The following is a 101,003-nucleotide window of genomic DNA, read 5'->3' as shown; positions in this document are numbered from 1 at the left end:
CCGTGTAAACCGTTCCTGATCCATCCGCATTTTCCGTCCAGTTTTCAAACACGAATCCGTACTTTGACATATTGGCTGTTCCGTTTGTGACAATTGTATGTTCATCTCCCGGAATGACGGACACCGTGTAATCGGTTCCCGTTCCGCCGTTTGCTTTGTATGTCACATTATAATACGTCGTCTCATCATGTTTCCACTTCGCGTACACCGTCATGTTATCTGTCGGCGTTACGTTTTCACCGGCTGTGTAAACCGTTCCTGATCCATCCGCATTTTCCGTCCAGTTTTCAAACACGAATCCGTACTTTGACATATTGGCTGTTCCGTTTGTGACAATTGTATGTTCATCTCCCGGAATGACGGACACCGTGTAATCGGTTCCCGTTCCGCCGTTTGCTTTGTATGTCACATTATAATACGTCGTCTCATCATGTTTCCACTTCGCGTACACCGTCATGTTATCTGTCGGCGTTACGTTTTCACCGGCTGTGTAAACCGTTCCTGATCCATCCGCATTTTCCGTCCAGTTTTCAAACACGAATCCGTACTTTGACATATTGGCCGTTCCGTTCGTAACGATTGTGTGTTCATCTCCCGGAATGACAGACACCGTGTAATCGGCTCCCGTTCCGCCGTTTGCTTTGTATGTTATGTTATAATACGTCGTATCATCATGTTTCCATTTCGCGTACACCGTCATGTTATCTGTCGGCATTACGGTTTCGCCGGCTGTGTAAACCGTTCCTGATCCGTCCGCATTTTCCGTCCAGTTTTCAAACACGAATCCGTACTTTGACATATTGGCCGTTCCGTTCGTGACGATTGTGTGTTCATCTCCCGGAATGACAGACACCGTGTAATCGGTTCCCGTACCGCCGTTTGCTTTGTACGTCACGTTATAATACGTCGTCTCGTCATGTTTCCACTTCGCGTACACCGTCATGTTATCTGTCGGCGTTACGGTTTCACCGACCGTGTAAACCGTTCCTGATCCGTCCGCATTTTCCGTCCAGTTTTCAAACACGAATCCGTACTTTGACATATTGGCCGTTCCGTTCGTGACAATTGTATGTTCATCTCCCGGAATGACAGACACTGTGTAATCGGTTCCCGTTCCGCCGTTTGTTTTGTACGTCACGTTATAATACGTCGTATCATCATGTTTCCACACCGCATAAAGCGTCAAATTATCTGCGGGCCAGATTGTTTTTCCGGGGTCGTATTTTGGATCGGGCGTTTCCGCCGTTGAATTTTCACTCCAACCGAGGAAATTGAATCCCGGTTTTTGAACATTTGCGCCGCTTTCCGAATCATCTAAAACAGTATACGGTTCATCAGGAAGGAGCCCTTGAATCGTCGTTCCGCCTGTTCCCGTGTTTGCGTCATATGTCACGTTATAAAATGTGTCACCGTCATGTTCCCAATGTGCATAGAGCGTCGCCCCACCGGGCGGAACAGTCATAGTCTGTCCCGGGATGTAAGACAAATCAAGATCATCAATCTGTTCATACCATCCTACCAAATAGTAACCTGGTCGAATGAATGTGTTTTCATCTTTTGTTTGATATATGTCGCCGACTGAAGCCTGGTCTGTTATAATTTCAGGTGTTTCCCCGAAATTCGAGTTGTAAATAATGTCCGTTAAAGGCCCGCTTCCTGTATAAACGGCTTCAAAATTAACGTTGCCGTACATTTCAATAAATGAACCCGGATAATAAATCGTTCCCGGTTTACCTTTTTCCTGCCATCCTGCCAACGATTTGTTATCCTTTGTCAGTTGAGCATCTTTTACTTCCGCCAAAACATTCAACTTATACACGCCATTATCAATCGGAGCGTCTCCTGTTCCGCCGTTTTTATCATAAATAATTTTATAGCCATCAACTTGATACATTCCGTACAAATCAATATTTTCATAAATGGCTTCGCTCGAAAAATCATATGGGACAACCAAGCCGTTTGGTTTTGTATGATACCAGCCTTTGAAAATTCCCAAATCTTCGTATGCGTCTCCGATTATTCTGTAGTGCGGATCGCTGTGTTCAGGGGTATGAACGGTATCGCCCGATGCAATATGCTGAGTGCCTAAGACAGTGCCGCCTTCCTTATCATAAAATGTTGCAGTCAAATCATCTGTTTCCCAACGCGCGTACAAAACGACATTATGACTCGGCATCGTTGAATTATTCAAATCAAAAGGTTTATTGAAACCGGCATCTTCATACCAGCCGACAAAATCATGCTCGGCCCATGTCGGAGCTTCGATTGCTAAAGTACTCAAAGGTTGCCCTGTCGGAATGCCGGTCATGTTTGCAGGCGCATCTCCGCCCATTGCATTAAATTCCAAATTGTAGCGCAGGCGGTCATAAAGCAAATATTGGTCGGGAGCTCCGATTGCATTTGTTTCCAATTGTTTTGTTACGGAATTTAATTTCATCGCGTTTTTTTGAACCGGTTCCATCCCATCAATTTTTTTTGCGAAAAAGGAGGTGTATTTTGTTATTGCAGTCGACTGATCATAGCGTGAGTCGCGGAAATAGATTTTATCATCATATATGACGAAATCCACTCCAAGTTCTCCGGTTGGCATTTCTCCTGGGAATGCTTCAAACATGTAATTTAAAGTGACATTTGTGCTGCTCGAGTTGCTTATCCAGTTTGCTTTTACCGTGAAATTATCATCTCGTAAACCGTTTCCAGGATTCGGAAGCATATCCGGTGTACAAATAACAGGGGTTGATGCCCAAATAACAGGACCTGTTTCATTATCGCTAATCATATCGGGGTTCAAATTTGAAGGCGGTTCCCATCCGTAAAAAACATAGTTGTTTTTATACATATAGAAATAATTTTTTTCGTTTACAGGCCATACTGTTTCCAAATTCATTCCGGATTTAATTTCGGCTGTATAATTGTTGTTTATTTGTCCCTTGACCAATATTCCGCCGTTTAAATCGAAAGAAACATTGTAAATCGTATTGGCATAATACACATCTATGGTTGTTCCGTTTTCTTTGATAACGGTGGGGTTAGATCCTTTATAATAACTGGCCGGCGGGATTTTATCTTCTGCCATTGTTTTGATATCATTCTCCGTTAATTCTACGACTGAACCGGCAAGTGCTTCCATATAATAGGAATCGTGGTAAACGTAATTGTTCGGATCCATTTCGAGAAATTCAAACGGCAATCCATCTTTTTCTTTCCAAATAACGACTTCAACTTCAGGCATATTTGAAGGGTCGGGTTTCCAAATCGCATACAGTATGATGGATTTGGTAATCGGCTGTGAAAAATCAAATAAATTCCATGTATCGCTCGGACCCGTATTCATGTCAATACTCCAACCGGAAAATGTATATCCTTCTCGAGTCGGATTCGCGGGTTTGGTTGCGGTTTTACCTTCTTCCACCGTTTGACTTGCAACAGGCGTTCCTCTTATGGACTCAAATGAAACCCAATACGCGCTGCCGTAATTTGGGGTCAGAACAATGTTACTGTTGACGGGATAATCAAAATAATAGATTTCATCGCTGTCTTCCACTGTCCAGTATAAAAACAAGCTTTCTTCTTTGACCGGCGGCGTTTCAGGCTGCTCGGCATATCCGTCGGCTTTTACGAGTTGTGTTTCGTAGATGTGGTCGCTCGCATCTTTAAAGGAGATTAAATATTCGTCGGAGAACTGAGCGTATAAACTCATGTCTCCTGTAACCGGTGTTGAAAAGTCGTATATATTCTCTAATCCGTTTTTATCTGCAGACCAGCCGACAAACGAAATCATTCCGGCGGGGAGAGGCGGTGCTGTCGGGACAGACACTGTTTCACTTACAGTCACCGTTTGGGTATTGTAAAGTTTGTCGTCAGAATAAAATTTGACGGTTGCTGTTGTTTCATCTCCCAATACAAGCGGGAATAACATCAGACAAAATACCAGCACAGCTGATATTGCAATGCAAATTATCGTTTTTAAAAATTTATTTAATGTTGCCATTGTTTTCGCTCCAATGGCCCGTTTTTAAACCGTTTTTATTTTTTTGAATATTATTTATTATTCTAAATTTTGTTTTTTAAAAGACTCTTAAACGCTCTAATTTTTAGTCCTTAATCAAAAGTATCTGCGAATAGGTATATATTCTTTTTCTTTTTTTATTCTATTCAAGTTAACAAATCGTTTTTTGAGATATTTTCTTCTCTTATTGTTTTCTTTTTATCTGTTTGCTCTGTTTTTGATTTTTTTTATTTCTCTCACTTTATTTTTTCATTTGCCGGATTGATATTTATGATATTTGCGCGCACTTTCGACAAAATCTTTTGCAAAATCCGTGTAAGACGAACCATGATAGTGAATGTATGTGCCGATTGTGTTTTTAACAATCATTCCGTCTTTTTTATCTTTAATGCCGATGCCGCGCGTCACGTCAATCGTATATTCAATGTCATCTGAAATGTTTTCTAAAATTGAGTGATGGAATTCATGGGCGATGAACTTGTTTCCCTTTTTTCCGATCGGCGTATCTTTCTCAAAAACACCGTTTGTATATGTTACAATGCGTTTGCCGCTCCCGTAAACGGTGTCACAGTCAAAAATGCCGACCATATCGAACGTGACATCCGGCGCATCGCGTGTTTTTATCGTCATGCTTTTGGTTAAATAATTCATGCCGGCCGATTCTGCAAAAATCGGCATGCCTTTTGCCGATGCTTCTTCAATCGCTTCTTTCATCGGAGTATTCAACGACAGCTCCAAAGCAAAAATTTCAGGCGTGCCGCCGCCGATGTAAAGCGCGTCAACATCCGGCAGTTTTGAATCGTGAAGCGGGCTGAAAAGCTCGATTTCCGCGCCTTCTGCCTGAAGTAAATCCATGTTGTCTGGATAATAAAAGTTAAAAGCTTCATCAAAAGCCACGCCGATTTTCGGCGGTATTTCTCCGGCAGCGGGTTGCCGTTCTTCAAAACGGCTTTTGGCAGGCGGCGTTATCGGTCCGGCCGTGTTTGCAATTTGAATCAGTTTCTCTAAATCAACGCTGTCACGAACAGTGTTTTCAATAATTCGAATTCTTTCGGCAAAACGGTCATAGGTTTTTCGCCCTTCAGGAATCGGAATTAAACCGAGTTCGCGCATCCATAAATCCAAATCGGGATTTCTGTAAACAACGCCGATGACCGGAATTCCAGTTGTGCTTTCAATTGCGGTTACCGCTTTATCGGCATGTCTTTGGCTGCCGACATTGTTCAAAATGACGCCGGCAATATTCACATCGGAATCAAATGACGCAAAACCTTTGATGAGCGCGGCACATGAACGGGTCATACTGCGGGCGTTTATCACCATAATGACGGGACATTTCAGCATTTTTGAAATCTGCGCCGTGCTGCCCATATCGGTGTCGGCGGTAAGACCCTCATAAAGGCCGCGAACGCCTTCAATCACGGCGATATCTGCGGGTTTGCCGTCGTTTTCTTCTGAATTGCAGGCGTGGGTAAAAACATCAATGACTCCCTCTTCTTCCATCAGGTAACCGTCTAAATTTCGGGAGCGGCGCCCGACAATTTCCGTGTGGTATTCCGGATCAATGTAATCGAGCGCGACCTTGAACGGTTGGACGACGTAGCCTTGCGCTTTCAATGCAGCCATAATACCCATTGAAATGGTCGTCTTTCCTGATGAGGAGCGGTCTGCCGATATCAAAATTCTCGGAATCTGACGGTTGTCGGATGTCATAATTTAATCTCCTGTTTTATAAAATAAAAAAATAAATATGAGTCACTGCATCTCTCAGTCGCTGCATCTCCCGATCACTGTGTCTCTCAGTCGCTGTATTTTTTTGACAGTTCTCTGAGTGCATCGTCGTCAAGCGGGGTTGCCTTCACGCGGTCGGTGTTGGCGAGCAAATCTTCTGCCAATTGTTTGTAAACGCCGGCAATTTCGGAATCCGGTGCTTTTTCAAGGACGGAAAAGCCGTCGCGTTCACAGCTTTGAACGAGCGGGTCTTTCGGGATGTAACCGATAAGTTTGCTTCCGATTCTGTCTGAAAATTCTTCTGCCAGCTCTTTTTCGCGGTCGGCGTTTCTTGAATTGCAAATGATGCCGCCGAGTTCCATGCCGATTTTGTTAAAACCGCGGCAAATATTATTGGCGGCATAAAGCGGCATGTATTCGCCCGATGTCAAAACATAAACTTCATTGACGAATCCTTTTTTAATCGGCGCAACAAAACCGCCGCAAACGACGTCTCCAGGGACATCGTAAATAATCAAATCATTGTCCAAATATTCGGGATAAATCTTTTTCAGCGTTTCAATCGCGACAATAATACCGCGGCCGGCACAGCCGACACCGGGCTCGGGACCGCCGACTTCCATACATTTGACGCCGCCGAATCCTTCAAAAATTACGTCTTCCTTTTCAACGTTTTTCTTTTCCCTCAAAACGTCTAAAACCGTCGGAATCCGCTTGCCGCCGAGCAGTGTGATAGAGGAGTCACTCTTCGGATCACAGCCGATAAGCATCACCTTTTTGCCGTTCATCGCGCAGGCCGCCGCGATGTTGGATGCCGTGCTGGATTTTCCGATGCCGCCTTTTCCGTAAATTGCAATAATCTTCTTCATTTTTTCTCTCCGATTTCCGCTGCCATAACATCGGTCGCCACCGCACGAAGCGTGTCGCCGAATTCTGACGGAACGATTTTTGTCACGCCGAGCGTCTGCGGATGCAGATCAATTTCCACCATCACATGCTGATGGCCCATGTCTTTAAGCGGCGCGACTTGTCTCGGGCCGTTTGTAATTGAAAAGAGTTCCATTCCGGCAAACGCTTCCATCGGCAACGCATGCGGAACACCGGCAATCACAGCTACGTCAAAGCCGCCGTATTTGTTTAAAATCAAATCTTTCACATTGCCGGCCGTGACGGCATATTCATCCAATCCGCCGATAATTTCGTGAACGGGAACGCTTTGCTCGTCAAACGCTTTCATCACGTTGACGGCGTGTTCTTTCACACGCGGTAAACCGAGGGTGATATCGGTGTTTGAAAAAATCGTGATGTTTTCTTCCATTCCGAAAAGCCTTGCCGTTTCGTAAAGCGCAATCAATTCATCTGCAAACATGTAAGCCGTTTCTTTTTTGGCGTTTAAGATGCCGACTATTTTTTTACCGCTTCGGATTAATTCAATCAACTTTTCGGCCGCTTTGTATTTGATGTCGCCGCGGGAGGGCGCCAAATATCCTTTGCTGGCGGCACCGTGCCGAATCTCAACATTCGTTGCTTCCGTGAGCAAACGGCGCTGACGCTCCAGTTCTTCCGCCGTTATCATGCCGCATTCCATGGCAGGCTCCAGAACGGAAATGACACCGTCGGTGTTGTTGGCGTAGCCTGCATGCGTTTCAACGCAGATGACATCCACGCCGTCAGGCGCGTACGCTGCCGAATCTGTCAGCTCTTCGCCGATAATCATGCTGGTACAGGTGCCGACCAAGGCGATTGTTTTCGGGCTGAACAGTTCGATGGCTTTGTCAATTGTCCGCTCCAATTTTTCCCGTCCGCCGAAGACGAAATCATTTTCATCCATTGCGCTTGTCAAAACGCGGAGACGGTCTTCTTCAAGCAATCGGGCGTGTTTAAAAGAGCAGCCGGGCGGGCCGTGCAAAATCGCGACATCCACATTCAAATCGCGAAGCGTGTAAAGCGAGGCCACAATTGAGCTCGGCCTCGGGTGAATAATTAATTTTTCTTTTTCCGTCATTTTTCAGCCTTTTATCGTTATCTGAAGCATTTGACTGCGGCAATGATGATGTCGCCTTCTTTTGAAATTTCAACGGCTTTTTGAAGTCCTTCTTTAAATGAGCCGGCACATATGGCTTTATTGAAAATTTCATCTTCCGTCTGTTCAAGTGCTTCTTCTTGATCGGCATTGTTTTTCTGCAACGGTTTCATCCGCTCGCCGACCAAAATTAAATTTTGAATTTCATCTTTATAATTTACAATTAATTCTTCAACATCGTGAGGTTCCAATCCTTCACAAACCGTTTTTTCTTCTTCGCCGATGATAAGAATTACGTCTCTTGAAAGGCTTGAATCATACTCCGGCGACTTTTTGTCCGTGTATTTTTCAAGCATATATTTAATCGCGGTTTCCGCGGTTTCAATCGTGAGCCCCGAGTTGGAATTATCCAGGATTTGGCGGCCGTTTTCTTCGTATTCGCGCATCCTGCCTTTAACGCCTTCAAAACCCGAAATCACTTCAATGATCTGCGATTCGGGAACGTCAAGTTCCAAAGCGGCGGCAACGGCTGCTGCCATGGCTGTTCTGTATGAATTAACGTCATATCCCGGACTCAGCGGCGCTCTGAAAAAAATACCGGTTCTTGAGGATTCAACGTCGGCGACCGGTTCTTCATCTGTTCCTGTGGTGATGTTGACATAAACGTCCGTCGGCGTTTTTTCTTCAACGGCGGTTCCGTAATCATCAAAAACGACCAAGTCCTGATCTTCACGGATATAATTTTCAATGGTTTCCAAATCATCATAGTTGATGACGAAAATGCTTCCTTCTTTGGAGCGGCTGATCATTTTGGTTTTGGCATCGGTTGATGTCAATGCGCCGCCCGCAATCATGTAATCCGGTTGCGCTTCTGTTAAAATGCCGATGTCCTGCGCGCCCGTAAATCCGAGGGAAACTTCAAAAATAAGTGTGTCAGGCGTGTATTTTCTTTCAAACGCGATGTCCGCCAAATCGGGGATGTATGCCGGTGTGATGCTGATTCCGGGCTCGATTCGCTCGAAGCTGCCGCTGTCCCAAAAGGTCATTCCTTCCGAGGTGTGCAACAGAACACGGTTTTTGTAGGAAAGCATTTGTGCAAGCAATACGGCGGTGCTTGTTTTGCCGCGAACGCCTGTGATTTCAACCAAATAACGGTCGGCGATTCTCGGGTCGCTTCGAAGAAGCCGGCCGGCGATTTCGTGGTGAGAAACGGTCGGCAATCCGAGTTCAATCGCTTTTTTGTAAAATTCATTGTCAGGATTTAAATGAACGGGAAGACAAACGATATCAAAATCTTCCGTTAAATCCGAAACATCTGCCGTCACCGAAATGTTTGATTCATCGGCGAATTCTTTCATTTTTTCGGGCGGCATTTTTTGGTAGACATCAAAAGCAGTCGCTGCAATGCCGTGTTTTGCCAGTTGCTTTGCAATCGACAGACCGCCGTGATTGACATCAAAAACAGCAATTTTTTCCCACGGGATTTCCGAATGAGGCATTTGTTATCTTCCTTTCCATTTTGATGATTCAAAATGTGATTTTTCGTTTAAAACAGTTTTGTAATACAAAAAGGTATCATATGTAATACTGACTATAATCGGAATCTGCTGACTCCTTTATTTGTCATGATTACATATGTTTCAAATATTTGTTGTAAATATTTGCTGCAAATATTTGTTGCAGCGGTTATTTGAAAACTTTTTCCATTCGAATAAGCGCTTCTTGGATGCGCTCAACGGAGGCCGCATAAGAAATACGAATATTATTTTTGCCGGATTCACCGAATGCAATTCCGGGAGACACGGCAACGTTTGCTTCTTCAAGCAATCTGTCTGTGATTTCTTCGCCGGTTCCGAATTCGCTGACATCGGGATAAGCGTAAAAAGCACCGTCAGGCATGGTACATTTCAAGCCGAGTTTTCGAAGACCTTCAACCAACACGCTTCTTCTTTCTTTAAATGCGGCCTGCATTTTATGAAGTTCATCTTGAGGACCGGTGAGTGCTTCAACGCCGCCGTACTGAAGGAATGTCGTGACGTTGCTGATGGTATGGCTTTGGATTTTTTCCAGATTCTTAAAAATATGCGGCGGCGCGTCCATGTAGCCGAGACGCCAGCCGGTCATCGCGTATGCTTTTGAAAATCCGTTAATTGTGATGGTGCGGTCATGCATATTGTCAAAAGAAGCGATGCTGTAATTCTTTTTATCGTAAATTATTTTTTCATACATCTCATCAGCCATCACCATAAAGTCGTGATCGATGGCTAAATCAGCGATTTCCTGAAGCTGATCTTTTTCATAAACGGTTCCTGTCGGATTGCAGGGCGTATTGATGACGATCATTTTGGTTTTGTCGGTGATGTATTCGGATAAATCCCGAGCAGACCGATAATTTCTGTCGGGATCGGTTTCCACCCAAACGGTTTTGCCGCCTGCCATTTTAACGCACGCGTCATATGAAACCCATGCCGGGTCAAATAAAAGGACTTCATCGCCGTCGTCAATCAATGTCATCATGGCTTCAAAAATGGCAAGCTTCGCGCCGGGCGTAACCATGACATTTTCGGCTGCTGTCGGTATGCCGTTTTCGCTTCTCAATTTGTCGGCGATTGCGGTTCGGAGTTCCGGAATTCCGGGTCCTGCAGAATAGTGTGTTTCACCGGCCAGCATGGCGCGGTGGGTTGCTTCAATAATATTTGCCGGCGTATCAAAATCTGGTTCGCCGAGTGTAAAATTTATGATGTCAACGCCTTGAGCGATTAAGTTTTTCGCTCTCTTGGAGGATTTGATCGTCGCCGATTCTTCAACACGTTCTATTCTGGATGAAATCATTTTCCGCACCTTAAAAAGTCAACAAAACCACTGATTGAATAATTGAATTGAATCTTGCTGACAGATATTACTCACTGTAATAATAATTATTGCACTGAATTCATGAAATTGAGAATTAATAAAATTGTTTCGGCTGAAAATCGGTTGGATGAAGTTTAATGATATAATTTCTGTAAAGACAGGAATCGTTTTTCTTGTTTTTTGTAATAGTCAAAGTCCGGTTTCGTATTTTTGTAAAAATCGGGGATGATTTTCTTGTTTTTGTAAATGCCTGGGGTGCTTTTTTTGGTTTTGTAAAAATTGTGCTGTTCGCGCGCAGCGGCAGGTGCCGGCAGGCAGCAGCAAAATGGAAACGGTAGGGTAACAGTAGCAAAACGGAAACGGTAAGGTAGCGGCAGTAAAACGGGAACGGTAAGGTAGCAGCAGCAAAACGGAAATGGTAAGGTAGCAGTGCCCACGTTCGCGAAGCGAACGGCTGCTATAAAAAAGCGCAGATGCACGCAGCAAAACAGATGCACGCAGCAAAACAGATGCACGCAGCAAAACAGATGCACGCAGCAAAACAGATGCACGCAGCAAAACAGATGCACGCAGCAAAGCAAATGCAACGCAGAAAATATTCATTGAAAATCTGTTTCTCATTTTTGCTGTATCGGCTGAGTACGAATCCGCAAATTTCCATTCCTCTCTTCGCTTTGCTCAGATCGGAATGAAAATTAGCGGGTGGTTGTTTCGGGTTTTATTAACTTGAAATAAAACAGTGTTCCTCTATTGAAAATTAATATTCAAAAAAAGCTTCTATTCTTTTGAATTTGAAAATGTCTTAAAAAATAAAAGTAAAAAAGAAAAAGAAAATGAAATCGTTTTTAAAATTAAATTCAGACGCGCTGAACCAACTTAACAGCCGCTTCGACAGCGCGTTTGGCGTAATCCATGCGTTCCATTGCCTGCATGCGTGTCATTCCCGGGCCGGAAATGCCGAGCGCGACAGGTTTTCCGTATTCGAGGGATAAGTCTGTCATCTTTCTTGTGACTTGAGCGACAACGACTTCATCGTGGCTTGTGTCGCCTTCAATGACACAGCCGACGGTAACGACGGCATCAATGTCTTTGTTTTCAAGCAATTTTTTGATTGCAAGAGGCATGTCATAAGCGCCGGGGACGTAAATTTTTTCGGTGACTTCGGCGCCGAGGAATTTGGCGTGTTCTTCGCCTAAGATTTCCATTTGGTACGTAATGTCTCTGTTGAATTCGGCAACGACGAATCCGATTTTAATTGTCATTTTTGTTTTCTCCTTTTATATTTGTATATTTGATTTGTAAATTGTAATCATGTAACAAGTAATTTGATAAATATTTAATTCAGAATTTTATTCAAAGTCTTCATCTTCATAAATCGAAAAAATAACGGCATAATTTTCTGTCGCTGCCGTCTTTTCATAAAATTTCTTCAAAGCGTCCAATTCATTCCAAAGCATTTCAAAAATATCGCCCGCATTTTCTTTGAGCGCCTTTTTCTTCCGATTCAAAAAGCTCCGTTTCGTCAGTTTTTTCATTTTGGCGTCAAACGCTTCCCGAAATGTCGCTTCATTCACTTCCGACAAAATTCCGGCGGCCTTTTTCACTTCATCATTTGTCATGTAAACGGCAGGATCACATACCTCAAAACCACCGCCGTCTTCTTCGTTTTCATATTCAAATGAAACGGGGTCAATAATCAGCGCGTTGCCGTCGCCGCCCGCGAGAATTTCACCGCTTCCCATGATTTCATAGTATTCGGAAAATTCGTCATCATTTGCCAAAATATTGGCGGCGCGATCGATTTGTGAAAGACCGATTCTATCAGATACGACGAGAATGTCGATGAAACGGTCTTTGGCAATACTGCCGTTTTCAAAATCCCTGATGTTTTGTTTGCTGACAGCGGCAAAAAAGATAATCATGAAATCACCGATTTAATGAGATTTTTATTTAATACCTGATTATTAACACTTTTAACACTTTTAACCTTGATTAACACCCGATTAACGCCCGACCGGTTTGGCGTCGGCGAATCCCTCACGCTGTCCCGTTCCGGCTTCTTTGACAAGCTGTTCCGGCGACTGAAGCATTTTCACAACATTGAGAGCGTGTTCGCGTGATCGGCTGTTCATTAAAAAAGCCAGTTCTTTGTCGTCGCGCCCTTCATCTTCGTGAACGAACACTTCAATGATGTGTTTATTCGTCATCAGCTGTGCCATAATAATTCCCTGCGACGCTTCGTGCGCGCATGTTTTGTCCTGCGCTTTTGCGCCCGGCATTCCGAGTGCCATCACGATGTCGCAATTCTGCTCTTCGATCAGTTTTTTGGCGGCGACGGGTAAATCTTTGATTCCCGGAACCGTGACGCGGATGATTTTTGCGGTTGTATGCTGCTTGAGCTCGTCAATCGCAGCGGCGCCCATATTGTAGCGGGCAAAAGTTGTGTCGGCAATTCCGATTGTAGGCATAAACGAAAAAATAGATAGATAAATAAATAAAGGTATTCATTTGACAAGAAAAACATTATAAATCAAGCATTATCACTCAGAAAACGATAAGGAACCAAGTATGAAAGCGATTATTTTAGACGGTTATGTGGATGAACCCGCCTGCTTCGGCGTTCCGCCTTATCTTTCTCCTTATCCGAGATACACCGCCGGCGCTTTAATCGATGCCGGTTTCAATGAAGATGACATTTCTTATTTTACAATCGATGCCGTTCGCGCTTCCGGCAAAACGTTGACCGAACAATTCAAAGCCGCCGACGTTTTCATCATTATTTCAGGCATGACCGTTCCCGGAAAATATCTGAGAGGAATGCCGATTACGGCCGAGGAAATCCGCGCGCTTTTCCGTCTCTCAGGCGGCATTAAAATTCTCGGCGGTCCGATCCGTCTCGGCTATTCCAGTGAAGGCGGCATTGCGGCAACAGGACTTTCATTTCTTCCGGACGGCGTCATGGTCGCTCAAAAAGACATCGAAAGTTTTGTTTACGATTATTTTTCAAATAATTCCGAAAACACAGCCTCTGCTCACCGTTACAGAACCGCGTCAGAAATCGCGGGCTGGTCTCAAAAAGGCGCTTTCATCGTCAAACAGCATCCCGATTTCCCGAATGTGATCTGCGAGCTTGAAACCTGCCGCGGCTGCGGCCGAAAAAAGCATTGCTCTTTCTGCACGGAAGCTTTTTACGGCAAACCCGATTTCCGTGATGAAGAAGACATCGTTGCCGAAACCGAATTGCTTTACAACAACGGTGTCCGCCATTTCAGAATCGGTCGCCAACCCGATTTATTCGCGTACAAAGGCATTGATGACGGCGGCGCAAATCTCAAACCGAATCCGAAAGCCATTGAAAAACTTTATTCCGGAATTCGCCGCGTTGCGCCCGATTTACAAACGCTTCACATGGATAACGGAAATCCGATAACGATTGCCGAATATCCGGACGAATCGCGTGAAATTCTCGAAACGATTGTCAAATATCATACGCCCGGCGATGTGATTGCGATGGGCATTGAAAGCGCCGATCCGGCCGTGATTGCCGCAAACGGGTTAAAAGCAACGCCGGACCAAGTATTGGCAGCCATCCGCCTTGTCAATGAAATCGGTTCGAAACGCGGCGCGAACGGAATGCCCAAAATTCTGCCCGGCATTAATTTTGTTTACGGGTTGCTTGGCGAAACCAAAAAAACATATCAGCTCAATTACGATTTTCTCAAACAGATTTATGATGAAGGACTGATGGTTCGAAGAATTAATCTCCGTCAAGTGATGGTTTTTCCGAAAACGCCGCTTTCCGATTCCAATGTTTCTGATTTCAAAAATGAAAAACTCTTCCGCGCGCACAAAGAGCAAATCCGAAAAACGATTGATTTGCCAATGCTGCAGCGCGTCGTTCCGGTCGGAACCGTTTTGAAAGACGTTTTCATGGAAGTCGCCGAAAACTCTGAAAATTCAAAACCCATGACATTCGGCCGGCAATTCGGAACATATCCGCTCTTGATTGCCGTTCCCGCTTCTTTGGAACTGAATCGTTTCTATGACATCCTCGTTACCAATCACGGTTTCCGCTCAATTACAGGCGTTCCGTTCCCGATCAATGCGAATACTGCGCCTTTAACAATTTTAAAAGAATTGCCCGGTTTGAATAAATCTATGGCGGAAGAATTGGTTTTGAAACGGCCTTACAAAAATGAAGAAGATCTGCTGAGCCGGTTTAAGCACGGGAAATTAATTTCAAAATTCGTTTGTTTTGAATGAAGTTTGTGGGTCAGTGTTGGTTTAATTATTAATCTCCGCAAAATTTGCGGTGAATATCTTACCTATTCTCCGCATAATGTGCGGCGAATATTTTCTCATCTTCTACAAAATCCATCGACCGACATCTAATTTACCGGTTTGAATATTCAATACAAAACTTACATTATTTTCAAAAACAATCCGGTATTTTCAAATTTTTTCAAAAAGAGTCCGGCTCGCGCGCGAACCGACTTTCCGTTTTTCAAAAAAAAGAAACCGGAAATAAATTCCGATTTAATTTCAGTTACAAAATCTTTTGTCCGGCTTCTTTTCCTGATTTGCAGTTGAAGATGTCCGTGATTTTAATTCTGATGATTTCTTTCATCGGGAGACCCGGTTTGGCAGCACCGACGCGGCCGGTCATGTCGTCATAAACATTTCCTTTGGCGGTGATTTCGGCTACTTCGCCTTTGATTTGAATGCAGCCTGAGGTTTCGGGACTCCAGATGTAAAGCGCAACTTTCGGGTTTTCCCTGATGTTGGCGATTGTTTTGAGGAAGAAGTTGTTCATAATGTGAATATAGTCATCTTTGTCATCACTGTCATCGATTTCAGCGATTCCAATCGGAATGACGTTGGGCGTTTTATCGTTGGAAGCGGTGGCAAGCGGCAAAACTTTGACTTTTTGAATGTCTTCTTTCATTTCAGGTGTTAATTTGACCATTCTTTCATCTCCTTAATTTTAAACAAAAAGAACAATAAAAATAGAATTGCCGTCTATTTAAAAATTCCTTGAACTATATTTTTCGAATTCTATTGTTTTCGAATTAAAATGAAATGGAATGAAAAATGAGAAAAAATCGAAAATAAAAAAAGAAATAGAAAAGTAATAAAAAAGAATCGAAAAAGAAATAAAAAGAAAAATGAAATCTTTTTACAGCTTCTTTTTGCCGGCTTCCTTGCCGAGCTGGCAGTCAAAGACTTCCGTGACTTTGACGCGGAGGACTTCTTTGAGCGGGAGGTCAGGCTTTTCAGGTCTGACGCGGGCGGCAAAGTCTTCGTAGACGCTGCCTTTTGCCGTGATTTCAACGACTTCGCCTTTGATCTGGTTGCAGCCGACTGTTTCAGGTGTCCAGAAATAAAGCGCGACAAGCGGATTTTCTTTGATGTTGTTCATTGTTTTGAGGAAGAAGTTGTTCATGATGTTAATGTAGTCATCTTTTTCATCGCTGTCATCAATTTCTAAAATGGCAATCGGGACGACATTCGGAACACCGGATTTTGTGGCTGTCGCAAGCGGCAAAACACCGACTTTTTTGATATCTTCTTTCATTTCAGCTGTTAATTTTACCATGGTAATTATCTCCACTCTTTAATTCCAAAAATCTCCACTCTTTTAATTTAGAGAGGCAGTCCTAATTATTTTATATATTTAATATATTTTTCTAAATCTCTTTGTCTGTCATGAATGAAATATTTATATCAAAGCAAAGTTGTTGGCGTGTTATGAGACTTGACAGTTATTTAGTAGACACCGGATTTTTTAAGTCCCGCGGGCGCTCCAAAAGGGCGATTGAAGAGGGTAAAGTTAAATTAAACGGTACAGTCTGCACGAAACCTTCCAAAAATATTACCGTTGACGACAAAATTGATGTCGAAGAAGGCATGGATATGCCGCGCGGTTATTTCAAAATAAAAGCGATTCATGAACGTCTTCCTCTTTTTAATGAAGGTGACTACGTTTTAGATTTAGGGTCCAGCGCCGGCGGTTTTTTGATGTTTGCCGGCGAGCACATCGGTGATTCCGGTCACGTTCACGGCATTGAATTTTCAAAAGATTTCCGAACCGAGCTCGGGAAACTGGCGTTTGAGAATGATAATATCAGTGTCATGTTTGCCGATGTTTTTACGGTTCCGTTTGAAACTGTGGCAACCGCAGAAACGTCTAAAAACGGATCTTTCGATGTTTTGCTCAATGATATGACGCTTGAGCCGACAGACTCGGTTTCTGCTTTGATTCGAATGTCTCCGCTTTTAAGAGAAGGCGGACTTCTCCTTCAAGTCATTAAAATTCCGAAAAACCGGTCCAAATCCGCTGTTCTTCGAAAAATTGAAGAAGCCGGCTACAACATCGAAGAAGTTATTGAGCCGGAAAGGCAGGAAACATACATCATCGCCCGTAAGAAATATGCCGATAATTCTCTCGAACCGGCTTATGTTGATGAAGACGGCGTCGAATATGATTTATCAGAAGAACTCGGCGGCGACGGCATCGATATCACAGATATGATTTTTGAAGGCGAAGAAGATTGATCGTGGAATCTGCTGAATTTAATTAAAAACAGCAGTAGACCACCAATAATAAACAAAATAAAAACAGACAAATAAAAACAGACAAAATAAAAACAAATAAAATAAAAACAAATAAAATAAAAACAAACAAAATAAAAACAAACAAAATAAAAACAAACAAAATAAAAACAAATTAAATTAAAAATGAGTTGTTTTAATTAAAAATGAGTTGTAAACAACCGATTAAGTTTTTTTCAATCCATTTTTATTTATTCATTCATTTTCATGTGTAATCTTTTTTCTGAATCAGGACTTTGAGCTGATTTATTTTTAAGACGGATTCCTCATAATCCTTGTGCGCTTTCAATTCATAGAACGCGTAGATTGTTTCCATCGGGACGCAAAATGAATAAACTCGCAGAGGACGTCCTTTCTTATTTACCCTGATCATCCTGCTGTCAATCCACTTATTGTCACTCATAAAGTTGATTGCAAGACTTATTTCAGGTTGCCGGAGTCCTGTTCCGATTTCTATTTCACGAGACGATGCTTCTTTTACATTTGACAGGTATACTAATGTCAACGCGACATTTCTTTGTATGCCCAGGTTCCTTAAGTCCGAAACGAAAACTAAGTCGTTCTCGTCAAGGATTTTGACTTCAAAATCGATCAAATAACCACCTAATTGCATCAGCTGAAAAATATGACACGAACTTTATCTTTCAGATGCACTATCCTTTTTTACGCCATTTTTGTTCACAATCTCAGGCCGTTTTTATACTATGCTATAGTAAGTTGAGTTCTGTGAACTTTGTGAATAAATTTTGTTCAATTATTTAAACGAATCGAAATATTTTTTGAAAAAATTTTATTTGTGTATATATTACTCTTCAAATAAATTAAAATTTATTGTCATTTTTTATTTATTTTTTCAGTTATTTTGAGATTTATTCTCTTTCTTTTCAGTTCAATCCCCGTTCCGTTTGTTCTCAATTTCCGTTTCCGTTTTTCTCAATTTCCACTTCCGTTTTTCTCAATTTTCGTTTCTGTTTTTCTCAATTTCCACTTCCGTTTTTTTTCAATTCTTAATTCCATCCTGTCCAATTCCGTTTAATTTTCAGTTCAACCACAGCACTTTTCGATTTCGCCGCGATAAATATAAAACATGAAACAGCTATGTTCTTTTCAAATCTTTTCAAATTCATCTGCGAGGATCAAAAACATGTTTACTGAAATTATCACAGCAGTCGTTGTCGGTTTATGGGTTATGCTGCCGGCATATCTGCCCAACTCCTTTGCTGCCGTTTTCGGCGGCGGAACACCGATTGACGGCGGTAAAACAATGAAAGACGGCCGGCGCATTTTAGGCGACGGCAAAACCTGGCGCGGTTTTTTCGCAGGCATCCTTCTCGGATTTTTAACCGGATGCGCCGAAATCTGGCTCGTCTCCCGCGGTTTCCATTTCTTCGGCATTCAACTTCCCGGATTCAGTTCATCCGGCGTTTCCGGCGCATTTGACTTATCCGCGGTTATTGCCATTCTTTCTCTGGCTGTCGGCGCTCTTTTGGGAGACATGATTTTCAGCTTCCTGAAACGCCGCCTCGGTCTCCAAAGAGGACAATCGCTGCCGCTCGTTGATCAATACGATTTCCTGGCCGGCGCTTTTCTCTTGACGGCACTCACCTCTTACGGGTGGCTTGTCGGAACACTGGACTGGCTGACTTTTATCATCATCATCATCATCACACCCATTCTTCATGTCGGGACAAACATCGTCGGATACTGGCTCGGAATCAAAAATGAACCGTGGTGAAAATTAAAAAATACTGATTATTATGGACAATTCTGAAATTATTCAAGCATTAAAAGACTGTGACGCGGTTCAATTCGGCGAGTTTACATTGGCGTCGGGGCAGAAAAGCAACTTTTACATTGACATCAAAAAAGCAAGCACCGACCCGAAAACATTGAAAATCATCGCTGATTACATCGCTCGTCTTCTGCCGTCCGTGACAGAAACGCCCACCGGCAAAATTATAATCGGCGGCGTCGAACTCGGCGGCGTTCCGATTGCAACAGCCGTATCCTTGTCGACACAATATCCGCTTTTAATCATTCGAAAAGCAACCAAAGAATACGGAACAAAAAGCCGCTACGTCGGCGAGTTGGACACAGCCAAAGAAATCATTTTAATGGAAGACGTCACCACCAGCGGCGGTTCCGTTAAAAAAGCGATTGCCGCTCTTCAAGAAGACGGTGCCGACATCCGCAAAGTCATCACAATCGTTGACCGCGAATCCGGGGCCGCAGACTCCTTAAAAGAACTCGGCGTTGAATTGATTCCGCTCGTTTCTTCAAGTGAACTGGTTGAATAATCATTCTTCCGGTTTATTTTTCAACGAAAATCCTTTTTCCTTTTTTTTTATTTATTATTTCTTTTGTTCATTCGTTTCTTTTTTTGTTCATTTTCTTCTTTTTTGTTCATTCGTTTCTTTTTTATTATTTTCTTCCTTTTTGCTTCTTCTCTTTCTTTCTGTTGCGGTTTTATAATTATCACTTATCGGGAATCTTTATTTAATACATCCCCTATTTTTCTATCGATATATCGTGATTTCCAAAAAAACACTCTTGAATCTTCTCAAATACTTCATTTTCATGGCTGTATGTATTGCCATCATCTCGGCAGGGCTATTTCATTATGTTCCGCCCGAAGATGTGAAAAAGACATTTATTTATGTTGCCAGAGATTTGACGACATCAGGAGATGACATTGTTTTTGTTTACCCGTCTCTTTCCACTTGGAACGGGCCGGAACGGTTTAATTTGTCCGCGGAAGACGAAACGTACAACATCACCTATACTTGGTCTCACGATAAACAAATTTATTCTCACCGCGCCGAGATTCCTCAAGAGCTTTTCGATTTCTATCAGAATAAATCTCATGACCGCCGCGATTATGCGCAATATGCCGTTTCCGAATACGATCGGGATGTTATCAGCAAATTGGCCGATTCTTTCAGCGCACACGGGCGACGAAATAAATATTCCGACGCCGAAATCGCGATGAATGTGATTTCTTTTGTTCATACCATTCCGTACACAAGCGATTTAGAAACAACGGGCTTTAATGAATATCCCCGTTATCCGATAGAAACGCTTGTTGAGGGCGGCGACTGCGAAGACCGCGCAATATTGGCGGCAGCTATTCTTTATGAGTTGGATATTGATTGCATTTTAATTCTGATGCAGGATCATATGGCACTCGGCCTGAAGGATGACGGTAATTTTTCAGGACAGTCTTATTTGCATAACGGGACAGTTTATTATTATGCAGGCGTGACAGACGGCGAAACCGTTATCGGTATAATTTCCAAAAATATTGACCCGACACTTCTTGCCCTTTTCCCTGTCGTTCAAAACCCTGTCTTTTCCGCTCATGTAAACCAATATATGATCGGATTCGACGACGTTTCTTACAAATATATCCTTCAAGGGACGGTTCAAAATGCCGGCACCGGCCACGGAGATGATGTTTATCTCCGCATTGTAACGAACGTCACAAACGCAGACCAAGATGTTCCCGATCAGCTGATCTCAATCGGCTCCGTTCCGGAAGACTATAGCGCCGACATAGAAGTTGCCGTTAAAGTGCCCCGCGCAAACGGAATCATAACAATTTACATCGAAGGCGATAATTTCGATTCGATTGAAATCGGCGGGTTCTATTTCAATCTCGGAAACCGCTAATCTTCTCTTCGATTTTATTTATCTTAACCCGATTTATTTCAATTCAATCTATTTTATTCGGTTTATTTTCTTCCCGGAATTTTATCTGTCTAAATATGTTTATCTCTACATTTTTGATGATTTTTATTAAAATTTATTTTTAGATAAGTTTATATCGCAATAATACAGTTTGATTTTTGAGGGTGATTTGTTGGTAAATCTCAAAAAAACGGTATTTTATGTTTTTTCAGCGGTGAGCATTCTTTTTATCTTTGCCGTCTTGATCTGTTTTTTATTCGGGACTTTTTCAATTCCGATTCAATATTCAGGCAATTATGCTCCGGCTTCTTATTCCGATGAGCTTCTTCTGCAGCCTGCATCATCTCTAAAACCGGCTGCCGGATTCACATTCAAACTGAATTCTTCCGAAATCAAGGATTTTTCATGGTATTACGGCGGCGACAATCATTCATTTACGTATTCCGGGTCGAGTGAGCTTTACAATTATTATCTGAACAAACCGCATGACCGGACAGATTACAATCAATATGCGCTTTCAGAATATGGTCGCCGGACAATACAGGAATTGGCGGATTATTTCAAAGAGTACGGGGAGCAAAAAGGTCATTCGGAAGAACAAATTACAGCAAACGTCATTTCTTTTGTTCAATCCATTCATTATACAAGTGATTATGACTCGACCGGTCGCGAAGAATATCCGCGTTATCCGGTTGAAACGCTGACGGATAAAACAGGGGATTGTGAAGACACTGTCATTTTGGCCGCCGCCATCCTGGATGAGCTCGGCTATGATCCGATTTTGGTCTTGGTGCCTCAACATATGGTTCTCGGCATCAGGGATACAGGTAATTACAGCGGCCAATTCTACGAATACAACGGCGAAAAATATTATTACGTCGAAACAACTTCACCCGGTCATCAGGTCGGTGCCGTTCCTGAATCTGTTGATCCGACACTTGTTGAAATTTATCCGATGGTCCAAATCCCGAAAATATCCGCAACCGTCTCTTCCGTTAAAGAAAATTCCGATGCCGATTTTTCTTATTATTCCGTGACCAGCCGGATTTTGAATGACGGTCCCGGCATCGGGAAAAATATCACAATGACGATTCACGGCGGCACTGTTGCTGAAAATAATTCCGGTTCGAATCAAACCGTTTACATCGGCAACATTTCAGAAGACGGAAAAAAGAGTGTTACTTTCACAATTCGTGTTCCAAACAATAGTGATCCCGTTTATTTTGTTGTCGCGGGCGAGAATTTTGAATCTTTCACGGTTTCCGATTTTTAATCAAAAAATGCTGTTCAATGATAATGTTTTAATCATTTCAGCAGCAGATCCAATCCCTTTTTCATGGCTGTTGGAATGCTTCCGCATTGCATTTCTTTCAGTTTGTCTGCCGGCAGAAGTTTGAATGCCGCATTCATTCTTTTGTCCGATACCATAAATTTATCCATTAGTTTTCGTGCCTGAACAGATGCCTCCAACGCTTCGCCGAATTCAGCGCGCCAACGCTGCTCATACGCGGCAGTTGTCAGCTCTTTGCCGCTTTTGCCTGCCGCGACCGCTTCAGCAGCAACGTCGCCTGCAATCTTGCCGGCCGCAATCGCAAACGGAATGCCGCCACCGTTTGTCGCCATCACATGTCCTGCCGCGTCGCCTGCCACCATCACGGAATCTGTTGCTGTTCTCGCGGGCGCGCCGTCGACCGGAATGACACCCGCCATCACGGATGTAATCTTTCCGCCTTTTAATTTTTCAGCGGCAATCGGATGTTCCTGAATGAAACGGTTTAAAAAGTCACGGGCGGATAATTTTTCTGTACATAGAGAATGTCTGAGGCCGATACCGACATTGGCTTTGCCTTCACCTTCCGGAAATATCCAAATATATCCGCCCGGGACGTATTTGTTTCCGAAAAACATTTCCAGCGTTTTTGAATCAATGTCGACGCCCGTCATTTTATATTCAAAACCGATGCCTCTTTCATATGACGCATTTGAAACGGCTTTTTCATTTGACGCGTTTTTTGCATTTCCGACGGCATCGATTTTTGTTTCCGCGCCGTGGCACAATCCGAATGTTTTCCCGATTACAGAATTCGGTCCGTCCGCGCCGATAATTATTTTTGCCGTAACATCCGTTTTCCCGAAAACACCGCTCAAACGAACAGTATGGTTGCCGGAGTCGGATTGGATGGATTTAACACTCGTTCCGCACAAAAGCTCGGCACCGCACAAAGCAGCCTGCTCCGCCAACGCAGAGTCAAAAAGGCGTCGGTCTAAAACATAACCGTCAACATCAAATTCTTTGATTTTCAAATCCGGACTGTAAAGTCTTTGCGCCTTCGTTTCTGCCAAAACGCAATTCATCGGGATGTTTTTCATCTCTTCGGGCAAAACCAATCCCGGAATCAGATTTTCAATTTCTTTGGCATTCGGCGTAAAACCGGCACATTGAACAGGCGATCCGATTTCGCGTTTCCTGTCCACAAACAATACGTCGGCACCGCCGAGCGCGGCATATTTTGCGGCGACCGAGCCGGCAGGACCCGCGCCGACAACGACAACATCATAGTTCTTTTTGGAAAGCGGAAACGACATTTTGAAATTCCTGTTTTGGTTTTGCTTCATCAAGCGAGAGAATCTTAATGAAAATCTGTAAAATGTAAAGTTGTATAAAATGAATGTTATCGAAATGAATCGAATGTATTGAATCGAATGTATTGAATCGAATGTATTGAATCGAATGTATTGAATCGAATGTATTGAATCGAATGTATTGAATCGAATGTATTGAAACGAATGTATTGAAACGAATGTATTGAAACGAATGTATTGAAACGAATGTATCGAAACGAATGTCTCAAACAAATAAATCATTTATCTTGATGCGAAATGCGTTTCATCACTTTTATCTTTTTCATTCGGTTTAGGCTTTGCACGGAAAGTGCCTAAAAATGACATACTTTCGGGACAAGCCATTGACTTTTCGGGCAAAGTTTTTCGAAAGTGTCGATTGTAGCTGTTTATCATGAATTTATTCAACTCGAAGAAGAGGTTTTTCGTGTCTCCCTTCTCTCAAAATCGGCTACAAATGGCACACCTAGTATTCCTGTGGAGTGTAAACGTTTTTATATTCTGTCTTTACTATATTTCTTTGGCATATTTCGTTAAGAGGTTAATATTATGGCATTTACAGCGCCCAATCCTAGGCGCATATATAAGAATAATTTGATAACAGATGTTGTTCTTCAGGTCCGTTTTCCTCCGATTCTGCGTATTGAATCAGATGTTCCATCCATTTAATGCTGCTGATATTTTTACTGTTGCTGAATTGTCTTCCGGCACATTTTCTATCATTACCGAATAGTCAAAAGTCGGATTTGTTCTTTCTGCAATCAAAAGCATTATTGCAATACTAACAACATCCGATATTGAAGTGAATTTTCCGGATTGAAGCATCGAATTCATTTGCTTCAATATTTTCTCACTTATTGTAAAATCATTTAAGCACGATTGTGCCGGATTTAAATTTTGGAGCTTGAAAATGGGTAAAGTTTTGAAAATCATTCTAATGGTTTTGGTTCTTCTTTTGATTCTTCTTATTACAGTATTTACAGGTAGACCGATTGTATTTTTATTAACTATTGTCTTTGCCGTGTACTTTTACAACAAAGAATCCAAAAAGGAAAAGAAAGAAGCTGCTCGAATCGAAGAAAGCATTTCTGAAAATGGAATCGTGAACCACCACGCAAAAGAAATTATACAAAATTACGGTCATGGTACCTTCGTGAACAAACAACCAAAAGAAATTGAAGTCACCGTCAATGAATATATTGATTTGTTCGGGATAGATACCACAGAATTTACAGTATTCGACATTGCAAACGAGATAAATAAAGAAGTGAATGAAAAAATAGAATAAAATCATTCACTTCTTTCTTTTTTTAAAAATTTACGCAACGAAGCGGATTTTTCGGGCAGATGACATACTTTCGGGACAAAGCCGACTTTACGTGCAAAGCCTTCGGTTTAGAAAGCTTCTTATAGCAGGATACTGTTTTAAGAAATCTTATCCGGTTAGATTCTCTCCGATGTGTTAAGGCACATCTAATTCATAATTAAGAGGATAATTCCGGAAATTTCGGCCGTATTTTCCGAAACAGTGAGAGAGAATCTGTATCGTTATTCGATTATGCTTTTATCTTTGTTTTATCAAACGGCCATTTCAGAAACAGCGTTTTACCCTGTTCTTCAATCGTGTTATTGATTTGCTGAACCGATTTATTTTTCAGCAGCAGTCGGCGCAATGATTTGTATTTTTTGTCATTGATGCCTTTTTCCGTTCGGAATGGCCGGACGAGTCGGTCTCTTTGAAGCTTTTAACAGGTTCTCATGACGTTGTTTTTGTTCACAAACAGGTGACTATTAATGACAACAACATTCCAAGACCTCGGTATATCAGACAGAATTATTCAAACACTTCTTTTAAAAGGATATGAATCCCCGACACCGATTCAAATTCAAACCATTCCGCTTTTCTTAAGCGGTGACTGCAACATCATCGGCCAGGCACAAACAGGCTCCGGCAAAACGGCTGCTTTCGGCATTCCGATTATTCAAAATATCACAGAAAAAACAGGCCGCGTTCAGGCAATTGTTTTAACCCCGACACGCGAACTCGCCATTCAAGTCTGCGATGAAATGTCCTCTTTTGGCGGCATCAAAGGCTTAAACATCGTCCCCGTTTTCGGCGGTCAGCCGATTCCGATCCAGCTTCGCGCACTCGCTGCAGGTGCTGACATCGTTGTCGGAACACCCGGCCGTGTCATCGATTTGATTCACAGAAAAAAACTCGACTTGTCTCATCTTTCTTATTTCGTTTTGGACGAAGCCGATGAAATGCTGAACATGGGATTCATTGACGATATCAAAGAAATCATTCAGCACACCGGCGATGACAAACGCATGCTCTGTTTCTCGGCAACAATGCCCAAGCCGGTTCTCGGAATCGCTAAAAAGTATATGGGTCAATACGAGATGGTTTCGGTTGAAAAAGTCAAAGAAGATGTCTTGATTGAACAGCTTTCCATTGACGTTCCGCCGGCATTGAAATTTGAAGCGCTCTGCCGTGTCATTGATTCCGATCCGGATTTCTATGGTTTGGTTTTCTGCGCCCGAAAAGACACGTCTGATGACGTTGTTCAGAGATTGGAAGAACGCGGCTACGATGCCGACGTTATCCACGGCGACATTTTACAGGAACAACGTATCCGTATCATGGACCGTTTCAGAAAACAAAAATTGAGAATTCTCGTCGCAACAGACGTTGCCGCTCGCGGTATTGATGTCAACGAATTAACGCACGTCGTCAACTATGACATCCCGCAAGACCCCGAATCTTACACACACAGAATCGGCAGAACCGGCCGCGCCGGCAAAAACGGCATCGCAATTACACTTTTAACACCGGCCGATTTCAGAAAATTCGCTTTCATTAAAAAGTTGGCAAATGCTGATGTTCGCCGCGTCGAGCTTCCGAACGCCGATCAGGTCGCTTCCATGAAGCGCGACAAATTGCTCCACGACTTGTCGTTGGCAATCGACTCCGATTTTGTTCACACCGAAGAAGCCGAACCGTTCAGAGAATTCGCCCAAGCATTGATTACGGAAGACAGAACCGCAGAAGACGTTGTCACCTGCCTTTTAAAAAGAGCGTATGAAAGCAGAATTCTCCCGCGCGCCGACGATAAAATCATTGACGAAATGTTTGCTCAGATTCCGAAACAGCGCTTTACAAGCGACAGCGGCAAAAAAGGCAGATACGGTGCCAAAAACAATGACGAAGGCGGACGCAGAGGCGACAGAAATGACCGCGGCAGCAGCGGCGGTTACAAAGGCAAAAGGGAAGGCGGCAGATCCGATCGCGATGACCGTAAAGGCGGCAGCGGCGGCAGCAAATACAAGAGCGGCTCCGGCAACAAAGGCGGCAGCGGTGGTAAAAAATACGGCGACAAAGGCTCTTCCAATAAAGATTACGCAATGAAAAGAATTGAGAATAAAAAGAGCAAGTATTGAGAAGCCGGTTTTCAGCTTTTCTTTATCTTCCTCTTTTTAATTTTTTTCCGAGAGTTAACTTTTTATTCTTTTTCCTTTTTTATTAATCAAACATGGTTCGAGATTCCCGCGGTATTATTCGATTTTTAAGTGTCTGTTTCATTACTTTTCTCATCCTCTTAGCCGCAACAATCGCTGTCGGGACAATCTATAACGTTTATTCTTTCACGTCTTCTTCCGGCAACTCAACAGTTCCGGTTGTTATTCCGACATCACCCGCGCCGGAATATGATGAAGCTGAAACGCCGTCTTCTTTGACATCTGTTGAAGAAACTGAACCGGTTTATTCTTCTGACACGTATGTGCGAACGTATTCATGGGTGTATTCAGGGTATTCTCAATCCATTACGGTGACGATTCCGGTTGAATATTATGATTATTATCGCAATAAATCTCATTCCGGCAAAGATTTTGACCATTATGCGCTGTCTGAAGATGACCGTGTTTTTTTGGGACAAATGATTGACACATTCAAAGAACAGGGTGATCGGTACAATTTCACGGACGATCAAAATGTTTTGAACATGATTGCTTTTGTTCAGGCGATGCCTTACACGTCTGACAGTGTGACGACCGGTTATGATGAGTACCCGCGCTATCCGATTGAAACGCTTGTTGACGGCGGCGGTGACTGTGAAGACAGTTCGATTTTGGCGGCGGCTCTTTTGCTTGAAATGGGTTATGGCGTTGTTTTAATCGAACTGCCCGGACACATGGCGCTCGGCGTAAAAGGCAGTGAAAATCTGGCCGGCACTTATTATGAGCTCAACGGCACTCGGTATTATTATGTTGAAACGACGGCATCAAACTTTAAAATCGGTGAACTTCCGCCCGAATTTATCGGATCCCGCGCGAAGTTATATTCGATGAATTCGATGCCGGCAATGAATGTTCAGATCCGGGCGGATTATGTTGACAGTGATTGGAATTATGTTTACTACAAAGTCCGCTGCAACGTGACAAACACAGGACCGACATCGGGTCAAAATGTGACCGTTCTCATTATGGCCGAATCAGATCCGTTTGACATGACACGTGTTTGGTCTCAAAGCGGTGAAATCCCTATCGGGACGCTTGCGGATGACGGTTCCGGATGGGCAGAATATACAGTTCAAATCCCGCGGCGGAATCAGACGCGTTTTACATGCGTTGTTTTCGGTGACAACTTCAACCCCGAATATGTTTCTACAAAAGTCGTTTATATGGACTGAGAGATTATTTTTATTCATCTGTCTCCATTTTTTTACACACTCGGCTGTCTGTGTCAGATAATTTATATACCACAAAAGATAAGAAAGCCGAATTCTATTAATGTTATTTTGTTTTGGAACAGCTCGGGGTATTTATGAACAAAACCGCAATGGTCACGGATGCCGATTCTGGCGCTCATCATATTCGCACGTGTAAATTATTTTATTTAGCGAAATATGCCGCAGGTATTTTGTTTATTTTATCAGCCGCGGTTCTGCCGCTTTGGGTTTTTTTTGCCGGCTGTTTTATTCTTTGCATTTTATCAATGACGCCGCTTCTTTCGAAAGTTGCCGCGCTTTTTCATTTAACGGATCAAAATAAACTGAAACAGCTTTCTTTTGATTTCAGGCTGCTGACAGGCATTTTAACAATCAGCTTTTTGGCGGCGGTCATTATCGGAAATTATGATATTGATTTCCCGAGCTTTTTGATATTCCAAGCGCTCGCCGTGACGATTTTCAGCACACGCTCGTGGTATTCATTGTTCAGCAAAGTAACACTTTATGAAAATGTCCGCGAATCTGAAAAGTTCAAAAACATTTCGCTGCTTTATGAATTCTTTTTGATTTTGCTTCGCGTTCTCGGCGCATTTTTGGCCGGCGTTTGGGTCGCTTACTTTACGGGATACGATTTAACGGTTGATTTTTTGAACCAGCTTTTCTTCATTTCAATCATCGGCGCGTTTATCGGCAGTTTATTTGAATCGATTCCGTCTAAAATCAATGCCAACGCTTCCATTTACATCGGCGCGCTGTTTTCCATGTGGGCACTTTTGCTGCTCAACTATCAGACGCCGTGGTCGGAAACCGCGCTTGCCGCGCTCTTTTCAGTCGTTTTGGCGTTTTTGGCTTACCGCTACAAAATCGCTGACGTATCAGCTCTTTTCTCGGCGGCCGTTCTCGGTATCGTCATTATTCTCTTTACAAATCTATGGTGGTTCGTTCTTCTCGTTGCGTTCTTTATTCTCGGCGGCGGATTTACCAAATACAAATTCAAACAAAAAAAGGCCGCCGGTCTTGCCGAATCCAAAACCGGAATCCGCAGTTATGAAAATGTCTTTTCAAACAGTATTTGGGCGCTCATCATCGCCGTTCTTTACGGCGTTCTTTCTTTGTATCCGGATTGGAGCTGGCTGTCCGTTCCGCTGATTTTTGCTTACGTCGGCACCATCGCATCGGCGACCGGTGACACGATGGCCAGTGAAATCGGCGTGACCGCCAAAGGCCCGACTTTCATGATTACGAATCTCAGAAAAGCAAAGCCCGGTGAAGACGGCGGTGTCAGCCTGCTCGGCGAAGTTGCCTGCCTGACCGGATCCGTCATTATCGGCTTGATGGCGTTCGCGTTCGGCATGATTGACACGCTTTGGCTTTCCCTCTTGGTCGCCGTTGTCGGCGGTTTTCTCGGGACTAACATCGACAGCGTTCTCGGCGCCGTTCTTCAAAAAAGAGGAATCTTATCCAACAGCGGCGTCAATGTCTTTTCAACACTTTCCGGCGCAATTATTTCGTTCGCGCTTTATTTCCTTTTGTTCTGAAGTATGAACAAAATCAAAAAAGACGGCTTCATCATAATCTATTTATATGAAAAATCGATTTTAGAGTTGTTTACTTTTCTAAAACATAACACCCTGCGGGGATAACCAAGTGGTCAACGGTGACAGACTCAAGATCTGTTCGCGTAGGCGTTCAGGGGTTCGACTCCCTTTCCCCGCACTCAATCAAATTATTCTAATCCTGCTTCTATTAATCGTTTCTTCATTTTTATTCTCCTTCATTTTATCAATTCCAAAAAACTAAAAAATTCTTTAAATACCTGAACTTCGTCCATTCAATAACAAAAAAATTGGTGAAAGAATGGTTTCAAGTTCAGCTAAAAACATATTTTTTGATATCTTATCATCAAACAAATTAGATTCATCATCTTTTGACCGAATCAAATTATCAAAATCAGGCGATAAAGCTTCTTTTGAATTGATTCATTTCACCAATCCGAATGTTCCGCTGAAATTGATTAAACCGCTTCATTTAGATGTCATTTATGAAGAAGGAACAAAACGCTATATTTTTGAAAACAAGCTTCTAAAAATCTTTTCATTCAATGAAGATTTCGGAAAAGCCGCCGCAGAATTTGAAATAAGTTTTTATTATCTCTGGGAAGAATATGTTTTGGAAGATGAGTCTGTTTTGACAGCAGGCGCCGTTCAATTAAAACATCTGCTTTTAGAATACGCGGAGGAAGTTTAATGACCTCTGTTTATAAAACAAAAGATATCGAATCAGCTCTTCTCAAAAAAGGTTTCCGCGAAACAAGAAAAGGTGCTCATAAACGATATACGTATCATTTCAAGGAAAACAAAACAGAATTTGTCACATATACAAGCCACGGCGTCACAGAATACAGCGGCAGCATTTTATCACTTATGAAAAATCAACTTTCATTAGACCGCAAACAATTTGACGACCTCGTTTCCTGTCCTTTGACAAAAGAAAAATTAGCGGAAGTTTATAAAGACAAAGGAATCATCCCGAATTTTTCAAAAAAAGAAGACACAGAGAAAATCTCTGCATCTAAATTATTCCGAAACAACTGAAAATCTCGTTTTCAAAAATTTCCTTTTGGGATTCTGATTCCCTGCTTCAGTTTTATTCATCATGGCAATTATTTTATCCGACCGGTTCCTCGCGTCACAGGAATCATCTTAACTCTTTTTACAATTTTCTCTTCATTATTTTCAATCACTTTCTCTTCATGCTCAACATATTCCATTTTAATCGTCAGCTCTATTTCAGGTATCGTATACCATATCGGTGTAACACCCTGCTCGGAAAGTTCCCGGCTTCTCAAAATCTCTTTTTGAGTTTCTTTCGAATACGCATTTAGATTATTTTGAACCTGATAGAGGTCATCTTTCAGTTCCGTCAGAATCTCCGCAACGCCTTCAATAAAGCTTCTCTGAATCGCACTTATGGATGCGTTTGATGCGTTTCTGTCTGATTCTTCCGTCATGCTGCTCTTGCCTGTCTTCTGAATGTGGCCAACACAAAAATCTCTTCTCCGATTCCCAAATATTCGCCGGATTTGACCGATTGATATGTTATTTCCGTTCTGTCATCTCCGAATGCATATTCGGGAGGCATATCTATGGCCGTGTAAAATATTGGCCGAATTCCTCTCTCAGAAAGAGCCGTTTTCGCTTCTTCTGCCGTCATTCCTGTCATATCAGGCACTTCGCGGCGGCGCACCAATACTTCAGATGGCGGAATCGGAACGAACTTAATCGTCAGAGAACTCTCTTCTTTTGCGGCAGACGTAAACAGACTGGTGTATTTGGCGTTTACCGGTATAATTTCAACGCGGCCGGGCGAAACGGTTCCGTCTTCCGATCTTTCACTTGCCACATTGTATTCCATTTTCAGCGTAAAATCAACTTCCGGCATTGAATACCATGTCGGCTGAAGACCGTATTCTGTCAGGTCGCGACTTTTCAGAATTTCCTTTTGCATTTTCAGAGCGTTTAAATCCAATTCACGCTGCGCCTGACCGATTCCTCTGCCGAGCTGAGTCAGCATTTCCGGCAAATCCATTTTACTGTCTGATTCTATTTCTTCGGCAGGTGTCGCCGGCATTTCGGGATCATCAGAAACTGCGAATGGTTCAAATCCGGTTTCATCAATTTCTCTTGCGGCAATAATATACGGAATGATGCGGGTATTCGGGATTCCAAAACTCACATTTTGAATCACGCCGTCACGCAAAAACTCAACATTTGCCAATTCCTTGGCGGAATTTATTCCGCGGCTTAGCAATTTAAAGGCATCCTCAGGTGTCATTCTCGGGACGCTCATCAGATCAGCCATTCTTGGAAGAATTCCAAAAGATTTGATTTTGGAGGCTTTTTGAATCTCTTCGATCTGTTTGACGGTTTTTGTTCTTTCTCGTAATGCTTCTAAAGTTCGGGGCCCGGTATATCCTTTCCAAATACCTTCAACCATCGTATCGCTAAATCCGGAAAGCTCATACATGATCGGAAGTACATCTATCGAAAAACGTTTTTTGATATCCTCTTCCGTTTCCGGCAAACGTTCGATCTCTTGCTCTTTTTTCAAAAGATCAAATAATGCCGTTTGACTCATTTTTGTTTTCTCGGCAAGCTCCGTTTTTTCCGATTCATGACTCATAATTTCTTCTAAATCACAAACAGTACCTGCAAAAGCACTTCGAAGAATCGAAATCATATTTATGTTAATTCCGGGAACAAGCACTAATTCCGTAAACAAATCTCTTGTAAAATCAACAAAAACTTTATCACGGTCTTCTTCAAACGTTTCCAAAAGGTTCACAAAAATCAAAAGCATGTTCGCTGTTTTTTCAGAAACCCCAACGAGTTCTGCAAATTCTATCCTGAATGCAGGAGTCACGGCGTGGTCATTCAGCGATTGAACTGTTGATATGCCTTGAGCATCCAGTTTCTTTTTGAGATATGTACTGATTGGCAAGTAATCTATTTTCAGTTCCGGTGTACAGACCGAATGCGTATCCGGATAAAATTGGTCGGGAATTATTTCAATCTGAGATGCAATTTCCTTCAGCCGAAGGATTTCTTCCCGAGTCAACTTTTCCGTTTGAATACGTATAATTCTGGATTCCGGCGTCGTCTGCTCCAAAAATTCCTCTATCGTGTAAATTGATTTTTCCAACAATATTTGAAGGACATCAGGGCTGACACCGGGCAATTTGGTAATTCTAATAAATGACTCCTCCTGTTCTCAAGTTGAATTTGCGCCAACGCCGGCACCAACTTTGGCCTTTAACATAATAATTTCTTTTTCAACGACATCCGCGCGTTTTTTGTTCAAATACGGCTGAATTTTTTCAAACAATCTCAGCGCGCCCGTTAAATTTCCCGCCGCTTCCATTTCCATGCCGGCTTTTAACAAAATCATGCCCGCTTCTTTGTAAAAAATCGCCAACTCTCTTTCGGCATTTTGAACCGAATCATATTCGGAAAGCCTATCCAAACAGTCTGCCGCCGCTTCAAAATTCTCTTCCATAATATGAATCTTCGCGATATACAATCGGTTCGTAAAAGCGCCGTCTGCATAGTAAAATTTAAGAGATGTCTGCTCTCCGAGCTCATACATTTTCACGGCTTCTTCTAACTTTCCGCTGCCTACCAGCTCGGCGGCGGAATTATTGATGCCTTTTAATAATTCGACAATGCCTTTAATGACATCTTCATCTTTCATTTCTCGCCCTCATCATATCCGTTTCCATGCCGCTTCCGGTCTTTTTCTTTCGTTCCGTCAGCATCATGCCCATATCTTTTTTGTCTGTCATCTTGTCTGAAAATATGTCGTCTTTCTGAGCCGGCTTTTTCGAATTTGACATCATCAACGTTTTTCTTTCCGCTCCTCTTTTTTGATTTTTCGTCAAATCCGGCTGAGGCGGCTTTGAGATTTCAAATCCGATTGCTGATGTCTTCTTTTTTTCCCGCGGCGGTTCTTTTCTGATTTGATTTATCCGATCCGACCTTCTTTTTTCCGCGGCAAACGGCTCAGATTTCTTTTTTTGTCGGCGTATCGGTTCGCTGAACAAAAATCTTTTTTGAATTTCAGACGGTTTTTTCTTTTTTCCCGCCTCTTTTCTGCTGTCTGCTGTTCCCGCTAAACCGTTTACTGTTCGCGAAGAGCTGTTTGTTGGTCTTGAAAATGTGTTTGTTGATCCTGAAAAGGTGTTTATTGGTCTTGATGAATTGTTTGTCGTTCTCAAATCACCGAACTTCGGCTTTTTTTTACTTTCCGAATGATTCGAAAAAGGCTGTCCGGATGAAAATGAAATTGTTTTATTCTTCTCAGTTTCAATCCGCTTTCCATTTCTTTTTCCTTGAATTGTTTTCTCAGGAGAAAGCGGGTCAGCTTTCTTGCCGCCGGTTCGGATGAAATCGGAAAATTCTTTTTTCTTTTTTTCCGTTTCGTATTTGGGACGTTCTTCTTCAATGGAAATAGAAATTGAAAGCGGGTCCGTTTGTTCTTTTACCGGCTCAGGCGTTGATTCCGAGCCGGCTTGTGCATTTTCTTCAATTTCTTCTTCATCGTCAAACTCTTCCGACAAAATGTCAGCGTTCAGGAGAATGGAATCCGCAAGTGCTTTTTCATCTCCTTTCGCGCTCATTTTAATTTCCTGTCAGACGCCGGGTTATTTCTTTGCTTCTTTTGCTTCCATGTCGGCAGCAGCCTGCGCAATTTCAGATTCAAGCTTCTTTGCTTCTAAGTCGAATTCCAGCTGCATTGCCTGAGCGCGCAAATCAATCTGACGCTGAACAATCGTATTTGGCGGAACCGGCACCAATCGAGTGCGTAAGAGGCTGGATCCTTCCTGATTAAAGTTGTATTTGCTGGTATAAGTCGCATCAATCGGCGTTGATGTCACAACACTTCTGTAAGAATAATTTCTTCCGCTCCTTACTGCAGATGTAGATGTTGATTTGACTTCGCCGCTTGTTTTTCTTTCATATTCGGATCCTTGGGCGACCGACATTGCCATTTTCACTTCAATGACTGTATCCGCAAATTGATAAAACGTTGGTTGGAAGCCGGCACCGATCATGGATGTTGTAATATCGACATCTTCGAATTTGCCGTCTTTGTATCGCATATGCGGCAGCGTTACGGGAGCATTCTCCTTATCTCCCATCATTTTCAAAATCTCAATGGATTCTCTGTCCAATTCCGCTTGAGATTGCGCAATTGAGCTCGCGATTTGAGTCACCATTTCTCCGAAAGGAACATTCAGCAGTTCGCGTCCGATATTTGTCATTTCATTTTCTCCTATTGATTTTATAAGTTTAATTAGTCCGTTGTCTTTTTGCCGCTGCCGCTTCCACTGCTGCTGTCGCTGCTTTCAGTTTTCGCTTCCTTCTCTTCTTCTTCAGCAAGCTTCTTGTCCAGCTCTTTTTGTTCTCTTTCAAGGGCTGCTTCCAGTTTTTTCATTTCCATCTGGAATTTCATCTGTTCTTTCTGCGCTTTCAAATCAAGCAGCTGCTGCATGAATGTGTTTGGCGGAAGCGGTGTAATTTTCGTTCGGAGAAGACTGGATCCTTCGACCGAATACGTGTATTTCGAAGAATAAGAGGCGTTAACGGACGCCGAGAAACAGCCGAAACCCACTTTTGCCGTAACGGATGCGGATTTCTCAGTGGTTTTTGTCATCGTAATAGCCATTTTCACTTCGATAATTGTGTCAGTGAATTGGTAAAACGTGGGCTGGAATCCCGCGCCGATCATAGATGTCTTGATCGGTTTGTTATCGTCCGCAAGGTCCGGCAATTCAATCGGATATTTTTGAGCGTCGCCCATCATCGCCGCAATTTTGCAGCTTGTCTGATCCAACTTAAATTGTCCTTCCGCAATTGCCGTTGCCAAATTCAAAACCATTTCAGGGAACGGTACATTCAATAATTCTTGTCCTACATCTGCCATGTTCTTTATCTCCTCTTTATTTCTTTTCTCATTTTATTCCAGTTTTCTCATTTATTCCATATTTCTGTTCATTCACGCGGTTTACCGGTTGCGCATTTTCTTTTTACTCTGTTTCATTTGTTTGCGATTTTGTTCTTGCTTTTCTCTTTTGTGTTCAATTCATTTTATATTCAATTCATTTTGTTCGACATTTTATGTTCGATTCATTTCGTTTGTTTCGGTACGGCCTTAATTGATATTTTTACGGAACTGATGCCGTCTCCGCCGGTCTTTGATATATCCGCTCCGGACATTCGGAGCTCCTTATCTTTATAAATTTGAGTTTTGAGATCGACTTCCATGTTGCTGATGATGTAATCCACGTCTTTGTCTTCAGTTTTCGTCTTCTCATTGAAATCGTTGATTACCGCGCCGAAATATTCCGTGACATCTTCTTTTGTGTATGAATTATCGGTTAATTTTTTAACGGAATCAAGTTCCGATTGCAGTTGCAGTTCGCGGCTTTTCAGCCGATTAATTTCTGTACTTTCGTCTGCTCCGCCACTCGCGGCGGAAGCGATTGGGGCGGAGATTGACTTCGCCGAAAGCGTCCTTAATCGTTCGTCAATCGCGTCCAGTCTGTTATTCATCTGCCGGATGAGCTCTTCCAATCTTTTAAAATCTGCATCAGTTACCATTTTCGTTCGCTCCCTTCTCTTTTCCTTTTGCGCTTCTTCTATAATCCGATTTCATTTTCAGTATCCGGTTTTTGCGTTTGATTTTCCAAGATACAATTTTCAATTTTTCAATATACAATCAATCATATCTGGGTTCAATATACACCGTCAATTTCTCATCATTCAACAGAAAATCGCCGGGGTTAACGGTTTGAAAAACCACGTTCGTCTCGGAATCTTTTGCGTCCGGCTCCGCGTCTGATATGAATTCCGCTTCAATCTCCGCTTCTTTCAGAACTGCTTCCGCTTCATTTTTCGTCATTCCGTAAAGATTCGGAACTTCCGTGCGGATTATTGTAAACTGAGGCGGCGGCATCGGCCTGAATTTTATAGAAAGTGTGCTTTCTTCCCGCCTTTCAGATTCAAACAATGTATTGTATTTCATATTGGAGGGAATGATCTCGATATTTCTCGCTGTTTTTTTGACCGGACTCGTAACTTCTCCTTCTTCCGTTCTTTTTTCAGTGACGGAATATTCCATTTTGAGATCGAATTGAATTTCAGGCATCACGTACCAGGTGGCGTTTATACCGTAATCAGCCAGCTCTTTATCTTTTAAGATGGAATTCTGGACTTCGATTGAATGCATGTCCAGTTCCCGTTGTGCTTTTCCGATTCCTTTTCCGAGTTCCGTCAGCACTTCGGGAAGTGTTAAATAAAAATCAGTGGTCGGATTTTCGACTGTTTCTTGAGGCGGTTTTTCGGGCGGCATTTTAGGCGGCTCTTCCAAATCCGGTTTAACGTCTTTAATAGGTTTAACGTCTTTAATAATCGGTTCTTTTAGAATCGGTGCTTTTTCTTCAGAAGCCGAGGGGGTTTTTTGTTTCCAATCTGCCGGAGGAAATCCGTATTCTGCAATTTCTTTTGAAGATAATAAATTGAGTCCTGTCATTTCTTTAATTAGTTTAACTGTTTCCAGTTTCGTTGCCGAAGGATTCGCTTTACCAACCGCCCTTATAAGCTCACCGACGGTGTAAATGGATTGTTTATATAATATTTTCAAAGTGTCTGCAGGAATCTCAAATTCTGCTAATTCTTTATCAAAATAAGCCGTTTCACTCGGTTCAATGTTGATTTCTTGTTTCCACTCTGCAGAAGGAAGACCGCAGTCCGCAATTTCTTTAGCTTCTTTTAAACTGAGTCCTGTCATTTCCCTGATTTTTTTGATAATTTCTATTTTGGTTGCTGACGGATTGATTTTATTGGCAGCTCTTAAGAGTTCGCCGACAGTGTAAATGGATTGGTTATTGAGTGTTTTCAGAGTATCTGCCTGAATTCCCAACTCTTTTAAATTTTTATCAAAATTGATTGCTGAACCAGTCACTGAATTCCTCACAGGTTTTATTCTTCTAGGATACTGTTAGATTATTCTTTGACTGTCATCTGTCATTATTATTATATAACATTAATCCTCAAAAAAACAATCACTGTCGAATTGTTTCTGTTTTAATATTGATTTCTATCATCTAAAAATAAGCCATTTTTATAATGTTTAATAATGATATATTTTCAATTTCATTTTTCAAAAAAGATGACACAGAGAAAATCTCTGTGTCTTAATTATTCCGAAACAACTGAAAATCTTTGTTTCAAAAATTTCCCGTTTTCAGCTTCATCAATCATGGCAATTGCATAATCAGCATAACTAATTTGACTGTTTCCGGCACTGTTGACAATGAATTCATCGCCGCCGAGTTTATATTTCCCTGTTCTTTCACCGTCGGCAGCGAAATCGGCGGCGGGGCTCAAATATGTCCAATTCACGCCTTCCGTTTTCTTCAAATCATCAAAAGCAATTCCCATAGCAGTTGCGAGCGGAACAAACGCGTCCGGAAATTCGGGCGTATCCATCAAACGGATTTTGTGGTCCGAATCGACATACAAACTGCCGGCGCCGCCGACAACGAGAAGACGGATTTCTTCATGATTTTTCAAAAGGCCGGCCAGGTGGTTTAATGATTTTTGATGAAGCGGAAGCGTCTCAGGTGTCCACGCGCCGAAAGCATCAATGACGACATTAAAGTTTTTCAAATCATTGTAAGTTAAGTCAAACAAATCTTTTTCCAAAATTTTGACATCGGACATCTTGACTTTTTGAGCGTCTCTGACAATAGCCGTCACGTCATGCCCTCTTAAAACAGTTTCTTCGGTCAAACATTTTCCTTCTTTTCCCGAAGCACCGATAATTGCGATTTTCATATTTTTCCTCTTGCGATTTATTTTGTTTATTTTTTTGATTTTATTTTTTATTCTATTTTTGAATTGTATTGCCGGCAAATGCAAAATCAAAAAAGACAGATTCTTATTTGTAGTAAGCAGAAATCAAAATGTAATATAAGCACCAAAAAGTAACTATTGTTTACATATATTGATTTGAATTAATTTGTCAATAAAACCAGAATGTGATTTAAATGAAAGAATTACCGCCCTGCCCGGTTGAAGTTACGCTTCAACTAATCGGCGACAAATGGAAAGTATTGATTTTAAGAGAACTTATGCCCGGGAAAAAACGTTTCGGCGAGCTTCAGAAATCAATCAGCAATGTCAGTCAGCGCATGCTGACGCAGCAATTAAAAGCAATGGAAAAAGACGGATTGGTCAACAGAGTCGCTTACGCCGAAATTCCGCCGCGCGTTGAATATTCATTAACGGAACTTGGACGAAGTTTAGAACCGATTTTAGATTCAATGAATACGTGGGGTGAATTTTACAAAAATGAAGTTAAAGAGGCAGTTTAATCTGTTTCTTATCAGAACTTTGGTTCGAATAAATCTACAGAAACAGTCAAAAATAAATTAAAATGACTTAATTAACTCTTTTTTTAAAAAGTATATATTTTTGAAACTTTCTATACTTTATAATCGTTAAATTTAAATAAAATCTTTGTAATCTATATTTTGTCAACATTTTCCGTTTATTTGAAATGTTGCTGTCGTTTGATTTTATTTTAGATCTTTTGGGGGACAGATTAATGAATATACTGAATACAGACATTTCTACTCTTATTGAATATCATAAAAAACATCTTGCTGTTGAGAATTTCAAATATTATCAGGAAGTATTGGAGTGTTATTACGTTCCCTCCAATAAATTATTGAAAAAAATCCGCAATGATTTTGCGGAATTCCGTAACGAATTGAGAAAAGATTACGAAGCCAATCCGCATTTCAAACATGTTCCCGTTTTGAAATATCATGACGGATTATCTGAAATCATTGACGAATTCATTCGTGTCGGGCAGAAATTAAACAACGATTATCCTTACGTCGGCAAAGAATTCAATAAAGATTCAATTGTCGTTGTCGTTTCTCTCGAATCTGTTAAAAATACGCTGACGGAACAAGCATTCATAACACATGTCGACAACGGTGAAGTTGTCAAAGAGTTTGAAAGAGCGGAAGAGGCGCTTGACCGCCTGATTAAGCTGTCTGAGGCGGCCATTACCAATATTGTTCGCTCTTTAATGACAATCAATTCCGAATTAAAACGCGACTTCTCGGAATATTGTCTTTAATTATCATAAATAAAATCATAAAAACAAAAAAGAAATAAAATGAAAAATTGCAAATGTTTTTCATTCAATTTCTTTAATTATTTTTGCAGGACAGCCGGCAACAATCACATTCGCCGGTACATCTTTGGTTACAACTGCGCCTGCAGATACGATTGAATTCTCTCCGATTGTAATCCCTGCAAGAACAGTGGCTGCCGCGCCAAGCCAAACATTTTTACATATTTTAATCGGTTTTGAAACGGTACATCTTCTGGTTGCCGGATCAATCGGATGATTAATTGTCAATAAATTTACTTTTGGGCCGATCAGCACATTATCTTCGATTGTAATGCCGCCTCTGTCCATAAACGTACAGGCGTGATTCACAAAAACATTTTTCCCGATTGAAATATTCTTTCCGAAATCCGTGTAAAACGGCATCAAAATCCCGAAAGAATCATCAACCTTTTTTCCGGTCAATTCCGAAAAAAGCACTCGAATTTCTTCGGGTTCATGATAGACGGTATTCATTTCAGCCGTTATTCGCTGCGCTTCTTCAATCAACACGCTGATTTTCGGATATTCCGGATCATTGATGGAAATTATCTCTCCGGTTCTGTCCCGTTCTAAAATATCTTTTGAACTCATTCGTCCACTCTCTATATTAAATCACGCCGATTTTCTTCAGCCATTTGGAAACATCCACTTTCGCTTTCTCAATGCCGTTTTGGGAAACGCAGAATCCCTCCAAAACCGTTGAATTCGGGCACTTCTTTGCAACATCTGCCGCAGTTCTCGCTTGACCGCCCCCGCCGTGTGTACAAAACGGAACAACCGTTTTGCCCGACAAATCATTATCCGCCAGGAACGTGTCAATCGGCGGCGCATTTGTGCTCCACCAATTCGGCGAGCCGATGAAAACAATATCGTATGAATCAACGTCGTCAATTTTTGTTTTCAGCGCCGGCTTAAATCCGTCAGCGATTTCTTTCTTCGCCTGCTGAACCGTCTCATTATAATCTTTCGGGTAAGCCGTTTCCGGAATTATCTCAAAAAGCGTTCCGTCTGTTTCACTTTGAATCTGTTCCGCGATCTTCTTCGTATTTCCGGCCCAGCTGTAATATGCGATTAATATTTTTGGATTCATTTTTTGACTCATTTTTTCACCTTTTTTTTGTTATTATCTGTTTTATTGGGAATCAAAAACCGCAGTGACTTTTTCCATCTCTTCTGCGATTCGAATATGCTGCGGGCAATGACTTTCACATTTTTTACAGCTGATGCAGTCCGATGCTTTTCCGTGGTCAGCAATCAAATTTGTATAATACGCAAAATGCGGCGGCAACAAACCGAATTGATCCTGATTGTTATAGAGCGAGAAATATTTCGGAATCGGGATGTTCTTCGGGCAATCGTCAATGCAATAATTGCAGGCTGTACACGGAATCGCAAAAGCTTCCTTTATCATTTCAGAGGCTTTGGCAATGATTTCCTGCTCTTCTGCGTTGAGGGGTTCAAAATTTTCCATATAGCGGATGTTGTCTTCCATTTGTTCCATATTGCTCATGCCGCTGAGAACACAGACGACATTTTCCAAAGATGCCGCAAAACGAATCGCCCAAGACGCGACACTCATTTCCGGACGAGCATCTTTAAAGAGCTTTTCAACTTCCGCCGGAACTGTCACCAGCGATCCGCCTTTTAACGGTTCCATGACGATGACGGAAACGCCGTGCTTTGTTGCCGCTTCATAGCATTTGCGTGACTCGATGGTTTCTGTCTCCCAGTCCGCGTAATTGATTTGAAGCAGTACATAATCCATATCCGGTTGTTCCGTTAAAATTTTGTCCAAAACATCGGCTTTGTCGTGATATGAAAAACCAATCGTTTTGGCTTTGCCTTCCGTTTTCATTTTTCGCATGAAGTCAAAGCCGCCGTATTTGAGTGAATCCTCGTAACTTTTTTCTCCCAAATTATGGAGGAAATATAAATCAAAATAATCAACGCCGCATCTCTCTAACTGTTCGTCAAAATATTTTTGGCAATCGTCATTGGAAGTAATCATCCATGTCGGCAATTTATCGGAAATTGTAAAAGCGCCTCTGGGATGCCTTTTAACAACCCCTTCTCTAAATGCCGTTTCGCTGTTGCCGTTGTGATAAGGATATCCTGTATCAAAATGAGTAAATCCTTTTTCCAAGAAGTAATCCGCCATTTTGATTGTTTGTTCCATATCAATGTTTGAATAATCATTTTCATCTTTTTGCGGCAAGCGCATCAAACCGAATCCGAGTCTCTTCATTTTAATCCTCCTGAGTTGTCAGTGTTTTGAGAAAGACAAGAGAATATTTAACGTGGGCACTTACGACAGGTAAAGTAAATGTCATCGGATAAAGCGGTTGGTTCCTAAATCAAAATGTTTCTTTGTTATTTTTGCAAGTATCTGTTTTGCTGCGTTCATCTCTGCTTTGCTACGTGTGTCTTTTTTCTGCCATCACTGACCGTTGCCGGCCGCCACCACTGCCGCCACTACTGCCGCCACTCGCCGTCGCGCGCGAACAGCATGGCTTTTTAAAAAATAAGAAAAAACGCGTTTTGTTTTCTCAAAAATATGAACTCTGAACCTGTGTAAAAAAATAAAATCCAAAAAACGTTGAAAAAAGAAAAATAATAAAAAAGAAAATAGGCGATTAATTGACTTGATCGCTGTAATATTTGGTTATGATTTGCTGCATATTCGGCATATCTACTTCGTTTTCACCCGGTTTGTTCATCTGTCCCCAAATGCACATGTAATCCAGAATCGGAATCAATGATTTGCCGCGCTCCGATAACGAATATTCAACTTTTGGCGGAACTTGCGGATATTCGTTTCGAATCACCAATCCGTCAGCTTCCATTTCCTTTAAAGTCCGGCTGAGTGTTCTGTCAGAAATCGTTTGAATGCAGCGTTTGAGTTGATTGTATCGGATTTCTTCATATTCCCACATCCAATACAAAATCAGCATTTTGTATTTGCCGCTGATTAATCCGAGTGTATAGCCAAAGGTCGTGTCTTCAATATGCGTTCCGGGAGGACTGCATTTGTACATTTCGTCAATGGTCTCTTTCATACTTTACTTTGAGCATGTATGCTATTTAAAGTTATTTAGTTTATAGGAATATCCTAAAAACAATTCGTTAAAGCAACCGAAATAATCGGCCACGATAACGTATTTGATAATATATCTTACAATTTTGTATAGCAAACAACATCGGGTTTGGGATATGAAATCTCCCCGTTTTGGTGCATTCTGTCTAAAACGGCATTGATTTCTTCTTTTTCAATTTTGAAGGATTTACCGAATGTGTACATTTCATTGACCGATATGCCTTTGACAATACCGCCGTCAAAAATAACTTCAAATTGTGTTCTGATGATAGTTTCCGGATCATTCGGCAAATCTCTTAAAATTTCCCGAATATGATTCCAATTCTCAAAGTTTTCTCTCAATTCGGCTTTTCTGACATTAACGTCTTTTACCAAATTTTGAATTTCCTTTTCCATTTCTACGATGTTTTTTTCAAGCGCTGAAATCTTATTCTGCAAATCCTTTTCCTGCGCCTTTAAAATCATAGCTTTATTTAATTCTATTTCAATTGCCATGATGTGCCCCATCCTTTTCGTTTTTCATAAATATTCACTCTATATCTGTCGTTTTTATTGTTTTTTTAGAGTGCAAATTAAAAAAATCTCTTCTATTTTAAATAATTATTCATTTAGAATCTCAACTGGTGATAATTCCTAAATATGTCTATTTGAGTCACCGAAGTGCGTTTTTAAGGATAATTGTAATTCTTCATAGAATTATCGTATTTTAAAATGAATTTATTCATCATCTGTTTTTAAAACAAAAATCATTTAAAAAGCGATTTTTAAAATAAAAGTCATTAAAATAGTCGTTTTTAAAATAAAATCTGTTTTTAAAATAGGAGCGGTTTCGAAAATATTCGAAACCGTAAAACGTTATTCATTAATGTTATCTGTTTCTGCCGTGATGCGCGCCATGTCTGTGATGACCGGCAGACGCTTGTTGGTTAATTTGTTGATTCGTTTGTTGGTTACGTTCTTCTCTTACATTATTCACGCAATTATTATTCACGCAATTTAAATGACAGACGTTTTGACAATCGCCGTCGTACGGGCAATTTTCGGCGTAAATGCAAGAGCCATTTTCAGAAACGTAACATTGATTATTCAAACAGGTATTGTTTTTGTACATATTGCTGCCGTGATAAGCCAAGGCAGGTACTGCCGCCGCTAATAAAATCAGAGCGGCTGCCATAATTATTAACGTTGCTTTTCTCATTTTTTTCCACCGTTGAATTAATAATCATACTATTCTTCCCCTCTTTATAAGGGTTACTAAGCCAAAAAAAAGCTTCAGGCGGATTCGCCCGAAGCTGAGTTCATCATTAAATTTATTGTTTAGTCATTGATGGTCAATTTACCGCTTTCAATGGTAAACAAGACGGTGTAGCCATTGACATTAACGGTGTATGTGCCGTCTTTCATGGTGTTCAACTGACCGATTGTGAATTTTTCCTCGCCCCATTTCATTTCCATGGTGGACGGACCGTCACGGATTTTCAACGGAATGTAGATGTCAAATTCGTTGTCGGTGTTGTAACCAGTTGCAGCTGTAATGTTTTCTTTGTCAACGCTGTTGGAGCCGCCGCCGATTGCAATCACTGCGGTTGCGGTGATGTTATTTCCGTCAGCAGCAACGGTCACGCTGTCAATGTTGGCCGCTCTGAAAGAATACAATGTACCGTCAACGATTTCAAAACCGTATTTGTTCATTGCGTCGGTCTTGCCGCCGACAGTCACGGTGTATGCCGTTCCTTCTTTGAAGTCTTTTGTCTTGCCGAGAATAACGGTCACATTTTCGTAGCCGATGTCTCTGGTGTTAACATCGCTTGTTGTCACGGCCGGAACGAAGACATCAACATTTGTTCCGTTGATATTAACTGTAACATTGTCTTTGTCGATGGACTGGCTGTGTGTTCCCATGATCATGACAGTCATTTGGGCAATCACATTATCGCCGTCAGTGTAAATAATGACGGATTGCGCAGGCGCAGCGGTTATATTCTTATCAGATTCTTTGTCGTCAGAGCCTAAGCAGCCGCTTGCAGCAACTGCCAAAAAGGCGACGGCGAGAACCGCGAAAATCATAAGTATTTTTTTCATTTATTTATCCCCTCTTGTTTTTGGATAATTTATTTTTGATTATTTATATTTCTTAATTGGTTCCGAAAAAAACTTGAACGTCAAGTTTCCCGATGACCCCAAAAGGAACTTTCTCTTTATAACCGTTCTCTAAATTGCGGTTTCATTTGCAGTTAATGAATCCCTAAAAACAGGAAGCCGTTGGCGAAATGAAATTTTTTGACATAAAAACGGATGTAAAAAAGAAAGGATCTCGAAAATAAAATCAAACAAAAACAAAGAACCGAACTTGAATGCAAATTGATGAAAATTGAATGAAATTGAGTAAAATTGAAAATTGAATGAAATTGAATCATTCAATTTCTTTCAATCAATTATTTAACCAGTGTTAAACCAGCGAGAAACCGCCGTCAACAAGAATGTATTGACCGGTGACGTAACTTGAAGCATCAGATGCCAAATACAAAAGTGTTCCGTTTAATTCTCCTTTTTTGGCCGGGCGGCTTGCGGGGGTTAATGAATTGTACATTTTCATGAATCCTTCGTGAGCAAATAACGTGTTTTCCGTCATTTCACTTTCAAAAAGACCGGGGCCGACACTGTTGACTGTAATGTTTTCTTCCATGTACGTTGCGGCCATACCGAGCGTTAATCCGCGAACGGCAGCTTTAGATGTGTTGTAAACATGGCGCGCCAAATCGTTTCCTTTATCGGCAACAAACGCGTTAATTGAGGAAATATTGATGACTTTTCCGTATTTCTGTTTTCTCATGAGGGGGATCACATATTTTGACATCAGGAAAATGCTGGTGACATTTGCGTCCATGCTGCGGTTCCATTCTGCCATTGTCAAAGTTTCAACGGTTCCGAGCTGAGCGACGCCGGCATTGTTCAACAAAATATGGACGGTTCCGAATTCTTTCACGACTTCGTCAACTGCTTTTTTCACGTTTTCTTCTTGGGTCACGTCACATTCAACAGCAATCGCTTTTCCGCCGGCGGCAATAATTTCCTGAACGCCTGCTTCCAGTTTTTCTTTACGGCGCGCGAGCAAAGCGACAGATGCGCCGTTTTCGGCGAAAGCTTTTGCAGCGGAGAATCCGAGACCACTGGACGCACCCGTGACGATTGCAACTTTTCCTTCCAGATTAAACAGAGCCATTTTATTTTCCTCTTGATTTTTTATTAATTATAAAAAGCATCAGAGATGCTTCAATAAATGACAAAAATTCAATCGCTTAAATAGTTCTCTGTTTTCTCTGATTTGACATGACAATAAATATTGAAATTGAATCTCAAGGTCAAATTTTGAGATAAATCTTGAAATCGAATCGAAATCGAATCTTGATTTTGAAAAGCATTAAATCACAAAAGGTTTTTTAGCATATACAATGCCGAAGATGAACGTCAAAGGGAAAAAAGTCTATGTCAAACCGCTTTATTGGGCGATTTTCTGGTCAACAAAAGTAATTATCGTTTTGCTGATGATTATTTTTATTCTCCATGAGTTTACCGACGTTTTAGACGGCATCTGGATTTTCTGAAAAATTGATTTTTTCAATTTTTTTTAAATTTGTTTTTCAAAAAATCTCCCAAGGCTTTTTCTCAATACGTTTTTCAAATTTGTTTCACAAACAATTTCTTAAATTTGTTTCACAGAATGTCTCTCTCGGATTCGTTTTTAACTATTCTCCTAACTCAATTTTCATTATTTCTAAGTTTTTCCAAAAGTTTTTCCATGTCAGCCGGAACCGGTGCTTCCAAATCCAACTGTTCGCCTGAAATCGGATGAGAAAATGTCAATTTGGTTGCATGAAGGGCTTGTCTTTCAATTAATCCGGGTCGTGCTCCGCCGTACAGTTGATCTCCTGCGACCGGATGCCCCTAATGAGACATATGAACTCTTATCTGGTGCGTTCTTCCGGTGATGAGATTCAGTTCTACATAAGAATATCCTTCTCCTTCTGCAAAACGTTCTAACACTTTATATTCGGTGACCGAAGGACTCCCGTCGTCTTTTACAACTCTTTTTATGTTGTCCTCCCCTTTCCCGATCGGCAAATCAATTACGCCTTCATCCTCCTCAATAATTCCGCAAACAATTGCTCGATATATCTTTTGGATGCCGCCTTGTTTTCCCTGGGTGATAAAATGATTCTGGACGTGGGGATTTTTTCCGACAAGAATCAAGCCGCTGGTGTTCATATCCAGCCTGTTGATGAATCTGATTTTATAGGCGTCGCCTCTGTCCAGCATATATTTCATGATGCCGTTTGCCAGTGTATGGTTCGGCTGTCCTTTTGTCGGATAAATGACCACTCCCGGCTGCTTGTTAATTGCTAAAAAAGAGTCATCTTCATAGACGGCATCAATGGGTATCGGTTCCGGGTCAAAATTGCTTTTTCCTTCCGGATATTTTACCTGAACCAAATCACCCGCATTTACCGCGTCTATGAGGATGGCAGGCTCTCCATTCTTGAAAACGCTGCCATCATTGTGACGTATTTTTTGAATAAGTTTAGCGGAAACGCCTTTCTCACGTTTTAAGAGCTCCTTTATGAGGAGCCCTTCGTCGTTTTTTTTCGCTTTGTATTCAAAATCAAATTTCATAGCCGTATTTACCTTAAAGCCGTTTGAATCGGTATCTGATTTGGTGTTTGAGTTTTTATCGTGCTTTCAAACATATTCCGATTATTCGGTTTGTTCCGGTTCCGTTTCATCTTCAAAGCGGGTCGGCTCATCCGAATCAACATCAAGAGTTCCTTGAACAAATCCCGAATCCTCAGCAATGGGATCTGTGGCGGTTTCGCCTGCGGGGTCGATACCGTCCTCTTCACCCTCAATCGGCTGCTTGACCGCCGCGACGCTGACAACTTTGTCGTTTTCAGCCAGCTTCATGATGCGAACGCCTTTTGTATTACGTCCCTGCTCGCGAAGTTCGCCGACACGGATCTTTATGATGATGCCTTCCGTGCTGGTAATGATGAGCTCGTCATCTCTGCCGACAGATTTCACTGCAACGACGCGACCGTTTCTGTCATCGGTGACGATGGACATAACACCCTGCGTTCCGCGGTGCTTTTTGATGTATTCGTCAAAAGCGGTTACCTTTCCGAAACCGTTTTCAGTGATAGTCAAAAGTGCTTCTTCCGGATTTACGATGTCCATGCTGACAACTGCGTCATCCTGCTTGACAAGGCGCATGCCGATCACACCGCGGGCGGATCTGCCCATCGGACGGACTTCCTTTTCATCAAAGCGAACCGCTTTGCCGCCTCTTGAAACCATCACAACCTCTTTGTTGTCATCAGTTTGAATCACGTTGACGAGTTCATCGTTGGGCATTAAGGTTGTCGCGATAATGCCTGCTTTTCTCGGGTTCTTAAAGTCGGTGAGCGGTGTTTTCTTGACCGTTCCCTGTTTTGTCACCATCATCAAATACTGACCTTCTTTGAATTCGGAAACCGGGATTGAGGCGGTCACATATTCATCTTCCTTCAAATCAAGGAAGTTGACGATGGATTTGCCTTTTGAAGTGCGGCTTCCTTCCGGAATTTCATAGCCTTTCTTCCAATAAACGCGTCCCTTGTTCGTGAAGAACAAAATGTAATTATGCGTTGAAGAAACAAACAAATTGACGACAACGTCTTCTTCTTTTGTTTCCATGCCGATGATTCCCTTACCGCCGCGGCGCTGGCGTGAATACGTGTTCGCAGACAGGCGTTTAATGTAGCCGCGGTTGGTCATTGTAATGATGACATCTTCTCTTTGAATCAAATCTTCATTGTCAATGTCAAAACCGCCATGTATAATCTTGGTTCTGCGGTCATCGCCGTATTTTTCTTTCATTTCCATGAGTTCATCGCGAATGATTCCGTATTTGATTTCATCGCTTCCGGCAATTGTCTCGAGTTCTTTGATTTTTGCCAAAACGTCTTCGAGTTCATCCAAAATCTTTTGAATTTCCATTCCGGTAAGTCTCTGGAGTCTCATTTCCAAAATCGCTTTTGACTGAATCTCATCCAATCCGAATTTTTCCATCAAACCTTCTTTTGCGGTTTGCGTGTCGGCAGACGCTTTGATTAATTCAATCACGGGGTCAATATTATCAAGCGCGATTTTCAAACCGTTTAAGATATGTTCGCGCTCGCGGGCGGATTTCAAATCAAAAAGCGTTTTTCTTTGAATGACTTCCATTCTGTGCTTCAAATAAATCTTCAAAAGCTGACGGATTCCCATCACGCGCGGCACACCGTCAACGATGGCCAAATTGATGATACCGAAGCTCGTCTGAAGTTGGGTGTGCTTGTAAAGCTGATTCATTAAAACATCGGCGTTTGTTCCGCCGGTGAGTTCCAGTACGAGGCGAATGCCTTCGCGGTTGGATTCGTCACGAAGATCGGAAATGCCTGTCACCTTTTTATCGCGGACAAGCTCGGCGATTGTTTCAACCAATCTCGCTTTGTTCACTTGATACGGCAATTCGGTGACGACAATTTTCTGGCGGTTGCCTCTCATTTCTTCAATATGGGAGACTGCTTGAATTCTGACGCTGCCGCGACCGGTTTTGTAAGCATTGATGATGCCTTCGTTTCCTAAGATGACAGCGCTTGTCGGGAAATCGGGCCCGTGAATGACTGTCATCAATTCAGGGACATCCGCTTCCGGATTGTCAATCATCATAACGGTTGCGTCAATCACTTCTGAAATGTTGTGCGGCGGCATGTTTGTTGCCATACCGACGGCAATGCCGGTGGAGCCGTTAATCAGTAAATTCGGCAATTTCGCGGGCAAAACGGCGGGTTCCTGAAGCGATTCGTCGTAGTTGGGGCGGAAGTCCACTGTGTCTTTGTCCAAATCTTCCAGCATTTCCGCGGAAATTTTTCCGAGACGAACTTCCGTATAACGCATGGCGGCTGCTTCATCACCGTCAATGGATCCGAAGTTACCCTGACCGTCAATGAGCGGATAACGTAAAGAGAAGTCCTGTTCCAAACGAACGAGCGCGTCATAAACGGATGAGTCGCCGTGCGGGTGGTATTTACCGAGAACGTCACCGACAACGTGCGCGGATTTTTTCATCGGTTTGTCAGACGTCACGCCGTTTTCTTTCATGGAATAAAGAATTCTGCGGTGAACCGGTTTTAAACCGTCACGGGCATCCGGAAGCGCGCGGCCGATGATAACGCTCATTGCGTACTGAATGTATGACGTTTTCATTTCATCATACAAGAAAACGGGTTTGACCGAGACGTGTTCTTCATCAATTACGGGGATGCCGTCTTCATCGTCACCGCCGTCTTCACCGTTTTCTACGGGGACGTTTTTCGTTTCTTCGTCAACATCGTCGGGGAGTTCCGAGCGGCGGATGTATTCATCTAAAACGTGTTGCTGTGCTTGCTGCTGGTTGTTTTGATTTTCGTCCATTTTCCTCACCTCAGATGTCCAAATTCACCACTTCTTTGGCATGTTCCTGGATGAATTCTTTTCTCGGAAGAACCTCGTCGCCCATCAAAATCGTGAAAATTTCATCAGCGGCAATCGCATCTTCAATCGTTACCTGGAGCAAAGTGCGGGTTTCGGGATTCATTGTCGTTGACCAAAGCTGCTCGGGATTCATTTCACCAAGACCTTTGTATCGTGAAACATTAACGCCCTTGTCTCCGATTTCTTCCAGTTTTGCTTTCAACTGTCTGTCATTGTAAGCGTAATATTCCGCTTTTCCTTTCTTGATTCTGTAAAGCGGCGGCTGAGCGATATAAACATAGCCGCTGTTGATTAAATCCGGCATGTAGCGGAAGAAGAATGTTAAAATGAGCGTTCTGATGTGCGCGCCGTCAACATCGGCATCGGTCATGATGACGACTTTGTGGTAACGCAGTTTGTCAAGCTCCATTTCGTCGCCCAATCCGGCACCGAGCGCGGTAATCAAAGATCCGATTTCCGCGTTTTTAAGCGCTTTGTCCATTCTGGTTTTTTCAACGTTGAGGATCTTTCCTCTAAAAGGCAGAATTGCCTGAATGGATCTGTCGCGTCCCTGCTTGGCGGAACCGCCGGCAGAGTTACCTTCGACAAGGTAGAGTTCGCACAAAGACGGGTCACGCTCGGAGCAATCGGCGAGTTTTCCGGGAAGCGTGCTGACTTCAAGCGCACTCTTTCTGCGGGTGAGCTCTCTTGCTTTCTTGGCGGCTTCTCTTGCTTTTCTGGCGAGAAGCGCTTTTTCAAGAATCGCGGTTGCCACTTTCGGATTTTCTTCGAAATATTCGGCAAGTCCTTCGGTCACGAGAGAATCTACGATTCCTTTGATTTCGCTGTTGCCGAGCTTCGTCTTTGTCTGACCTTCAAATTGCGGCTCTAAGAGCTTTACGCTGATGATGGCTGTCAGACCCTCGCGGATGTCTTCGCCGCTCAATGACGCGCCGTCTTTGTTGTCTTTATCGAGATTATTTTTCTTGATGTAATCATTGGCGACGCGAGTCAAAGCGGATTTGAAGCCGACCATGTGCGTGCCGCCTTCGGTCGTGTTGATATTGTTGGCAAAAGAGTGGACGTTGGAGTTGTAGCTTTGCGTGTACTGCATGGAAATTTCAACGTCGGTGCCGTCTCTTTGACGGTCAAAATAAATGGGATTGTCGTGAAGAATGCTTTTGCCGCCGTTTAAATATTTGACGAACTCGATGATACCGCCTTCATAATACAGGTCGTGGTATCTTTCTTTCACGGCTCCTGAGCGGCCGGATTTCTTTTTGCTGCCGCTGTTTCCTTCTTCGTCATCTTCATCGTCTGATTCAATATTTGCCGTCAAATCAGAATCATCTTCTGCGATGTCTCCGAACTCATCTTCCAAATCCGCTTCGGGAAGTCTGAGGTCTTCTGTAATAATTCGAATGCCTTTGTTCAGGAAAGCCAATTCTCTGAGACGGTTGAGCAGGATTTCGTATTTGAAGTCAACCGTTTCAAAAATCGTCTTGTCCGGCATGAACTGAATGGTTGTGCCGGTTTTGTCGCCTTCGTATTCGCCGACAACTTCGACGCCTGAGGTTGGAATGCCGTAAGCGAATGTTTGGCGGTAAACTTTTCCGTCTCGTCTAACTTCCGCAATCAGCCATTCGGAAAGCGCGTTGACGACGGAAACACCGACGCCGTGCAGGCCGCCGGAAACTTTGTATGTGTCTTTGTCAAACTTTCCGCCGGCGTGAAGAATTGTCAAAACAACTTCAAGCGCCGGTTTCTGGTATTTCGGCTGAATGTCGACGGGAATGCCTCGGCCGTCGTCAATAACGGTTACGCTGCCGTCTTCATTGATTGTCATACGGATATTTTTTGCATATCCGGCAAGTGCTTCGTCAATACTGTTGTCAACGACTTCGTAAACAAGATGGTGAAGGCCGCGTGAATCCGTGCTGCCGATGTACATACTCGGTCTTTTACGAACGGCTTCCAAGCCTTCTAAAACTTGAATATTGGAACCGTCATATTTTTTATGTTCGTCCATAAATCAATTCCTTCGTGTGTATTGTGTGTGTTTTATGAAAAATAAATGTGATTTCAGTTGCTTTCATGCAGTTGTTTTCATGTTAACTGAATTTCAGTTGTTTTGTGTTAACTGAATTTGTGTGTTTTCTGCATCTGATTCTTTCGATTGATACCGATTTCATTAAAAATTAATGGGGTCGGCTAACAGATTTAATCCTTTTTATTTTTTCCTTTTGCGGAATTCATGTCTTTAGTTTGTGTTTTTGTAAAGACTGTTTTATTCAAAAACAGAGAATTAATTTTATTTTAAAATTCATGGTTTTTAAGGAAACAACCAAAAAATAATCGTTTAATTATATTTTTTCAATGATTGTTTTAATTGTTGTTTTGAAATCTCTGATGAAATCTGATTTTCGTATTCTAAAAAACATCATCAGTTCCGACTGTTTTTAGATTTTAAATCTCTGTTCTGTTTTACCTTTTCGGATGACAAAAAAAGGGGTTTATGGTATATAAATATTCGGGTTTGATTCGTTTTTCGCATGTTGTTTTTCTAAGTCTGAATATTCATGATTTCTTTTTAAAATATATTCTTTTTAATTCGGCTCGATTTTCGGATGGCAACTTCTGCAAAATCCTGTCACTGTGGTGGATTTTTAAAAACGGACTTTTTATCACTTTCATCAAAAGACAGAAATAGAAAAACAAATTTTAAAAAATATAACTATTATTCGGGAGGAATAATATGAACAGGTTGGAAAATAAAGTCAGTATAATTGTTGGTGCCACAAGCGGCATCGGTAGAGAAATGGCGAAATTATTCGCTGAAGAAGGATCTAAGGTCGTTTTTACAGGCCGGAGAAAAGAACAGGGCGAACAGATTGAAGCTGAAATCAAAAATGCTGGGTATGAAGCCAGTTTCTTCCAAGCGGATTCAACAAATGAAGACGATTTGAAGAAATTAGTCGCTTTCACGCTTGATAAATACGGCTCAATTGACGTTTTGTGCAACAACGCCGGTATTTTGATGGCATCTGAGCTGACGGATATTGATCTGGTGAATGAATTTGACAAAATGATGGATGTCAATGTCAAAAGTTATATTCGCGCAATGCAGCTCATCATTCCGGTCATGCAAAAACAGGGTGGCGGCGCAATTGTGAATACCGCATCAATCGGCGCACTTCAAGCGCTTCCCGCAACAGTAACGTATTCGGTTACAAAAGCAGCCGTGAAACACATGACGGAATCCGCTGCCGCTCAATATATCAAAGACGGCATCCGCATCAACGCGATATTGCCCGGCTTAACTCTCTCAGATATGATTATCGAGGGCGAGGATTTTGAACAACATATGGCTCCGTTAATTCCCATCGGAAGAACCGCAAAGCCCAGAGAGATTGCACACGGCGCGCTTTACTTGGCAAGCGATGACGCTTCTTACTGTGTCGGCACCTCGTTGATTATGGATGGCGGCTTGCTGCTGGAATAATCGCACTGCAACTGTTTATAAAAAGACTCAAATGAAGACTGTTTGTGATTTTGAGTCTTTTTATCTTTCTATTTTTCTATTTCTCTATCTTTTTATTTCTCTATTTTTCTATCTTTTTCTATCTTTTTATTTCTTTTTTGTTTTGTAAAATGAAACATCGTTTTTCATTCATTTTCAAAAAATCGAATGCCGTTTTTCATCAAATTTCTTTAAATTTACGAAAAAGGGCGTTCAGATTTGACAATTTTCATTAAACCGATGTTTCGGTTCATTTACGAAAAAAAGTTCAGATACGACCGCAATTCAAGATTTTACGAGCGAAGCGAGTAAAATTGCAGAATTGCGGATTATTCCCCGCCGCTGCTAAAACAGATTTAACAGATTGATTTATCGGTTTGATCAAAACGGCTTGTGATTTTTATTGAATGAACGGGTACGAATCTCCGTTTCCTCTGTCACAAAATTCGTAAAACGGATTAATTTAACACACTTGGAAACTGTTTGCAATGTTCATTGAATGAACGGATACGAATCTCCGTTTCCTCTGTCACAAAATTCGTAAAACGGATTAATTTAACACACTTGGAAGCTGTTTGCAATGTTCATTGAACGAATAGGTACGAATCTCCAACTCCTTCTTCACTCACTTCGTTCGTGAAATGCGTCGTTGGAGGTGGTTGTTCTGCCTTTTCAAGCCGTTTTCAAAAGCGTTGCTTTGTTTTTAATTCGTTTATCAAAACTGATTTTTGTCTTTTAATTCGTTTTTAAAGGATTCCGATTTTGTTTTTATTTTTTAAACGTAATCGGCGCGTACCCTTCAATATCATCCCAAACGCGTTCCGCTTCAAAACCCGTCAATTCAAAGACGAATGCTTCAATCACCATGAAAACCTGATTATCTTTTCTCACACAGCCGATTCTTCCGTCCTCGGCGCGCCCGAGACCGGCATGAAGATGGACAATCGGCTCGCCTTTTTCTCTGAATAAATTGCCGACGCCGACGATTTCATGCGCTTCTTCAAAACTTGTCCACATTTTGTTCGGCGGCCGCTCATTCTTTTTCGGGCCGATTACCAAATTTCCGGATTCGATTGCGCCGAGCAAAACAAAAGTCGCGGCTTGAATATTTTCTTTGGCAGCAAGCGTTTTGAGTGATTCTAATAAATCTTCGCCGTGGTCCATTCTGACGGTAAAGACACGGCCGATTTGTCCGACTCTGTAATCCATAAAAGTTCATCCTACTTTGTTTAAAAATAAGTATGATTAACAATGACATTTAGAGCTTTATAATTCATCCATAAGCTCTTCAAAAGTCTTTGCATTTGATATTTCCTTATATATCCTGTTAAATTCTTTATTTGAGGGAATTTCCTCTTCTGATTTGAAGCCAAGAGATACATTGTATATTGGCTTCGTTTCAGTTCCTTTGCACTTTATTATACATTCTTGTTTTTCATCATTGATTTCAACTGAATTAATAATAGCATTAAAAATACAAACAATTTTATAAACCTTTATTTTCTCTTCGTAAACAACATATGTTTCTTCTTTAACTTGCGATGTTGCCAAATGTGAACCTGTCTTTACTTGCTCTTTTTTGAATTCATTATTATAAGTAGCAGTAATTGTAATTTCATTCTTAAGATTTGTTCGAATTGGAAAGTTTTTTACCAACAAAAAATAAACTTTTTCCGCATTTATTTGATCTTCTAATGAATCATTAATTTTAACAGGAGTAAAACTTTTATTTAATACTTTTTCAATTTGATTTACTCGACTCCAATATGCTTCCATTTCTTTTAATAAATCTAAAACTCTATTTCTTTCTTCGTTGTTATCTTTTAATAAACGCAATATTAAATATTGTACAGCATTACAAGATTTTACGATTTTTTCAACACTTTCAGCATTAGTTAGTTTAATATCGCATTTTAACTGAAATATTTCTTTACCTTCTTCTGCAGTAATCTTTATGTCGATAAAAGAATTTACGTTTGCATTGAGAACTATTCGATTTTTTGTAAAATATCGTTTAAAATTAAATGTATATTTTTCATAATCTGTTTCAATTTCAAATGATACTACATCATAAGGTAGACTAATTAATATTTTAGCCATATTTCCTGTTGTTATATCTAACAGATATTTACCAGATTTTGTTTCAATATATGTTTCTATGTTTTTTACACCTTTAATTTCAACTTCATCTTCGGTCAAATTCTTTAGAAGATTTTGAAATTCTTTAGAATTTTCAGTATCATTGAAACGAAGTGTTCCTTTATATGTTGGTTCTTCTTCGTTGAATATCTCTTGGAGTGGATTTTTCATAATAATTACCAATCCTTTTTTATCTCATTCAAATTTAATATTTTACTTATTAGCAAATTTTTTCCATGTTTTCCTGAAAAATAGATATCGGGAATTGATAGAATATGTTCAATAAGATTTAATCTAGCTTGGTCGTTAGGAACAATCAAATATCGTATGTCTGAATATTCGAATTTTAACCACAGTTCATCATTTTGTTTATCTTCAATATTTGCCGATTGTGAATCTAGGAAATAATTTACATTCTCTGATTTTAATAATTTCGGATTGGCAATAATTGATTCAACTTTATACTCTCTGGCTTTTTTCAATCGATCTATTTTAGCCTGATCTGGAATATACCGCCATTCCCTTTCATCATGAAAATTTTTCAAAACTGTGAGCTCAATATTGTTTCCATTTTGCTCATAAAGTCTTTTCATTTCGCCACGTAATGGTTTTGTTAACGCCAGCCTGTATAGTGTATCATGAGTAGTTCTTTTCGTAGCATTAGCACTACTCAAAATGCCACTGGTTACTTTTGAAAGATTTTTTGTGTAATTTGATTTTTCATTCAAATAATGTATTGGCTGTAAATTATGGTTTTCACACCATCCTTTAAAAAATCCAATTGCAAAATTTCCATAATAATCGGGATGAGAATTATTTTTAGAGAGACCCAAAATTTCTTTCTCATCGAGTTTTGATTCCGATTCTTTTGTAAGAATTAATTCAAAATTCGTTGAAAGTTTATGCAAGTGAATGTCACAAAAACATTTCTGTAATACAGCTATTTCATCAAAAATTACTTTGTTTTGCTGTATATTCAAATAAGTTATATTTTCCTTACAATATCGGGGAATTAATGCTTTATTAGATAAAGCATCTTTCAAATATTTCTCTTTCTTCATAAAGTGAAATAAAGAGTTAGCACTTTGGGTGTAATCTTCTGAAATGGATTTTGCAGGAAGAACATCTATTTCTATTTCTTCAAATTCGAGAATAGACTCTGGAGTATATTCATTTTCTTCAAATGATTCCACAATAAACCTCTAGTTTATTGATTAATAATAAAAAAGAAACCCGAAAATCGGGTTTAAATCAAGATCAAACAATGCTTGCCTTAACGATTTTAACTTCCTGAACCGGTTTGTCGCCGCGTGCGGTCTTGACAGCGCCGATTTTATCAACGACATCCATGCCTTCAACGACTTCGCCGAAAACGGGGTGCTTGGAAGATCCCGGGGGCTTGTCCCAGTCAAGGTAAGTGTTGTCAACGAGGTTGATGAAGAACTGGCTTCCGCCGGAGTTCGGACCTGCGTTGGCCATGGAAATGGTGCCGCGAACGTTGGAAGAGCCTGCGACGAATTCGTCGGGGATGGCGTATCCGGGGCCGCCCATTCCGTTGCCGTTCGGGCAGCCGCCTTGAATCATGAAGTTCGGAATCACGCGGTGGAAAATGATGCCGTTGTAGAATCCCTTCTCAACGAGCTGCTTGAAGTTGCCGGCGGTGACCGGCATGTTGTCGTACAATTTAATTTTAATGTTTCCCATTGTGGTTTCGAGTAAAACGTCTGTCATATTTTATTCTCCAAAATTGGTTTAATAAAAATAAAGATAAATTTTATGAAAATTTTAAAAATAAAAGCGCGGAGAGGGAGATTTGAACTCCCGAGGTGCGAGGCACCACCGGTTTTCAAGACCGGCGCCGTGGGCCGCTTGGCTATCTCCGCACGCGGATTAAATGCAACGCGAATTCACGCAAATTGCAACACATAAACACGATTCGGATATATAACGATTTTTCAAAAAAATGAAAAAACGAACAAAAAGAAATAGTGAAAAATAAATTAAAAGCAGAATTATTCTGCTTTCTCTTCCTTCTTCACGGATTCAATGAAACGGATTTCTTTGAGGTCTGTGTTTTCCAAAATTTCATTGGCCAATTTGCCTTTGGAGAAAAGCCATCTCTGATTGAATGTGATTCCTGTCGGAATTTCAATGTCGGCAACATCGCCGTTCACTTTAACGTCAGCATCCTGGACGCCTGTGTAAAGCGCGAAAAGACCGTTGATCTTTTCTTCAGCAGTTTCCAAAACAGCTTCAATCTTGTAGCTGTAGGTCACGGATTTTCCGGCAAGCGGACTGTTGAAGTCGATTGTTGCGCGGCGGCCGATGACTTTTGTCACAACGCCCTGGCGGCCTTCGGATTCAATGATCATGCCGATCTGGGCTCTGCCGTCTTTGAATTTTGAGGTGGAAACGGATTGAATCAATTCTTCTTTGGGCATGCCGAAAGCGTCTTCCGGGCCGATGGTCACTTCGCCTTCTGCGCCTGCTTCTTTGCCTTCCAATTCCTTGTCAAGACCGCCGATGGTGTGGCCGTAGCCGATAACAATAACGTCGCCGCCGTAAAGGCCTTGCGGCGTGTAAACGTTTTCTGCTTTCGCAACTTCTTCGTCGGTTGTGTCAAAGACTGTACCGTTTTCCATTCTTCCGGTGTAGTTTAACCGGATAAAATCTCCTTTCTTCAATGCCATATCAATCACTTATTTAGAGCGAATCCTCTGATTCATAACTTGATAAAAATAATGTTAATCGTTATGCGCAAGCGCCACGATAAAAATGCGTTATATACTTCGATAGAACGTTTGAATGAACCGTAAACATGATTATTCCTTTAATAACCTTTTCCTAAACAGTCAAAAAAGTTCATATTAGTTGAGAAACCAGTTCTTATTGAAGTTGCGGATTGTGGTAATTTGGAAATAACAGAAATAAATCTTTCAAAAAATATGAAAACGCTCAGAACGGTCGAAAATATATGCTCGGTCATTCTGGTAATCTCAATCGGATGCATGCTCCTCTTATTATTCTATTCGTGGCATGGCAGTAACGGATTAACTTCATTTCAGAATTCTTTCGTGTATATTCTAATTTGGGGATTGATTATTTCGTTTATTGTTTTGATTATTTCGGCTGTGGTTGAATTTCTCGTAGCCGTCAAAGAAAATCGATAACATCAAACTAAGTATCAATCTAAATAAAAAAAGAGCATGAAGCCGACTCGGCTTCACACTGTTTATTCTAATTATTTATTCTAATTTTATTATTTTTTAAGCTGCTTGTAAAGGCGTGCCTGGAAACCGTGATATTTGCAGTAGCCTTCGGCATCTTTTTGGTCGATGGTTTGGCTGTCAAAAGACACCAAATCTTCGGAGTAAAGCGCAAACGGTGAGTCACGGGCAACCACGATCAAACTGCCTTTGTAAAGCTTCATCTTAACGGTTCCGGTGACGCGCTCCTGTGTTTTGTCAACAAAAGCGTTCAAATCAGCGTAAAGCGGTTCATCGACGAGACCCTGATAAGCGAGCTCGGACCACTGAGCATCAACCGTTGCCTTGAATTTTAATTCCGCGCGTGTCAAAACGAGCTGTTCCAAATCTTTGTGGGCTTTGAGCAAAATCGTTGCAGCCGGATGTTCGTAATTTTCACGGGCTTTGAGGCCGAGAACACGGTCTTCCACCATATCGGAACGGCCGACACCGTTATCACCGCCGATCTGATTCAATTTCTTAATCAAATCGTAACCCTTCATTTTTTGCCCGTCAAGCGAAACCGGAACACCGTTTTCAAAACCGATGTCAACAAATATCGCTTTGTCGGGCGCTTTTTCCGGCGACGTTGTCCATTCATAAATCTCTTCGGGCGGGACAAAGTTCGGGTCTTCCAAGCGGCCGCCTTCAATACTACGGCTCCAGAGGTTTTCATCAACACTCCACGGCTTGTCCTTTGTTGCGGCAACCGGAATGTTGTGACACTTGGCGTATTCGATTTCCCATTCACGCGTCAAATTGCGTTCACGCATCGGCGCAATTACGTCTTTGCCCGTTGATCTGAAAATCGTTTCAAAACGGAGCTGGTCGTTGCCTTTTCCTGTACATCCGTGTGCGAATGCGGAAGCGCCTTCCTTTTCGGCGATTTCAACGACTTTTTTTGCAATCAGCGGTCTGGCAATGGATGTTCCCATCACATATCCTTCATAATCGCCGTTTGCTTTAATCAGCGGGAAAATGTAATCGGCAACAAACTCGTCTTTTGCGTCAATCGTATAATGTTTGTCGCTGATGAGTTTTGCTTTTTCTTCCGCGTTTTTCACTTCATGTTCCGGCTGGCCGACATCAACGGACACGGTGATGACTTCATCAAATCCGTAATCTTCCTTCAGCATCGGAATGCATACGGAAGTGTCAAGGCCGCCTGAGTAGGAAAGAATTGCTTTCTTAACCATTATTTTCACATCTGTAAGATTATTTTAATTGAAACTTTTAATGAGAAGTTTACTCGTAAAGTTTTGCCATTGTTTTGCCGGCGATATCCATAACGGCGCCGGTTTCTTCGGTGACGCCCATTTCATAGAGAACCTGTTCAAGTTCCGCCATCGTTGTCATGATATTTGTCGGCGTTGTTGCGCCCATGGAGCCGATTCTGAAAATCTTGCCTTTCAAATCATCCTGACCGCCTGTAATAATGACGCCTCTTTTGTTCAAAGCTTTTTTAATCGCTTCGCCGTCAACGCCTGCGGGTGCTTTCATGGCGGACACCGTATTGGAATATGCGCTGACATCATTGAGCTGCGGGAACATTTCAACACCGATTGCCGTCACGGAATCGCGAACAGCTTTGGTCATCAAATAGTGTCTTTCAATTCTGTTGGCAAGCCCCTCTTCTTCAATGATTTTCAAAGCTTCCTGAAGCGCGAAGAACAAAGAAACGGCCGGTGTATACGGTGTTTCTTTCAAATCTTTGGAAGCGCTTTTGTGATACGCGACCAAGTCCAAATAATACGGGCGAGTCTTGATATTTTCCATTTCGGCAAGCGCGCGCTCGTTTGCAGCGACAACGGAGATTCCCGGTGGAGCTGCAATACATTTTTGAGAACCGGTGACAGCAATGTCAACGTTCCAATCATCAATTCTGATATCGTCGCCGCCGAGGGATGACACAACATCCAAAATAAAGTATGCGCCGTACTTTTTAGCAAGCGCGCCGACTTCAGGCGCAGGGTTTCTGATGGCAGTGGATGATTCGTTGTGAATCATTGTAATTGTTTTAATGTCGCCTGCTGCCAACTTTTCTTCAACGGCCGCCAAATCGACGGATTTTCCCCATTCAAATTCGAGCGGAACGACGGTGCCGTATTTGCCGGCCAATTTCTTAAATCTCTGACCGAATTTACCGTTTTCAATCGCGAGGATTTTGTCGTCTTTGTTATTCAAGCAACCGACAGCCGCTTCCATTCCGGCCGTTCCGGATCCTGAAATGACGGAAACATTTTCCTGAGCGGTATTAAAAAGAGTTGCGGAAATTCTCTGACAATCGTCATAAACTGCAGAGAATTCTTTTCCGCGGTGGTTAATCATCGGTTTGGCCATTGCCATTAAAACGCGGTGCGGAACCTCAACCGGTCCGGGCATCATCATTAATTTATCTTCGGTTTTAATCATTTATTATACCTGCTTCATGTTTCATTAACCGTTTTTTTGACAGATAAAAGTCATTCAATTGAGTTGTATTAAATTACTGTGAATTCAGACGAATAAGTCAATTCAAATAATAAATTTATTCCTTCCTTTTTAATAGATTTATTTAATAGATTCCGTTTTTGAATTCTTCTTTTGTCAGCTTTTTGAAATATTTCTCTTTCAATTTCACTTCTTCCGGGTCTATTTTTCGGACAACGCGACAAGGGTTGCCGTAAGCAATTGAATTTGACGGGATATCTCTTGTCACGACGCTGCCGGTGCCGATGACCACGTTGTCGCCGATGGTGACGCCCGGCCGGACTGAGACGCTGCCGCCGATCCAAACGTTATTGCCGACTGTAATCGGATAAGAATATTCAATGAAACTGTTTCGAAGTTCAATGTCTAACGGGTGACCTGTTCCGTAAAATCCGACATTCGGTCCGATCAAGACATTGTTTCCGAATTTGATTTTTGCGCCGTCCAACATCACACAATTCATATTTGCGAAAAAGTTGTTGCCGATTTCAATGTTGTAACCGTAATCGCAATAAAAAGGCTGTTCAATTAAAAATTTCTTGCCGGTTTTGCCGAAAAGTTTTTTGATAATTTTATTTCTCTTTTTAAAATTCGTCGGCTTGCACGTGTTATATTTATGATACAGGTTTTTTGCACGGTGGCGTTCTTTTTCAAAAAACTTGAGCGCGGAGTCATAAAATAATCCTGCGGCCGCTTTTTCTTTTTCAGTCATCATGGGAATCACGTTTTGTATCCTGTTCGAAAATAACAAAATTAAAAATAAAAAATAAAGAGCAAAACTGTAAGTTTAAATTTACTTTAAATTTAAAAGTAAGTTTATTTAAATTTAGTTTATTTAAATTTAAAATTTAATTTAAAAATTTAAAGATGAAATTGTAAACGGTTAGCCGTTGACAATTTTCATGATATCGCTTTTTGTAATCACGCCGGTCACAGAACCCTTTTCCATCACCAAAACGGCCGGACTGCGTTCTAATATATGAGACACCGTTAAGACGGAAGCCGTTTGCGGAACGGTCGGGAAGGATTCCTCCATCAAATCCGAAACCGTAATTCCGGCCAATGATTTTTTGACTGCAATTGTTCTGACAACAACACCCTCAGACAAACTGCCGACAGGGACGCCATTTTCAATTACGGGCAATTGGGAAATGCCGTTTGAATTCATAATATGAATCGCTTCTTCAAGAGGCTGTTTCGGCTGAACATGAATGACGGGCGAGCTGATAATATCTTTTGCCACAATCTGCTGTTCTTTTTTCACTTCATCAAAAGCGGTCAAAATCTTTGCAACCGTTGAAAGGCGAGGATCAACGTCGCTCATTTCAATGCGCGCAATCAAAGGCTGACTGACGCCGGCGCGTTTTGCCAAATCGCTTTGAGTCAAGCCCAGCTCTATTCTTTTCTTTTTTAAATCCTCGGGGGTCGGTAATTGCATAAAAAATATTACTGGAAGTAATAGTATATAATTTTTCAGCCATAATATGCGCCATTTTTCCCGATCTTACAAGATTTCATCATTTCATAATAATTGTCATGACAAAATATTTTCAGGGTCATAAAAACAGAATGAGTCTTGATATTTAATTCATCATTCTATCTGTCATACTTATATATATTGAAGTTTTTATCTTTCATCATTGATAAAATTTCAAATCTAAACGGCTCCTAATGATGCTGTTTTTTTATAGGGTTGACAAAACTATGCCTGAGATTCATCTTTCCAAAGAGTCCGTTTCCGATTATTTCAAAAACATGTTTACTTTCGATCTCAGGGCAGGCTTTATTACCGCAATTGTCGCTTTGCCGCTTTCAATCGGTTTTGCCGTCGCATCAAACGTCGATCCGTCCATGGGCATTTACACGGCAATCGTTGCCGGTTTTTTAGCTTCACTCTTCGGCGGCTCCAAATTTTCAATTACCGGGCCGACCGGCAGTATGTCCGTCGTCGTTTTGGCCGCCATGTCACAATACGGGATGGAAGGCTTATTTTTGGCAACCGTTCTCGCAGGCTTGATTCAAATTTTATTAGGTCTCTTTAAAGTCGGGAAAATTATCAAATTCCTCCCGTTGCCGCTGATTTCGGGGTTCACTGCCGGTCTCGGATTAATGATTATTGTTTATCAAATCCCCAATGCGCTCGGCTTAGATCTTCCCGAATACGAATCTACGATTGAAATGCTGGGGCTGGTTTTAAGCGATCTCGGCAGCATTAATCCTGTCGTCGTTTTAATGACAATCGGCACCATTCTTTTAATTCGCCTGCTACCGCGCTTAACGAAAGGCAAAAAGTATTTTGCTTCCGTTCCGCCGACAATCGTTGCTTTGATTCTTTCTATCTTGATTTTTGTTTTCCTTCATCCCGATATCCCGACTGTCGGGCTCATCCCGGCAAAACTGCCGACATTTTCACTTTTCAAAATCAGTTTGAGTCTCGCTGTTGACGTTCTGCCGTTTGCGCTGATGCTGGTGCTTTTAGGAACGCTTGAATCACTTCTCTGTGCCGTTGTCTGTGACGGTATGACTGCAACAAAACACGACAGCGACCGCGAGCTGATCGGACAGGGAATCGCTAAAGTCGTCACGCCGTTCTTCGGCGGCTTGCCGTCAACCGCTGCGATTTCAAGAAGTACGATCAATATCCGCGAAGGAGCTAAAACAAGGGCCGGCGGTATGTTCCACTCTCTGTTCCTTTTAATCATTCTCCTGTTTTTGGGATGGCTCGGCGCGTATCTGCCGTATGCGTTTATTGCAGGCGTTTTGTTCTGCGTCGCGCTTCCGATGATTAATCTTCGCGAATTCAAATTGATGCTGAACTATGACCGCATTGACGCCGCTATTTTCGGCATTACTTTTTTCCTGACGGTCTTTGCGGATATGCTTCTGGCCTTTGAAGTCGGCATCTTGCTTACGATGATTAAATTCATGTACGATATGACGCAATCGGTTCAAATCAACACGATAGAAGATTACGATTCCACAGACAGTGCCGATCAAATTCGGGCGCTTCACGAAAGATTCGGCGACAAGTTGGCCATTTACACAATCAACGGTCCGTTTTTCTTCGGTGCCATGAACGTTTTCGATCAAAAAGTCAATGTCCACCTGCCGACAAAACGCCAAGTTATCGTCATACGTATGCGTTATGTTCCGTATGTTGACGCAACCGCCACGTCCCGCCTGAATGAATTTATCGCAAGCCGCAACCGCGAAAACAAATACGTTTTGATTACCGGCATCCGCCCTGTTGTTAAAAAACATTTGCTGAGGGACGAGATCTTTGACACGCATGTCAGAAACAAAGAAGTCTATCTTTTTGACAGCACCGAATTGGCCGTCAGGTATGCCGTTAATGAAATTTTCCCGAAATTTGAAAACAAGTAAGAAAACAAGTAAACTTCAAATGGTTCGACATCAACCGAATATTTATATTCTCTGACCGTATATCACAAAAAGTTTTCACATTTCCACGTTAAATTTTCACATTTAATTTCATTATTTCACATTATTTACATTAAGTTCACATATTTACATTAAATTTCACATTATTTACATTAAATTCACATTTAATCGGGTTGTTTCATTTCACAAATTCATGGTTTATAACTGACGGATGGTCTATCGGGTGGCAGGCGGTGCCTTTAATTCTTCTCATCTCGGAAAATCTTTTGAGGGTAGGATTTTCTCAATCAAACAACAGGCAAAGAAATTTTACACGCCGACGGTTAAGGTTTCTTTTATCGCAATCATCATCGGTATTCTGACCGGTGTTCTCATCGGCATTTACACTGTTTTAATGGACTCGCTCAGCAACACGTTTTACGGCGGCAATTCTGTTTTTGACTATTACGGCATTCCGAGTTGGACAATTATTCTTGTTCCGATGTTCGGCGGTTTAGCGGTCGGTCTGATTCGGAAATATTTTTTGAAAACACATTACGGTGTTGAAAGCGTTATTGAAGCATCCGCTCTTCACGGCGGCCGTCTGAAAGCGAAATATGCTCTCGGTGAAGCCTTTTTATCTGTGATTACAATCGGTACCGGCGGCTCAGCCGGTAAAGAAGCCCCCGGCGTTTTAATGGGTGCAGGCGCAGGTTCGCTGGCGGCAAAAGTGTTTAATCTGCGCGGCAAAAGTCTCAGAATTTATCTCGGCTGCGGTGCTGCTGCCGGAATTTCTGCCGCCTTTAACGCGCCGCTTGCCGGCATTGTTTTTGTCGTCGAAGTTATTTTCGGTGAACTCGAAGCCAAAACATTCATCCCGATCGTGCTTTCATCTATTTTCTCAACGTTTATTTTCCAGGCGTTTTTCGGATCAGACGCGCTCAGCTTTCCGCATTACAGCTTGGGACAACCGCTTTACGAATTCTGGCTTTTCCCTGTCCTCGGCATTTTGGCGGGAGTCGTTTCCGTTTTATTCATCAAGATTTTCTATTTCATTCGCGAATTCTTTAAACATTTGAAAATCAACAGCGTTTTTAAACCCGCAATCGGCGGAATTATTGTCGGTATCATGGGTTGGTATTTCCCTGAAATTCTCGGGCTCGGCTACGAAGTTATGCTGGATGCCGTCGCCAATCCGTTGCCGATTATGCTTCTTCTCGCATTCATTGTTTTAAAAACATTGGCGTTTTCATTCACAATCGGATCAGAAGGTGCCGGCGGTTCTATCGTTCCGTCCATGTTTGTCGGCGTTATGCTCGGCTCAGCGTTCGGTTTAATCTGTGACGCGCTCATTCCCGGATTGTCTGTCAGCCAGGGCGCATTTGCGATTGCCGGTATGGGCGCCGTTTTTGCCGGCACGTCCAACGCGACATTTACTTCCATCATTCTGCTCATGGAAATGACGCAGGATTACGGTTTGATTCTGCCGTTCATGGTGGCTTGCGTTCTCAGCAACGCCGTTGCCCGTAAAGCCAATCCGGAAACCATCTTTACGGAAATGCTGCGCCGGAAAGGGTATACGATCCGTCACGGCCGCGAAATCGATGTCATGGAATCTATTTTAGTAAAAGATTCGATGTATTCGCATCCGCAAACCGTTTTTGAAGACAATTCCATTGAATCTCTTAACGCGATTATGCAGAGCAGTAAGCATGCCGGTTTTCCCGTTCTTAACCGCGGCGGCGAGCTGATGGGATTGGTGACGATTAAAGATATGCGGGAAAAATTGGATCCGGAAGACGAAGAGCAAAAAATCAAAGATATTATGACGACCGATGTTGTTGTCGCCTATCCGTTTGAAACGCTTGATGTCGTTTTAGACCGTATGGTGAGTCACGATGTATCCCGTCTTCCCGTCGTGATGAAATCCAATCCGAAGAAAATGGTCGGAATCATTACGCAGAAGGACATTATGAATGCTTACAACAAGAGCGTTTTGACAAAAGTGCAGCAGGTCGGCGATGAGGGTGAGTATTCCGATGAATCCGAAGACGATCCCGAAAATATTTTTGAAGATGAAAAGATGGAATCTGACACCCATGCATCCGAAAAAAATGAATGAAAATGAATAATTTTTGTTCAAACGGGCGGCAGACACAACAATTTTAATACATTTCTCTCTTTTTCTATTCATTTATGTTCTATTCATTCATATTTTAATACATTCAGATTCATTAATCGATTAATAAATTTTAAATAATGATCAGGCGACAATTATGAGAAGTGATAATGCTAAAAAAGGATTGGAAAGAGCTGCCAACCGCTCTTTGCTCAAAGCGTTGGGGTTGACCGAATCCGAAATGGATAAACCGTTCATTGCGGTTGTTAATTCTAAAAATGAAATTGTTCCGGGACATATGCATTTGGATAAAATCGGCGAAGCGGTCAAAGCCGGAATTCGTAATGCCGGCGGCGTTCCGTTCGAGTTCCAAACAATCGGTGTTTGTGACGGCATTGCCATGGGACACGAAGGAATGAAATATTCACTCCCGAGCCGCGAGCTGATTCAGGATACGATTGAAGTGATGGTTCGAGCGCATCAGTTTGATGGTATGGTTTTGATTCCGTCCTGCGACAAAGTTGTTCCGGGCCATTTGATGGCGGCCGGTGAATTGGATATTCCGGCAATTGTTGTGACAGGCGGTCCGATGCAGCCGGGTTTTGCCGACGATACGGATCTTGATTTGATTTCCATGTTTGAATTTGTCGGAGCTGCTAAGAACGGCGAAATTTCAGAGGAAAAGTTGAAGATGATGGAAAATAATGCTTGTCCCGGATGCGGTTCTTGTTCGGGCATGTTTACGGCCAACACGATGGCGTGCATGACGGAAGCACTCGGTTTGTCTCTGCCCGGCTGCGCCACGTCGCCTGCGGTTGACGCGAGTAAAATCCGGGTGGCAAAAGCATCCGGCGAACGCATTGTTGAAATGGTCAAAGAAGGTCTGACGCCGCGCAAAATCGTGACGCAGAATTCGTTTGAAAATGCTGTGATGACGGACATGGCTATCGGCGGCAGCAGCAACACAGCGCTTCATTTGCCGGCGGTTGCAAATGCTTTTGGTATTTGTTTGACTTTGGATGATTTTGACAGACTCAGCAAAAACACGCCGCACATCGTTTCTTTGCGTCCGGCGGGTTCGTGGTTTATGACGGATTTTGACCGCGCGGGCGGCATTTATTCGATTCTTGAAAGACTCGGCGACCGCGTTTTAAAGAATGAAAAAACTGTCACCGGCAAAACTGTCGGTGAAAATCTGAAAAATCATGTTTTGGTGAACCCGAAATTCAATCAAAAGGTGATTCAAACCGTTGACAATCCGGTTCATAAAGAAGGCGGTATCGCCATCTTAAAAGGAAATCTCGCGCCCGACGGTTCTGTTGTTAAACAGGCTGCGGTCAGCGATAAAATGATGGTTCACACAGGACCCGCTCGCGTTTATGACAGCGAAGAAGACGCCATGTCGGCCATTATGGAAGGCATTGTCAAAGCCGGCGATGTTGTCGTGATTCGCTATGAAGGCCCGCGCGGCGGTCCCGGAATGCGTGAAATGTTGTCGCCGACTGCGGCGATTGCAGGCTTGGGTTTGATTGAATCTGTCGCGCTTGTCACGGACGGCAGATTTTCGGGCGGCACACGTGGTCCCTGCATCGGCCATGTTTCGCCGGAAGCATCCGAAGGCGGTCCGATCGGCTTGGTTGAAGACGGTGACATGATTGAAATCGACATTCCAAACCGCAAGCTCAACGTTTTGGTGGATGACAAAGTTCTGGAAGAACGCAAGAAGTCTTTCAAACCGGTTGAAAAACCCGTTGACGGTTACTTGAAAAAATACAGAAGAACGGTGAGGTCGGCCAATCACGGCGCGATTGTTGAATGATTGAAAACGGGATTTCCGTTTTCTTTTTTATTTCTTCTTTTTTTTCATTCCTTCCTTTTTTCATTCCTTCCTTTTTTCATTTATTTCGTTTATCTTTTTCATTTATTTTTATTTCATTTTTTTAAAATTTCGAATTCTTTTTCTTCTTATCTTATTTTTGAAAAATCAAACATCGTTTTTTAAATTTATTAAAAACCGAACGCCGTTTAAACTCTAAACAATAAGCGATTTTATTTGGGGTTTAACGGGCGTTCAGATTTCATAAAAACAATGAAAACGATGTTTGGGTTTGCTTGAATCGAAGAAAAGTTCACATACGACCGCAAGGCGAAATTTCATGAGCGGAGCGAATGAAATTGAGAATTGCGGATTATTCCCCACCGTCGATTAAACATTTTATCCGGTTGATTTAAATTTGTGCCCATAAGCCGGTTTATACTGTTTATTCAATGGATGGGAAGAATCTCCAACGCCTCCTTTCACTCACTTCGTTCGTGAAACTCGCGTTGGAGGGGGTTGCTACGTCTTTTCGATTATTTCAAAGAAACGAAACATCATTTTTCTCATTTTATGAAACATGAACGCCGATTAAACTCTGAAATTTTTGGCGATTATTATTTTTCGGGATTTATTCGGCGTTCAGGTTAATGAATTATTGAAAAAAACGATGTTTCGGTTTGAATCAAAAATGAAAAATAAGAAAAAAGTAATTGAAAAAACAGAAAACAAAAATAAGAACCAAAATTCATGAATCATTTTCGAGCGAAATAAATCCATGAATCGTAATTCGTTTCATCATCGCGATTATCAATAATTTCGCCAACCATACCGTTTTCTTTCAAATGCTCGGCAATCCACTTCGCTTCGTGTTCTTCCCGAAGCGTGAACAACAGAAATCCGCCCGGCTTCAGCATTTTGACGGCTTCGTCAGCGATTGAAAACCAAATATTTTTGTTGAATTCATAAATTGTTCCGATCATAAAACCGATGACGGTTTCAAACTTCTCGACACTCATATTTCTTGAAAGCGTTGTCGCGTCCATAATAATTGTTTTTTCGGGTTTTAAAACGCCGTGAGACAAACCGATGCAAATGTCATCGGCATTGATGTCAATGCAAATCGGCTCGACGTTTTCATCGTAAAGCGCAAGCGTTGACATGCCGTTGCCGCAACAGATTTCCAATACAGTTGATTGCGGTTCTAAAAATTGCGGCTCAGTTTCCCGAATTTTTTGAATCGTTGCCGCCGCTTTTGAGACGCGCGCCGGCGAATAAACAGAATCGTATGACGGGATAAATTGTCCCGATTCTTTGAAAAAAGAAAGCGCGTTTTTCGAATAATATTCCCGAATGTCATCGGCCAGATCTTCGGGTGAAATTTCGATTTGATATGTCGGACAATTCAAAACGGCCGATTTTGAAATCAAATTCGGAAGAATCGCGTAAAAAGCGGATTTCGTTTCCGCATCCGACAGAACAGGCGTAAAGACCAAACAATTCCCCGTGTCGGGAAGAGTCGGATCATTTGACGCGGATGGCTGTCTTTCAATCATCACAAATCCGGTGATTGCCGCCTGCGCGCTTCGGCGAATGAATTCATCCGTATCTGCCGGATTTTTATCAAACATCGGCGCGTTTTCATGAAGCAGAAGAACGGTTTCAAAGTCAAATTGCCCCGCTTTTCTCATTTCAACAAGCTCTTCCAACTGCGGAATCCCGGCATATAAAAATCGCTGAGCGGCAAAATTGTCTTCCGTCAGATAAAACGAAGCATCAATGCCGAGCTTTTGAAGAAAAAGAGAAGACAAATTTGACATTTCCATTTTTTTCACCGTTTGCTGTTGTTATTGATTTTTTTGTTATTGATATTGGATGTTGGTATTGGTGTTTTTTGTGCCATCTGATGTTATTGTTTACGAAAACCGGCCGAAAATGATATCCAATACGTGAATGCCTGAAACCGTCAAGAATGTGACAATAATTCCGGCAATGATAACGCCTGCTAAAATCGACAAAAACGCATTTTTAAACGGATATTTCAAAACAAGCGCGGCGGCTGTTCCCGTCCATGCGCCTGTCAGCGGGAGCGGAATCGCGACAAAAGTCATCAGTGCCAAGTCTTTGTATTTCTCGACACGCGCATTTCCCTGGCGTTCGACACGATTGAAAAGCCAGTCAAAGAATTTGGCGAAAAGTTTGCTGTGTTTGGATAAAAATTTGGAAACGGGATCCAGGAAATAAAATATAATCGTTACCGGAATCATATTGCCGATGACGGCCAGCACAAACGCCAAAATCGGATCCATTCCGTAAAGACCGATGGCAACCGGAATCGCGCCGCGAAGTTCTATGACGGGAATTGCGGAAATCACAATCACGACAAGCCACGGCGGCAGCCATTGAAACAAATCCACGAAAAAAGAGGCAAAATCCATTCTTTTAACTCTCCCGAATTTGCTCTCTTATTCTTTCTCTTTCCTTCGAAGCAATGCGAAATGAGCAATCAGCGCTTCCAATTGGATTCTTTCATTCGCGCCTTCGGTAATTCTGAAATCAATTTCGCCGACCGCGTCAATCAATTGAATCATTTCGGCATCACTCAAATCTTCAATCTTGAAAAGCGCCCGGTAAACCTGATTCATAACGTCGTCGGCCGACAAGCCTTGTTCAAAAACAAGAACATTTAGCTTATCCCGCGCATTTTTGAATTCGCCGGCAAGAGCGGTTTGAATCAAATCCAACACATCTTCCGGGCGAGCAGTTGCCGTAATCTTGTAAATCGTCTCTTCATCAATGTCTTTTTGAATGAAAGCGGCGGCCTGTAACGAGTTCACCGCTTTTCTCATGTCGCCGCCGGCAACATAAACAAGGGCTTTCAAACCGTCTTCCGTAATCGTTAAGCTTTCTTTTTCGGCAATGAATTTGACACGCTCTGAAATCGCGTCATCCGTTAAACTGCGGAATCTGTAAATTGCGCAGCGGGACTGAATCGGCTCAATAATCTTGGATGAATAATTGCATGACAAAATGAAACGGCAGTTACCGCTGTATTTTTCCATGGTTCGGCGAAGCGCGGACTGAGCATCGTTTGTCAGCGCATCGGCTTCGTCAAGGAAAATAATTTTAAAGGAAGCACCGCCGATCGGAGCTGTTTTGGCAAACGTCTTGATTTTGTTTCTGACAACATCAATACCGCGCTCATCAGATGCATTCAATTCGGTGAAATTTTCAGACCAGAATTCGCCGAACATTTCGCGAGCGATTGAAACGGAAGATGCTGTTTTGCCGACGCCCGGCGGTCCCGTAAAGAGCAAGTGCGGCAAGTTTCCCGAGCGAACGTATGACTTTAAACGCTCAACCGTCGCCTCTTGGCCGAACACATCATCCAATGTCATCGGGCGGTATTTTTCAACCCAAATTTCTTCTCTCATATATTTTCCCTTTATTATACACTAAAATTTAACTTTCAAGTAGTTCCGTTATATCATTTTTCCATGATAGTTTATGTATAATTCTTGCTTTGTGCAAGTTTTCTGACAATATTTCTCTTTTCGTTAATTTTGATAACTCTTCCCAATCCTTTTCGAGTATATACGTAGCATTATTGATTACAGTGCTTTCTAGTATGTATATGTCTTTGTCAGTAAATCCAAAAATTAAGTATCCATTAAAGCCGTTTAAGCCCATTGCTGTAAAATCGGGGTGAAACGAGTTAATAGTTTCCAATCGGAAATCTATTGTTGCACGATTCCCCTTTGAAGCTTTTTCGATAAATTTTCTAACTTGTTCGCGTCTTACTTCCCATGGATATTGCCCATGTGGTAATATTTCCCAATTTAATTTTTTAAATTGGCTAGGTTGTATAATGTTCATATTTGGTAATAGTATATGACATTCTCCAAATATTTCTAAATACATATTTATTGTATTTTTTATTAATTCTAAATTACATTCGTCGCACAATATTTCTGAAGTAGTAATCATCTTTTGATTATTTTGATCTTTTGTAATCATTAGTTCGACACCATATGGGAGTATGGATGTACGTGGATATCTTTCATATGGAATTTGAACTAAATCCGTTACTTCTCTGGTGTGATCTCTTCCTGCCCATTCCTGTCTTGTCCATAGTCTTGTACTAATTTTTATTTCTTTTGGCCTATCCTTATGAATTATTTCATATCCCTCTGCATTTTTTTTAGTAGCTGGTCCTATTTTTTTTGGTAATACACTCTCACCCATTTCAAACGAAGGTGTAAACCCTATTCTTTCTAATTTTTCATTTAATTCAGTTGAATATGGAATCGCTATTCGTATTTTTTTATTAATATATTCATCCAAGAACGCTATCTTATTCACACGCTTTTGACATATCTTCATTTTATATCTCCTGTTATCCTTATTTATGTAAATTATTAAATTTTAATCAGCCGACGTAAGTAATTAATTTCCCGTGCCTGTAAATTGAAATCGGTCCGTCATCCGACACCTTAACGGCAATACCGTAAATGCTGGCATTCCAAGCGGCTGTGCTTCTTGCGCCCGGCAAAACTTCCAGATTTTTAAGACCGTGTTCAGTCAAGCGGATTTCATCCGGCTCACCGATCATACAGGACACATCCAAAACTTCGCCGCTCTTGGAAATCACGACCGCGCCGTCCACTTTGGCGGCCGCCATAATGATTTTGCGATGAATTTTATGACACACATTCAATCCTTTAACGGTGTTTCTCAAGGTTTCGTTCACCTTTTCGCTCTGGCAATAATCCGGAATAATTTCATCTAAAATTTCTTCGTTTTTGGGGATGAAAATCAGCGTTCCTTTTCGTTCATAAGATAAATCCAAAACCAATCTCAATATGGAAAGCGCAATCTCTTTTTTGATATATTTGGAAAGCATGATGTGAATGTTTGAATAATTAACATAATGCCACTTGCCTTGAGTTTTGTGAAAAAGCGTTCTTTTCGGCAAAACCACGTAAATGCTTCCGTTCTCGGAAGTCATCATGATAAACGTTTTCGGCGGCATGCGGGCAATCAGCGGGATTAAATCTTCATGGGGTGCCAGCAGTGTGTTTTGTTCAATTTCCGCGTCTGTTAAGGTCGGCTCCGGCATCGTAAACATGCCGAAAATGTCACCGTTTTCACCGTATCCGGCAATTCCGACTGTGTTTTCACTCATGGAACCGCGAATCCATTTTTCTTCCATAATTCCTTTTTCAAACTGCACCGGCTGAGAAAACGGCATGAAATTTTCTAAAAGCGTTTGTTGGATACATTCTTTTTTCTTTGCCATCAGCATACAAAATGTGAACGGCTTATTTTCGTATTGAAGATGCGTGCTGTTTTCAGCGATTTGAAGCCATTTGATCATCGGGTTTGTGTTAAATGATGAAAACTTGGCAATCGCCCGGCTGAATTGACTTTGCTTCAAAGTCATCCAAACTTCAGAATGCTTCTCTTGAATCGGAATAATCGTAATGTCATCATTAAAAACCTGACAGAAATAATCCCCGAATACCAAATCAATATCCTGAACATCATTTAATAGTGAAATAAAATATCCGGTGGCAATTTTCTTTTCCGAGCCGCTGTGGTACAAAACAGCGATCAAACCGTTTCGTCCGCCGCTCCAAAAAAGATTAACGGTTTCTTTCTTATCCGACGTTTCAAGTTCTTTGTGTATTTCTTCTTCCGTTAGCGTTTGAACGCTTTCAATCGGGAATATATATTTTAAAGAAGAGATCAGCTCATTTCTTGTTTCTTCACTGGAAAACCGTTGCATGTGATTAGAAAAGTCATTTATGAATAAAACTCTTTTTTCTCAACTTCTCAATTTCTTAACTTTTCAACTTTTCAATTTTTGATTGAATTCTTTGTCGAAAATTTTAGTTTATTGTCGAAAAATTTGCCTGAAAATTCGACAGACTAACGAGGCGGATACTGAATTAATGCACTTTTTACTAAAAAGTATATATAAAAGAAGCTTACTTCTAAAATATATAGAATTGATTTATGGTTAAAATTATTATTTTATCCTTAAATTGTAAAACGTTCAAAAACCAAAAAGATTGATTTTTATTTTCAGTTTTTCTATTTCGGTGCGTCATATGGAAGAAATCACGGATAAACCGGAAGTTAAAACGGTCATAGAGACGCCGATTTTTAACGCCTCCGCTTCAGATGATCTTTGCGGCATCCTTCTTAAGGATTCTGTTCTGCATCTGGCAAAGCTAACCGGAGCCGTTGCTGTTTTTACTTTCGGAAACATCGATACGAAATCTTTTAAGGATCTGACGATTCCGATTATTGATATCACTCAAATCAAAACGATTATTGAGAAATTGACGTATCTGCAACACGAAGATCAGTTCCAGATTCAGGAAGTTTCGGAGTCCATCCGAACCGAAGCCGATAAAAACGCATCTCTTCTCATGAGCGCGGCAGCTGTTGAATACAGTCTCGGGACAATTGAATGCGGCATTGTCATCGGTCTCATCCGCACGCAGAATTCCTATTCTCTTGTCGTTCACAGCATGGAAGAAAATGAAACTGTTCAAACGGTCCGCGAATGTGAAAAGCGCGTGTCGCCGGAAACATTCAGAAGCGTTCTTCATTTGTCTTTGAACATCGCAATGAAGGGACGCGAAGGAAAGAAAGTCGGGACTGCCTTCGTTATCGGTGACGAGGAAGAAGTCTTGGAGCGTTCTCATCAAATGATTATCAACCCGTTCCGCGGCCAGGACCCCGGATCGGAAATCAGCATCAACAAAAAAGAAAATTGGGAAACCGTTATGGGTTTTGCTCAGCTGGATGGCGTTTTCATCATCTCAGAAACCGGTAAAATCTTATCCGCCGGCCGATATTTGGATGTTGACACACGCGATATTCATATCGAAAAAGGACTCGGCACACGTCATCTCTCATCCGCGTCCATCACAAGAGACACCAACGCAATCGCCGTTGCCATCTCGGAATCCGGCGGAACGATTCGCGTTTACATGGACGGCAAGGAAGTTATCTTTGTTGAGCCGAATACATCATTGGTTGAAGTGGAAGGACGACAGTTGGCCAATAATCCGTTAAACTGATTTTTGTAAATTTCATAATTTTTTATAATTTTTCATAGTTTTCATAAATTATGAAAAAAGAATCTATTTTTTAATTTTAAAGATAAAACCCGAAACAACCACCCGCTAATTTTCATTTCACTCGGGGAGAAGCGGAGAGTGAAATGGAAATTTGCGGATTCGTACTCCGTCGATACAGCAAAAATGGAACAACTGTTTTTCAAATCAGATTTTCATTCCGGTATGCATCTGCTGTTTTGTTGCGCGTGTTTGCTTTGCTACTCGTGTTTGTTTTACTGCTTGCATTTGCTTTGCTACATTCACCTGCTTTGTTGCACGCATCTGCTCTTTCTTATCAAACCCGTTTGCTTGCGCAAACGGATTGCTGTTACCTGACTATTACCGTTACTGCTGCTACCTCGCCATTTCCGTTTTGCTGCCGCTGCCTTCCTGTTTGCATTGCCGCCGACGTCGCGCGCGAGCCGCATCAGTTTTTCAAATATTTCAAAATCAGGTCCCGTTTTTCAAAAATAAAATAACAAACAAAATAAAAAAAGGAATAGATTGAATGAATCTCATTCATTCAATAAATTGGATTAAATCTTCCGTCAGAACGCTTTCACAAAAAACGCACCTGAGGGCAAGTGTTTTCTTCTTTTCATTTTCCGTTACGACAAATCTGGTTTCAATCGGTTCGCTGCTGTTTGTAATGCAATTCGGATTGATGCATTTGACAATGCCGCAAACGGAGTCGGGCGTTTCTATTTTTCCCTTCTGAACCACTTCAAAATCACGAATAATGTTGACGGTCGCCTTGGGGGAAATCAAAGAAATCGCGTTGACTTCTTTTTCCGTTAATTCACGGCCTTCGATTTTCACAACATCTTTATCGCCGCGGGAGCCGCCGGCATTCATGACAATACTGACGGTGTTTGTGAAGTTCGCGCCGACACGAAGAATGTTTAAAACATTGAGCGCTTGCCCCGGCGTAATGTGGTCAATCACAGTTCCGTTCTCAATCGCTTTTATCCTCAAATTGTTTTTATCGCCGTGTTTGTCGGAATTTTTATCGGTTGACTCGTTTGCCATTATTTCATCTCCCTGATTCTGTCTTCCATGCCGAGAACTTTACAGAGAATCGCCATTCGGACCGGCACGCCGTAAAAAGCTTGTTTAAAGTAAGCGGCGTGTTCAGTATCATCGACATCAAAAGAGATTTCATTCACGCGCGGGAGCGGGTGCATAATTTTCATTTCCGGTTTTGCGGTTTGAATCAGTTCCCGTGTGATGCGCATGCTGTTGGACACGCGGTTGAATTCCGCAGGGTCAGGGAACCGCTCTCTTTGAATGCGCGTCATGTAAAGAATGTCAATGTCTTCAATTACGTCTTCCATGTCGGTTGTGATCGTGACGTCAATGTTTCTTTTTCGCAGGTCATCTACAATTCTGTCCGGAAGCCGCAATTCGGGCGGGGAAACCAGATTGATTTTTGCATGATAGCGAGAAAGAGCGTAACAAAGAGAATGAATCGTGCGGCCGTATTTCAAATCGCCGGCCAAAGCGATGTTTAAGTTGTCGAGATGACTTTCACGTTTGATGGTGTAAAGATCAAGAAGCGTCTGTGTCGGGTGATGTCCCGCGCCGTCGCCGGCATTGATGATCGGCGTTGACGCACATTCCGAAGCCATCAGCGCAGCCCCCTCTCGCGGGTGCCTCAGGACAACCGCATCGGCATACTGCGACACCACGCGGATTGTGTCAGACAGCGATTCGCCTTTGGCAATTGAGCTTGCCTCCACAGCGCCCATATTTATAAACTGGCCGCCGAGACGAAGCATTGCGGTTTCAAAAGACATGCGCGTTCGCGTGCTCGGTTCAAAGAAAAGAAGCGCCAGGATTTTGCCGTCCATAACTTTGGATTGGACCTCGCCTTTGGCAATCGGTTCCAATTTTTCGGCCAATTCCAATATTTCGTCAAACATTTCCTTTGTGTATTCCCGCGTTGAAATTATATGATGCATTGGCTGCATAGTGACTCCTATTGGTTTGTTCAAATGTTGGTTGAAACAACGAACTCGGATATAATCTTATGGATTAAACGAAAGAATTCAATATAAATTTACTGCGAAATCCGAATTACTATGAAATCTGAATTTACTATGAAATCTGAATTTACTGCAAAAATTACAATCAGATGATTTTATAAAGAGGAATGAAAATCTACGAATGTACGAACTTTCTTGAGGAATTCAGATGATTAAAATTCAAGTTGCATTAGATGTCATTGAACCCGACCGTGCCGTTTCAATCGCTGAAGAAGCGGTTGCCGGCGGAGCCGATTGGATTGAGGCCGGAACACCTTTGATTAAAAGTGCCGGCATGGAAATCATTCGAAAACTTCGCGAAACTTTTCCCGATAATATCATTCTCGCTGATATGAAAACAATGGATGTCGGCGCGGCAGAAGTTGAAATGGCTGCCAAATCCGGTGCCGATGTTGTTACAATTTTGGCAGCGGCAGAAGACGTTGTTATCACTCAAGCACTTATGTCTGCCGAGAAATACGGCGCCCGCGTTATGGTTGATTTAATTTCCGTTCCCGACCCGGTGACCCGCGCAAAAGAAGTTGAAGCGCTCGGCGTTGATTTGGTTAATGTTCATGTCGGCATTGACGCGCAGATGACCGGTGAATCTCCGATTGACAAGCTGAAGAAGCTGGTCTCGGAAACGGGCATGGAAATTGCGGTTGCCGGCGGGCTGACACCCGAGACGGCGCACGAAGCTGTTCTGACCGGCGCGGATATTGTTGTCGTCGGCTCTTATATTATTAATTCCGATAACGTTCGTCAGTCTGCGGCAAATGTTCGAAAAGCTGTTGACTCGAATGAAAAAATTACACTCAAGAAAAAATCCGCCGAAGAAGAAATGGTTGAGATTTTCAACAGAGTTTCCACATCCAATATTTCAGACGCAATGCACCGAAAAGGTGCGATGCAAGGCATTTCTTCAAAAATTCCCGGCAAAAAGATTGTCGGAAAAGCTGTGACGGTCCGCTCTTTCGGCGGGGACTGGGCAAAGCCGGTTGAAGCCATTGACATCAGCGGTCCCGGAGATATTATTGTTATTTACAACGGCAATCGCGACATTGCCATGTGGGGCGGTCTGGCAACACAGACAGCGGTCAGCCGAAAATTGGAGGGCGTTGTCATTGACGGCGCGGTTCGTGATTTTGATGAAGTTCAAAAAATGAATTTCCCCGTTTTTGCGGCCAACATCGTTCCGAATGCGGGCGACCCCAAAGGGCTCGGGGAAATCAACGTTGAAATCGTCTGCGGCAATCAAACCGTTCATCCCGGCGATTATATTATCGGTGATGACAGTGGTGTTGTTGTCGTTCCCAAAGAGCGCGCTTATGAAATTGCGCGCCGTTCTGAAGAGGTTTGGAAGCACGAAAAACGTCTTTTTGAAGAAATCAAAAACGGCAAAACTCTTGCCGGTGCACTTGATCTGTTGAAATGGGAAACTCAAAAGTAACGATAGATTTTTATTTTTCCTCTTTTATTTCCGTATTTTATTTATTTTTTTTATTTTTTTACAACATGATATGGTATATTTATGAGGCAAAGAAGACCGAAAGTTCCTGACGTACCGCTTTTAATGACTCCCGGGCCGACACAAGTTCGTGAAAATGTCAGAATTATCCGCGCGTTTGAAATGACAAATCCTGACCAGGATCTCAAATTTTTCAAATTTTATCGTAAAACCTGCCTGAAACTGGCCGCTTTTCTGAATACGGAAGCGCAAGTGTTGATTTTGAGCGGCGAAGGCATGGTTGCTTTAGATGCCGCATGCGCATCGTTAACCGAATCCGGAGATCGTGTTCTTATTTTAGATAACGGCATTTTCGGCGAAGGATTTGCCGACATGGTTAAAGTTTACGGCGCCGAGCCTGTTGTTTTTAAAGGCGACAGGACGCGCGGCATATCGGCAGAAAATCTGAGAGAGTTCTTAGAAAAAGATTCTGATTTCAAATTCGCAACCATTGTTCACTGCGATACGCCCTCCGGGGTTTTGAACGATTTGAAAGAAATTTGTCCGCTGCTCAAATCTTACGGGATTCTGACGGTTGTCGATGCGGTTTCTTCAATGGTTGGCGAGCCGATTCTCACAGACGATTGGAACATTGACATTTGTATCGGTGCCTCTCAAAAAGGATTTTCCGCGCCTCCAGGGTTGGCTTTCTTAAGCATCAGTCCGGATGCCTGGACTGTTATCAAAGGGCGCAAGACGCCGATTCCGTCCTTTTATTGCAATCTTTTGCTCTGGAAAAACTATTATGAAGATCTTTGGTTCCCGTACACGCCGCCAATTAGCGATATTTACGCTTTCAAAACCGCGTTAGATAACGTTTTAAAAGAAGACGACGCTTCCAAAAGACATCGAAAAATTGCGAAAGCTGTTCGAAAAGCTGTTATCCGGTCCGGTTTGTCTCTTTATTTGAAATCCGATTATTGCAGCACGGTGACGGCCATTAATGTTCCCGAGGGACTTGACGGTGAAGAAATCGTTCAAAAAATGAAAGCCGAGCACAGCATTTTAATCGGCGGCAATTTCGGATATTTGAAAGGAAAAGTTATCCGTCTCGGTCACATGGGCGAAAACGCAAGACTTGAATATGTATCCGAAACCCTGAAAGCGCTTCAATTAACGCTTGAAAGCGAAGGCGTTTCCCTGCGCGCCGACATGGAATCTGTCTTTTTGGAAGAAATGGCGAAGAAAAAACGCTGATTTCTTCATTTTTTATTTTTCCCAAAAATTACTCAACCATTCTTTTTGCTTCATTTTTTTCATTTATCATTTTCATTTTCTGCTTTCAGCTTTTTTAATTTTGTGAAAACCCCAAACAGCCGCCCGCTAATTTCCAATTTTGAACGAAGCGAAGCTGAACGAAGAATCGGAAATTTGCTGATTCGTACTCAGCCGATACAGCAAAATTAGAAAACGGTTTTTAAAATAAATTCACTTTTCACTAAACATTCGTGTCGCTACGTGCATCTGCTCATTCTTATCACACCCGTTCGCTTGCGCGAACGGAACCGCTGTTACCTACTGCTTGCGTTGCTACTGTTACCTGCTGTTTGCGTTGTTGCTGCTACCTGCTGTTTGCGTTGCTGTTGCTATCTGCTGTTTGCATTGCTGCTGTTATCAGCCGTTTGCGCTTTCTGCTTCCTTGCCATTTCCGCCCGCTTCGCGCGAGCCGCTCCGCTCTTTAAAAATTAACAAATTTGCTCATCGGTTTAAAATTTGTAAAAGAAGAGAGCTTTCGCTTTTTAATTTAATAATTCAAAAAAAGAAAAAGGAATGGTTGAGTAATTTTTGGAAAAAATTACTCTTGTTCTTCTAAAAGAACAGCGTTGATGACACCGTCTTGACCCGGGCGGCTTGTGACTTTCACAAGACCGATGTCGGTTCTGACGACTGTGCCTTTTGTCATGATGTTACGTCTGATGTAGTGTTTGTTTGCGGGGTTGCCGGTCACTTTTTCAGCGGTTGCGCGCTGTGTTTTGCCGGTCTTCGGGTCAGTGACGTTGATAAATTGGTCGCTGAGAAGTCTGACCTTTCTGTTGCCGCCGCGTGTCGGGATGTTCTTGTTCTTTGTGGGACCGATTCTGGTTTCAGCGAATTCGCGTCCGATTTCAAACTTTCTCTTGCTTCTGGAGGCAATTCTTTTGCCGCCTGTGTATGTTCTTTTAGATGCACCTTGCCATCTCATAATAATTTCCTCTGTACGGGTTGTTAATTTTGATTCAAGCGGCCGAAAACCCGCTTCAATCGGTTAGATACTTTTGTGCCAAAAACCCATTCTTCGTGCATGGTTTAAGGCGATGAGAGCTAAATGTAAAGGGAAGTTAAAGATAAATAAAGTAGAGAATCACAATTGCAAATTCAATATATGAATCTTGCGATTCGAGATTCTGTTTTTAATTCTCTGAAACAGTCATTCATTCTATTTGAATCTTATTCATTCTGTTATTGAAAACGGTTATGATTATATAAACTGAAAGCTTTTCTTCTTATGCAATCTTTATGCAGATAGGAGGTCTATTTATGGCGACATTAGAAATGGATACCGTTTGCGGTCATATCAATAAAGTGACAGCAATTAATGAAGGTGCAAATACGCGCGTAACGATTGAAACAACCTGCCCGCATGTTCAAAAATGGGGGACGGAATTTTTAATTCCTGCCGATGATATCGCAGACATTAACAACAAGACATTTTCTGAAAACGGAAAAAAGATTCAGTTGATGCCGACTTGTTTTATTCCGACTCTTGTGATGAATGTTGTGTGGATGGAAAACGGATTGCTTTCCAAAAACCTTGTGAAAAGCAAAAGCCCCGTTCAAATTCAATATAAAGAGTAAATATCGAGTCAAATCAAAGTAAAAACGGAATCAGAATAAAATTCAAAACTTTAAAAATTCAAAACTTAAAATTAAAAACATTAAACTTAAAAAATTCAAAACTTAAAATTAAAAACATTAAACTTAAAACAATTCGAAAAACATAAAATCAATTTGAATAATTGATTCTAAAATTAAGAGGTGTATTAATATGGCGACATTAACAATGGATACCATCTGCGGTCATGTCAATAAAGTGACAGCCAAAAGTGAAGGAATGGTGACGCACGTTTCAATCGAAACCACATGTCCTAAAATTAAAAACTGGGGCACAGAATTTGATTTACCGATGGAGCAAATCATGGACAATCGAAATGAAACGCTGGAATCAAAACTCCAAACATTCCCGCTGACACCGACCTGCTTCGTTCCTGCATTGGTTATGAATGTGGTTTGGATGGAAAACGGTATGATTGCCAAAAGTCTTGTCAAAAGCAAAAATCCGATTAAAATTGAATTTGAAGACTGATGAAATAAATTATAATAATTCTAAGGCTCACAAAAAAATGAAGAAATACATCGCGGATTCCGCCGTTTTTATTATGGGCAATTGCCCGGTTGCCGCCGCCGATATGGTCACCATCCCGCAAGTCGAAGATGAAATGAAGAGTGAAGACGCTGCTTTGCGGTACGATCTTTCCAAAGCGGAAGGTCTCATGGTTGAAGCCGTTGTTGACACGTTCACTGACGCTGTTAAAGAGCAGGCCGCTCAAACACGGGATATTGAAAAACTTTCCCGAACCGATCTCGGGGTTTTGGCAAAAGCTTTGGAATACAAAGAAAAAATCGGCGATGACGCTGTTTTAATCACGGATGACTTTGCCGTTCAAAACATCGCGACACGGTTGGGCATTGTGGTTATGCCCGTTGCGCAGCGCGTCATTAAAGATCAGATTGTGTGGCAAAAGCAATGCATCGGCTGCTTCAGGCATTTTAAAGACGGCGAAGAATGTCCTGTTTGCGGGTCACCGCTTCGAAAGAAAATGAAGAAGAAAGTAAGTCAGAAACCGAAAACAATATAAGAGTGCTGAAAAGTATTAAAAATTAAATAGGAGTAAGCACATATTTAATTTAATTAAATCCGACTTATAATTTATCCCATCACTTATTCAGGGGACTTAATATGAAAAAAATCGAAGACTTGTCTCAAAAGGCAGATGAATTACAGCAGAGCGGCCTGACAACCGGCCAAATCGCTGATGAATTGAACATTTCAACCGAAACTGTTGTCTGGCTTTTGACCAACAAAAAACCGAGCCCTGACGGAACTGTCCCGAAAGATATTTCCGTTAACTGGAGCATGCTCGGCCAAAACGCCACCCGTCTCCGCTGCACTGCGCAGATTCTTTGCGACATGGTGTCAGAAATTGCCGTGACGCAAAAAGAATACATTGACGTTGTCGTCGGCGTTTCTTCAAGCGGCGTTCCCGTTGCCAGTTTCATGGCCGGCGAGATGGAATCTGAATTTACGGTTTACTATTCCAAAAAGTCCAAAATCGAAGCCGACAAAGTCGCGGCAAAAGGTGCGTTTTCCCGCAACTTCTCAGAAGTCCGCGGCAAAAACGTCGTCATCATTGACGATGTCATTTCAACAGGCGGCACATTGGTTGACGTCATTGCTCAAACCAGAGCGGCCGGCGGAAACCCGATTGCAGTCGCGGTTTTGGTTGACAAAGTCGGTTTTGATGAAATCGACGGCGTTCCGATTGCTGCGATTATGAGAATTACAAGACTCGGCTGATTCGGACTTTTCCGAATCATTTCTTTTTTTTCTTTTTTTCGGTATTTCAATAAATCAATTGGTCGTTTTTTCATATTTTTCAAAATTCGGGTGTTTGCGAGCGCGGCGGCATCAGCGGTGCAGCTGACGGCGTAGTAACGCAAACGGTCGGGTAGCAGCGGCACGTTCGCGCAAGCGAACGGGTGTGATAAGGTTGTTTTAGGTTCTATTCTTTTTTTAAAAAGAGATGATAGGGTCTATAATTCCTTACAAATCCCAAATAAAACAAAAATATCATGTTTTCGCTTTTTGCTTATTAATAAAATTTAAATGCATTGCCGCGTTTTTGTGCTTATCATAAAAGGCAGGCGTTTTTATCGTGTATTCAAAAGAATTGGCGGAATTGGGTTTTGTTATTTTTCGCCGTCAAAATGAAACCGGCGGCATCAAACCGCATCTTTTCATCCGCTTTAAATCTAAAGAAGGCCGCCTGCTGACTTTCGCAATTGATACGACCCGCATTTCTCCGTCTCAAGAACAGCCTGACGCTTACTTCATCACACACGCGCATTCCGATCATTACGGCAAATCCGCGATGCTTTCCGAATCCGCTTGGTGTTCCGAAGAAACCGCGCAAGCACTTGAAATCCGTTATGAAAAAACATACAAAGGAAAAACTTTCAAAACGGGAGATACTTTTTCTGTTTGCGGTGTTGACATTCAAACTTTTGATGTCGGTCACGCTCCCGGTTCATCCGCTTTTTATTGGGAAAATGAACTCGGAACCCGTCTTCTTGTAACCGGCGATGTCAAAGACGCGCAATTTCTGCCGGAGTGTGATATTTTGCTCACGGAAGCCAGTTATGGCGACCCCGCCGATTTAAGCTGTTACTTCAAAGACGATGTTGACAGCCTTCATCACGCCGTTCTTTCTCATATCGGAGAGCGAAGAATCGCGTTTGGCGCATATGAATTCGGGAAATCCCAAAAAGCGGTCTCGCTTCTTCGTGAAATGGGATACAATGGACCGATTGCAATGAAAAGCAAAACACTTTCATTAACGGAAAGTTTTGTTCAAAATGCAGGTGAACTTGTTGAACTCGGCAGCGATTTTTATACAAATATTCAATCAAATACTCAATCCGTTTCTTATTCCCAATCCTATTCTCAATCTTATTCCCAAACCCGATTAACCGCTCAAATCGACGGCGAATCCGCTGCCGCTGTTAACATGCAAACTTATTCTTATTCTTCTGTTGCCGTCAATACGACAGAAAAAAGCAACTGCAATATTTGCATCGTTCCGATTAATGAATTATCTTCATTCGGATCCGACACACGCAAATACGTTTTAACCTGCCGTTCCGATTATCCTTTTGAAAACATCAGGCTCAGCGATCATTTAGATGTTGACGGGCTGACGCAAATGGTTAAAAATATTTCTCCGAAAGTGACGGTTGTTTACCATCCCAACAAAAGCCCGCGAACCGACAAGTTCGCCAAACATCTCGAGAAGAACGGATTTAAAGCGTTTTCAATCAATCAAATTCAAAATATTGTCGGCAATGAAAAACAGAATAAGCCGACAAACTTTTGATTTTCTTTCCTCTCTCTTTTGATTTTTGTTCTCTTCCTTTTTTTCTTTTTCTATCGGTTGAATATGATTTTATACTAATCATGGAATGGTGTTTTATATCTAAAAAGCGTTTAATGGTGTCAAGAGAATTTGTTCTCTTCTGAGTGTGCTTGTGTGTGTGGCAGATGTTTCATTTATTGAAACTTTGGGGAGTGGAAATAGTGTTTACTGAGCTTATAGAAAGTGTAACGAATACAGAAATTTTTACGTCGTCGCTCTTATCTTATGTGACGAATTTAAGCGTGAGCGGAATTGTCATGACGATTCTCGCGTTATTCATGCTGCTTGGCGTTTACGATAAACTGCGCGGTAACAAACTCGGTTACGGCGAGCAGTTTGATCGCGGTTTTAAAACAATGGGAGACTTGGCTTTGGCCATCGTCGGTATCATCGCGCTGTCGCCGGTGCTTTTGCTCGTGCTTTCACCGATCGTGACGCCCGTTTACAATTTGATCGGCGCGTCGCCGGCTATGTTTCCGGGCTCACTGCTCGCGCTTGACATGGGCGGGTATACCATGGCGCTTCAAATGGCCGAAAATCCGGCAATCGGCAACTATTCCGGTTTGATCGTCGCGTCCATGATGGGAATCACGCTTTCTTTTACGATTCCTTATGCGCTTTCGGTTTTGGATAAAAAAGATCATCCGCTTTTCGCAACGGGTATTCTTTTAGGTTTTGTCACATTACCGATCGGCTGTTTGGTCGGCGGACTCATGATGAATTTCACATCAACACCGCTGACTGTCAATGAATTGCTGATCAATACGCTTCCGGTGATTATATTAGCCGTTTTAGTCGGCATCGGATTAATTGTTAAACAAAGCCTGATGCTGAAACTTTTTGCAGCTTTCGGAAAAATTGTGACTTTTATTGCCGTCATCAGCCCCGGCATCGCCATTTTCCAATATTTGACGGGAATCCGATTGCCATTGTTTTATTTGATGGTCGAAGAAGATCCGGTTTTAGGCGGCGTTCCCTTAGAAGTCGGTTTGCTCATTATCGGTTTAATCGCCATCGTTTTGGCAGGCGCGTTCCCGATGGTTTTGTTCCTCAAACGCAAACTCGGGAAATGGATGGACCGCTTCGGCGACAAAGTCGGCATCAATCAGGAAGCGTCAACCGGACTTTTGACGCAGTTGGCAAACAATCTTCCCGTTTGGAACCAGCTCAAAGAAATGGACAATCGCGGAAAGCTTCTCAACGTCGTTTTCACGGTGTCGGCGGCTTTTGTCTTCGGCGATGTTTTGGCATTCGTCGGCGGCGTCAACTCGGAAATGGTTTTCCCGGTCATTGTCGCAAAACTGACAGGCGGTGTATTGGCAATGATTTTGACACTTTACCTGCTGAAGAAAAACGTTTTGAAAGTCGGTAAAACAGAGTCTGGCCCGGCAGATGCGATTAATGCCGATCAGGGCGTTGTCGAATCGATTTAATTCAGAATCTGTGCTTCAGAATCCGTTTGATTCAATCAGAAATAAAAAATCCAAAAACAGCTGAAAAAGAAAAGTCGGAAGATTGAGCAAAAAGTTTTATAAATGCTTTCTATCTTCTATCTTTTCTAATATTACATCTTTTATCTTTTAATTTATGAATTTCCGGAGTATGGAATCAATGGCAAAGAGGAATAACAACCAAGCAAATCCGACTGAGCAGGAAAAGCTTGAACACGTTGACGCTGAAAAAGTGGAAACCGAATATCATATCGGTGCGGGCGGCAAGATTGAGCAGACGCCCGAAGAAAAGAAGAAAATGTACAAGGAAAGCCTCATTCGTACTGTTGCGGCATCCGTTTTAGGTATCATTTTCGGTTTGATTTGTTATTTCATGCTCGGCTCGGCAGCAACGCCGGAAGGCGAAACAACACCGTTGAGATTGGCTTGGTTCATTGTCCTTCCGCTCGTCTTGATTTTCACTTACTACATTCAAAGAAGACTTCTCTTCCCTGTCCTTCGAATGGACATGAAACTTCTGAACTGGAAAGACTGGTTCGGCATTGAGTTTTTAGTTTTGCTTTATTGTATTGTCACCTGGACAATTCTTTTAAACACAAATCTTCTTTGATTTTTGATTCCGGCAAACCGCCGGCCTCTTTTTCTTTTTCCATATCCGCTCAGATTATTTTAATTTAAAATTTCAGTAAAAACAGATTGCTTTCAAGGTAGAACATTATGAGAATAGCCGTTTTAAATAAAGATAAATGCCAGCCGCGTCAATGCAGCAAGGAGTGCTACAAATACTGTCCGCGCGTTCGAACCGGTGATGAAACGATTTTGTTCGGTGAAGACGACGGCAAGGCGATTATTACAGAATCTCTTTGTTCCGGCTGCGGCATTTGCGTTAAAAAATGCCAATTTGATGCCATTATGATTATCGGTCTTCCCGAATCATTGGAATACCCGACACACCGCTACGGCCAAAACGGGTTTGCGCTTTACGGTCTGCCCGTCCCGCAACAAGGAAAAGTGACTGGTATTCTCGGCCCGAACGGTATCGGTAAAAGTACCGCCGTTCAAATCCTTTCCGGCGCGCTCATTCCGAATTTCGGCGAGGAAGAAACAAGCTGGGGAAAAGTTTTGGAACATTATTCAGGAACAGCGCTCGGCGATTATTTCAAACTCGCTTCTTCCGGAAACTTAAAAGTTTCTCAAAAACCGCAGTATGTCGACTTGATCCCAAAAGCTTTCAAAGGCAAAACATCCGATTTGCTTAACAAAGCCAATACAAGCGGCCGCCTTGAAGATGTCATTGAAAAATTGGAAATGAAAGACATCATGGACCGCGACATCGGCGCGCTTTCCGGCGGCGAACTTCAAAAAGTCGCGATTGCCGCCTGTATCGTCAAAGAAGCCGATTTCTACTTCTTCGATGAAATCAGTTCCTACCTTGACATTTATCAGAGAATCAACGCCGCCCGTTTGATTCAGGATTTGGCAAAAGAACTCAACAAATCCGTTATGGTCGTCGAGCACGACTTAGCGATTCTCGATATGCTGGCCGATACCGTTCACATCGCTTACGGAACGCCCGCGGGATATGGTGTCATGACGATGCCCAAATCCGTTCGCGTCGGCATTAATCAATACATTAAAGGGTACCTCCCCGAAGAAAATATTCGTATTCGTGACGAAGCAATCCGCTTTGAAACCCACCCTCCCAAAGACGGCGCAGATGTCCGCACAATTCTCTCTTACGATTCTTTTACCAAAAAATTCGGCGACGCTTTCTCTTTGGAAGCAAAAGGCGGCAGTGTCAAAGAAGGCGAAGTTCTCGGCATTGTCGGCCCGAACGGTACCGGTAAATCCACGTTCGTTAAGATTCTGGCCGGCGAAATCGAACCTGATACGGGCGAAGTCGGCATTGACGTGAAAATTTCTTACAAACCGCAGTACATTAAAGCTGACGCTGAAATTCGTGTCAGAGATTTGCTCATGGAAGTTGCCGACAAATTCGGAACCGGCTACTATGAAACAGAAATTGCCCGCCCGCTTCGTTTGGACAAACTTTATGACAGCTATCTGACCGACTTGAGCGGCGGTGAACTTCAGCGTGTCGCAATCGCTGCCTGTCTCAGCCGAGAAGCTGACTTCTACATTTTGGACGAGCCGAGCGCACACTTAGATGTTGAGCAGCGTGCCATTGCAACGCGCGTCATCACCCGCTTTGCCGAAAGCAACAGCAAAACCGCGATGGTTGTCGACCACGACATTTACATGATTGATATGATCAGTCAGCGTTTAATCGTTTTTGAAGGCGAGCCGTCTAAATCGGGTCTCGCAAACGCGCCGACAAACATGAAAAACGGTATGAACAAGTTCTTGTCTAATTTAGACATCACATTCCGCCGCGACGAAGAAACCAAACGCCCGCGCGTGAATAACAACATGTCCAGATTAGACCGCGAGCAAAAAGAAAAAGGCGAATATTATTACTCGGAAGAGTAAAAAAAATAAAAAATAAAATAATCGGGAATGAAAACGAAATACAAGAAGAAAAACAAGAAAAAAGAAAAACAAGAAAAAAGAAAAACGAGAAAAAACAAAAAAGAAAAACAAGGGGGTTGAAGGATTCGCCGGAAGTTCACACGCTTCCGGCAAAAAAGTAATTTGAATCCTTTCATTCACACATTTATTCAAAGTATAGCTTCGGTGGGTTCGTTTTTTTTCACAATTCAGTTTTTTAAGGGGTTGCCGGTGAATACCGGAGGAATCATTCACGGCAAACAGAGTGCTTTCATTTGCCGTGAAAGATAAATGCGATTTATTTACTTTCTATTTTTTATTTTATTTCTTATTCTATTTTTTAATCTCAGGCTTCCCATTTCGGTCTTTGGAAAAGAATGATGTTATCGGTGATGGCGACAAATTCCCAGGAATCAGCCGCGTACATGGCGATTTGTTCATCCAGATTTAATGTGTCAACAAAGTCCGTTTCATAATCATAAGGAAGCAAGCTGTCATATCCGCTGAACTCTTCAAGTTCGTTCTCCTCTTCATAATCGGGATCTTTGTGGAATTGAATGAGTTCGTCCGGTTCATTTGTTAAAACCGACGGGCGGAATTCGCGAATCGTTTCCAAATCTTCGGAAACCTGCCCGTCTTGGTTCGGGCGGGTGTACATGAATGAAATACCTCTGTCGCAAACCTCTGAGACTCCCAAAAGGCAGGTTTGGCGATATGTTTGATGGTATTTTTGGCGGTATTTTTCTCCGTTGATTTTGATAATGCCGGAAAATTCCGATCCGATTTCGCTTGACATAATTTCACCTGATTTTTTGTAGGTTCTTCATTTTTTAATTTCTGTTTTAAGAACAAATCCAAGAAGATCTTTGAAGCATATAAAGGTCAAATAAGCGGGGTGAAAGTATTAAACAACTGAATCAAAACGCATCGGTCAAAAACGCGCGAAACTTCCGCCGAAACTATAAAAATATATAATCCAAACGCCAATTCTCTTCTCATGCTCAAATACGACTTTCACATTCATTCCAAATATTCCAGAGACTGCAAAACGCCGCTCAAAGACATTTTGCGTGCCGCCAAAAATCGGAACTTAGACGGCATCGCCATCTGCGACCACGATGAAGTGAAAGGTGCCTTAAAGGCTCTTGAAATTGTCAAAGGAAATCCTGAAAAATACGGCAACCTCGTTGTTCTTCCCGGAACGGAAGTCAGCACAACCAAGGGTCATGTTCTTGTTTTAGGCGTTACTGAAATCATTCCGTCCTTTATGACGCCCGAGGAAACAACGGATTACGCGCGCGATTTAAATGCGGTTTCAATCATCGCGCACCCGTTTCGAAAATCGGCGCACGGCATCGGTTATTTAGAAGGCAGCGGCGCGGATGCCGCCGAGACATTTAATTCCAAATGCATAATGAACGGTTCCAACAAGAAAGCGCGCGCTGAGGCGGAGCGAATCGGAATGCCGCAGGTCGGCGGCAGCGACGCGCACATCGCCGAGCTGGTCGGGCAAGGCTATACGCTTGTTAATATTGAAGTCAACACGCCCGAAAATGTGTTTGACGCCATTCTTCGCGGGAAAACTGTCCCTGCCGGTGAAAATACACCCAAAGGCATTGTGATTAATCAAATGAAGAAAAACGTTGTTCGAAGAACACGCATGATACTGAGCGGTAAATTAAAAGAATGCTGACATAAAAATACCGAAAAAATGATGAAATGCTATTATTTTAATGTATTTTAATGATTAAGGGTTAAAATGGAAAACATAACGGTTTACACGGTCGAATCATCTGATGTTCGAATTCTGCATACGGGAGATACTCATCTCGGCTCCCGTCAATATCACAGTGACGTCCGCCGTCAGGACTTTTTTAATTCATTCGCTCAAGTGATTCAGGACGCGATTGAGAATAAAATGGATGCCGTGGTTCATTCAGGCGATTTATTCGATAACCGCAATCCGACGATTGAAGATTTGATTGAGACGATTGCGATTTTAACACCGCTTAAAAACGCCGGCATCCCGTTTTTAGGAATTGTCGGAAACCATGAAGGAAAACAAAATACACAATGGCTGGACATTTTTGAAAAAATGGGACTGGCCAAAAGACTCGGCAGCACGCCGGTCATCGTTGAAGGAAGCCGTTCTCAAATCCGGTTTTACGGCATTGACAATCTTTCTGGTCCGAGATTGGCGGCATTCGATTTCTCCGGTTTTGACGCTGATTTGAAATGCGGCGGCGACGGAAAGAAAATCTATAACGTGCTGACGCTTCATCAGCTTCTTGAGCCGATTCTGCCGGGGCAACCGCTCTCAAGCGATGATTTCACCTCTTCCATTCCGATTCAGTTTGACGCGGTTTTGCTCGGTGACAATCACAAATACGAATGCATTAAACACAACGGTGCTTGGCTGACTTATCCGGGCAGCACGGAAAGATGCAGCGCCGCCGAAGCCGAGCCGCGCGCTTACAACATTTTAACATTTGACGGCACGGAAGTTTCCATCACGCGGCGCACGATTCCGACGCGCGAATTCGTGACGATTCCGATTGTCAGTGATGAAAACGGCGAAATTCAAATTGATGATATTTATCTCAAAATTGATTCTTATTCCGAAAAAATAAACGGTGCCGTTGTTTTCGTTGAACTTTCCGGCATTAAAAAGACATTAATCCCGATCAGCGAAATCGAAGAATATGTCAAAAACAAAGGTGCGGTCGTTGCCCGTGTCGGTGATAAAAGAGATTTGGAAAAAGATGATTCCGATAAAACGAAGCAAATCGTTTTCCGTGACCCCGATGAAGTGGTGACGCAAGAGCTTCGCAGATTGAATTTAACCGAAGCCGGATTCTTGCTTGACAGTGTTATTCGCGATATGGATACATCCAAAACAAATGTAACGGACGTTTCTGAAACGCGGTTGAAAGAATTTTTGGCAAATCATGAATTCAAAGACGAATTCAAACGCGACAGCATTTATAATGACATTGAAGACAGCATCGAAGATGAAGACAATATCGAAGACGCAGCGGAGGGGAGTGCGGAGATCGATTCGGAGGTCGTTGCGGAGACAATTGCGGTGATTGAACAAATTCATCACGCATCGGAAATGCAGGAGGTTCCTTTGCCGCCAAAAGAAGAAGCAGGCGAATCTGATTTGAATGAAGAAACGGATGAGATTGAAGCAGAAGATGTTTCACCGATGGCTGAACCGACCGCGAAGACGCCTGCAAAAAAGGAAAAAGAACAGAATAGGCCGCGTCAGTACACGCTTGGAGATATGTTCGGGTCGGAGGGTGAAGAATGAAATTCAAGCATCTTCATGTTGAAAATATTCGCAGTTATCAGATGCTGGATTTGGATTTTCCTGACGGCGTGACCGTGATTTCCGGTGTCAACGGCAGCGGTAAATCAAGTATTCTGGAAGCGTGTTTTATGGGCATTTTCGGCGGCGATGTGCTGAAAGGAACCGCGCTTCAAATTTCGGATATGATGCGAAAAGACAGTTCAAAAGCCTCGATTATTTTAGATTTCGAGCATGCCGGTGATGATTATCAAATCGAGCAGCATTACCGCCAAAATAAAACAAGCGCGAGCACGTCTAAATCTATTCTTCGAAAGAACGGGGAAATCATTGCCGAGCAGGCGAAAAATACGTATGAAGCGATTCAAAATCTGCTGAATATGGATGAAAAGAATTTCCAAAATTGCGCTTATATCAGGCAGGGCGACGTCGACGCGCTCATTAATGCAAAACCCAAAGACCGCCAGCAAATGATTGATGATTTGCTCCGCCTCGGAAAATTGGAAGAATACAGGGAGCGCGCTCATAATTCCAAAACGGCGGTGACGCGGGTTTTGAGATCGGAAAACGAAAAGAAAGAATCGCTGTCGGAAAAAATCAGTCAGCTGCGTTCTAAAAATCTTCACGATGAACTCAACCGCCGCCAAGCTGCGATTGAAACAATCAATGCGAAAGTTGCGCAGAAAAACGAAGAAAAAGACAAACTTTCAAGTGAGCTGACGCTTTTGGATTCTCAGCTTCGGGAACTTGAAAAGGATCGGGCGGAAATTGAAACGCTGAAAAAAGAATCCGCCGGCCTGAGCAGTCAATGCGATTCAGAGATTTCAAGACGCGAAAACCTGCTTCAAGAAATTCTTGATTGTGAAACAAAAATTGCCGAAATAACCGCGGCTTCCGCTCAGCTGCGTTCTGAAATTAACGGGTTTAAAACAGGGGAAAGTGCTTCGGTTTTAAGTTCTGATTTTCCGTCTCTTCGCGTTAACGACGATGACGGTAACATTGAAACGGTTTTAGCGGCTGTCCGCGCGGCGGAAAGCAATGCGCTCAATGAAAAACACGCCGTTTCAAAAGATGCGGAAGTCGTCAGTGTCCGCAAAAGCGGTGCTGAAAAAGAAATTCAGCAGAAAGAGAATGAGCTTTCGAATTTAAAAACCGATTTGAACAAACAAAATGAAATGATTGAAACCCAAATGTCTTCCGTTTCAAAAGCAAACGCCGCAGTCGAAGGCGGCTTTTCAAAAGCGGATGCGGAAAAAGCGGCATTTTTGAAATTATTTGATGAATTGTTCGGCGAACTTCAAAAAAGCGCGGCGGAACATTTGCCGGAAAACGGTCCTGCAAATAATGCCGGTTCGGGCGATGACTGCATTTCCGATGTTTGCGATATTTCTTTTTATTCAAGCGTTGTTAAAGTTGAGGAATTGCCGCTGCCGTCTGATGAGCAATCCTGGAAAACGATGATTTCAGACATTGAAAATCTCGAAGAATATATTTCCTGTAAAATCCGCGCCGAAGAAGCCCGTTTAACGGATGAAGAGAAGAAAAAAGCATCCATTAAAGGCGAATTGGATGAAAAAGAAAAGAGCATTGAAGAAACCGAAAAAGATCTTCGCCGACTGGAAGAAGAAAAGGAAAAAACGATGCTTGATTTGAAAACCGAATCCGCCGAATTCGATAAGAAAAAGAAACTTGTGGCGGATTATACCGCTTTGCTTGACATGCACGGCTCAAAACGCGGTGAAAAACTGAAAACGGCTTCCGTTTTAAAAGAAACCGTTCCGCCGTCGCGTTACCAATTAAATGATATTTCCGCAAAAGACATCACCGATGCTTATGATTCTTTATCCAAACAAAAAGAGGCGTTCATTTCCGAAATCGCGTCATTGGAATCCCGCGACAAGGAAATTGAAAAATCGATTTTAAAGAAAGAAGAACTGCTTCGGGCCGGCAAATGCCCGACATGCGGTCAAACGGTCAAGGCTGATGCGGACCATCCCGACCACGGAGTCGGCGACGAAATGAAAATGCGCGCAGACATTGCAGATCGCCTCAAAGAGCTTTCCAAACTCAAAACGGATGCTGATGCGCAGGCTGCTGTCTTGAAAGAAATTTCTCAGATTGATGAAAAGATCGATCAAATCAAATCCGAAATGAACACTTTCCGCGCTGAAGAGAAAGGAAAAGCGGAAATGATTGAAAAATTCCGCAAAGATTTGGAAGAAATCGAGCAGCAAAAAGCGGCGATGAATGCGCGAAAGATTGAACAGTCCGTTTTCTGTGAAGCCCGCAAAAAGGATTTGGCGAAAATCAATGAACGGTTGGCGGAACTGCAAACTGAAATTGATCGGCGGAATGAAAAAGCGGAACTTTTATCCGACCGGGAAAAGAGTTTTTCGGATGCCGCAAATTCCATCCTGTTGGCTTACAAAACGCTTGAAGCCGAACGGAATATGAATTCCGAATCGCTGAAACGGCTTGAGGAAATTAAATCTCAAAAAGAAGCGGTTGAAAAGGTTTTATCCGATTTGAGAGCGGAAGCCGATAAAATCAATGCCGAAGCGATTTCAATAAAAGCAAAGGAAGAACAGGCTGACAAAATTTATGTTCTTGTTTCAGGTGTTCGCGCTCAAATCGAAATGCTGGCTGATTTCGGCAACGAAAAGGACAAGATGAAAGCGGTTTTAGACGGCCGCAAAACAACGATGGCGGAACAGGACAAAACCATTGACAATTTCAAAAAACAAATCTCCGAAAAAGAAATTCGAATCAAAAACTTGATTGAAAAAGTAGGTGACAACGGCCGCGGCAACAGCACCGGCAACAACACCGGCAACGGCAACGTCATTTCACCGGCTGACAGAAAGCAGCAGCTGACAAACCAAATCCGCATCATCACGGAATCTGTTGCCGAATGGGATCGCAACAAAACGCAAATTTTAGAGGAAACCGGTCGAATCCGCAACGAACTCTCCATGCTTTCCGATTATGAAAATGAAGCGAATATTCTTCGAAACAAGCTTCTCTTTTTATCATTCGTGTCAGAAGACGTTTCCGTCCTTGAAGAAATGTATCTGCGCATCCGCTCGGAAATGCGGACGAAAAACATCGAAGCGCTGGATCAGCTTCTCAACGAGATGTTTGATTTCATTTATTCCAACAACGCGTATTCGCATTTGGAACTTGACAGCGATTACAATTTGAAAGTTCATGAAAAAGACGGCTCCATATTGGAGCCCAAACAGCTCAGCGGCGGTGAGCGCGCCATATTCAATCTTGCGCTTCGCTGCGCGATTTACAGATTGCTGTCGCTCGGCTTCGGTGAAAACAGCACCGGCAAAACGTCATTGCCGCCGCTCATTTTCGACGAACCAACCGTTTTCTTAGACAGCGGCCACGTTCGCCAGCTGATTGCGCTGATTGAACATATGCGCGATGACGGCGTCGGGCAGATTATTGTCGTGTCGCATGACGAATCTTTGATTGATTCGGCGGATGTTAACTTCAAAATTGTAAAGGATCCGCTGACAAACGCGTCTTCGGTTGTTTGAACGAGGGGATGCTATGGTCTTTTTTATTTTCATATTATTTAAAAAATCTCTCTAATATAATGCGTGTTTCAATATATTCCACATTGATATTTCTTGCATAATCTGACATATTCTGATCAAAGGTAATAACTTCAAAAAATTGTTTTTCAAATTCCTGTTTTTCGTTTTCCGTACAATATGCATATATGATTTTGGGTTTGAGAATTTTTGCAGAATAAAAAGCTACCATAATATTTCTCAAAATATTTTGATCATTTTCGATATTCATCCCAAAAATGAGATATGTTTCAATTCTTTTTTTATTTGTTTCATCAGTAATAATTTCTGGTTCTAATTCTATTCTTTTGTTAATGGTGCTTAACTTGGACGAAAATTTAGCAATAATTGGGTAAAGTGTTTTATTAATGAAGTAATCCCCTATCATTATATCTGAACAGCTTACTGTTTCATTATTTTCGATAATTGAAAAACTTTGATAATATACATATTCTATTTTATCTAATATGTAACTCCCATGGAGGTGTTTAATATCTTTTCTTCCTGTTATCTTTTCAATCAAGTGATCATAATTTAATGTAAAAATTGTTTGAAATGAATTTAAAAACACATTAATTTTTTTATTATCTATCTTTGATATTTTGTCACATCTTTCTAAATTTGTAGCCTTTCCAGAATTATAAATAGCTAAACTGAAGAGCATTTTGAAATATATATTTAAGCCGTTAAATATCACATTTGTATGTATTTCGTTTTCTAATTCTTCTGAGAGGGTTGCTTTGCTTTTATAACCAATTTGTATTAAATTCAAAAATTTATTATTTTTTGGAAATTTGTAATAGTCTGGATCTATTTTTTTTATTGCAAAGTAAAAATAAATTAATATTGTCCAATATTCTATGTTGACACTTGAGCTACCTTTTTTAATTCCGACATCATACAAAGAAGCAAGACATGTCCATTCACTTTTTCCAAAAACCAACTCCGTTAATAATTCATTATTTTTTAAATCATCATATATCCTTGGATGGTCGACTATTGATTTTGCAAAAGCTATCCCGTCCTCAAAAATTAAATTATACTGAGTTTTTGTGATGGTTCTTAATTCATTACAAATGGCATCATAATTTTCATTACATTTTGTTGAAAAATTGATATCATTAGCTTTAATGTCATATTTCGTTTTTTTGTATAAGTCTGTGTGTGCGCAAAAAAGATTTTCAAAAACTTTAGAGAAGCCACTGTCAAAATTAATACTTATACCATTACCGCATAGTAAGGCACATTTTTTGTTTCTTAATTCTTCTTCTAATTCTTGTATGTACATGAACATATCAATATTTTTTTAATATTAACTCTTTCTTTTATTTTCTTTATTTTATATTATCTGTTCGCTTAACACAAAGTGGAGCTGTTACCTTCAGGTTTGCATTTTGCTGCCGGCAGTAACCGCCGTGTGCGAGCCGTATCAATTTTACAAATCTGTGAAATAGAGAATCAGGATTTACTAAAATAATAAAAACAAACTCGAGGATTACAAAAATAATAAAAAAGAACTCGGAATTTACAAAAATAGTAAAAAAGGAAATGAGATCGCTCTCATTTTTTAAATTTCTGATTGTAGTTTTCAATGCACGTTGCAATGATTTCTCTGGCTTCGCTTGCGCCTGACACATCCTCAATGACTGTTTTCTTGCCTTCCAACTCTTTGTAAACCTCAAAGAAATGCATCATTTCATCAGCGATGTGTTTAGGCAAATCTTTGATTTCTTTATAACCGTTATATGTCGGGTCGCCGAACGGGACGGCAATGATTTTTTCATCCTTTGAGCCGCTGTCCGTCATTGTAATAACACCGATCGGGTAGCACGAAACGATTGAGAGGGGAATCAAATTTTCACTGCATAACACAAGCACATCTAACGGATCGTTGTCATCCGCATATGTTCTCGGAATGAAGCCGTAATTTGCGGGATAATGCGTTGACGTGTACAGCACGCGGTCCATCATTAAAAGTCCCGTCTCTTTGTCAAGTTCGTATTTGATTTTGCCGCCTTTCGGAATTTCGATGCAGGCGCAAAAATTGTCCGGCAGAATTCTTTCCGCCGGCATTTTATGCCAAATATTCATGGTTTACCTCTGTTTTTGTTTTTATCTTTAATCTTTTAATCATTAATTTTGTTTTTTTTGTTTTTATTTCTGATTATTCATCCAAGTAAATTTTACCGTTGGGCAGATGAACAATTTTGTTGTCGGCAACGGCTTTATTGATGACGCCTTCAATCTTTTCTTTGACTGCGGGGCGCATAATCTTAAAGCCGAAGACTTGAGACACTTTTTTCACCAACTGGTCTTGCGGGGTTGAATACTGTGTCTTCAAAACATAAATTGTCGCCTGCAAAATTTCTTCTTCAGAAATCCAGTCGATGTTGAGCAAATCGCCCGCTCTCTTTCTGACAATGCAACCTTTCACTTTGGCCGGCCACAAGAAATTGCCGCGGACGCGGATGTAATTGGATTTTTCCGCCGATGAAATCTCGCGGATAATCATATCGCGCATCGCTTTTGTCAAACGTTTGACATCACAGCGTTGTTTGATTTCCAAAATCAATTGTTCTTTGTGAATCGGACCTTCGTGGCTGACGATTTCAACAATTTCATGTTCCATCTTATGGCGCGGAATTTCAAGCAGATTCTCGGTCGACGGCAAATCAATTTTCGTATACAAAGCGTAATCCGGAATACCGTCTTGAACCAATTGCTCGACATTCATAAGCTGCTCATCCGTGATATCGGCAGGCATTTTTCGAATGTCACCAAAGAGATTGTCGTATTCTTCATCCTCTTCATAGTCGTCCGGCTCAAGTTCGCTGTCTGTGCTGAATCCGGCAACTTCCGGCTCATTCTCGGGTTCCGGGTCGGGTTTGCTTTTTGCCCTTTCTTTTTTAGGCTTCGCAGCTTTTTCTTTTTCCGGGCGGTATTCGATGATTTCTTCGGGCGGTTCAGAAATCGTTTCTTCCTTTTCTTCTTTGATTTCCGGCTTTTCATCTTCTGAGATTTCCGGACTCGTCTCGGCTTCAGATGTTTCGGCAATTTCCGGCGGCTCTTCAACAATAGAAATCTCTTCTTCCGCTTTCTCTTCAGAATTTTCGGCAGTTTCTTCCGAAACAGGGTCGGTTTCTCCAATCAAATCTGTTTCTTCAACAGGCGCAATTTCTTCAATCGAATCGGTTTCTTCAACCGTTTCAATTTCTTCAGCAACCGGCTGTTCAACGTTTTCGGTTTCTTGCGGCTTTTCTTCTTCATCAGCCGATTCGACTTTTTCTTCTTCGGCGGCTGATTCTGCGCTTTCTTCTTCTGCTTTGTTTTTCAACGCTTCAGCTTGCTCTTCCGCTTTCTTGCGGCTTTCCGCTTCTCTTTCGTTGATAATTTGAATCATTTTTTCGATTTCTTTTTCATCCGTGACAGTCACGGTGACTTCTTCGTCATCGAATTCAAATTGAACGGGCGCTTCAATCTTTTTGGCGTTTTCTTTGGCTTTTTCAATCGCGTCAAGCAAATTCTTTTTCGCTTTCTGCGGGTTCAAATACCAGTCGGTTGACCAAACGCGGTAAAGCTGCCAGCCGAGACCTGTCAGGACGCCGTGTCTTAAACGGTCGCGGTCACGGGCAACGCGGGAATTGAAATATTGCGGACCGTCGGTTTCAATGCCGATAATGTAGTGTCCCGGAATTTCTTCGTTGACGATTGCCATGTCCATTTTATAGCCGGCGCACCCGATTTTTTGATGAATCGTGAAACCGTTTTCACGAAGGAATGTGGCAACAGATTCGTCAAAAGTCACTTCATCGGGTTCATATTCCGGCATTTTAGAAACAAAAGACTTGGTTTCGGCGTATTCCAAGAATGATTTGAGAACGCGAAGACCGGCCGGATCGTCGTCGCCGACATGCAAGTCAATGGATGTAAA

92 protein-coding genes and 2 tRNA genes (1 of these 94 only partly in view) are annotated in these 101,003 nt (G+C 41.9%); 37 read left to right on the top strand and 57 right to left on the bottom strand.

The window, feature by feature from the left end:
- The 10 genes from C7391_RS02080 to ribC all read right to left on the bottom strand — a co-directional run.
- Window positions 1–3,919, bottom strand: a 3,919-nt coding sequence (locus C7391_RS02080) for an InlB B-repeat-containing protein (protein ID WP_166627361.1), incomplete at its 3' end; no start/stop codon positions are given.
- A gap of 339 nt (window positions 3,920–4,258) precedes the next feature.
- A complete protein-coding gene (gene cfbB / locus C7391_RS02075; protein WP_133516871.1) occupies window positions 4,259–5,722 on the bottom strand; it encodes a Ni-sirohydrochlorin a,c-diamide synthase in 1,464 nt (487 codons plus the stop codon).
- A gap of 86 nt (window positions 5,723–5,808) precedes the next feature.
- On the bottom strand, window positions 5,809–6,609 hold the full coding sequence (cfbC, locus tag C7391_RS02070; RefSeq protein WP_133516870.1) for a Ni-sirohydrochlorin a,c-diamide reductive cyclase ATP-dependent reductase subunit: 801 nt from the start codon (window positions 6,607–6,609) through the stop codon (window positions 5,809–5,811).
- A complete protein-coding gene (gene cfbD, locus C7391_RS02065) occupies window positions 6,606–7,745 on the bottom strand; it encodes a Ni-sirohydrochlorin a,c-diamide reductive cyclase catalytic subunit (protein ID WP_133516869.1) in 1,140 nt (379 codons plus the stop codon). The genes cfbC and cfbD overlap by 4 nt, the downstream gene beginning before the upstream one ends.
- Window positions 7,746–7,762: 17 nt before the next feature.
- Window positions 7,763–9,262 (bottom strand): coenzyme F430 synthase, encoded by a 1,500-nt coding sequence (gene cfbE / locus C7391_RS02060; RefSeq protein ID WP_133516868.1) that lies wholly within the window; start codon window positions 9,260–9,262, stop codon window positions 7,763–7,765.
- A gap of 187 nt (window positions 9,263–9,449) precedes the next feature.
- Window positions 9,450–10,595 carry a pyridoxal phosphate-dependent aminotransferase gene (locus C7391_RS02055; RefSeq protein WP_133516867.1) on the bottom strand — a complete coding sequence of 382 codons (1,146 nt, stop codon included), beginning with the start codon at window positions 10,593–10,595 and terminating at the stop codon, window positions 9,450–9,452.
- 210 nt (window positions 10,596–10,805) lie between these two features.
- Window positions 10,806–11,219: a hypothetical protein gene (locus C7391_RS02050; RefSeq protein WP_133516866.1), complete on the bottom strand. Its 414-nt coding sequence runs from the start codon at window positions 11,217–11,219 to the stop codon at window positions 10,806–10,808.
- A gap of 254 nt (window positions 11,220–11,473) precedes the next feature.
- Entirely contained in the window at window positions 11,474–11,878 is a 405-nt protein-coding gene (gene ribH, locus C7391_RS02045) for a 6,7-dimethyl-8-ribityllumazine synthase (protein WP_133516865.1), read from the bottom strand.
- A gap of 87 nt (window positions 11,879–11,965) precedes the next feature.
- Window positions 11,966–12,538: a DUF1877 family protein gene (locus C7391_RS02040; protein ID WP_133516864.1), complete on the bottom strand. Its 573-nt coding sequence runs from the start codon at window positions 12,536–12,538 to the stop codon at window positions 11,966–11,968.
- An 81-nt stretch (window positions 12,539–12,619) separates the two neighbouring features.
- Window positions 12,620–13,084 (bottom strand): riboflavin synthase, encoded by a 465-nt coding sequence (gene ribC, locus C7391_RS02035; RefSeq protein WP_133516863.1) that lies wholly within the window; start codon window positions 13,082–13,084, stop codon window positions 12,620–12,622.
- Window positions 13,085–13,184: 100 nt separating this feature from the next.
- On the opposite strand from ribC, the gene C7391_RS02030 reads away from it, so the two are divergent.
- Window positions 13,185–14,879, top strand: a complete 1,695-nt coding sequence (locus C7391_RS02030; protein WP_133516862.1) for a radical SAM protein — start codon at window positions 13,185–13,187, stop codon at window positions 14,877–14,879.
- Between the two features lie 283 nt (window positions 14,880–15,162).
- Here the strand turns inward: C7391_RS02030 and C7391_RS02025 are convergent, their stop codons facing one another.
- Together C7391_RS02025 and C7391_RS02020 are read right to left on the bottom strand one after the other, a co-directional pair.
- A complete protein-coding gene (locus C7391_RS02025) occupies window positions 15,163–15,582 on the bottom strand; it encodes a pyridoxamine 5'-phosphate oxidase family protein (protein WP_133516861.1) in 420 nt (139 codons plus the stop codon).
- A gap of 210 nt (window positions 15,583–15,792) precedes the next feature.
- Window positions 15,793–16,212 (bottom strand): pyridoxamine 5'-phosphate oxidase family protein, encoded by a 420-nt coding sequence (locus C7391_RS02020; protein WP_133516860.1) that lies wholly within the window; start codon window positions 16,210–16,212, stop codon window positions 15,793–15,795.
- Between the two features lie 152 nt (window positions 16,213–16,364).
- Here C7391_RS02020 and C7391_RS02015 point away from each other — a divergent pair, with 152 nt between their 5' ends.
- A complete protein-coding gene (locus C7391_RS02015) occupies window positions 16,365–17,171 on the top strand; it encodes a S4 domain-containing protein (RefSeq protein WP_133516859.1) in 807 nt (268 codons plus the stop codon).
- A gap of 262 nt (window positions 17,172–17,433) precedes the next feature.
- Here the strand turns inward: C7391_RS02015 and C7391_RS02010 are convergent, their stop codons facing one another.
- The gene (locus tag C7391_RS02010) at window positions 17,434–17,823 is read right to left on the bottom strand and encodes a transcriptional regulator protein (RefSeq protein WP_133516858.1); all 390 of its coding nucleotides are present in this window, start codon (window positions 17,821–17,823) and stop codon (window positions 17,434–17,436) included.
- 549 nt (window positions 17,824–18,372) lie between these two features.
- Here C7391_RS02010 and C7391_RS02005 point away from each other — a divergent pair.
- The 4 genes from C7391_RS02005 to C7391_RS01990 all read left to right on the top strand — a co-directional run bounded on the left by C7391_RS02005 (window position 18,373) and on the right by C7391_RS01990 (window position 22,188).
- On the top strand, window positions 18,373–18,963 hold the full coding sequence (locus C7391_RS02005; protein WP_133516857.1) for a CDP-2,3-bis-(O-geranylgeranyl)-sn-glycerol synthase: 591 nt from the start codon (window positions 18,373–18,375) through the stop codon (window positions 18,961–18,963).
- Window positions 18,964–18,985: 22 nt separating this feature from the next.
- A complete protein-coding gene (gene pyrE, locus C7391_RS02000) occupies window positions 18,986–19,525 on the top strand; it encodes an orotate phosphoribosyltransferase (protein ID WP_133516856.1) in 540 nt (179 codons plus the stop codon).
- Window positions 19,526–19,757: 232 nt separating this feature from the next.
- Entirely contained in the window at window positions 19,758–20,897 is a 1,140-nt protein-coding gene (locus C7391_RS01995; RefSeq protein WP_133516855.1) for a hypothetical protein, read from the top strand.
- Window positions 20,898–21,087: 190 nt separating this feature from the next.
- Window positions 21,088–22,188: a hypothetical protein gene (locus C7391_RS01990; RefSeq protein ID WP_133516854.1), complete on the top strand. Its 1,101-nt coding sequence runs from the start codon at window positions 21,088–21,090 to the stop codon at window positions 22,186–22,188.
- 32 nt (window positions 22,189–22,220) lie between these two features.
- Here C7391_RS01990 and C7391_RS01985 read toward each other — a convergent pair whose 3' ends face one another.
- Complete coding sequence (locus C7391_RS01985) at window positions 22,221–23,501, bottom strand: geranylgeranyl reductase family protein (RefSeq protein WP_223610951.1); 1,281 nt, start codon at window positions 23,499–23,501, stop codon at window positions 22,221–22,223.
- 684 nt (window positions 23,502–24,185) lie between these two features.
- Window positions 24,186–24,380 (bottom strand): hypothetical protein, encoded by a 195-nt coding sequence (locus C7391_RS01980; protein ID WP_133516852.1) that lies wholly within the window; start codon window positions 24,378–24,380, stop codon window positions 24,186–24,188.
- 67 nt (window positions 24,381–24,447) lie between these two features.
- Here C7391_RS01980 and C7391_RS01975 point away from each other — a divergent pair, with 67 nt between their 5' ends.
- From C7391_RS01975 to C7391_RS01945, 7 genes are all read left to right on the top strand, one after another.
- Window positions 24,448–24,825, top strand: coding sequence for a hypothetical protein (locus tag C7391_RS01975; RefSeq protein WP_133516851.1), 378 nt, complete (start codon window positions 24,448–24,450; stop codon window positions 24,823–24,825).
- A gap of 506 nt (window positions 24,826–25,331) precedes the next feature.
- Entirely contained in the window at window positions 25,332–26,978 is a 1,647-nt protein-coding gene (locus C7391_RS01970; protein WP_208107040.1) for a DEAD/DEAH box helicase, read from the top strand.
- A gap of 92 nt (window positions 26,979–27,070) precedes the next feature.
- Window positions 27,071–28,228: a hypothetical protein gene (locus C7391_RS01965; RefSeq protein WP_133516850.1), complete on the top strand. Its 1,158-nt coding sequence runs from the start codon at window positions 27,071–27,073 to the stop codon at window positions 28,226–28,228.
- A 134-nt stretch (window positions 28,229–28,362) separates the two neighbouring features.
- Window positions 28,363–29,805: a DUF92 domain-containing protein gene (locus C7391_RS01960; protein WP_133516849.1), complete on the top strand. Its 1,443-nt coding sequence runs from the start codon at window positions 28,363–28,365 to the stop codon at window positions 29,803–29,805.
- A gap of 95 nt (window positions 29,806–29,900) precedes the next feature.
- Window positions 29,901–29,983 (top strand) — tRNA-Leu (locus tag C7391_RS01955).
- Window positions 29,984–30,124: 141 nt separating this feature from the next.
- Window positions 30,125–30,514 (top strand): hypothetical protein, encoded by a 390-nt coding sequence (locus C7391_RS01950; RefSeq protein WP_133516848.1) that lies wholly within the window; start codon window positions 30,125–30,127, stop codon window positions 30,512–30,514.
- Window positions 30,514–30,861 (top strand): hypothetical protein, encoded by a 348-nt coding sequence (locus C7391_RS01945; RefSeq protein ID WP_133516847.1) that lies wholly within the window; start codon window positions 30,514–30,516, stop codon window positions 30,859–30,861. The genes C7391_RS01950 and C7391_RS01945 overlap by 1 nt, the downstream gene beginning before the upstream one ends.
- Before the next feature lie 68 nt (window positions 30,862–30,929).
- Here C7391_RS01945 and C7391_RS01940 read toward each other — a convergent pair whose 3' ends face one another.
- The 9 genes from C7391_RS01940 to C7391_RS01900 all read right to left on the bottom strand — a co-directional run bounded on the left by C7391_RS01940 (window position 30,930) and on the right by C7391_RS01900 (window position 38,664).
- Window positions 30,930–31,277 carry a hypothetical protein gene (locus C7391_RS01940; protein ID WP_133516846.1) on the bottom strand — a complete coding sequence of 116 codons (348 nt, stop codon included), beginning with the start codon at window positions 31,275–31,277 and terminating at the stop codon, window positions 30,930–30,932.
- Window positions 31,274–33,004 (bottom strand): PASTA domain-containing protein, encoded by a 1,731-nt coding sequence (locus C7391_RS01935; protein WP_133516845.1) that lies wholly within the window; start codon window positions 33,002–33,004, stop codon window positions 31,274–31,276. Before C7391_RS01935 ends, C7391_RS01940 begins: the two co-directional genes overlap by 4 nt.
- 33 nt (window positions 33,005–33,037) lie before the next feature.
- Entirely contained in the window at window positions 33,038–33,517 is a 480-nt protein-coding gene (locus C7391_RS01930) for a hypothetical protein (protein WP_133516844.1), read from the bottom strand.
- Entirely contained in the window at window positions 33,507–34,442 is a 936-nt protein-coding gene (locus tag C7391_RS01925; protein ID WP_133516843.1) for a hypothetical protein, read from the bottom strand. Before C7391_RS01925 ends, C7391_RS01930 begins: the two co-directional genes overlap by 11 nt.
- Window positions 34,443–34,466: 24 nt before the next feature.
- On the bottom strand, window positions 34,467–35,087 hold the full coding sequence (locus C7391_RS01920; protein WP_133516842.1) for a hypothetical protein: 621 nt from the start codon (window positions 35,085–35,087) through the stop codon (window positions 34,467–34,469).
- Between the two features lie 32 nt (window positions 35,088–35,119).
- On the bottom strand, window positions 35,120–35,749 hold the full coding sequence (locus C7391_RS01915; protein WP_133516841.1) for a hypothetical protein: 630 nt from the start codon (window positions 35,747–35,749) through the stop codon (window positions 35,120–35,122).
- Window positions 35,750–35,952: 203 nt separating this feature from the next.
- Window positions 35,953–36,426 carry a hypothetical protein gene (locus C7391_RS01910; RefSeq protein ID WP_133516840.1) on the bottom strand — a complete coding sequence of 158 codons (474 nt, stop codon included), beginning with the start codon at window positions 36,424–36,426 and terminating at the stop codon, window positions 35,953–35,955.
- Window positions 36,427–36,544: 118 nt separating this feature from the next.
- Window positions 36,545–37,789 carry a ribosomal protein L7/L12 gene (locus C7391_RS08435; protein WP_208107039.1) on the bottom strand — a complete coding sequence of 415 codons (1,245 nt, stop codon included), beginning with the start codon at window positions 37,787–37,789 and terminating at the stop codon, window positions 36,545–36,547.
- 236 nt (window positions 37,790–38,025) lie between these two features.
- The gene (locus tag C7391_RS01900; RefSeq protein WP_133516839.1) at window positions 38,026–38,664 is read right to left on the bottom strand and encodes an NAD(P)-dependent oxidoreductase; all 639 of its coding nucleotides are present in this window, start codon (window positions 38,662–38,664) and stop codon (window positions 38,026–38,028) included.
- A 212-nt stretch (window positions 38,665–38,876) separates the two neighbouring features.
- On the opposite strand from C7391_RS01900, the gene C7391_RS01895 reads away from it, so the two are divergent.
- Together C7391_RS01895 and C7391_RS01890 are read left to right on the top strand one after the other, a co-directional pair.
- A complete protein-coding gene (locus C7391_RS01895) occupies window positions 38,877–39,203 on the top strand; it encodes a winged helix-turn-helix transcriptional regulator (RefSeq protein ID WP_133516838.1) in 327 nt (108 codons plus the stop codon).
- 233 nt (window positions 39,204–39,436) lie between these two features.
- Window positions 39,437–39,979 (top strand): hypothetical protein, encoded by a 543-nt coding sequence (locus C7391_RS01890; RefSeq protein ID WP_133516837.1) that lies wholly within the window; start codon window positions 39,437–39,439, stop codon window positions 39,977–39,979.
- Between the two features lie 60 nt (window positions 39,980–40,039).
- Here the strand turns inward: C7391_RS01890 and C7391_RS01885 are convergent, their stop codons facing one another.
- From C7391_RS01885 to C7391_RS01875, 3 genes are read right to left on the bottom strand one after another with little or no spacing between them, the layout of a single operon-like run.
- On the bottom strand, window positions 40,040–40,606 hold the full coding sequence (locus C7391_RS01885) for a sugar O-acetyltransferase (RefSeq protein ID WP_133516836.1): 567 nt from the start codon (window positions 40,604–40,606) through the stop codon (window positions 40,040–40,042).
- Between the two features lie 16 nt (window positions 40,607–40,622).
- On the bottom strand, window positions 40,623–41,117 hold the full coding sequence (locus C7391_RS01880) for a flavodoxin (protein WP_208107038.1): 495 nt from the start codon (window positions 41,115–41,117) through the stop codon (window positions 40,623–40,625).
- A 30-nt stretch (window positions 41,118–41,147) separates the two neighbouring features.
- The gene (locus C7391_RS01875; protein ID WP_133516835.1) at window positions 41,148–42,260 is read right to left on the bottom strand and encodes an aldo/keto reductase; all 1,113 of its coding nucleotides are present in this window, start codon (window positions 42,258–42,260) and stop codon (window positions 41,148–41,150) included.
- A gap of 146 nt (window positions 42,261–42,406) precedes the next feature.
- Between C7391_RS01875 and C7391_RS08225 the strand changes: the two genes are divergently transcribed.
- Window positions 42,407–42,580 carry a hypothetical protein gene (locus C7391_RS08225; protein WP_166627360.1) on the top strand — a complete coding sequence of 58 codons (174 nt, stop codon included), beginning with the start codon at window positions 42,407–42,409 and terminating at the stop codon, window positions 42,578–42,580.
- A gap of 68 nt (window positions 42,581–42,648) precedes the next feature.
- Here the strand turns inward: C7391_RS08225 and C7391_RS01870 are convergent, their stop codons facing one another.
- The 5 genes from C7391_RS01870 to C7391_RS01855 form a co-directional block, all read right to left on the bottom strand.
- On the bottom strand, window positions 42,649–43,071 hold the full coding sequence (locus C7391_RS01870) for a winged helix-turn-helix transcriptional regulator (RefSeq protein ID WP_208107037.1): 423 nt from the start codon (window positions 43,069–43,071) through the stop codon (window positions 42,649–42,651).
- A 116-nt stretch (window positions 43,072–43,187) separates the two neighbouring features.
- Complete coding sequence (locus tag C7391_RS01865; protein ID WP_133516834.1) at window positions 43,188–43,604, bottom strand: hypothetical protein; 417 nt, start codon at window positions 43,602–43,604, stop codon at window positions 43,188–43,190.
- 373 nt (window positions 43,605–43,977) lie between these two features.
- Complete coding sequence (locus C7391_RS08220; protein WP_166627359.1) at window positions 43,978–44,307, bottom strand: hypothetical protein; 330 nt, start codon at window positions 44,305–44,307, stop codon at window positions 43,978–43,980.
- Window positions 44,308–44,426: 119 nt separating this feature from the next.
- Window positions 44,427–45,191, bottom strand: a complete 765-nt coding sequence (locus C7391_RS01860; RefSeq protein WP_133516833.1) for a hypothetical protein — start codon at window positions 45,189–45,191, stop codon at window positions 44,427–44,429.
- A 367-nt stretch (window positions 45,192–45,558) separates the two neighbouring features.
- The gene (locus C7391_RS01855; protein WP_208107036.1) at window positions 45,559–46,332 is read right to left on the bottom strand and encodes an SDR family NAD(P)-dependent oxidoreductase; all 774 of its coding nucleotides are present in this window, start codon (window positions 46,330–46,332) and stop codon (window positions 45,559–45,561) included.
- Window positions 46,333–46,561: 229 nt separating this feature from the next.
- On the opposite strand from C7391_RS01855, the gene C7391_RS08215 reads away from it, so the two are divergent.
- Window positions 46,562–46,714, top strand: a complete 153-nt coding sequence (locus C7391_RS08215) for a hypothetical protein (protein ID WP_166627358.1) — start codon at window positions 46,562–46,564, stop codon at window positions 46,712–46,714.
- A gap of 340 nt (window positions 46,715–47,054) precedes the next feature.
- On the opposite strand, the gene C7391_RS01850 is transcribed toward C7391_RS08215, so the two are convergent.
- The 3 genes from C7391_RS01850 to gyrB form a co-directional block, all read right to left on the bottom strand.
- A complete protein-coding gene (locus C7391_RS01850; RefSeq protein ID WP_133516832.1) occupies window positions 47,055–47,780 on the bottom strand; it encodes an RluA family pseudouridine synthase in 726 nt (241 codons plus the stop codon).
- An 81-nt stretch (window positions 47,781–47,861) separates the two neighbouring features.
- Complete coding sequence (gene gyrA / locus C7391_RS01845) at window positions 47,862–50,597, bottom strand: DNA gyrase subunit A (protein WP_133516831.1); 2,736 nt, start codon at window positions 50,595–50,597, stop codon at window positions 47,862–47,864.
- 10 nt (window positions 50,598–50,607) lie between these two features.
- Complete coding sequence (gene gyrB / locus C7391_RS01840; RefSeq protein WP_133516830.1) at window positions 50,608–52,665, bottom strand: DNA topoisomerase (ATP-hydrolyzing) subunit B; 2,058 nt, start codon at window positions 52,663–52,665, stop codon at window positions 50,608–50,610.
- 726 nt (window positions 52,666–53,391) lie between these two features.
- On the opposite strand from gyrB, the gene C7391_RS01835 reads away from it, so the two are divergent.
- Complete coding sequence (locus C7391_RS01835; protein WP_133516829.1) at window positions 53,392–54,138, top strand: SDR family NAD(P)-dependent oxidoreductase; 747 nt, start codon at window positions 53,392–53,394, stop codon at window positions 54,136–54,138.
- 786 nt (window positions 54,139–54,924) lie between these two features.
- Here C7391_RS01835 and C7391_RS01830 read toward each other — a convergent pair.
- From C7391_RS01830 to C7391_RS01785, 10 genes are all read right to left on the bottom strand, one after another.
- Window positions 54,925–55,365 (bottom strand): PPC domain-containing DNA-binding protein, encoded by a 441-nt coding sequence (locus tag C7391_RS01830; protein WP_133516828.1) that lies wholly within the window; start codon window positions 55,363–55,365, stop codon window positions 54,925–54,927.
- Window positions 55,366–55,422: 57 nt separating this feature from the next.
- On the bottom strand, window positions 55,423–56,478 hold the full coding sequence (locus C7391_RS01825) for a hypothetical protein (protein WP_133516827.1): 1,056 nt from the start codon (window positions 56,476–56,478) through the stop codon (window positions 55,423–55,425).
- On the bottom strand, window positions 56,472–57,488 hold the full coding sequence (locus tag C7391_RS01820) for an abortive infection system antitoxin AbiGi family protein (protein WP_133516826.1): 1,017 nt from the start codon (window positions 57,486–57,488) through the stop codon (window positions 56,472–56,474). Before C7391_RS01820 ends, C7391_RS01825 begins: the two co-directional genes overlap by 7 nt.
- A gap of 64 nt (window positions 57,489–57,552) precedes the next feature.
- On the bottom strand, window positions 57,553–58,026 hold the full coding sequence (locus C7391_RS01815; protein WP_133516825.1) for a peptidylprolyl isomerase: 474 nt from the start codon (window positions 58,024–58,026) through the stop codon (window positions 57,553–57,555).
- A 67-nt stretch (window positions 58,027–58,093) separates the two neighbouring features.
- A tRNA-Ser gene (locus C7391_RS01810) sits at window positions 58,094–58,178 on the bottom strand.
- 129 nt (window positions 58,179–58,307) lie between these two features.
- Window positions 58,308–58,985, bottom strand: coding sequence for a peptidylprolyl isomerase (locus tag C7391_RS01805; protein WP_133516824.1), 678 nt, complete (start codon window positions 58,983–58,985; stop codon window positions 58,308–58,310).
- A gap of 569 nt (window positions 58,986–59,554) precedes the next feature.
- The gene (locus C7391_RS01800) at window positions 59,555–60,736 is read right to left on the bottom strand and encodes an argininosuccinate synthase (protein ID WP_133516823.1); all 1,182 of its coding nucleotides are present in this window, start codon (window positions 60,734–60,736) and stop codon (window positions 59,555–59,557) included.
- 49 nt (window positions 60,737–60,785) lie between these two features.
- A complete protein-coding gene (locus tag C7391_RS01795; protein ID WP_263295293.1) occupies window positions 60,786–61,952 on the bottom strand; it encodes a pyridoxal-phosphate-dependent aminotransferase family protein in 1,167 nt (388 codons plus the stop codon).
- Between the two features lie 142 nt (window positions 61,953–62,094).
- Window positions 62,095–62,721, bottom strand: a complete 627-nt coding sequence (locus C7391_RS01790; RefSeq protein WP_133516899.1) for a sugar O-acetyltransferase — start codon at window positions 62,719–62,721, stop codon at window positions 62,095–62,097.
- Window positions 62,722–62,892: 171 nt separating this feature from the next.
- Window positions 62,893–63,447, bottom strand: coding sequence for a CBS domain-containing protein (locus C7391_RS01785; protein WP_133516822.1), 555 nt, complete (start codon window positions 63,445–63,447; stop codon window positions 62,893–62,895).
- Window positions 63,448–63,713: 266 nt separating this feature from the next.
- On the opposite strand from C7391_RS01785, the gene C7391_RS01780 reads away from it, so the two are divergent.
- From C7391_RS01780 to ilvD, 3 genes are all read left to right on the top strand, one after another.
- Window positions 63,714–65,393, top strand: a complete 1,680-nt coding sequence (locus tag C7391_RS01780; protein WP_166627357.1) for a SulP family inorganic anion transporter — start codon at window positions 63,714–63,716, stop codon at window positions 65,391–65,393.
- Between the two features lie 241 nt (window positions 65,394–65,634).
- On the top strand, window positions 65,635–67,512 hold the full coding sequence (locus C7391_RS01775; protein WP_243726295.1) for a chloride channel protein: 1,878 nt from the start codon (window positions 65,635–65,637) through the stop codon (window positions 67,510–67,512).
- Window positions 67,513–67,666: 154 nt separating this feature from the next.
- The gene (ilvD, locus tag C7391_RS01770) at window positions 67,667–69,328 is read left to right on the top strand and encodes a dihydroxy-acid dehydratase (protein WP_133516819.1); all 1,662 of its coding nucleotides are present in this window, start codon (window positions 67,667–67,669) and stop codon (window positions 69,326–69,328) included.
- Window positions 69,329–70,080: 752 nt separating this feature from the next.
- On the opposite strand, the gene C7391_RS01765 is transcribed toward ilvD, so the two are convergent.
- The 5 genes from C7391_RS01765 to C7391_RS01745 all read right to left on the bottom strand — a co-directional run bounded on the left by C7391_RS01765 (window position 70,081) and on the right by C7391_RS01745 (window position 75,113).
- Window positions 70,081–71,151, bottom strand: coding sequence for a class I SAM-dependent methyltransferase (locus C7391_RS01765; RefSeq protein WP_133516818.1), 1,071 nt, complete (start codon window positions 71,149–71,151; stop codon window positions 70,081–70,083).
- A gap of 90 nt (window positions 71,152–71,241) precedes the next feature.
- A complete protein-coding gene (locus C7391_RS01760; RefSeq protein WP_133516817.1) occupies window positions 71,242–71,763 on the bottom strand; it encodes a COG2426 family protein in 522 nt (173 codons plus the stop codon).
- A 27-nt stretch (window positions 71,764–71,790) separates the two neighbouring features.
- Window positions 71,791–72,759, bottom strand: coding sequence for a replication factor C small subunit (locus tag C7391_RS01755; protein ID WP_133516816.1), 969 nt, complete (start codon window positions 72,757–72,759; stop codon window positions 71,791–71,793).
- Between the two features lie 28 nt (window positions 72,760–72,787).
- The gene (locus C7391_RS01750) at window positions 72,788–73,708 is read right to left on the bottom strand and encodes a hypothetical protein (protein WP_133516815.1); all 921 of its coding nucleotides are present in this window, start codon (window positions 73,706–73,708) and stop codon (window positions 72,788–72,790) included.
- A gap of 46 nt (window positions 73,709–73,754) precedes the next feature.
- Entirely contained in the window at window positions 73,755–75,113 is a 1,359-nt protein-coding gene (locus tag C7391_RS01745) for a diadenylate cyclase (protein ID WP_133516814.1), read from the bottom strand.
- A gap of 325 nt (window positions 75,114–75,438) precedes the next feature.
- Between C7391_RS01745 and C7391_RS01740 the strand changes: the two genes are divergently transcribed.
- The gene (locus C7391_RS01740; protein ID WP_133516813.1) at window positions 75,439–76,419 is read left to right on the top strand and encodes a DNA integrity scanning protein DisA nucleotide-binding domain protein; all 981 of its coding nucleotides are present in this window, start codon (window positions 75,439–75,441) and stop codon (window positions 76,417–76,419) included.
- A 143-nt stretch (window positions 76,420–76,562) separates the two neighbouring features.
- Complete coding sequence (locus C7391_RS01735; RefSeq protein WP_133516812.1) at window positions 76,563–76,937, top strand: hypothetical protein; 375 nt, start codon at window positions 76,563–76,565, stop codon at window positions 76,935–76,937.
- Window positions 76,938–76,977: 40 nt separating this feature from the next.
- Here C7391_RS01735 and pyrI read toward each other — a convergent pair whose 3' ends face one another.
- Window positions 76,978–77,487: an aspartate carbamoyltransferase regulatory subunit gene (gene pyrI, locus C7391_RS01730; RefSeq protein ID WP_133516811.1), complete on the bottom strand. Its 510-nt coding sequence runs from the start codon at window positions 77,485–77,487 to the stop codon at window positions 76,978–76,980.
- Complete coding sequence (pyrB, locus tag C7391_RS01725) at window positions 77,487–78,419, bottom strand: aspartate carbamoyltransferase (protein ID WP_133516810.1); 933 nt, start codon at window positions 78,417–78,419, stop codon at window positions 77,487–77,489. Before pyrB ends, pyrI begins: the two co-directional genes overlap by 1 nt.
- A 232-nt stretch (window positions 78,420–78,651) precedes the next feature.
- Between pyrB and hxlA the strand changes: the two genes are divergently transcribed.
- The 3 genes from hxlA (at window position 78,652) to C7391_RS01710 (ending at window position 81,678) form a co-directional block, all read left to right on the top strand.
- Window positions 78,652–79,932, top strand: a complete 1,281-nt coding sequence (hxlA, locus tag C7391_RS01720) for a 3-hexulose-6-phosphate synthase (RefSeq protein ID WP_133516809.1) — start codon at window positions 78,652–78,654, stop codon at window positions 79,930–79,932.
- A gap of 81 nt (window positions 79,933–80,013) precedes the next feature.
- Window positions 80,014–81,186, top strand: a complete 1,173-nt coding sequence (locus C7391_RS01715) for a pyridoxal-phosphate-dependent aminotransferase family protein (RefSeq protein WP_133516808.1) — start codon at window positions 80,014–80,016, stop codon at window positions 81,184–81,186.
- A gap of 261 nt (window positions 81,187–81,447) precedes the next feature.
- A complete protein-coding gene (locus C7391_RS01710; protein WP_133516807.1) occupies window positions 81,448–81,678 on the top strand; it encodes a hypothetical protein in 231 nt (76 codons plus the stop codon).
- A gap of 106 nt (window positions 81,679–81,784) precedes the next feature.
- Here C7391_RS01710 and C7391_RS01705 read toward each other — a convergent pair whose 3' ends face one another.
- Window positions 81,785–82,171: a 30S ribosomal protein S8e gene (locus tag C7391_RS01705; RefSeq protein WP_133516806.1), complete on the bottom strand. Its 387-nt coding sequence runs from the start codon at window positions 82,169–82,171 to the stop codon at window positions 81,785–81,787.
- Between the two features lie 335 nt (window positions 82,172–82,506).
- Here C7391_RS01705 and C7391_RS01700 point away from each other — a divergent pair, with 335 nt between their 5' ends.
- The 8 genes from C7391_RS01700 to C7391_RS01665 all read left to right on the top strand — a co-directional run bounded on the left by C7391_RS01700 (window position 82,507) and on the right by C7391_RS01665 (window position 90,160).
- A complete protein-coding gene (locus tag C7391_RS01700) occupies window positions 82,507–82,824 on the top strand; it encodes a DUF6951 family protein (RefSeq protein ID WP_133516805.1) in 318 nt (105 codons plus the stop codon).
- Window positions 82,825–83,014: 190 nt separating this feature from the next.
- Window positions 83,015–83,332 carry a DUF6951 family protein gene (locus tag C7391_RS01695; RefSeq protein WP_133516804.1) on the top strand — a complete coding sequence of 106 codons (318 nt, stop codon included), beginning with the start codon at window positions 83,015–83,017 and terminating at the stop codon, window positions 83,330–83,332.
- 37 nt (window positions 83,333–83,369) lie between these two features.
- Complete coding sequence (locus C7391_RS01690) at window positions 83,370–83,885, top strand: NOB1 family endonuclease (protein WP_133516803.1); 516 nt, start codon at window positions 83,370–83,372, stop codon at window positions 83,883–83,885.
- Window positions 83,886–83,986: 101 nt separating this feature from the next.
- A complete protein-coding gene (locus C7391_RS01685) occupies window positions 83,987–84,604 on the top strand; it encodes an orotate phosphoribosyltransferase-like protein (protein ID WP_133516802.1) in 618 nt (205 codons plus the stop codon).
- A 358-nt stretch (window positions 84,605–84,962) separates the two neighbouring features.
- On the top strand, window positions 84,963–86,180 hold the full coding sequence (locus C7391_RS01680; RefSeq protein WP_166627356.1) for an MBL fold metallo-hydrolase: 1,218 nt from the start codon (window positions 84,963–84,965) through the stop codon (window positions 86,178–86,180).
- A gap of 296 nt (window positions 86,181–86,476) precedes the next feature.
- The gene (locus C7391_RS01675) at window positions 86,477–87,652 is read left to right on the top strand and encodes an ethanolamine utilization protein EutH (RefSeq protein ID WP_166627355.1); all 1,176 of its coding nucleotides are present in this window, start codon (window positions 86,477–86,479) and stop codon (window positions 87,650–87,652) included.
- Window positions 87,653–87,830: 178 nt separating this feature from the next.
- Window positions 87,831–88,280, top strand: a complete 450-nt coding sequence (locus tag C7391_RS01670; RefSeq protein ID WP_133516799.1) for an EMC6-like membrane protein — start codon at window positions 87,831–87,833, stop codon at window positions 88,278–88,280.
- Between the two features lie 107 nt (window positions 88,281–88,387).
- Entirely contained in the window at window positions 88,388–90,160 is a 1,773-nt protein-coding gene (locus C7391_RS01665; protein WP_133516798.1) for a ribosome biogenesis/translation initiation ATPase RLI, read from the top strand.
- A 364-nt stretch (window positions 90,161–90,524) separates the two neighbouring features.
- On the opposite strand, the gene C7391_RS01660 is transcribed toward C7391_RS01665, so the two are convergent.
- Entirely contained in the window at window positions 90,525–90,974 is a 450-nt protein-coding gene (locus C7391_RS01660) for a hypothetical protein (RefSeq protein ID WP_133516797.1), read from the bottom strand.
- A 201-nt stretch (window positions 90,975–91,175) separates the two neighbouring features.
- On the opposite strand from C7391_RS01660, the gene C7391_RS01655 reads away from it, so the two are divergent.
- The 3 genes from C7391_RS01655 to C7391_RS01645 all read left to right on the top strand — a co-directional run bounded on the left by C7391_RS01655 (window position 91,176) and on the right by C7391_RS01645 (window position 97,036).
- Window positions 91,176–91,871, top strand: coding sequence for a PHP domain-containing protein (locus C7391_RS01655; protein WP_133516796.1), 696 nt, complete (start codon window positions 91,176–91,178; stop codon window positions 91,869–91,871).
- Window positions 91,872–91,937: 66 nt separating this feature from the next.
- Window positions 91,938–93,491, top strand: coding sequence for a metallophosphoesterase family protein (locus C7391_RS01650; protein WP_133516795.1), 1,554 nt, complete (start codon window positions 91,938–91,940; stop codon window positions 93,489–93,491).
- On the top strand, window positions 93,488–97,036 hold the full coding sequence (locus C7391_RS01645) for an AAA family ATPase (protein WP_133516794.1): 3,549 nt from the start codon (window positions 93,488–93,490) through the stop codon (window positions 97,034–97,036). Before C7391_RS01650 ends, C7391_RS01645 begins: the two co-directional genes overlap by 4 nt.
- Before the next feature lie 34 nt (window positions 97,037–97,070).
- Here the strand turns inward: C7391_RS01645 and C7391_RS01640 are convergent, their stop codons facing one another.
- The 3 genes from C7391_RS01640 to C7391_RS01630 form a co-directional block, all read right to left on the bottom strand.
- On the bottom strand, window positions 97,071–98,360 hold the full coding sequence (locus C7391_RS01640; protein ID WP_133516793.1) for a hypothetical protein: 1,290 nt from the start codon (window positions 98,358–98,360) through the stop codon (window positions 97,071–97,073).
- Window positions 98,361–98,632: 272 nt separating this feature from the next.
- Entirely contained in the window at window positions 98,633–99,163 is a 531-nt protein-coding gene (locus C7391_RS01635) for an inorganic diphosphatase (RefSeq protein WP_133516792.1), read from the bottom strand.
- 73 nt (window positions 99,164–99,236) lie between these two features.
- A protein-coding gene (locus C7391_RS01630) for a DUF4011 domain-containing protein (protein WP_133516791.1) crosses the window boundary here: on the bottom strand, window positions 99,237–101,003 show its 3' portion. It continues 3,807 nt past the right edge of the window; only the last 1,767 of its 5,574 coding nucleotides appear in the window; its start codon lies beyond the right edge, outside the window — the gene reads right to left on this strand; the stop codon is at window positions 99,237–99,239.

This window comes from Methanimicrococcus blatticola (genome assembly GCF_004363215.1).
Taxonomy (GTDB): Archaea; Halobacteriota; Methanosarcinia; order Methanosarcinales; family Methanosarcinaceae; genus Methanimicrococcus; species Methanimicrococcus blatticola.
This window is presented reverse-complemented; position numbering and strand designations above follow the sequence as displayed.

Bases quoted from the DNA above. Each gene is read 5' to 3' on its own strand.
- cfbB (WP_133516871.1), bottom strand. From the start codon at position 5,722: ATGACATCCGACAACCGTCAGATTCCGAGAATTTTGATATCGGCAGAC.
- cfbC (WP_133516870.1), bottom strand. From the start codon at position 6,609: ATGAAGAAGATTATTGCAATTTACGGAAAAGGCGGCATCGGAAAATCC.
- cfbD (WP_133516869.1), bottom strand. From the start codon at position 7,745: ATGACGGAAAAAGAAAAATTAATTATTCACCCGAGGCCGAGCTCAATT.
- cfbE (WP_133516868.1), bottom strand. From the start codon at position 9,262: ATGCCTCATTCGGAAATCCCGTGGGAAAAAATTGCTGTTTTTGATGTC.
- C7391_RS02055 (WP_133516867.1), bottom strand. From the start codon at position 10,595: ATGATTTCATCCAGAATAGAACGTGTTGAAGAATCGGCGACGATCAAA.
- C7391_RS02050 (WP_133516866.1), bottom strand. From the start codon at position 11,219: ATGAATATTTTCTGCGTTGCATTTGCTTTGCTGCGTGCATCTGTTTTG.
- ribH (WP_133516865.1), bottom strand. From the start codon at position 11,878: ATGACAATTAAAATCGGATTCGTCGTTGCCGAATTCAACAGAGACATT.
- C7391_RS02040 (WP_133516864.1), bottom strand. From the start codon at position 12,538: ATGATTATCTTTTTTGCCGCTGTCAGCAAACAAAACATCAGGGATTTT.
- ribC (WP_133516863.1), bottom strand. From the start codon at position 13,084: ATGCCTACAATCGGAATTGCCGACACAACTTTTGCCCGCTACAATATG.
- C7391_RS02030 (WP_133516862.1), top strand. From the start codon at position 13,185: ATGAAAGCGATTATTTTAGACGGTTATGTGGATGAACCCGCCTGCTTC.
- C7391_RS02025 (WP_133516861.1), bottom strand. From the start codon at position 15,582: ATGGTCAAATTAACACCTGAAATGAAAGAAGACATTCAAAAAGTCAAA.
- C7391_RS02020 (WP_133516860.1), bottom strand. From the start codon at position 16,212: ATGGTAAAATTAACAGCTGAAATGAAAGAAGATATCAAAAAAGTCGGT.
- C7391_RS02015 (WP_133516859.1), top strand. From the start codon at position 16,365: ATGAGACTTGACAGTTATTTAGTAGACACCGGATTTTTTAAGTCCCGC.
- C7391_RS02005 (WP_133516857.1), top strand. From the start codon at position 18,373: ATGTTTACTGAAATTATCACAGCAGTCGTTGTCGGTTTATGGGTTATG.
- pyrE (WP_133516856.1), top strand. From the start codon at position 18,986: ATGGACAATTCTGAAATTATTCAAGCATTAAAAGACTGTGACGCGGTT.
- C7391_RS01985 (WP_223610951.1), bottom strand. From the start codon at position 23,501: ATGTCGTTTCCGCTTTCCAAAAAGAACTATGATGTTGTCGTTGTCGGC.
- C7391_RS01975 (WP_133516851.1), top strand. From the start codon at position 24,448: ATGGGTAAAGTTTTGAAAATCATTCTAATGGTTTTGGTTCTTCTTTTG.
- C7391_RS01970 (WP_208107040.1), top strand. From the start codon at position 25,332: ATGACAACAACATTCCAAGACCTCGGTATATCAGACAGAATTATTCAA.
- C7391_RS01965 (WP_133516850.1), top strand. From the start codon at position 27,071: ATGGTTCGAGATTCCCGCGGTATTATTCGATTTTTAAGTGTCTGTTTC.
- C7391_RS01960 (WP_133516849.1), top strand. From the start codon at position 28,363: ATGAACAAAACCGCAATGGTCACGGATGCCGATTCTGGCGCTCATCAT.
- C7391_RS01950 (WP_133516848.1), top strand. From the start codon at position 30,125: ATGGTTTCAAGTTCAGCTAAAAACATATTTTTTGATATCTTATCATCA.
- C7391_RS01945 (WP_133516847.1), top strand. From the start codon at position 30,514: ATGACCTCTGTTTATAAAACAAAAGATATCGAATCAGCTCTTCTCAAA.
- C7391_RS01940 (WP_133516846.1), bottom strand. From the start codon at position 31,277: ATGACGGAAGAATCAGACAGAAACGCATCAAACGCATCCATAAGTGCG.
- C7391_RS01930 (WP_133516844.1), bottom strand. From the start codon at position 33,517: ATGAAAGATGAAGATGTCATTAAAGGCATTGTCGAATTATTAAAAGGC.
- C7391_RS01925 (WP_133516843.1), bottom strand. From the start codon at position 34,442: ATGAGCGCGAAAGGAGATGAAAAAGCACTTGCGGATTCCATTCTCCTG.
- C7391_RS01920 (WP_133516842.1), bottom strand. From the start codon at position 35,087: ATGACAAATATCGGACGCGAACTGCTGAATGTTCCTTTCGGAGAAATG.
- C7391_RS01915 (WP_133516841.1), bottom strand. From the start codon at position 35,749: ATGGCAGATGTAGGACAAGAATTATTGAATGTACCGTTCCCTGAAATG.
- C7391_RS01910 (WP_133516840.1), bottom strand. From the start codon at position 36,426: ATGGTAACTGATGCAGATTTTAAAAGATTGGAAGAGCTCATCCGGCAG.
- C7391_RS01900 (WP_133516839.1), bottom strand. From the start codon at position 38,664: ATGAAAATCGCAATTATCGGTGCTTCGGGAAAAGAAGGAAAATGTTTG.
- C7391_RS01895 (WP_133516838.1), top strand. From the start codon at position 38,877: ATGAAAGAATTACCGCCCTGCCCGGTTGAAGTTACGCTTCAACTAATC.
- C7391_RS01890 (WP_133516837.1), top strand. From the start codon at position 39,437: ATGAATATACTGAATACAGACATTTCTACTCTTATTGAATATCATAAA.
- C7391_RS01885 (WP_133516836.1), bottom strand. From the start codon at position 40,606: ATGAGTTCAAAAGATATTTTAGAACGGGACAGAACCGGAGAGATAATT.
- C7391_RS01880 (WP_208107038.1), bottom strand. From the start codon at position 41,117: ATGAGTCAAAAAATGAATCCAAAAATATTAATCGCATATTACAGCTGG.
- C7391_RS01875 (WP_133516835.1), bottom strand. From the start codon at position 42,260: ATGAAGAGACTCGGATTCGGTTTGATGCGCTTGCCGCAAAAAGATGAA.
- C7391_RS01870 (WP_208107037.1), bottom strand. From the start codon at position 43,071: ATGAAAGAGACCATTGACGAAATGTACAAATGCAGTCCTCCCGGAACG.
- C7391_RS01865 (WP_133516834.1), bottom strand. From the start codon at position 43,604: ATGGCAATTGAAATAGAATTAAATAAAGCTATGATTTTAAAGGCGCAG.
- C7391_RS08220 (WP_166627359.1), bottom strand. From the start codon at position 44,307: ATGAGAAAAGCAACGTTAATAATTATGGCAGCCGCTCTGATTTTATTA.
- C7391_RS01860 (WP_133516833.1), bottom strand. From the start codon at position 45,191: ATGAAAAAAATACTTATGATTTTCGCGGTTCTCGCCGTCGCCTTTTTG.
- C7391_RS01855 (WP_208107036.1), bottom strand. From the start codon at position 46,332: ATGGCTCTGTTTAATCTGGAAGGAAAAGTTGCAATCGTCACGGGTGCG.
- C7391_RS08215 (WP_166627358.1), top strand. From the start codon at position 46,562: ATGCCGAAGATGAACGTCAAAGGGAAAAAAGTCTATGTCAAACCGCTT.
- C7391_RS01850 (WP_133516832.1), bottom strand. From the start codon at position 47,780: ATGAAATTTGATTTTGAATACAAAGCGAAAAAAAACGACGAAGGGCTC.
- gyrA (WP_133516831.1), bottom strand. From the start codon at position 50,597: ATGGACGAAAATCAAAACAACCAGCAGCAAGCACAGCAACACGTTTTA.
- gyrB (WP_133516830.1), bottom strand. From the start codon at position 52,665: ATGGACGAACATAAAAAATATGACGGTTCCAATATTCAAGTTTTAGAA.
- C7391_RS01835 (WP_133516829.1), top strand. From the start codon at position 53,392: ATGAACAGGTTGGAAAATAAAGTCAGTATAATTGTTGGTGCCACAAGC.
- C7391_RS01830 (WP_133516828.1), bottom strand. From the start codon at position 55,365: ATGGATTACAGAGTCGGACAAATCGGCCGTGTCTTTACCGTCAGAATG.
- C7391_RS01815 (WP_133516825.1), bottom strand. From the start codon at position 58,026: ATGACAGACGTTTTACTCGAAACCACAATGGGAAACATTAAAATTAAA.
- C7391_RS01805 (WP_133516824.1), bottom strand. From the start codon at position 58,985: ATGGCATTGAAGAAAGGAGATTTTATCCGGTTAAACTACACCGGAAGA.
- C7391_RS01800 (WP_133516823.1), bottom strand. From the start codon at position 60,736: ATGGTTAAGAAAGCAATTCTTTCCTACTCAGGCGGCCTTGACACTTCC.
- C7391_RS01795 (WP_263295293.1), bottom strand. From the start codon at position 61,952: ATGATTAAAACCGAAGATAAATTAATGATGATGCCCGGACCGGTTGAG.
- C7391_RS01790 (WP_133516899.1), bottom strand. From the start codon at position 62,721: ATGACTGAAAAAGAAAAAGCGGCCGCAGGATTATTTTATGACTCCGCG.
- C7391_RS01785 (WP_133516822.1), bottom strand. From the start codon at position 63,447: ATGCAATTACCGACCCCCGAGGATTTAAAAAAGAAAAGAATAGAGCTG.
- C7391_RS01780 (WP_166627357.1), top strand. From the start codon at position 63,714: ATGCCTGAGATTCATCTTTCCAAAGAGTCCGTTTCCGATTATTTCAAA.
- ilvD (WP_133516819.1), top strand. From the start codon at position 67,667: ATGAGAAGTGATAATGCTAAAAAAGGATTGGAAAGAGCTGCCAACCGC.
- C7391_RS01765 (WP_133516818.1), bottom strand. From the start codon at position 71,151: ATGGAAATGTCAAATTTGTCTTCTCTTTTTCTTCAAAAGCTCGGCATT.
- C7391_RS01760 (WP_133516817.1), bottom strand. From the start codon at position 71,763: ATGGATTTTGCCTCTTTTTTCGTGGATTTGTTTCAATGGCTGCCGCCG.
- C7391_RS01755 (WP_133516816.1), bottom strand. From the start codon at position 72,759: ATGAGAGAAGAAATTTGGGTTGAAAAATACCGCCCGATGACATTGGAT.
- C7391_RS01750 (WP_133516815.1), bottom strand. From the start codon at position 73,708: ATGAAGATATGTCAAAAGCGTGTGAATAAGATAGCGTTCTTGGATGAA.
- C7391_RS01745 (WP_133516814.1), bottom strand. From the start codon at position 75,113: ATGCAACGGTTTTCCAGTGAAGAAACAAGAAATGAGCTGATCTCTTCT.
- C7391_RS01740 (WP_133516813.1), top strand. From the start codon at position 75,439: ATGGAAGAAATCACGGATAAACCGGAAGTTAAAACGGTCATAGAGACG.
- C7391_RS01735 (WP_133516812.1), top strand. From the start codon at position 76,563: ATGGAAATTTGCGGATTCGTACTCCGTCGATACAGCAAAAATGGAACA.
- pyrI (WP_133516811.1), bottom strand. From the start codon at position 77,487: ATGGCAAACGAGTCAACCGATAAAAATTCCGACAAACACGGCGATAAA.
- pyrB (WP_133516810.1), bottom strand. From the start codon at position 78,419: ATGCATCATATAATTTCAACGCGGGAATACACAAAGGAAATGTTTGAC.
- hxlA (WP_133516809.1), top strand. From the start codon at position 78,652: ATGATTAAAATTCAAGTTGCATTAGATGTCATTGAACCCGACCGTGCC.
- C7391_RS01715 (WP_133516808.1), top strand. From the start codon at position 80,014: ATGAGGCAAAGAAGACCGAAAGTTCCTGACGTACCGCTTTTAATGACT.
- C7391_RS01705 (WP_133516806.1), bottom strand. From the start codon at position 82,171: ATGAGATGGCAAGGTGCATCTAAAAGAACATACACAGGCGGCAAAAGA.
- C7391_RS01700 (WP_133516805.1), top strand. From the start codon at position 82,507: ATGGCGACATTAGAAATGGATACCGTTTGCGGTCATATCAATAAAGTG.
- C7391_RS01695 (WP_133516804.1), top strand. From the start codon at position 83,015: ATGGCGACATTAACAATGGATACCATCTGCGGTCATGTCAATAAAGTG.
- C7391_RS01690 (WP_133516803.1), top strand. From the start codon at position 83,370: ATGAAGAAATACATCGCGGATTCCGCCGTTTTTATTATGGGCAATTGC.
- C7391_RS01685 (WP_133516802.1), top strand. From the start codon at position 83,987: ATGAAAAAAATCGAAGACTTGTCTCAAAAGGCAGATGAATTACAGCAG.
- C7391_RS01675 (WP_166627355.1), top strand. From the start codon at position 86,477: ATGACGATTCTCGCGTTATTCATGCTGCTTGGCGTTTACGATAAACTG.
- C7391_RS01670 (WP_133516799.1), top strand. From the start codon at position 87,831: ATGGCAAAGAGGAATAACAACCAAGCAAATCCGACTGAGCAGGAAAAG.
- C7391_RS01665 (WP_133516798.1), top strand. From the start codon at position 88,388: ATGAGAATAGCCGTTTTAAATAAAGATAAATGCCAGCCGCGTCAATGC.
- C7391_RS01660 (WP_133516797.1), bottom strand. From the start codon at position 90,974: ATGTCAAGCGAAATCGGATCGGAATTTTCCGGCATTATCAAAATCAAC.
- C7391_RS01655 (WP_133516796.1), top strand. From the start codon at position 91,176: ATGCTCAAATACGACTTTCACATTCATTCCAAATATTCCAGAGACTGC.
- C7391_RS01650 (WP_133516795.1), top strand. From the start codon at position 91,938: ATGGAAAACATAACGGTTTACACGGTCGAATCATCTGATGTTCGAATT.
- C7391_RS01645 (WP_133516794.1), top strand. From the start codon at position 93,488: ATGAAATTCAAGCATCTTCATGTTGAAAATATTCGCAGTTATCAGATG.
- C7391_RS01640 (WP_133516793.1), bottom strand. From the start codon at position 98,360: ATGTACATACAAGAATTAGAAGAAGAATTAAGAAACAAAAAATGTGCC.
- C7391_RS01635 (WP_133516792.1), bottom strand. From the start codon at position 99,163: ATGAATATTTGGCATAAAATGCCGGCGGAAAGAATTCTGCCGGACAAT.